This window comes from Bacillus sp. RAR_M1_44, assembly GCF_020165935.1.
Lineage (GTDB): Bacteria > Bacillota > Bacilli > Bacillales > Bacillaceae > Bacillus > Bacillus altitudinis.
On sequence record NZ_JAIUKX010000001.1, the window covers coordinates 285185 to 399089 of the forward strand.

At 41.4% G+C, this 113905-nt stretch carries 129 protein-coding genes, 1 tRNA gene, 1 riboswitch and 1 other annotated feature (2 of these 132 cut by a window edge); of the genes, 26 read left to right on the top strand and 104 right to left on the bottom strand.

The window, feature by feature from the left end; genetic code table 11:
• Both LCD34_RS01510 and LCD34_RS01515 read left to right on the top strand, forming a co-directional pair.
• Positions 1-36 carry the end of a CoA-disulfide reductase gene (locus LCD34_RS01510; RefSeq protein WP_041091957.1) on the top strand. 1293 nt of this gene lie to the left of the window's left edge, so 36 of the gene's 1329 nt are visible here — the last part of the coding sequence; its start codon lies beyond the left edge, outside the window; the stop codon is at positions 34-36.
• A gap of 8 nt (positions 37-44) precedes the next feature.
• Positions 45-524 carry a VOC family protein gene (locus LCD34_RS01515; protein ID WP_224558434.1) on the top strand — a complete coding sequence of 160 codons (480 nt, stop codon included), beginning with the start codon at positions 45-47 and terminating at the stop codon, positions 522-524.
• Here LCD34_RS01515 and LCD34_RS01520 read toward each other — a convergent pair.
• Together LCD34_RS01520 and LCD34_RS01525 are read right to left on the bottom strand one after the other, a co-directional pair.
• Positions 483-1259 (bottom strand): SDR family NAD(P)-dependent oxidoreductase, encoded by a 777-nt coding sequence (locus tag LCD34_RS01520; protein WP_007501086.1) that lies wholly within the window; start codon positions 1257-1259, stop codon positions 483-485. The genes LCD34_RS01515 and LCD34_RS01520 overlap by 42 nt on opposite strands.
• On the bottom strand, positions 1260-2222 hold the full coding sequence (locus LCD34_RS01525) for an MBL fold metallo-hydrolase (protein ID WP_224558435.1): 963 nt from the start codon (positions 2220-2222) through the stop codon (positions 1260-1262). It lies immediately after the preceding gene.
• A gap of 169 nt (positions 2223-2391) precedes the next feature.
• Positions 2392-2603: a binding site (T-box leader), on the top strand.
• A 41-nt stretch (positions 2604-2644) separates the two neighbouring features.
• Here LCD34_RS01525 and proC point away from each other — a divergent pair.
• On the top strand, positions 2645-3472 hold the full coding sequence (gene proC / locus LCD34_RS01530; RefSeq protein WP_008342285.1) for a pyrroline-5-carboxylate reductase: 828 nt from the start codon (positions 2645-2647) through the stop codon (positions 3470-3472).
• A 39-nt stretch (positions 3473-3511) separates the two neighbouring features.
• On the opposite strand, the gene LCD34_RS01535 is transcribed toward proC, so the two are convergent.
• Positions 3512-4003, bottom strand: a complete 492-nt coding sequence (locus LCD34_RS01535; protein ID WP_050827378.1) for a DinB family protein — start codon at positions 4001-4003, stop codon at positions 3512-3514.
• Positions 4004-4117: 114 nt separating this feature from the next.
• A complete protein-coding gene (locus LCD34_RS01540; RefSeq protein WP_050827380.1) occupies positions 4118-5731 on the bottom strand; it encodes a M20/M25/M40 family metallo-hydrolase in 1614 nt (537 codons plus the stop codon).
• A 140-nt stretch (positions 5732-5871) separates the two neighbouring features.
• Between LCD34_RS01540 and namA the strand changes: the two genes are divergently transcribed.
• Together namA and LCD34_RS01550 are read left to right on the top strand one after the other, a co-directional pair.
• Positions 5872-6888, top strand: a complete 1017-nt coding sequence (gene namA / locus LCD34_RS01545) for an NADPH dehydrogenase NamA (protein WP_017367553.1) — start codon at positions 5872-5874, stop codon at positions 6886-6888.
• Between the two features lie 119 nt (positions 6889-7007).
• Complete coding sequence (locus LCD34_RS01550) at positions 7008-7772, top strand: alpha/beta fold hydrolase (RefSeq protein WP_025207587.1); 765 nt, start codon at positions 7008-7010, stop codon at positions 7770-7772.
• Positions 7773-7816: 44 nt separating this feature from the next.
• Here the strand turns inward: LCD34_RS01550 and LCD34_RS01555 are convergent, their stop codons facing one another.
• Together LCD34_RS01555 and rnz are read right to left on the bottom strand one after the other, a co-directional pair.
• Complete coding sequence (locus LCD34_RS01555; RefSeq protein ID WP_017367555.1) at positions 7817-9124, bottom strand: aminotransferase class I/II-fold pyridoxal phosphate-dependent enzyme; 1308 nt, start codon at positions 9122-9124, stop codon at positions 7817-7819.
• A gap of 139 nt (positions 9125-9263) precedes the next feature.
• Complete coding sequence (gene rnz / locus LCD34_RS01560; RefSeq protein WP_039165882.1) at positions 9264-10193, bottom strand: ribonuclease Z; 930 nt, start codon at positions 10191-10193, stop codon at positions 9264-9266.
• 222 nt (positions 10194-10415) lie between these two features.
• Here rnz and zwf point away from each other — a divergent pair, with 222 nt between their 5' ends.
• Positions 10416-11891 carry a glucose-6-phosphate dehydrogenase gene (gene zwf, locus LCD34_RS01565; RefSeq protein WP_008342269.1) on the top strand — a complete coding sequence of 492 codons (1476 nt, stop codon included), beginning with the start codon at positions 10416-10418 and terminating at the stop codon, positions 11889-11891.
• Between the two features lie 50 nt (positions 11892-11941).
• Here zwf and LCD34_RS01570 read toward each other — a convergent pair whose 3' ends face one another.
• The 5 genes from LCD34_RS01570 to LCD34_RS01590 all read right to left on the bottom strand — a co-directional run bounded on the left by LCD34_RS01570 (position 11942) and on the right by LCD34_RS01590 (position 16249).
• Entirely contained in the window at positions 11942-12664 is a 723-nt protein-coding gene (locus LCD34_RS01570; protein ID WP_017357941.1) for a GntR family transcriptional regulator, read from the bottom strand.
• A gap of 175 nt (positions 12665-12839) precedes the next feature.
• Positions 12840-14246: a glycoside hydrolase family 1 protein gene (locus LCD34_RS01575; protein WP_224558436.1), complete on the bottom strand. Its 1407-nt coding sequence runs from the start codon at positions 14244-14246 to the stop codon at positions 12840-12842.
• Entirely contained in the window at positions 14230-15576 is a 1347-nt protein-coding gene (gene celB, locus LCD34_RS01580) for a PTS cellobiose transporter subunit IIC (RefSeq protein WP_035390768.1), read from the bottom strand. Before celB ends, LCD34_RS01575 begins: the two co-directional genes overlap by 17 nt.
• Positions 15577-15601: 25 nt before the next feature.
• Positions 15602-15934 carry a PTS lactose/cellobiose transporter subunit IIA gene (locus LCD34_RS01585; RefSeq protein WP_007501110.1) on the bottom strand — a complete coding sequence of 111 codons (333 nt, stop codon included), beginning with the start codon at positions 15932-15934 and terminating at the stop codon, positions 15602-15604.
• A 3-nt stretch (positions 15935-15937) separates the two neighbouring features.
• Positions 15938-16249, bottom strand: coding sequence for a PTS sugar transporter subunit IIB (locus tag LCD34_RS01590; RefSeq protein ID WP_017367558.1), 312 nt, complete (start codon positions 16247-16249; stop codon positions 15938-15940).
• Between the two features lie 437 nt (positions 16250-16686).
• On the opposite strand from LCD34_RS01590, the gene LCD34_RS01595 reads away from it, so the two are divergent.
• Complete coding sequence (locus LCD34_RS01595; protein WP_224558437.1) at positions 16687-17685, top strand: hypothetical protein; 999 nt, start codon at positions 16687-16689, stop codon at positions 17683-17685.
• A gap of 119 nt (positions 17686-17804) precedes the next feature.
• On the opposite strand, the gene LCD34_RS01600 is transcribed toward LCD34_RS01595, so the two are convergent.
• From LCD34_RS01600 to LCD34_RS01615, 4 genes are all read right to left on the bottom strand, one after another.
• A complete protein-coding gene (locus tag LCD34_RS01600) occupies positions 17805-18590 on the bottom strand; it encodes an SDR family oxidoreductase (protein WP_224558438.1) in 786 nt (261 codons plus the stop codon).
• Positions 18591-18602: 12 nt separating this feature from the next.
• Positions 18603-19448, bottom strand: a complete 846-nt coding sequence (locus LCD34_RS01605) for a GRP family sugar transporter (RefSeq protein WP_024718904.1) — start codon at positions 19446-19448, stop codon at positions 18603-18605.
• Between the two features lie 117 nt (positions 19449-19565).
• Entirely contained in the window at positions 19566-20975 is a 1410-nt protein-coding gene (gene gndA, locus LCD34_RS01610) for an NADP-dependent phosphogluconate dehydrogenase (protein ID WP_008342251.1), read from the bottom strand.
• Positions 20976-21073: 98 nt separating this feature from the next.
• Positions 21074-22330, bottom strand: a complete 1257-nt coding sequence (locus tag LCD34_RS01615) for a DNA polymerase IV (protein WP_008342250.1) — start codon at positions 22328-22330, stop codon at positions 21074-21076.
• 120 nt (positions 22331-22450) lie between these two features.
• On the opposite strand from LCD34_RS01615, the gene LCD34_RS01620 reads away from it, so the two are divergent.
• Positions 22451-22732, top strand: coding sequence for a hypothetical protein (locus LCD34_RS01620; protein ID WP_008342247.1), 282 nt, complete (start codon positions 22451-22453; stop codon positions 22730-22732).
• 25 nt (positions 22733-22757) lie between these two features.
• A complete protein-coding gene (locus LCD34_RS01625) occupies positions 22758-23576 on the top strand; it encodes a membrane protein insertase YidC (protein WP_007501121.1) in 819 nt (272 codons plus the stop codon).
• A gap of 126 nt (positions 23577-23702) precedes the next feature.
• Here the strand turns inward: LCD34_RS01625 and LCD34_RS01630 are convergent, their stop codons facing one another.
• From LCD34_RS01630 to mce, 4 genes are read right to left on the bottom strand one after another with little or no spacing between them, the layout of a single operon-like run.
• A complete protein-coding gene (locus LCD34_RS01630; protein ID WP_008342245.1) occupies positions 23703-24167 on the bottom strand; it encodes a chemotaxis protein CheW in 465 nt (154 codons plus the stop codon).
• A 14-nt stretch (positions 24168-24181) separates the two neighbouring features.
• Positions 24182-25303: a tripeptidase T gene (locus LCD34_RS01635; RefSeq protein WP_224558439.1), complete on the bottom strand. Its 1122-nt coding sequence runs from the start codon at positions 25301-25303 to the stop codon at positions 24182-24184.
• A 16-nt stretch (positions 25304-25319) separates the two neighbouring features.
• On the bottom strand, positions 25320-26783 hold the full coding sequence (locus LCD34_RS01640) for an acyl-CoA carboxylase subunit beta (RefSeq protein ID WP_224558440.1): 1464 nt from the start codon (positions 26781-26783) through the stop codon (positions 25320-25322).
• Positions 26776-27198: a methylmalonyl-CoA epimerase gene (gene mce, locus LCD34_RS01645; RefSeq protein ID WP_224558441.1), complete on the bottom strand. Its 423-nt coding sequence runs from the start codon at positions 27196-27198 to the stop codon at positions 26776-26778. The genes LCD34_RS01640 and mce overlap by 8 nt, the downstream gene beginning before the upstream one ends.
• 101 nt (positions 27199-27299) lie before the next feature.
• On the opposite strand from mce, the gene prli42 reads away from it, so the two are divergent.
• Complete coding sequence (gene prli42 / locus LCD34_RS01650) at positions 27300-27392, top strand: stressosome-associated protein Prli42 (RefSeq protein WP_017357951.1); 93 nt, start codon at positions 27300-27302, stop codon at positions 27390-27392.
• A gap of 39 nt (positions 27393-27431) precedes the next feature.
• On the opposite strand, the gene LCD34_RS01655 is transcribed toward prli42, so the two are convergent.
• The 6 genes from LCD34_RS01655 to LCD34_RS01680 all read right to left on the bottom strand — a co-directional run bounded on the left by LCD34_RS01655 (position 27432) and on the right by LCD34_RS01680 (position 31953).
• Positions 27432-27941 (bottom strand): L,D-transpeptidase, encoded by a 510-nt coding sequence (locus tag LCD34_RS01655; protein ID WP_224558442.1) that lies wholly within the window; start codon positions 27939-27941, stop codon positions 27432-27434.
• 52 nt (positions 27942-27993) lie between these two features.
• Positions 27994-28947: an aromatic acid exporter family protein gene (locus LCD34_RS01660; protein ID WP_007501130.1), complete on the bottom strand. Its 954-nt coding sequence runs from the start codon at positions 28945-28947 to the stop codon at positions 27994-27996.
• Between the two features lie 111 nt (positions 28948-29058).
• Positions 29059-29781, bottom strand: coding sequence for an amino acid ABC transporter ATP-binding protein (locus tag LCD34_RS01665; RefSeq protein WP_224558443.1), 723 nt, complete (start codon positions 29779-29781; stop codon positions 29059-29061).
• Positions 29774-30427 carry an amino acid ABC transporter permease gene (locus tag LCD34_RS01670; RefSeq protein WP_008342239.1) on the bottom strand — a complete coding sequence of 218 codons (654 nt, stop codon included), beginning with the start codon at positions 30425-30427 and terminating at the stop codon, positions 29774-29776. The genes LCD34_RS01665 and LCD34_RS01670 overlap by 8 nt, the downstream gene beginning before the upstream one ends.
• A gap of 127 nt (positions 30428-30554) precedes the next feature.
• Positions 30555-31319 carry a transporter substrate-binding domain-containing protein gene (locus tag LCD34_RS01675; RefSeq protein ID WP_008342238.1) on the bottom strand — a complete coding sequence of 255 codons (765 nt, stop codon included), beginning with the start codon at positions 31317-31319 and terminating at the stop codon, positions 30555-30557.
• A 196-nt stretch (positions 31320-31515) separates the two neighbouring features.
• Complete coding sequence (locus LCD34_RS01680) at positions 31516-31953, bottom strand: BrxA/BrxB family bacilliredoxin (protein WP_007501138.1); 438 nt, start codon at positions 31951-31953, stop codon at positions 31516-31518.
• A 167-nt stretch (positions 31954-32120) separates the two neighbouring features.
• Between LCD34_RS01680 and LCD34_RS01685 the strand changes: the two genes are divergently transcribed.
• Positions 32121-33014, top strand: a complete 894-nt coding sequence (locus tag LCD34_RS01685) for a YegS/Rv2252/BmrU family lipid kinase (RefSeq protein WP_048001399.1) — start codon at positions 32121-32123, stop codon at positions 33012-33014.
• A gap of 14 nt (positions 33015-33028) precedes the next feature.
• Here LCD34_RS01685 and LCD34_RS01690 read toward each other — a convergent pair whose 3' ends face one another.
• The 9 genes from LCD34_RS01690 to LCD34_RS01730 all read right to left on the bottom strand — a co-directional run bounded on the left by LCD34_RS01690 (position 33029) and on the right by LCD34_RS01730 (position 43453).
• On the bottom strand, positions 33029-33322 hold the full coding sequence (locus LCD34_RS01690; RefSeq protein WP_008342236.1) for a YesK family protein: 294 nt from the start codon (positions 33320-33322) through the stop codon (positions 33029-33031).
• A 68-nt stretch (positions 33323-33390) separates the two neighbouring features.
• Entirely contained in the window at positions 33391-34647 is a 1257-nt protein-coding gene (locus tag LCD34_RS01695) for a dihydrolipoamide acetyltransferase family protein (protein ID WP_224558444.1), read from the bottom strand.
• 19 nt (positions 34648-34666) lie between these two features.
• Positions 34667-35650, bottom strand: a complete 984-nt coding sequence (locus LCD34_RS01700; protein WP_007501148.1) for an alpha-ketoacid dehydrogenase subunit beta — start codon at positions 35648-35650, stop codon at positions 34667-34669.
• A gap of 12 nt (positions 35651-35662) precedes the next feature.
• A complete protein-coding gene (locus LCD34_RS01705) occupies positions 35663-36655 on the bottom strand; it encodes a thiamine pyrophosphate-dependent dehydrogenase E1 component subunit alpha (protein ID WP_017367570.1) in 993 nt (330 codons plus the stop codon).
• 17 nt (positions 36656-36672) lie between these two features.
• Positions 36673-38097 (bottom strand): dihydrolipoyl dehydrogenase, encoded by a 1425-nt coding sequence (gene lpdA / locus LCD34_RS01710; RefSeq protein ID WP_224558445.1) that lies wholly within the window; start codon positions 38095-38097, stop codon positions 36673-36675.
• On the bottom strand, positions 38087-39208 hold the full coding sequence (gene buk / locus LCD34_RS01715; RefSeq protein WP_017357958.1) for a butyrate kinase: 1122 nt from the start codon (positions 39206-39208) through the stop codon (positions 38087-38089). The genes lpdA and buk overlap by 11 nt, the downstream gene beginning before the upstream one ends.
• A gap of 33 nt (positions 39209-39241) precedes the next feature.
• Positions 39242-40336: a branched-chain amino acid dehydrogenase gene (gene bcd / locus LCD34_RS01720; protein ID WP_007501155.1), complete on the bottom strand. Its 1095-nt coding sequence runs from the start codon at positions 40334-40336 to the stop codon at positions 39242-39244.
• A gap of 25 nt (positions 40337-40361) precedes the next feature.
• Positions 40362-41255, bottom strand: coding sequence for a phosphate butyryltransferase (yqiS, locus tag LCD34_RS01725; protein WP_008342231.1), 894 nt, complete (start codon positions 41253-41255; stop codon positions 40362-40364).
• Between the two features lie 125 nt (positions 41256-41380).
• Positions 41381-43453, bottom strand: coding sequence for a sigma-54 interaction domain-containing protein (locus LCD34_RS01730; protein ID WP_017367572.1), 2073 nt, complete (start codon positions 43451-43453; stop codon positions 41381-41383).
• A 149-nt stretch (positions 43454-43602) separates the two neighbouring features.
• On the opposite strand from LCD34_RS01730, the gene LCD34_RS01735 reads away from it, so the two are divergent.
• Positions 43603-43839 carry a DUF2627 domain-containing protein gene (locus tag LCD34_RS01735; protein WP_017357960.1) on the top strand — a complete coding sequence of 79 codons (237 nt, stop codon included), beginning with the start codon at positions 43603-43605 and terminating at the stop codon, positions 43837-43839.
• 33 nt (positions 43840-43872) lie between these two features.
• Here LCD34_RS01735 and LCD34_RS01740 read toward each other — a convergent pair whose 3' ends face one another.
• The 29 genes from LCD34_RS01740 to LCD34_RS01880 form a co-directional block, all read right to left on the bottom strand.
• Positions 43873-44610, bottom strand: a complete 738-nt coding sequence (locus tag LCD34_RS01740; protein ID WP_017367573.1) for a glycerophosphodiester phosphodiesterase — start codon at positions 44608-44610, stop codon at positions 43873-43875.
• A gap of 226 nt (positions 44611-44836) precedes the next feature.
• Positions 44837-45937, bottom strand: coding sequence for a Rap family tetratricopeptide repeat protein (locus LCD34_RS01745; protein WP_019743381.1), 1101 nt, complete (start codon positions 45935-45937; stop codon positions 44837-44839).
• Between the two features lie 449 nt (positions 45938-46386).
• On the bottom strand, positions 46387-47190 hold the full coding sequence (gene spo0A, locus LCD34_RS01750) for a sporulation transcription factor Spo0A (protein WP_008342226.1): 804 nt from the start codon (positions 47188-47190) through the stop codon (positions 46387-46389).
• 283 nt (positions 47191-47473) lie between these two features.
• Positions 47474-48751 carry a SpoIVB peptidase gene (gene spoIVB / locus LCD34_RS01755; protein WP_113747198.1) on the bottom strand — a complete coding sequence of 426 codons (1278 nt, stop codon included), beginning with the start codon at positions 48749-48751 and terminating at the stop codon, positions 47474-47476.
• 198 nt (positions 48752-48949) lie between these two features.
• Entirely contained in the window at positions 48950-50683 is a 1734-nt protein-coding gene (gene recN, locus LCD34_RS01760; RefSeq protein WP_113747197.1) for a DNA repair protein RecN, read from the bottom strand.
• Positions 50684-50717: 34 nt separating this feature from the next.
• Entirely contained in the window at positions 50718-51167 is a 450-nt protein-coding gene (gene ahrC, locus LCD34_RS01765; RefSeq protein ID WP_007501163.1) for a transcriptional regulator AhrC/ArgR, read from the bottom strand.
• A gap of 366 nt (positions 51168-51533) precedes the next feature.
• The gene (locus LCD34_RS01770) at positions 51534-52388 is read right to left on the bottom strand and encodes a TlyA family RNA methyltransferase (protein ID WP_048001394.1); all 855 of its coding nucleotides are present in this window, start codon (positions 52386-52388) and stop codon (positions 51534-51536) included.
• A complete protein-coding gene (gene dxs / locus LCD34_RS01775; RefSeq protein WP_048003502.1) occupies positions 52385-54286 on the bottom strand; it encodes a 1-deoxy-D-xylulose-5-phosphate synthase in 1902 nt (633 codons plus the stop codon). Before dxs ends, LCD34_RS01770 begins: the two co-directional genes overlap by 4 nt.
• Before the next feature lie 151 nt (positions 54287-54437).
• Complete coding sequence (locus LCD34_RS01780) at positions 54438-55334, bottom strand: polyprenyl synthetase family protein (protein WP_253207799.1); 897 nt, start codon at positions 55332-55334, stop codon at positions 54438-54440.
• On the bottom strand, positions 55318-55578 hold the full coding sequence (locus LCD34_RS01785; RefSeq protein WP_003215880.1) for an exodeoxyribonuclease VII small subunit: 261 nt from the start codon (positions 55576-55578) through the stop codon (positions 55318-55320). The genes LCD34_RS01780 and LCD34_RS01785 overlap by 17 nt, the downstream gene beginning before the upstream one ends.
• The gene (gene xseA, locus LCD34_RS01790) at positions 55562-56920 is read right to left on the bottom strand and encodes an exodeoxyribonuclease VII large subunit (protein ID WP_017357964.1); all 1359 of its coding nucleotides are present in this window, start codon (positions 56918-56920) and stop codon (positions 55562-55564) included. The genes LCD34_RS01785 and xseA overlap by 17 nt, the downstream gene beginning before the upstream one ends.
• A gap of 70 nt (positions 56921-56990) precedes the next feature.
• Entirely contained in the window at positions 56991-57842 is an 852-nt protein-coding gene (folD, locus tag LCD34_RS01795; RefSeq protein WP_007501171.1) for a bifunctional methylenetetrahydrofolate dehydrogenase/methenyltetrahydrofolate cyclohydrolase FolD, read from the bottom strand.
• 14 nt (positions 57843-57856) lie between these two features.
• The gene (nusB, locus tag LCD34_RS01800; RefSeq protein ID WP_008342218.1) at positions 57857-58249 is read right to left on the bottom strand and encodes a transcription antitermination factor NusB; all 393 of its coding nucleotides are present in this window, start codon (positions 58247-58249) and stop codon (positions 57857-57859) included.
• 209 nt (positions 58250-58458) lie between these two features.
• Complete coding sequence (locus LCD34_RS01805; protein WP_017357965.1) at positions 58459-58866, bottom strand: Asp23/Gls24 family envelope stress response protein; 408 nt, start codon at positions 58864-58866, stop codon at positions 58459-58461.
• A 25-nt stretch (positions 58867-58891) separates the two neighbouring features.
• Positions 58892-60241 carry an acetyl-CoA carboxylase biotin carboxylase subunit gene (gene accC, locus LCD34_RS01810; protein WP_008342217.1) on the bottom strand — a complete coding sequence of 450 codons (1350 nt, stop codon included), beginning with the start codon at positions 60239-60241 and terminating at the stop codon, positions 58892-58894.
• Between the two features lie 11 nt (positions 60242-60252).
• A complete protein-coding gene (gene accB / locus LCD34_RS01815; RefSeq protein WP_019743732.1) occupies positions 60253-60735 on the bottom strand; it encodes an acetyl-CoA carboxylase biotin carboxyl carrier protein in 483 nt (160 codons plus the stop codon).
• A gap of 194 nt (positions 60736-60929) precedes the next feature.
• A complete protein-coding gene (locus LCD34_RS01820; RefSeq protein WP_024718861.1) occupies positions 60930-61562 on the bottom strand; it encodes a SpoIIIAH-like family protein in 633 nt (210 codons plus the stop codon).
• Complete coding sequence (spoIIIAG, locus tag LCD34_RS01825; RefSeq protein ID WP_370529232.1) at positions 61562-62197, bottom strand: stage III sporulation protein AG; 636 nt, start codon at positions 62195-62197, stop codon at positions 61562-61564. The genes LCD34_RS01820 and spoIIIAG overlap by 1 nt, the downstream gene beginning before the upstream one ends.
• A 28-nt stretch (positions 62198-62225) precedes the next feature.
• Complete coding sequence (gene spoIIIAF / locus LCD34_RS01830; RefSeq protein ID WP_007501185.1) at positions 62226-62858, bottom strand: stage III sporulation protein AF; 633 nt, start codon at positions 62856-62858, stop codon at positions 62226-62228.
• Positions 62859-62872: 14 nt separating this feature from the next.
• Entirely contained in the window at positions 62873-64066 is a 1194-nt protein-coding gene (gene spoIIIAE, locus LCD34_RS01835; protein ID WP_224558446.1) for a stage III sporulation protein AE, read from the bottom strand.
• Between the two features lie 19 nt (positions 64067-64085).
• A complete protein-coding gene (gene spoIIIAD, locus LCD34_RS01840) occupies positions 64086-64499 on the bottom strand; it encodes a stage III sporulation protein AD (protein WP_087978339.1) in 414 nt (137 codons plus the stop codon).
• Positions 64496-64702 carry a stage III sporulation protein AC gene (gene spoIIIAC, locus LCD34_RS01845; protein WP_003153142.1) on the bottom strand — a complete coding sequence of 69 codons (207 nt, stop codon included), beginning with the start codon at positions 64700-64702 and terminating at the stop codon, positions 64496-64498. The genes spoIIIAD and spoIIIAC overlap by 4 nt, the downstream gene beginning before the upstream one ends.
• A gap of 19 nt (positions 64703-64721) precedes the next feature.
• A complete protein-coding gene (spoIIIAB, locus tag LCD34_RS01850) occupies positions 64722-65237 on the bottom strand; it encodes a stage III sporulation protein SpoIIIAB (RefSeq protein WP_007501189.1) in 516 nt (171 codons plus the stop codon).
• Entirely contained in the window at positions 65231-66154 is a 924-nt protein-coding gene (gene spoIIIAA / locus LCD34_RS01855; protein WP_224558447.1) for a stage III sporulation protein AA, read from the bottom strand. The genes spoIIIAB and spoIIIAA overlap by 7 nt, the downstream gene beginning before the upstream one ends.
• 66 nt (positions 66155-66220) lie before the next feature.
• Positions 66221-66502, bottom strand: a complete 282-nt coding sequence (locus tag LCD34_RS01860) for a YqhV family protein (RefSeq protein WP_008342211.1) — start codon at positions 66500-66502, stop codon at positions 66221-66223.
• A gap of 171 nt (positions 66503-66673) precedes the next feature.
• Complete coding sequence (efp, locus tag LCD34_RS01865) at positions 66674-67231, bottom strand: elongation factor P (protein ID WP_007501192.1); 558 nt, start codon at positions 67229-67231, stop codon at positions 66674-66676.
• 25 nt (positions 67232-67256) lie between these two features.
• A complete protein-coding gene (locus LCD34_RS01870) occupies positions 67257-68318 on the bottom strand; it encodes a M24 family metallopeptidase (protein ID WP_007501193.1) in 1062 nt (353 codons plus the stop codon).
• Complete coding sequence (aroQ, locus tag LCD34_RS01875) at positions 68315-68758, bottom strand: type II 3-dehydroquinate dehydratase (protein ID WP_007501195.1); 444 nt, start codon at positions 68756-68758, stop codon at positions 68315-68317. The genes LCD34_RS01870 and aroQ overlap by 4 nt, the downstream gene beginning before the upstream one ends.
• Positions 68759-68867: 109 nt before the next feature.
• Complete coding sequence (locus LCD34_RS01880; protein WP_224558448.1) at positions 68868-69395, bottom strand: YqhR family membrane protein; 528 nt, start codon at positions 69393-69395, stop codon at positions 68868-68870.
• A gap of 221 nt (positions 69396-69616) precedes the next feature.
• Here LCD34_RS01880 and LCD34_RS01885 point away from each other — a divergent pair, with 221 nt between their 5' ends.
• Both LCD34_RS01885 and LCD34_RS01890 read left to right on the top strand, forming a co-directional pair.
• On the top strand, positions 69617-70573 hold the full coding sequence (locus tag LCD34_RS01885) for a DUF1385 domain-containing protein (RefSeq protein WP_007501199.1): 957 nt from the start codon (positions 69617-69619) through the stop codon (positions 70571-70573).
• A gap of 38 nt (positions 70574-70611) precedes the next feature.
• On the top strand, positions 70612-71007 hold the full coding sequence (locus LCD34_RS01890; RefSeq protein ID WP_024422959.1) for an SA1362 family protein: 396 nt from the start codon (positions 70612-70614) through the stop codon (positions 71005-71007).
• Here LCD34_RS01890 and LCD34_RS01895 read toward each other — a convergent pair.
• From LCD34_RS01895 to LCD34_RS01905, 3 genes are all read right to left on the bottom strand, one after another.
• Complete coding sequence (locus tag LCD34_RS01895; protein WP_041091753.1) at positions 71004-71879, bottom strand: patatin-like phospholipase family protein; 876 nt, start codon at positions 71877-71879, stop codon at positions 71004-71006. The genes LCD34_RS01890 and LCD34_RS01895 overlap by 4 nt on opposite strands.
• Before the next feature lie 305 nt (positions 71880-72184).
• The gene (gene mntR, locus LCD34_RS01900) at positions 72185-72619 is read right to left on the bottom strand and encodes a transcriptional regulator MntR (protein ID WP_003215946.1); all 435 of its coding nucleotides are present in this window, start codon (positions 72617-72619) and stop codon (positions 72185-72187) included.
• Positions 72620-72704: 85 nt separating this feature from the next.
• Complete coding sequence (locus LCD34_RS01905; protein ID WP_017357972.1) at positions 72705-73541, bottom strand: biotin/lipoate A/B protein ligase family protein; 837 nt, start codon at positions 73539-73541, stop codon at positions 72705-72707.
• Positions 73542-73760: 219 nt separating this feature from the next.
• Between LCD34_RS01905 and LCD34_RS01910 the strand changes: the two genes are divergently transcribed.
• A complete protein-coding gene (locus LCD34_RS01910) occupies positions 73761-74141 on the top strand; it encodes a rhodanese-like domain-containing protein (protein ID WP_024718853.1) in 381 nt (126 codons plus the stop codon).
• Positions 74142-74180: 39 nt separating this feature from the next.
• Here the strand turns inward: LCD34_RS01910 and gcvPB are convergent, their stop codons facing one another.
• From gcvPB to gcvT, 3 genes are read right to left on the bottom strand one after another with little or no spacing between them, the layout of a single operon-like run.
• Complete coding sequence (gcvPB, locus tag LCD34_RS01915) at positions 74181-75641, bottom strand: aminomethyl-transferring glycine dehydrogenase subunit GcvPB (RefSeq protein ID WP_025207615.1); 1461 nt, start codon at positions 75639-75641, stop codon at positions 74181-74183.
• A complete protein-coding gene (gene gcvPA / locus LCD34_RS01920) occupies positions 75634-76980 on the bottom strand; it encodes an aminomethyl-transferring glycine dehydrogenase subunit GcvPA (RefSeq protein ID WP_008342202.1) in 1347 nt (448 codons plus the stop codon). Before gcvPA ends, gcvPB begins: the two co-directional genes overlap by 8 nt.
• 16 nt (positions 76981-76996) lie before the next feature.
• Positions 76997-78094, bottom strand: coding sequence for a glycine cleavage system aminomethyltransferase GcvT (gene gcvT / locus LCD34_RS01925; protein ID WP_224558449.1), 1098 nt, complete (start codon positions 78092-78094; stop codon positions 76997-76999).
• Positions 78095-78297: 203 nt separating this feature from the next.
• Positions 78298-78405, bottom strand: a riboswitch (glycine riboswitch).
• Between the two features lie 250 nt (positions 78406-78655).
• Between gcvT and LCD34_RS01930 the strand changes: the two genes are divergently transcribed.
• From LCD34_RS01930 to sinR, 4 genes are all read left to right on the top strand, one after another.
• Positions 78656-80326 (top strand): DEAD/DEAH box helicase, encoded by a 1671-nt coding sequence (locus tag LCD34_RS01930; RefSeq protein ID WP_017357976.1) that lies wholly within the window; start codon positions 78656-78658, stop codon positions 80324-80326.
• Between the two features lie 14 nt (positions 80327-80340).
• Positions 80341-81138 carry a YqhG family protein gene (locus LCD34_RS01935; RefSeq protein WP_048001388.1) on the top strand — a complete coding sequence of 266 codons (798 nt, stop codon included), beginning with the start codon at positions 80341-80343 and terminating at the stop codon, positions 81136-81138.
• Between the two features lie 184 nt (positions 81139-81322).
• Positions 81323-81487: an anti-repressor SinI family protein gene (locus LCD34_RS01940; protein ID WP_008342197.1), complete on the top strand. Its 165-nt coding sequence runs from the start codon at positions 81323-81325 to the stop codon at positions 81485-81487.
• 33 nt (positions 81488-81520) lie between these two features.
• Entirely contained in the window at positions 81521-81856 is a 336-nt protein-coding gene (sinR, locus tag LCD34_RS01945; RefSeq protein WP_017357978.1) for a transcriptional regulator SinR, read from the top strand.
• Positions 81857-81923: 67 nt separating this feature from the next.
• On the opposite strand, the gene tasA is transcribed toward sinR, so the two are convergent.
• Genes tasA through tapA form a run of 3 tightly spaced genes read right to left on the bottom strand, consistent with a single transcriptional unit; the run spans position 81924 to position 83932 of the window.
• A complete protein-coding gene (gene tasA / locus LCD34_RS01950) occupies positions 81924-82724 on the bottom strand; it encodes a biofilm matrix protein TasA (protein WP_008342195.1) in 801 nt (266 codons plus the stop codon).
• A gap of 58 nt (positions 82725-82782) precedes the next feature.
• Positions 82783-83355, bottom strand: coding sequence for a signal peptidase I SipW (gene sipW, locus LCD34_RS01955; RefSeq protein WP_165378917.1), 573 nt, complete (start codon positions 83353-83355; stop codon positions 82783-82785).
• A 49-nt stretch (positions 83356-83404) separates the two neighbouring features.
• Positions 83405-83932 (bottom strand): amyloid fiber anchoring/assembly protein TapA, encoded by a 528-nt coding sequence (tapA, locus tag LCD34_RS01960; protein WP_165378918.1) that lies wholly within the window; start codon positions 83930-83932, stop codon positions 83405-83407.
• A 270-nt stretch (positions 83933-84202) separates the two neighbouring features.
• On the opposite strand from tapA, the gene LCD34_RS01965 reads away from it, so the two are divergent.
• Complete coding sequence (locus tag LCD34_RS01965; protein WP_072367824.1) at positions 84203-84511, top strand: DUF3889 domain-containing protein; 309 nt, start codon at positions 84203-84205, stop codon at positions 84509-84511.
• 34 nt (positions 84512-84545) lie between these two features.
• Here the strand turns inward: LCD34_RS01965 and LCD34_RS01970 are convergent, their stop codons facing one another.
• The 9 genes from LCD34_RS01970 to LCD34_RS02010 form a co-directional block, all read right to left on the bottom strand.
• Positions 84546-84740 carry a YqzE family protein gene (locus LCD34_RS01970; protein WP_008342191.1) on the bottom strand — a complete coding sequence of 65 codons (195 nt, stop codon included), beginning with the start codon at positions 84738-84740 and terminating at the stop codon, positions 84546-84548.
• A 60-nt stretch (positions 84741-84800) separates the two neighbouring features.
• Positions 84801-85184 carry a competence type IV pilus minor pilin ComGG gene (locus tag LCD34_RS01975; RefSeq protein ID WP_148780032.1) on the bottom strand — a complete coding sequence of 128 codons (384 nt, stop codon included), beginning with the start codon at positions 85182-85184 and terminating at the stop codon, positions 84801-84803.
• A complete protein-coding gene (gene comGF / locus LCD34_RS01980) occupies positions 85181-85678 on the bottom strand; it encodes a competence type IV pilus minor pilin ComGF (protein ID WP_224558451.1) in 498 nt (165 codons plus the stop codon). The genes LCD34_RS01975 and comGF overlap by 4 nt, the downstream gene beginning before the upstream one ends.
• The gene (gene comGE, locus LCD34_RS01985) at positions 85620-85934 is read right to left on the bottom strand and encodes a competence type IV pilus minor pilin ComGE (protein WP_058214150.1); all 315 of its coding nucleotides are present in this window, start codon (positions 85932-85934) and stop codon (positions 85620-85622) included. Before comGE ends, comGF begins: the two co-directional genes overlap by 59 nt.
• Positions 85918-86364 carry a competence type IV pilus minor pilin ComGD gene (comGD, locus tag LCD34_RS01990; RefSeq protein ID WP_224558452.1) on the bottom strand — a complete coding sequence of 149 codons (447 nt, stop codon included), beginning with the start codon at positions 86362-86364 and terminating at the stop codon, positions 85918-85920. Before comGD ends, comGE begins: the two co-directional genes overlap by 17 nt.
• Complete coding sequence (gene comGC, locus LCD34_RS01995) at positions 86357-86650, bottom strand: competence type IV pilus major pilin ComGC (protein WP_057079311.1); 294 nt, start codon at positions 86648-86650, stop codon at positions 86357-86359. The genes comGD and comGC overlap by 8 nt, the downstream gene beginning before the upstream one ends.
• Positions 86651-86666: 16 nt before the next feature.
• A complete protein-coding gene (comGB, locus tag LCD34_RS02000) occupies positions 86667-87707 on the bottom strand; it encodes a competence type IV pilus assembly protein ComGB (RefSeq protein WP_212338164.1) in 1041 nt (346 codons plus the stop codon).
• Positions 87688-88758, bottom strand: a complete 1071-nt coding sequence (gene comGA / locus LCD34_RS02005) for a competence type IV pilus ATPase ComGA (RefSeq protein WP_224558453.1) — start codon at positions 88756-88758, stop codon at positions 87688-87690. Before comGA ends, comGB begins: the two co-directional genes overlap by 20 nt.
• 455 nt (positions 88759-89213) lie before the next feature.
• Positions 89214-90083 (bottom strand): STAS domain-containing protein, encoded by an 870-nt coding sequence (locus LCD34_RS02010; protein WP_007501231.1) that lies wholly within the window; start codon positions 90081-90083, stop codon positions 89214-89216.
• 99 nt (positions 90084-90182) lie between these two features.
• On the opposite strand from LCD34_RS02010, the gene LCD34_RS02015 reads away from it, so the two are divergent.
• Positions 90183-90253: transfer RNA gene (locus LCD34_RS02015), tRNA-Gln, on the top strand.
• A 55-nt stretch (positions 90254-90308) separates the two neighbouring features.
• On the opposite strand, the gene LCD34_RS02020 is transcribed toward LCD34_RS02015, so the two are convergent.
• The gene (locus LCD34_RS02020) at positions 90309-90689 is read right to left on the bottom strand and encodes a Spx/MgsR family RNA polymerase-binding regulatory protein (RefSeq protein WP_007501232.1); all 381 of its coding nucleotides are present in this window, start codon (positions 90687-90689) and stop codon (positions 90309-90311) included.
• A 212-nt stretch (positions 90690-90901) separates the two neighbouring features.
• Between LCD34_RS02020 and LCD34_RS02025 the strand changes: the two genes are divergently transcribed.
• On the top strand, positions 90902-91144 hold the full coding sequence (locus LCD34_RS02025; protein ID WP_003217440.1) for a DUF2626 domain-containing protein: 243 nt from the start codon (positions 90902-90904) through the stop codon (positions 91142-91144).
• A gap of 48 nt (positions 91145-91192) precedes the next feature.
• On the opposite strand, the gene LCD34_RS02030 is transcribed toward LCD34_RS02025, so the two are convergent.
• Positions 91193-91831 carry an MBL fold metallo-hydrolase gene (locus tag LCD34_RS02030; protein ID WP_017357989.1) on the bottom strand — a complete coding sequence of 213 codons (639 nt, stop codon included), beginning with the start codon at positions 91829-91831 and terminating at the stop codon, positions 91193-91195.
• A gap of 160 nt (positions 91832-91991) precedes the next feature.
• Here LCD34_RS02030 and LCD34_RS02035 point away from each other — a divergent pair, with 160 nt between their 5' ends.
• Entirely contained in the window at positions 91992-92165 is a 174-nt protein-coding gene (locus LCD34_RS02035) for a DUF2759 domain-containing protein (protein ID WP_003217333.1), read from the top strand.
• Between the two features lie 24 nt (positions 92166-92189).
• Here LCD34_RS02035 and LCD34_RS02040 read toward each other — a convergent pair whose 3' ends face one another.
• The 11 genes from LCD34_RS02040 to rpmG all read right to left on the bottom strand — a co-directional run bounded on the left by LCD34_RS02040 (position 92190) and on the right by rpmG (position 101742).
• Positions 92190-92504: an MTH1187 family thiamine-binding protein gene (locus tag LCD34_RS02040; protein WP_008342314.1), complete on the bottom strand. Its 315-nt coding sequence runs from the start codon at positions 92502-92504 to the stop codon at positions 92190-92192.
• A 77-nt stretch (positions 92505-92581) separates the two neighbouring features.
• Positions 92582-93835 carry an MFS transporter gene (locus LCD34_RS02045; RefSeq protein WP_039170371.1) on the bottom strand — a complete coding sequence of 418 codons (1254 nt, stop codon included), beginning with the start codon at positions 93833-93835 and terminating at the stop codon, positions 92582-92584.
• Positions 93836-94165: 330 nt separating this feature from the next.
• Positions 94166-95287, bottom strand: a complete 1122-nt coding sequence (locus LCD34_RS02050; protein WP_197197289.1) for a M14 family metallocarboxypeptidase — start codon at positions 95285-95287, stop codon at positions 94166-94168.
• Positions 95288-95372: 85 nt separating this feature from the next.
• Entirely contained in the window at positions 95373-97292 is a 1920-nt protein-coding gene (locus LCD34_RS02055) for an LTA synthase family protein (RefSeq protein WP_025207626.1), read from the bottom strand.
• 212 nt (positions 97293-97504) lie between these two features.
• Positions 97505-98458, bottom strand: a complete 954-nt coding sequence (locus LCD34_RS02060; RefSeq protein ID WP_035390822.1) for an ROK family glucokinase — start codon at positions 98456-98458, stop codon at positions 97505-97507.
• A 13-nt stretch (positions 98459-98471) separates the two neighbouring features.
• Positions 98472-98675: a YqgQ family protein gene (locus LCD34_RS02065; protein ID WP_008342322.1), complete on the bottom strand. Its 204-nt coding sequence runs from the start codon at positions 98673-98675 to the stop codon at positions 98472-98474.
• Positions 98676-98745: 70 nt separating this feature from the next.
• A complete protein-coding gene (locus tag LCD34_RS02070; RefSeq protein ID WP_035390823.1) occupies positions 98746-100284 on the bottom strand; it encodes a rhomboid family protein in 1539 nt (512 codons plus the stop codon).
• A gap of 86 nt (positions 100285-100370) precedes the next feature.
• The gene (locus LCD34_RS02075) at positions 100371-100544 is read right to left on the bottom strand and encodes a hypothetical protein (RefSeq protein ID WP_017357994.1); all 174 of its coding nucleotides are present in this window, start codon (positions 100542-100544) and stop codon (positions 100371-100373) included.
• A gap of 89 nt (positions 100545-100633) precedes the next feature.
• The gene (locus LCD34_RS02080) at positions 100634-100897 is read right to left on the bottom strand and encodes a hypothetical protein (RefSeq protein WP_202734342.1); all 264 of its coding nucleotides are present in this window, start codon (positions 100895-100897) and stop codon (positions 100634-100636) included.
• A gap of 85 nt (positions 100898-100982) precedes the next feature.
• Complete coding sequence (locus LCD34_RS02085) at positions 100983-101543, bottom strand: 5-formyltetrahydrofolate cyclo-ligase (protein ID WP_144610270.1); 561 nt, start codon at positions 101541-101543, stop codon at positions 100983-100985.
• A 49-nt stretch (positions 101544-101592) separates the two neighbouring features.
• Positions 101593-101742 (bottom strand): 50S ribosomal protein L33, encoded by a 150-nt coding sequence (gene rpmG / locus LCD34_RS02090; protein ID WP_008360061.1) that lies wholly within the window; start codon positions 101740-101742, stop codon positions 101593-101595.
• Between the two features lie 451 nt (positions 101743-102193).
• Between rpmG and LCD34_RS02095 the strand changes: the two genes are divergently transcribed.
• Both LCD34_RS02095 and LCD34_RS02100 read left to right on the top strand, forming a co-directional pair.
• Positions 102194-102541, top strand: coding sequence for a hypothetical protein (locus LCD34_RS02095; protein WP_003217285.1), 348 nt, complete (start codon positions 102194-102196; stop codon positions 102539-102541).
• A complete protein-coding gene (locus tag LCD34_RS02100) occupies positions 102538-103038 on the top strand; it encodes an endolytic transglycosylase MltG (protein WP_008342335.1) in 501 nt (166 codons plus the stop codon). The genes LCD34_RS02095 and LCD34_RS02100 overlap by 4 nt, the downstream gene beginning before the upstream one ends.
• Before the next feature lie 44 nt (positions 103039-103082).
• Here the strand turns inward: LCD34_RS02100 and pstB (LCD34_RS02105) are convergent, their stop codons facing one another.
• The 9 genes from pstB (LCD34_RS02105) to LCD34_RS02145 all read right to left on the bottom strand — a co-directional run bounded on the left by pstB (LCD34_RS02105) (position 103083) and on the right by LCD34_RS02145 (position 112683).
• Complete coding sequence (gene pstB, locus LCD34_RS02105; RefSeq protein WP_017367606.1) at positions 103083-103865, bottom strand: phosphate ABC transporter ATP-binding protein PstB; 783 nt, start codon at positions 103863-103865, stop codon at positions 103083-103085.
• A 15-nt stretch (positions 103866-103880) separates the two neighbouring features.
• Positions 103881-104693: a phosphate ABC transporter ATP-binding protein PstB gene (gene pstB / locus LCD34_RS02110; protein WP_007501258.1), complete on the bottom strand. Its 813-nt coding sequence runs from the start codon at positions 104691-104693 to the stop codon at positions 103881-103883.
• Between the two features lie 23 nt (positions 104694-104716).
• On the bottom strand, positions 104717-105601 hold the full coding sequence (pstA, locus tag LCD34_RS02115) for a phosphate ABC transporter permease PstA (RefSeq protein ID WP_007501259.1): 885 nt from the start codon (positions 105599-105601) through the stop codon (positions 104717-104719).
• A complete protein-coding gene (gene pstC / locus LCD34_RS02120) occupies positions 105601-106527 on the bottom strand; it encodes a phosphate ABC transporter permease subunit PstC (protein WP_017357999.1) in 927 nt (308 codons plus the stop codon). The genes pstA and pstC overlap by 1 nt, the downstream gene beginning before the upstream one ends.
• A gap of 79 nt (positions 106528-106606) precedes the next feature.
• The gene (locus LCD34_RS02125; RefSeq protein WP_017367609.1) at positions 106607-107524 is read right to left on the bottom strand and encodes a phosphate ABC transporter substrate-binding protein; all 918 of its coding nucleotides are present in this window, start codon (positions 107522-107524) and stop codon (positions 106607-106609) included.
• 214 nt (positions 107525-107738) lie between these two features.
• Positions 107739-109874 carry a peptidoglycan D,D-transpeptidase FtsI family protein gene (locus tag LCD34_RS02130; RefSeq protein WP_017358000.1) on the bottom strand — a complete coding sequence of 712 codons (2136 nt, stop codon included), beginning with the start codon at positions 109872-109874 and terminating at the stop codon, positions 107739-107741.
• 122 nt (positions 109875-109996) lie between these two features.
• Positions 109997-111283 (bottom strand): MFS transporter, encoded by a 1287-nt coding sequence (locus tag LCD34_RS02135; RefSeq protein WP_008342348.1) that lies wholly within the window; start codon positions 111281-111283, stop codon positions 109997-109999.
• A gap of 122 nt (positions 111284-111405) precedes the next feature.
• Positions 111406-112014 carry a superoxide dismutase SodA gene (sodA, locus tag LCD34_RS02140; protein ID WP_007501264.1) on the bottom strand — a complete coding sequence of 203 codons (609 nt, stop codon included), beginning with the start codon at positions 112012-112014 and terminating at the stop codon, positions 111406-111408.
• Positions 112015-112197: 183 nt separating this feature from the next.
• On the bottom strand, positions 112198-112683 hold the full coding sequence (locus LCD34_RS02145; RefSeq protein WP_007501265.1) for a DUF456 domain-containing protein: 486 nt from the start codon (positions 112681-112683) through the stop codon (positions 112198-112200).
• A gap of 143 nt (positions 112684-112826) precedes the next feature.
• Between LCD34_RS02145 and LCD34_RS02150 the strand changes: the two genes are divergently transcribed.
• Positions 112827-113579: a DUF1189 domain-containing protein gene (locus LCD34_RS02150; RefSeq protein WP_035390831.1), complete on the top strand. Its 753-nt coding sequence runs from the start codon at positions 112827-112829 to the stop codon at positions 113577-113579.
• Between the two features lie 39 nt (positions 113580-113618).
• On the opposite strand, the gene LCD34_RS02155 is transcribed toward LCD34_RS02150, so the two are convergent.
• Positions 113619-113905, bottom strand: partial view of a GNAT family N-acetyltransferase gene (locus LCD34_RS02155; protein ID WP_148780040.1) — the 3' portion only. The gene runs 259 nt beyond the window's last position; only the last 287 of its 546 coding nucleotides appear in the window; the start codon falls outside the window, past its right edge — the gene reads right to left on this strand; its stop codon occupies positions 113619-113621.

Here is a 113905-nt window from a genome sequence, read left to right on the forward strand (position 1 = left end):
TGGGACCCACTTCAGCAAGCGGCAAGACGAATATAGAAAAAGGAGTGAAGCCATTGACCATTCAACAAATTGCTACTATTGAAATTCCTGTGACTAATATCCCCCGGGCTGTCTCTTGGTATGAACAGATTTTAGAGATGATCGTTCTACATCAATCAGAAGAAGCCGCCATGCTCACTTTTACTCATGGCGAGGGACCTTCTTTTTATCTCGTCAAAACAAAACACGAGAAACGAATCTACTTTATGAACTCTTTTACAGGAGTTCGGCATAGTATGATCGATTTATTTGTGAAGGATTTAAAAAACTTTCACCAGTATTTAAGCGAGCATGAAGTGACTGTATCGGATATTCAAATATTAGCTGACCCAGACTTAGGCGGTTTTAGCTTTGAAGATGTTGATGGCAATGTCTTTGGCGTCACCAATATTAAGCCCCATCAAACAAAAAAGAAACCAGCCTGTGACCGGTTTCTTTTTTTGTTATTTTTTCATCATCGCTTTACGTGCTGCTTTTTCAAATAAAAACGGGAATAATTGATACAACTTACTGCCAGCATTCATCCATCCTGGTAAATTAATCTCTCTTTTTTTCGTCATCATGGCGGATACGACCTTCCCTGCTACCTTGTCAGCACTGAGCATCATAAAATCAACATTTTTCACATATTCACCACTGCGGTCTGCAATGGTAAAGAAGTCTGTGGCAATCGGTCCTGGATTGACGGTTGTGACATGAATTCCGCTGTCTGCCAGCTCCATTCTGAGGCTGTTTGAAAATCCGAGAACCGCATGCTTTGATGCGGAATAGATGGCGGATTTAGGGGTGGCAATTTTGCCTGCCTGTGACGCAATATTGATAATATGTCCCTTCCCTCTTTGTTTCATCTCAGGAAGGACCTTTTTTGTGCAGGCAATTAAACCAAAGACATTGACCTCAAACATCGACACCATTTCCTCAATGGATGCGTCCTCGACGAGATCGAACACACCAAAGCCGGCATTGTTCACCAAAATATCAACAGCACCCACTTGTTGATAGGCTTGATCAATGTCCTCAAGCTGACTGACATCAAGCTGAACGATGTGACATACGCCGCCAGCACTTATAATCTTTTCTTTTACACCTGTGAGCTTTTCAATTCGTCTTGCCGACACAATGATTTCTGCTCCTTCGGCTGCTGCCAAGTACGCCATCTTTTCACCAATACCGCCTGAAGCACCTGTAATCCATATTCTCTTTCCTGTTAGTCGCCCCATTTATTTCACTCCTTCAATTGCTCGATAGTAGAGGGTTCCGTCTTTTTGCACTTCTTCAATATGTCCAGCCGCTAAAAGCACATCAAGCTGCCCGACTGTCTCAGACATTGTCAGAAATAATGCTTCTTCATACAGGCCTGGAAATAAGGTGCGACAAAGATGAAAGGCGGTCATTTCCTTTCGTTGAAGCAGCTGATACATCGTATTTGCCCGTTTTTCCTGTTTTTTAAATCTTTCTTCGATCAATTCGTGATGAGAGGTAATGAGCTGGCCATGCCCTGGATAAATCGCCTGAATGGGCAAATGCAATAAACGCTTGAGTGATGCTTTATATTGAAGCAGCGATTTTTGACGTTCTGTTCCTTTCACCGGTGCTTCCATTAACGGATTGGAAGAAATGGTCGTAAGCAGCAGATCACCGCCGATGAAATTCCCTGTTGTTTCATCTAAAAAAGAAAGATGAGATTGTGCATGTCCTGGGGTCTCCAGCACTTGGAAATGCTCATGTCCCTTCAAACGATCACCTTCTTTTATGACGTCATCGACATGTGCCGTACATGAATATGTATAGGACTGCCTCACCATTCTTTCACACTCACCTTGACGAAGCGGGACACCTAACTGCTGAAAAAAATCATTCATAAAATGGATTTGACGCTGTTTAAACGCTGCATCCTGACTAATATAGGGCTCATTCAACTCGTGTCCGATGACACGGACATGAGGTTTCATCAGATCTAAAAGACCGACATGATCTGCATGATGATGTGTCAAAACCACTTGATCAATATCATCTATTGATAAATGATGTTCCTTTAATTGCGTGACAAAGGCATGCTGCGCCTCTTGTGTCATCGGTCCGCAATCGACTAAGGTCACGGCATCGCCTTTTAATACATATGCATGGACATCCCCAACCGCAAACGGTGTGGGGATGGATAATTGAATCATTTCTTCTTTCACTTTTAAACGTCATCTCCTGATTTTTGTCTCATAGATCATCTGAACTCACTCTTCTTTATTCATTGTATCTTGCAAAGGGCAGACTGTCATGCGGTTTAGATGGTCAATTTTTTTATCTCTCCCTATTGACACAAACTTGTCCATCGTTGCATAATGAACAACAAATATAAGATGCGCGATGACAAGGATTAGTAAGCAAAATAATGATGCAAGAGAGTGAGGTCCGCCGGCTGTAAGACTTCACCATCCTCTTATTTGCTGAACCTGCCCTTTGAGCTGTTAGGCAAACCTAAACGTTTCCCGCGTTAAGGGACTAGAGCTGAGTATGTATGATTGCATGCTAATTGAGGGTGGTACCGCGAAAAACCTTTCGTCCTTTGCAGACGAGAGGTTTTTTTATTTTCTACAAGGAGGAGCAGCTTATGAGTAAAATTGGATTTATTGGTGCAGGCTCAATGGCCGAGTCTATGATTAAAGGTCTTTTAAAGAGCGGCATTATGTCAAATGAAGATATCATTGTCACAAATAAAACAAATGAAAAACGATTAGAAGAATTACATGCACGTTATGGAGTCAAAACAGATTTCGCTCGTTCCTTTATTTATGAAGAAGCCGATATGCTGGTGTTTGCTTTAAAACCAAAAGATGCGGAAAGTGGCATTTCTGAAGTAAGGCCCCATTTAAATGGACAGCTGATTATTTCTATTTTAGCGGGCATTTCTATTGAAACCATTCAGCATTATGCTGGCGCAAAAACGGCGGTGGTTCGTGCCATGCCAAATACATCAGCGGCCATACAACAATCAGCTACTGGCATTGCTGTCAGTGATGAAGTCACAGAGGCGCAAAAGGAAAAAGCAGTTCAGCTGTTTGAAACGATCGGTCATGTGACGGTTTTAGATGAATCACAGCTGAATGCGGTCACAGCCATTGCCGGCAGCGGTCCTGCCTTTATTTATCATTTGATTGAAGGAATGGAGCGAGGTGCATCGGAACTTGGGATGGACCAAGAGACAGCGAAATTGCTCATTTGTCAAATGATTGCAGGCGCTGCAAATATGCTTCAGGATAGCGGTAAGGAACCTGCTGAATTGCGCAAAGAAATTACGAGCGAAGGTGGAACGACAGAAGCAGGACTTAATACCCTTGCTTCCTATCAATTTGAAGAAGCGATTGTCGATTGTGTGAAAACAGCGACAAAACGCGCAGCAGAATTAAACGACATGTTTTCAGCGAGTACGTATAAGTAAGTGAGTGAGAAAAGCACCTGCCTTGATGACAGGTGCTTTTCATCTATCACTCGATGCTCTCATGGACATGATGGCTTTGATTTGATCGAGGTGATGAATTTCATGTAAAGCAATGGTTTCAGCTAAAATTTGGACTGTCATCATCCCTTCTTCAGGATGGAGACCTGAAAAATCCCATGTATCCTTTTCTAATCGCTGTAGTGTTTTGTTTCTGCTCACTTTTAAGCGCTCGATCAATGCACTGACCTCTTGTGCGGTATACGTTTCATAAGCTCTTCCCTTCACATATATCTCTGGATCATATGATGCGAAAAGCGTGTGCTCATTTGATATTGCCTGCTCTATCCGCTCTGACCAGACTTCTTCTGTATCATACAAATGTCCAACAATTTGTTTAATCGACCACTTGCCTTCCCCAAAAGATTCATCTAATGTAGCCTCATCACATGTCCATACTAACTCCTCAAGCTTACGCAAACTCTCATGAAGTGATCTCATGATCTCTGTTTTTGTTAGTACTCCTGTTTTCACTCTCACAATCCCCCTTCAAATATATGTAAGTATTATTCTATATCATACTCTATTTCTTTAGACAGAAGGTGATTGATATCAAGAAAAGCCCTATCATGACGATAGAGCTTTCACTTAATTCTTTTCTAATAAAGCATGAATTGTTGATTGTAAGAGCGACGGCAAAACGCCAAAAGAGAATGGGACATGCAGCCGTTCTGTCCATTTGTGCGCATCCTTTCCTAATGGACCAACGTTGATGACAGGAACGTTAAGAGCTTCTTTTTCTCCTTGTGGTAACGAGTAGCCTTTTTGGTATAGCGGCATGTTGGCTGTATAATCGTCTATATCTTGATTTTCAAGCTGTAAGTAGCTTAAATCAGATAAACCAGGAAAATATTTGACTTCTTCTACTTCGATTCCATAGATCTCTTTTGCTTCTCTTTGAATCTTCTTTAAGGTCTTTTGAATATGCAGATCGTTTGTTGAAGAAACAGATGGGTAAAATGGCGGACTATAAAACAACACAATCAGTGCTCCATCTTCCTTACAAAGGGTCGTCAGTTCTGATACAATTTTGGTTGAAAAATCACGATCCCCTAGCTCACCCCGGTTGGCAAAGGCGTAGTTGACAATTCGCTCGACCTCCTGCTTGCCGGATCGTTCAGCAGCTTTTTCGTACAGCTCATGATACGTTAACACCGTGATGTTTGTATCGATGGGTGTAAAATGTTTAAAGCGTTGAAATGCAGCGGTTTTCTGTTTGAGATTGGCTTCGATTTGGGCTGCTGCTTGTTTCGCAGTTTCATAGAGGAGCCCGTGAAGCTCTTCACTAGAGCGGTTCATCATCAGCACATTAAATAAAGAAACAGCCGTGTGAGGCGTTTGAACAGAGTAAGCTTCTTTCAAATCCTTTTGCATCAAATTGGTCGGAGGCGGTGTCACTTCACCATCTACTTCCTCACAATAATCACTATTCAGTTCTAACAGCCTGTTTAATTCAGATACCATAAAATTTGCATTTAATCCTGAGAAGGGCTCACCTACATGTGTTTCAATTCCTTTGCAGAAAAATCCCGCAAGTACCTTCCCTATACTACCTGTATAGATGTATTGGTGCGCATCCCCGGGATACTTTTCAAACATCGGCTCACTGTTTAAACACGCGGTATACTCAAGGTCATACTTCTGCTTGAGCTCCTTTAGTTTCGGAACAGCCTCCAGCATTCCCTGTGAATTCACTTCTTCATCTGGCACTGTGACGAGCAGAATATTTCCTTCAAACCTCCCCGCCATCGCTCTTTCTAGCATGGAAAGCTGGACAGTCAGGCCTGCTTTCATATCCATGGACCCTCGTCCAAACAGCCAGTCACCTGAAGCTAAATCCTCTCTTGCCCTTTTTGGAAGAAGTGCACTTTTTTGAGAAAAGGACGCCATTAACTCTTCGGGCTTACACGCCATATTTTGAAATTCTCCGTAATCCTCTGTATCGACGACATCAAAATGACTGAGGAGTAAAACAGTACGTGGCAGCGTACTTCGTTTGACAAGTGCCGTTAAAAAATACCGGCCATCTTTCATTGGATGCAAAGCCAAGTGATCAGGATGCTGCTCAAAATATGGACGCTCCCTCAGCAAGTAATATAAATATTCCGCTAATGCGACTTCTCCCGTTGTACCAGATATGCTTTCATACTGCATAAGAGCTGTGAGTAGCTCCTTTAGTTCACTTTCCGTTTGCCATTTCATCCGTTTATCCCCCTTTGATGTCCATATCTTTCATTATACAAAATCATGTTCAAAAGCTATATGGTTTGAGCACCTTTTATGACGAATGTTTGAATGGCTGTTATAATCGGCTATACCATTCTATGAGGAGGCGAAGGTAATTGGAAACAAAGCTTTTTTCACCTTGGACATTAAAAGGTGTCACACTCAAAAACCGCATCGTCATGTCCCCGATGTGTATGTATTCATCCTATGACCGTGATGGAAAATTACAGCCTTTCCACTTTGCACATTATATTTCCCGTGCGCAAGGTCAGGCCGGATTAATTATGGTCGAGGCAAGTGCTGTTTCACCTGAGGGAAGAATTAGTGATCAGGACCTCGGAATTTGGAGTGATGAGCACATTGAAGGGTTTGCCTCATTAAACGAACAAATCAAAGCGTACGGAACAAAAACGGCCATCCAGCTAGCCCATGCAGGACGCAAGGCTGAGCTAGATGGTGACATTCTTGCTCCATCCAGCATTCCATTTGACGAGCAATCTAAAACACCTCTTGAGATGTCTATCGATCAAATAAAAGACACAGTTCAGGCGTTTCAAGATGCCGCTGTCCGCGCCAAGAAAGCTGGATTTGACATCATTGAGATTCATGGTGCGCATGGCTATTTGATTAACGAATTTCTCTCACCGCTTGCCAATCACCGGACAGATGAATATGGCGGTTCACCAGAAAATCGTTATCGCTTCTTGAGAGAAGTGGTTGATGCAGTCAATGAAGTGTGGGATGGACCATTATTTGTCCGTGTATCCGCTTCTGATTACACAACAAAAGGACTAGATATTGCAGATTATATTGGCATTGCCGCATGGCTGAAAGAGCAAGGAGTCGATCTAATTGATGTGAGCTCAGGTGCTGTGGTGCAAGCCAGTATTAACACATTCCCCGGCTACCAAGTCACCTTTGCTGAGAAAATAAGAGAAGGTGCCGGCATCCAAACAGCCGCTGTCGGTATGATCACATCTGGTATACAGGCCGAAGAAATTTTACAAAATCAGCGTGCTGACTTGATCTTTATCGGCAGAGAATTTTTACGGGATCCGTATTTCCCAAAAACAGCCGCTAAAGAGCTTCGTACATCCATCGAAAGCCCGCGCCAATACGATCGTGCTTGGTAACATCTTTAAGCAAAAAGGTGTCTATTTTTTGAAATAGGCATCTTTTTTGTTTTTAAGAGAAACATCTTTGCCTTTTGTGCCGTCTTTTAGCTAAAGAACCACTTAGAGGAGATGGAAGAATGAACTCGGCATTGATTGAAAGAACGTATCATATAGATGGACATCACTTTTATACAAGGCATCGTCAAGGGAAAAAGGAAGCCACCATTATTTTTGAAGCAGGATATGGAATTTCAGGCGATACGTGGGCGAATATCGCTCGTGATATTGACCCAGAGCTTGGTGTTTTCTTATATGACCGTTTAGGTAATGGAAAAAGCAGTGAAAGCAAGGAAGGAAGAACTTTGCATGATCTTGCGGATGATTTAGATACACTTTTACATCAAGCCAATATTCAGCCGCCATTTCTCATTGTGGCGCACTCATTTGGCTCTCTTGTCAGCCGCTTATGGGCAAGCCGCAGAAAAGAAGATGTTATCGGTATGGTCCTTCTAGACCCAGCAAGTGAGGAGCAAGAGCAGGTCATTCTGCCGCTCTTATCAAAGGAAGAACGCACTTCATATATGGCGCAATTCACAGCAGAATGTACACATGAGGACTTTGAGCAAATGCTGCGTACGATCAAAGAGGAGCAAACGCATTATGGGATGATGCCCCTTCTTGTCATTTCATCAGGCAAAAGCCGCTTGTTTCATCCAGCACATGAAGCTTGGCTGAGGCTCCATAAACGAATGCTCACATTGTCATCCCAAAGCGGATGGATTCAGGCGCAGAACAGCTCGCATTATATTCATCACGATGAACCACATATTGTGCAGCTTGCGATTTATGATGTATGGTGTGCAGCAAAACAGCCTGCTACTTATTATCAAACAGCTAACTAAAAACAAAAACTCCTTGACCGGACATCAGTCAAGGAGTTTTTCCGTTATACCGTTGGTGCTGATTGACTTTTCTCAGACAGCAGCTTTTCAATGCTGACAAGCTGAACGCATAACGTAAAGATGTCAATCGCCTGCTCTAGTTCTTCAAGTGTTGGGAACGTTGGCGCAATACGGATATTGCGATCAAGCGGGTCGTTACCATAAGGATATGTCGCCCCTGCACCTGTTAGTGTCACACCGGCTTCTTTCGCTTTTTGCACAACAGCTTTTGCACAATGATCGAGTGTATTTAAGCTAATAAAATATCCGCCATTTGGTTTGTGCCACTCAGCGATGCCTGTTCCACCAAGCTTTTCATCAAGGATCGAAAGAACGAGGTCAAATTTCGGCTTAATAATCGCTGCATGCTTTTTCATATGTTCCTTCAATCCTTCTGGATTCTTGAAGAAACGAAGGTGTCTTAATTGATTGATTTTATCTGGCCCAATGGTTTGAACTGATAGCTGTTTTTGAATAAAGCTGACGTTGTCCTGACTAGATGCCATCAGTGCAACACCCGAGCCTGGGAACGTAATTTTAGAAGTAGAGGCGAACATAAACACACGGTTTGCATGTCCTGCTTTGTCTACTGCTTGAAAAATATCTTTTAACGTATCAGGCGTATCTGTTAGATGGTGGACTGCATAGGCATCATCCCAAAAAATACGGAAGTCGTCTGCTTTTGTCTGCATGGAAGCAAGACGGTCGACAACCTCATCTGAATACGTAATGCCGTCAGGGTTGCTATATTTTGGTACACACCAAATCCCTTTGATGGCTTCATCTTCTGCAACCAATTTTTCTACCTGATCCATGTCAGGTCCATCCGACTTCATATCTACCGTAATCATCTCTATGTTAAAATGCTCACAAATGGCAAAATGACGATCATACCCTGGGCTTGGTGCTAAGAATTTTACCTTTGGAAGCTTGCCCCAAGGTGTTTTGCTGCCATATACGCCGTGAGTCATGGCACGGGCAATTGTGTCATGCATCATATTCAGGCTAGAATTACCGCCAATGATGATTTGTTCTGGCTTCAGGTTGAGCACACTTGCAAAAAATTTCTTTGTTTCAGGAAGGCCTGTCAAGCCGCCATAGTTTCGCACATCTGTACCATCCTCAGCTGTCATTGCATCCTTTGATGTCACGACATCGAGCATGCCCATAGATAAATCGAGCTGTTTTGGTGAAGGTTTCCCTCTAGACATGTCTAAGTGTAAGTTTTTACTTTTGTACGTTTCATACTCTTTTTGTCGTGCTGCATATAGGTCATTTAATTCTGCTTCACTTAACGCTGTAAAACCGCTCATCTTTGATTGTGCCTCCCGTATTCTTCATAGTGTAATTCGTCATTTGTTTTTTCTTCACCATTTTACCACTACCTGAAAAAGAGCGTCATCATAAATATCAAAAAAATCACACAACTATTTTTGACGATTCATCCAATTTTTACAGGGTACGGTCAATAGGAAAAGAAAAGAAATCATGTGCAGCTTCAGTCAGCGGGAATATATCGCGGGCTTCTTTGAGTAATTGTTTCAGTGACTCTTCCCCTTGGTAACGTGCACTAATATGGGTCAAAATCAGTCTTTTTGCGCCTGCTTCCTGCGCTGTTTTTGCTGCCTGTTCTGTCGTACTGTGATAATAATTATAGGCTAGTTCTGCATCTTCTTTCCCAAATGTTGCTTCATGGACTAACACATCCGCATTCTTGGCAAGCCTTGTTATATTCTCGCACAAACGGGTATCTCCTGAAAATGCAACGATTCTCCCTTTTTTAGGGGGTTCCAAATAATCGGTTCCATCAATCATTCTTCCATCTTCGAGTGTAACGGTTTCCCCATTTTTCAACTTCTGATACAAAGGTCCAGGTTTTACACCGATTTTTTTTAGGTCTTCGGCTTTTAGTGCACCGGGTACATCTTTTTCCACGACCCGATAACCGTAAGCTGGGATCCCATGAGACACTCGTCTTGCTTCTACTTGAAAGGTCTCATCTTCAAAAACGATCCCTTCCTCTATTTCTATGATATGTAGCGGATAAGTCAAATGCGTTTGTGTCGCTGAAAGTGCCGCATTTACAAAAGCTTTAATGCCGCTTGGACCATATATCGTCAATTCATCCTCTCCGCCTTGAAAGGACCTGCTGCCAAGCAGACCCGGGAGACCATATACATGATCACCGTGCATATGCGTGATAAAGATCTTCTCTATTTTTCTTGGTTTAATCGTTGTATGTAATATTTGATGCTGCGTCGCTTCTCCGCAATCAAAAAGCCACACGGCTTTTCTCTCTTCTAAAAGCTTCAGCGCAGTGCAAGTGACGTTTCTTGTTTTTGCAGGAATGCCTGCACCTGTTCCTAAAAAGAGCAGTTCCATTACGATTTCCTCCTACAGCCGGTATACAATCTCTTCATTCATATAGAATACATGAAGACAGGTTAAATGTGAATTCAGCGGAATTTTTGAAAAAAGTCAAACTTGGGCAGAAAAAGTCGAATCAAATGTTTGCTTTACGAACAATGAACCTTTAAAATAAAGAAAATGTACATACATTCTCGGTTTTTACAACAATGCTACGAATAAAGTGAGGTACTTTTCGTGAATACAGAAACTAACTATCCAAAAGCAGTCATTGTCATCTTTGGCGCAACAGGAGACCTTGCAAAACGCAAGCTCTACCCTTCTATACATAGACTTTATCATAGCGGAAAGCTTGGAGATCAATTCGCTGTTGTAGGTGTTGGACGTCGTCCTTGGTCTCATGAAGACCTAAGAGCTGTGGTAAAAGAATCGGTCTCTTCTGATGATGCAGAAGCAAAAGCAGAGGAATTTATTTCTCATTTCTATTACCATGACTTTGATGTCTCAAGTCCTGCTTCCTATCAAGCACTGAACACGCTTCTTTCTGGTCTTGAAGATACATACAGTATCCCGAATAACCGGATGTTCTATTTAGCGATGGCACCAGAATTCTTCGGAACCATTGCGAAGTTTTTAAAAAGTGAAGGCGTTTCAGAAACGACTGGATGGTCTCGACTTGTTATTGAAAAACCGTTTGGTCATGACCTGCCTAGTGCCAAAACATTAAATGAAGAGATCCGAGATGCATTTACAGAGGATCAAATTTATCGTATTGACCACTACCTCGGTAAACAGATGGTGCAAAACATTGAGGTGATTCGTTTTGCGAATGCGATCTTTGAACCGCTTTGGACAAACCGCTATATTTCAAACATTCAAATCACATCGAGTGAATCATTAGGCGTCGAAGACCGTGCGAGATATTACGAGAGTTCTGGTGCACTGAGAGATATGGTCCAAAACCATATGCTTCAAATGGTTGCACTACTAGCCATGGAGCCGCCGATTAAGCTCAATACAGAGGAAATCCGTAGCGAAAAACGGAAAGCATTGCGTGCGCTTCGTCCTTTCTCGAAAGATGAAGTGGATCAATTCTTTGTCCGCGGACAGTATGATGCAGGAACGATTGATGGCAATATGGTTCCTTCCTATCTTGAAGAGCAAAATGTGGACCCAAACTCCAACACAGAAACATTCGTTGCAGGGAAACTTCTCATCGATAACTTTAGATGGGCCGGGGTACCATTTTACATTCGTACAGGAAAACGTCTAGAAAAGAAATCCACTCAAATCGTGGTGCAATTTAAAGACATTCCGATGAACCTGTACTATGGAAACGGGAATTCCATGCATCCAAACTTACTTGTGATTCACATTCAGCCAGACGAAGGCATTACCCTTCACCTGAATGCTCGCAAGCTTGATGGCGGAACGTATGCTAAACCAATTAAGCTTGACTATCAAACAAATTACAACGACATCATGAATACACCAGAAGCGTATGAAAAGCTGATTCATGACTGTTTGCTAGGTGACGCAACAAACTTTGCCCACTGGGATGAAGTGGCACTGTCTTGGAACTTTGTTGATCCAATTTCAGAAAAATGGGCTGAAACCAAAACGTTAAAACCAAATTACCCTGCTGGTTCTATGGGACCAAAAGAAGCAGATCAGCTTCTTGAAAAAGATGGATATCACTGGTGGAATATATAAAATCAACGAAAAAAGAGCAGTCTCCCGATTGAGGGGGTTCTGCTCTTTTTTTAAAGTCGTGTTTTCGTAATTTCAACCGTTGAAAAATCAAATTTATCATAGCGATGATGGCTAAAGGAATATTCAAACGGCCGGCCTGTGTTTAAATAAGCCACCTGCTCCACTTCTAGCACCGGATCCGTAGGGTCACAGCCTAAATATTGCTGATCAAGCTGATCTGATTTAGCCGCTCTAATTTTTTTGTGCGCTCCTGCCACTTTTAAATGAAGTGTGTTTGTAATGTAGCTATAGATAGACCCCAATAAAACCTCTTCATCTATTCCCTTAATGACATTGACAGGCATAAAGGTTTTTTCTAATACATATGGCTCTTCTTCCACCAAACGGAGCCGAATAATGTCATAGACGGGTGTGCTTGAGTCAATGGATAAATGAGCTGCCACCTCTTCACTTGGAAAATGCACATCAAAGCGAATGATTTGGCTCGTCACGTTTTTATCTGCCATCACTTTCGTGAACCCTTTATTTTCATGACCTGATACGTTGATCGCACCTTGATTTAGCGCTGCCTTCACAATAAATGTGCCATGACCTCTTTTTCTAAAGAGCAGACCTTCCGCCACTAAAAGATCAAGCGCACGCTTCATCGTCATTCTACTGCATTTAAATTCAGCGGCAAGCGAGTTTTCATCTGGAATGGGTTGATCTTCTGGATAATATGCTGTTCCTATTCTTTTTCTAATTTCTTCTGAAATGAGTTCGTACTTTGTCATCTCACACCACCAACTGACTTGTTTTTTCATTTCCTATTATAGCGCTTTCTAGCCTTCCTCTCATTCTACACTAAGCCTAGTGCGCTTAAAAGGTTCGAGCCACTTTCATTTCAACCCTTTTATCTTTACATAAGAAAAATACTTGCCCTTTTCAAGGAAAGAGCAAGTATCTTGATTAGAAACCATTATTCTCTGAAACCGATTGAAACCAGTAGCCACTTTTTTTGATGGTACGTTTCCCGTCTTTCTCAAGGTCCACTGAGACAAATCCATAGCGATTTTTATAGGCATTCGACCATGACCAATTATCCATAAACGTCCACAGGTGATAGCCTTTTACATTACTTCCTTCTTGAATGGCTTGATGCACCCATTTAAGATGCTCAGAAATAAAATCAATGCGGTAATCGTCATGAATCATTCCTTCTTCATCCTGAAACCGCTCTTCTCCTTCGACACCCATTCCATTTTCAGAAATAAAGCATTCAATATTCCCATAGTCTGTCTGGACTTTTTTCAATATATCGTAAATACCCTTTTCATAGATTTCCCAGCCGCGGTACACATTCATTTTTCTGCCCGGCATTTCAAAAGAATCGAAATAATGATCTGGCATAAATGGTGCATCAGGGTGAGGCATATGTTCCTTTGCTTTCACTCTTCTGGGCTGATAATAGTTGATGCCGAGAAGGTCGATCGTGTTCTCTTGAATGAGTTCAAGGTCTCCTTCCTCCATAGCCGGCATCAATCCTTCTTTCTTTAACACATCCACTAGCTTTTCAGGGAAATGTCCTTTCACAGCTGGATCTAGGAAGGACCGGTTAAAGAAGGCGTCAGCCATCTCAGCTGCTTCGACATCCCGCGGATTCTGGCTTCGCGGATACGAAGGAGTAAGGTTGAGGATAATGCCTATTTTCCCATCCTGCTTCATCTCTTTATAAGCCGCAATGGCCTTAGCATTTGATAAAATCTCATGAAATCCAACTTGCACTGCCTTTTGGAAATCAACTTCGTTTGGATAATGGAAGCTATACATATATCCACCCTCTACAGGAACAATCGGCTCGTTATGGGTAAACCATTTTTTCACCCGGTCGCCAAATAGCTGAAAACACAATGTCGCATAGCTGACATAATCGTCTACGACCTGCCTGTTTACCCATCCTCCCGTCTCCTGAAGCGCCATTGGCATATCAAAATGATACAAGTTCACAAACGGTTCAATGTCACTCGCTATCAGTTCATTGATCACATCATTGTAAAAAGCCACAGCTTCTTCATTAACAGCCCCTTTTCCCTCAGGTAAAAGGCGTGACCATGAAATAGATAGACGAAACGAGTTGTGCCCAATCTCCTTCATGAGGCGGATATCCTCTTTGTATTTACGATAAAATTGCGAGGTCACACCTGGACCGACGCCCTGAAAAAAACGATTCGGCTCTTTTTCAAACCAGTGATCCCAAATGTTCGGTCCCTTTCCATCTCCTGGATAACTGCCTTCTGTTTGCGTAGCAGAGGCAGAAGATCCCCACCAGAAACCTTCTGGAAATGTATATGATTGACTGTTAGTTTCCATCGACATGCATTGAGTCTCCTTCACCTTTGATGTTTGTTTGTTTCGTTTTTTCTGTCGTGACTATTTTTTCATTTTTCACATTCATACGATCAATAAATTTTAGGAACGGGAACCAAATGACAAACACAATCATTAAATTAAACAGCTGAAGCAGACCGCCCGCTAATGAATTCGTTGCCATGACTCCGCTAATAAAGATCGGTACTGTCCATGGAATATTCACGCCTGTCGGAGGCGGCACAATACCTGCGGCCATCGCAAAATAAGAAATACAAGTAATCACCATTGGCGCCAAAATCCACGGAATGAGAATAAGCGGGTTCATCACAATCGGTAAACCGAAGATAATGGGTTCATTGACGTTAAATAAACCTGGTCCTAAGCCGAGCTTTGCTACTTGTTTCAATTGCTTACTTTTAAGGAAAATTAAAATTGTAAACACAACAGCTAGCGTCATACCGGTTCCACCCATACCCACTGTATAGATTTCGATAAACTGCTTGCTGATGATGTTCGGAACCTCACCTGTTTTTGTGTAGCTTTCTAGATTTTGAATGGACAATGTATTCCAAATCGGGTCCATGACAGAGTTGATAATAATTTGGCCGTGGAGCCCAAAGAACCAAAGAATTTGTATAAAGAAAATAGCGATCAAGGTCGGAATGATACCGCTTCCAAGTCCGACAAGCGGCGCCTGAATCGCATTGTAAATCAAGTCATGCATGTTGGTTTTGAACCCTTGTGTAATGATGATATTGATCAGTAAAAAGGTTGTGAGTGTCAAAGTAGCCGGGATGAGTGCAGCAAAAGACTTAGAAACAGCTGGCGGAACCCCTTGCGGCATATTGATGACAAATTTCTTTTGGACAAAATAGCGATAAATTTCAGCAGACAAAAAGCCTGTGATCATTCCAAGGAACATTCCCTTTGCGCCCAAACGATCGACTGGGATGACGCCTGCAATGGATGCACCGCCCTCTTGCTCTAGTAAAAATGGTGTAAGGAGCAGAAAAGAGGCTAAAGCGATCACACCGCCAAAGACAGCTTCCACATCATAGCTTTTCGATAAATAGTAGCCAATCCCAAATACAACAAACACACTCATAATGCTGATGGTCGCACTCGGTGCAATATTCAGTGCAGACTGAACACCTTCCAGTGCTGTTTGACTCATGATCTTATCTAAAAATGGCAAATTCATTAATACGACCATGATGGAACCAAAAATCGTTAATGGGAACGCAAGCATAAAGGCATCCCTTAATACCCCTAGATAGCGATTGTTGTTCAATCTCCCAGCAATCGGAACCAAAATTGCACTTATTTTATCAAACATTGGTTTCCCCCCTTGTTTACACCCTTTATTGTTTCAGTGATTGCAATATCGGTAAGAGCTCTCCCACAAGCTCTTTTATTGTCATCGTTGACATGAAATGATCTTCGGCATGCATGAGCAGCAAGGAGAATGAAATCGTTTCTCCGCTTGCCTCTTGCTGTACCATTTGAAAATGGATATCATGTGCATTCCGCAAGTCATCTTCCGCTTCTTTGAGAAGGTCAGATGCTACTATTTCATGACCTTCTCTGAATTGTTTAAGAGATTGAAGCAATTTGCTTCGTGCATTTCCGCTGTGTAAGATCAATTGAAAACTGATTTGTTCTTCCGTGAGTCCTTCGAGTGTTTTCTTTTCCATCCTTTAAGATTCCCCCATCAATGAAACCGCTTGTTCATACGCTTTTTGACCATCTGCTAGCCCATACGCCTGCATATCGATGACCTCTACTTCAATCCCATATTTTTGAGCTTCTTTTTGAAGATCCCCTTTTAAAAAGCTCATTTGCGGTCCAATTAATACAACATCGGCATGTGCCATTTCTTTTTTCGCTTGGTCTTGTCCGACTGCCCAAATCTCTGCTTCTTCCCCTATAGACTCAGCATGTGCCTTCATCTTTGTGACTAGTAAACTCGTAGACATACCTGAACTGCATGCTAATAAAATACGTTTCATTTCTCTCACCCCATTGTTGTAATAAAAGCGCTTCCAGTTAATATTATATATTTTTATTTTTAAATGTCTAGACATTTAATTTTATATGTATGTATTTTATTTTAAAAATGACCGTATCATTACTCAAAACAAGCTTTCAAAACGAAAGAGATCTCATCCAGATATGAACGAGACCCCTTTTCTTTTAAAAAATACTCTCCGAATGAACCATAAAGTAGCTTTTTCTTCAGAAGACAGTCTTTGAGAACTTTGTTAAAATAAGTGCGAATGACTTAGCTCATTCAAAAACCCATTTTTTCATCCCATAAATCATGAGAAGTAACTGCCCAGAGATGGAGACAGATTCTATTCCCACTCAATTTGATGGATAGGTAAACGTCTTTTGCTGCTACTTTTCGAATCTATTCATATCTTTGCAATCAAAAGGAGTGGATATCATGGCAGTCACTCATTTGTGTGAAGCCTGTAAAAGAAACGAGATTGATGTTGTAAAAATTTCTGATGAACCAGCTCAGCCTTATCGATTATGCAATGATTGTCATAGGCGGCTCTTAACCTATTCTTTACGTCCAATTGAATGGTATCACTTAGCGATCATCCACTCTCCAAAGAAATTTTTATTGCACGATGATTTTTATGAAGAAAACGGAGAGGCTTGTCAGCCAGAAGAAGATGTATTGGTCACAGCAGAAGAGAAAATACCCACATTGCAAGCGGTTCAACATGATTTGGAGTCTTTATTAGATTTCTCAATCACAAGATGGTTTCTTCACAACGATGTCATCAATGCCCTGAAAAAACACGATACACAAAAAATGTTGATGTCTGTAAAAGCTAGATTTTATGGAACGGAAAATCATGAAGTCAAATCAAGAATGCTGGAGATCGCAGCTGATGTTTTAGGTACTGCAGCTTCGGATTGGGTAAGAGAGCTTTGGGAGAATGATGCCGATAAATTTTTTCATCCGCTTTCTTGGGCAGCAGCCAGTAGTTTACCAGCCGAGGAAGGAATGAGACGTATTTTTGATCAATTGAAATGTGTAAGTGAAAAGGAATTGCCAATGACGGCTCTCTCCAGCCTATATCGTTTCCGTTCACATCACATACTTGATTGGATGGAGTCTCATTGCTCCTCTTTTCACGACAGTTGGGGCAGGTTGGCATCAGCATGCTTTCCAACATGGCTCAGAATGAAATCTTGGCTAAACAAAGGAAGACCTTTCAGTTTAATTGCACTCGATACAATGGCGAACTGTCTAGCAGTTAAAAACGATCCATTTATCGAGGAGTTATCACCTAAAATACTTCGTACAGATATCAATGAAATAGAACCCATTTTATATGATTATCTTCAAAAAGATGGCGTTCCTCGTGTCAAAACGAAAGTAGGCATCATCGTGAAGAACAAAGAAGCCATATTTGAAAAAGGCGAATAAATGGATAAAAGCGTGTGCAATGTTTATGCTCACGCTTTTCACTAGCATGACAACATACTAGATCATAATTTGATGTTGTGTTATCCTCTGAGCCCAGCCCGTGATCAACATATGCACGATTATCCTTTTCCTGCTTGGAATCCCGGGTACTTGGTCATACCGCCGTCTACATATAACGTCAACCCTGTCACATAGCTCGCTTCTTTTGATGCAAGCCAGACAGCACATGCTGCCACTTCTTCCGGTTTTCCGATATAGCCAATTGGTATCAGCTCAATGACGCCCCTTTTCAATGCTGGATCATCAAATTTTTCGGCATTGATGGGGGTATCAATTGCACCTGGTGCAATACTGTTTACGCGAATTTTTTTAGGGGCATATTCTAGTGCCAGCGTTTCTGTCAAAAGCTTGGCGCCTCCTTTACTTGCTGCATAATGGACAAAATGAGGCCACGGGATTTGCTGATGGACCGACGACATATTAATAATCGACCCCTCGATCCCGTGTTCTGTCATATACTTTAATGCATCACGACACCCTAAAAACATACCTGTTAAATTGGTGGACATCACTTTGTTCCAGTTATCTAGCGTCATTTCAGTTGAAGGAACTTCATTTTCAATTCCTGCATTATTGATCATGACATCAAGACTGCCATATGTATCAACAGCTTGATTAATCATCGCCTTCATATCCTCTTCTTTTGATACATCCCCTTGAATTTTCACAGCCTGTCCGCCACTTTTTTGAATCTCAGCAATCGTGTCGTCCGGGTTTTCTTTATCGGAGAAATAATTGATCACTACATTGGCTTTTTCTTGTCCAAACCGGCGCGCCATCGCCTGACCTATCCCTGTACCTGCTCCTGTGATGAGAACTGTTTTTCCTTCCAAATCTGGATACATTCGTTTAACCTCCTATTTTGTAAAACCTAGCAGCACACCACCTGCGATAATCATCAAGCAGCCTGCAATAACAAAGCTTGTTTTAGATGCTTTCTCTTTTAATAAATAAATACCGCCTAAAGTCGAGATGACAATTCCTGTTTGAGACATGGAAAAACTTACTGCTACGCCAATGAGCGGAATCGCCAAGAGAAGCCCTAGATTTCCTGTCGACCACACAAGACCAGCAATGATATTTCTGAATGTATATTTGCTAAATGGGTCTTGCTTTAGACTGATCGCTAACGATGAAAGCAGCATGCCGACAGATTGCGGAACGAGCGCAGACCAGCCATCTATATGAAACCATCTTAAAATGACAACATATCCGACGTAGCCTACGGTTGAGATGAGCAAAATGATGATTCCCTTTTTAAAATTGCCGCCTTCGTTCCCGCCACTCTTTTTTTGACCCAGTGATGTCATGACAACACCAGCAATAATAAATAAAATAGCACAAGAACCAATAAGTATGACCGTCATGGTTTGCCATTCTTTGAAGACGATGACACCAAATAATGTCGTGCTCACAAGCTGCATACCCGTTGATAAAGGAACAGCCTTTGACACCCCTAGAAAGGCGACACTTGAAAGCTGATTCATTTGCCCTATACTCCAAAAGATCCCAGAGATAACGGAAACCGCAAAAATAAGCGGTGTCAGTTCCGGCATTTTGATCAAATAGGCGCCGATTGAAAACAAAAAAGCGCCGAGGGTAATGCCGAGTGTTTGCTGATAGGCATTCCCGCCAAGTTTGACACTGATGAGAACAATACTTCCCCAAAATATCGCTGGGAGAAGTGCATATAAAATGCCCACTTCTATCCCTACTTTCTGTTCTTTTTTACTTAGCATCCCTCTTTTTCGGATTTTTAGCCGAATAGATGTAAACACAAAAAAGACCTTACCAAGGTAAGGTCTTTTGAGGTTTTATACTTATTTCATCCATTCAGTATGGAAGACGCCTTCTTTATCTGTGCGCTCATACGTATGTGCGCCGAAGTAGTCACGCTGTGCTTGAATTAAGTTAGCTGGAAGGACAGCTGTACGATAGCTATCAAAGTAAGCAAGTGCACTTGAGAATGAAGGAACAGGAACACCTTGTTCTACTGCAAGTGAAATCACTTTACGAAGTGATGATTGATAGCTTTCTACGATATCCTTGAAGTAAGGATCAAGCAATAGGTTTTTCAATTCAGGGTTACGGTCATAAGCTTCTTTGATTTGCTGCAGGAAGGCTGCACGAATGATACATCCACCACGGAAGATCATCGCAATTTCACCGTATTTCAAATCCCAGTTATACTCTTCAGACGCTGCTTTCATTTGCGCAAAACCTTGTGCATATGAGCAGATTTTACTCATGAAGAGAGCTTTTCTAACAGCTTCGATTAATGCTTGTTTATCTTCAGCTGATTGAGTTGGCTCAGGCCCTTGAATTAATTGACTTGCTTCCACACGCTCATCTTTCATCGCAGAAATAAAACGTGCGAAAACAGATTCCGTAATGATTGGAAGCGGGACACCTAAATCAAGTGAGCTTTGGCTTGTCCATTTTCCAGTTCCTTTTTGGCCGGCTTTATCTAAGATGACATCTACTAGTGGCTGGTTCGTTTCCTCATCCACTTTTGTGAAAATGTCAGCTGTGATTTCGATTAAGTAGCTGTCAAGTTCGCCTTTATTCCACTCTGAGAATACTTCATGAAGCTCCCCTGCTGATAAACCAGCGACATGCTTCAAGATAAAGTATGATTCAGAGATCAATTGCATGTCTCCGTACTCGATACCGTTATGAACCATTTTGACATAATGTCCTGCTCCATCTGGACCGATATACGTTGTACAAGGCTCACCATCTACTTTCGCAGAGATGGCTTCTAAAATTGGTTTCACTAGCTCGTGCGCTTCTTTTTGACCGCCAGGCATGATAGAAGGACCTTTAAGTGCGCCTTCTTCACCGCCAGAAACACCTGTTCCAATGAAGTGAATACCACTTTCCGCAAGCTCTTGGTTACGTCTTTGTGTATCCTTGTAATATGTATTTCCACCATCAATTAAAATGTCACCTTTCTCTAGGTGAGGAAGTAATGATTGAATGGTTGCATCTGTTGCTGCACCCGCTTTTACCATTAAAAGAATTTTACGCGGCGTTTCAAGCGATTGAACAAATTCTTCAATGCTGTATGTGCCTACAACGTTTTTCCCTTGTGATTCTTGAAGAAATTCTTCTGTTTTGCTGCTAGATCTGTTATAAACGGACACGGAGAAACCGCGGCTTTCAATATTTAGGGCAAGGTTTTTCCCCATAACGGCTAGTCCAACGACACCGATTTGTTGTTTTGACATAATTCTGACGTCCCTTCTAACACACTATATTGATTACTGCTGAAATGATGTACCCTTTGAAATTACCACAACATCACCTCTTTTATCAAGTTTTCAGGCTAGTCATTTCCTCTTTCGTCCTGAAAAAAGTCTTTATTAAAACTTGTACCACTTGTTTTGCTCTCTTTTTCCTTAATGGTCACTCCTCTTTGGATGAGTGGTTTACCGTACTTTTCTTTCAGTCCGTCTAAAAGAGATTGGAGCGGTTCGTCTTTTGCATCTTCTGTATAAGAGAATAAATCAAGCTGCTTGACGGCTGATTTTCGTTCCACAAGATCGGTCCCCGTCACACCTAAAAGTCTTACTGGTTGGTCATTCCAATGCTTTAGGAATAGCTGCTTTGCCGCCTCAAATAGATCTTCCTTTCGATCAGTTGGATTCGTGAGTGTGACGCTCCGTGTAATATTTTTCCAGCTTGCATAGCGAATCATAATGAGCAGCCGGTTCGCCATCACTTCTTTTCTTCGTAATCTGGCACTCACCGATTGCGACAGTTTCTCTATTAATGAGACGAGTTCATCTGTATCATCCGAATCGTGAGGAAGAGTGGAAGAATTGCCGACAGATTTAAATTCGTATATTCTTTCTGGATCTACAATGCCGTCATGCTCTCCGTTTGCCTTTTGCTTTAACCTCGGTCCATTGATGCCTAATAACTCTTTCAGCGCATATTCATTCGCTTTTGCTAAATCTTCAATTGTATGAATTCCGATGGTTTTCAGCTTATCTGCCGTTTTCTGTCCAACCCCATGCATGTCACCAGCAGGGAGCGGCCAGAGCATTCTCGGGACATCTCGTTTACGCAAAATGGTAATGCCCATTGGCTTTTTCCAATTAGACGCCATCTTCGCTAGAAATTTATTTGGTGCAATGCCAATACTCGAAGGAAGCATGAGCTCTTCTACTAGCCTCGTTTGAATATCATGAGCGGTTTTCACAGCATGCTCCGCATAAGGGGTATTGGTTAAATCAATATAGCCTTCATCAATTGAAACGGGTTCAACTAAGTCACTATATTCTCTTAGTATGGTAAACATTTCTTGTGAGGAGCTGCGGTACCGGTCGAAGTTGGGTGTACGCACAATCAGTCCCGGACAAAGCCGCTTCGCTTCCCAGAGTGGCATCGGGGGCTTCACACCGAGTGCTCTTGCCTCGTAGCTGCAGGTCACAACAATCCCTTTGCGCTCTTTTGCATTTCCGCTAATGGCTAAAGGTTTCCCTCTCAAAGAAGGATCATACGCCATTTCTACGGATGCATAGAAACTATTCATATCAATATGAAAAATGATTCGCCCCTTCTTTTGAGAATCAGCCATTTGCTTGCCTCCTTAGGTGATCTACTTTCCTTCACTTCACCGTGATTTCACCTGTTTGTTCCATTAGACATTTCATATGGTGTATAGTACACTGTGAGTAATGAAATGGATGTGATAATCATGATTATTGATACATTCAATGAAGTCTTTTTCCTTGTTGAATTCTTTACGATTATTCTTCCAGCGCTGACCGCCATCGGTATTGCTTTCTTATTAAAAGACTGCCGAATGAACGAGCACCTCGGAGGACATCGTTTAGAAGAGTTGGACGCATCTTGTTTGAATCGAACAGACTTTCTGTTTATCATATATGATCGCATTACAACTTGGATTAGTAAAGTCATTCGAATGAAAAGATCATCAAATGATGATGAAGACCATTCGCTTCCTCTCTCTTATTAGATTTTATTATTGAGGAGGAAATGAATTGAAACGTTTATTGACAATTTGTACGACTTTATTTTTGATGATGGTAGCGTCACCGGCATTTGCTGCGAGTGCGCAAACAAATACAAGCTCTGATGGGTTTTTCCATCATTATTTTGTTCAGCCTTTTTCTGAGTTGATTATCTGGCTTGCGAACTTTTTCCATGATGACTACGGTTTATCCATTATGTTCGTGACATTGATTGTCCGGCTGCTTATTTTCCCGCTTTTTGCAAACCAATTTAAAAAGCAGAGAGTGATGCAAGAGAAAATGGCACTCGTTAAACCTCAGATTGACCAAATACAAAGCAAATTGAAAAAAACGAAAGAACCTGAAAAACAAAAAGAACTGCAAATGGAAATGATGAAAGTATATAAAGACAACAATGTGAACCCGCTGGCAATGGGCTGTCTGCCGATGCTGATTCAAATTCCAATTGTTCTTGGCTTTTACTCGGCAATTCGCTCAACACCTGAGATCGCAACGCATTCGTTCTTATGGTTTAACTTAGGACAAACTGATCTTTTGGTGGCAATCTTTGCAGGGGCCATGTATTTCTTGCAATTTTATGTCACACAAAAATTCGCAAAGCAATCAGGCACCCAAACAGAAGCTGCACTGAAACAAGCAAAAATCATGGGCATGATTTTCCCAGTCATGATGCTGTTTCTATCAATTAATGCTCCCGCTGCTCTTCCTTTATATTGGATGACAAGTGGACTTTTACTCACCATTCAAACGATTATTTTAAATGTGATGTACCAAAAATCAAAAACAAAAGCTGCGGCAAACGATTCAATTAACCCAGCAGCTGAATAAATTATAGCCCCCTTACCTAAACATGATAAGGGGGCTATATTTGTCTTCTGTAGAGCGCAACAAATAAAAGATTCGTGAGCTCCGGCACGCAAAATGACCCCTTATCCATGGATAAGGGGCCTTTGTTTATGCCAATTCCTCTTTCAATCGCTCAGGCAATTGATCAAGATCCTCAATTTTCCCAAGAAACTTATTAGGGTCCACTTGTAAAATCATCTTGTTCTCTCTCTCAACGACGCCGAAGAAATATTCAGATGCTTTTGTGTTCATATGAAATGGCTTGATCTCACTTAGCTCGATATCAATGATATCTTTTGCATCAGAAACAAGGCAGCCAATCATTTGATCGTTTAATTCAAATAGTAGAACCTTAGACTGTTCGGTTACATCCAGAGGTTTTCCGTGTAGCATGACACCTGTGTCACTGACTGGAATGACCTCTCCTCTTAACGACATGAGTCCTTTAATCTCTTTTGGAAGGTTCGATACTTCTTGTAAATAAGGGACCTTCTCAATCGAGCGTATATGCTCTACGCTGATACCAAAATCCTCTTGTCCCACTTGGAAAATAATGATCTTTTGCGTGCTCACAGAGTCTCCTGCCTTTACGATGGATTTGTCGTTTCTTCGATAATGGCGAGAACCATTTCAGCTGTCTTGACTAATTCTTCAATCGGCATTTTCTCATTTTTCGTATGAATATCTTCATATCCAACAGCTAGGTTGACAGTTGGGATGCCATTTCCAGCAATGACGTTTGCATCACTGCCTCCCCCGCTTGTCTGTAGTTCTGAAGGACGGCCAATTTTCGCAGCCGCTTTTTTCGCCACTTCAACGACTTGATCGCCGTGTGAGAATTTAAAGCCTGGATACATGATGTCAATTTGTACATCGGCACTTCCGCCCATTTCTTTAGCGGTTTTTTCAAAGGCTTCTTTCATTTTTGCTACTTGTGCTTCCATTTTTGTCGGTTCTAAAGAACGCGCCTCTGCCAGAATATCCACTTGATCACAGACAATATTCGTTTGTGTTCCACCTTCAAAACGGCCGATATTCGCCGTTGTTTCTTCATCAATACGGCCAAGCGGCATGCTGGCGATCGCTTTTGATGCAATCGTAATCGCAGAGACGCCTTTTTCTGGTGCCACACCTGCGTGAGCTGTCTTTCCGTAAATGGTTGCGCGTACTTTCGCCTGTGTTGGCGCAGCCACGATAATGGTACCGACCTTGCCATCTGAATCAAGGGCATAACCATATTTTGCTGTCATCAGTTTCGGATCTAACGCTTTTGCTCCTACAAGTCCTGATTCTTCACCAGCTGTAATGACAAATTCAATCTTGCCATGCGGTACATTTTTCTCTTTTAGGACACGGATCGCTTCAAACATTGCAGCAAGCCCTGTTTTATCGTCAGCACCAAGAATGGTTGTGCCATCTGTCTTGACATAGCCGTCTTCAATGACTGGCTTAACACCATTACCTGGTACAACTGTATCCATATGAGAAGTAAAATAAATCGTATCTGCCTCTTGATTCCCTTCAAGTGTGCAAATAAGATTGCCTGCTCCATGGCCGGTTGTCTCTTTTGAATCATCTTCAACTACATTAAGCCCTAAACCAGTAAATTTCTCTTTTAGGACTTCAACAATTTTTTCTTCATGTTTTGTTTCTGAATCGATTTGAACAAGTTCTAAAAATTCGTCTAATAAGCGTTTCTCATTGATCATGATGATGTTCCTCCTCTTATAGCGGCATGTTTCCATGCTTTTTTAACGGTCTATCTTCTTCCTTACTGCGAAGCAGGTCAAATGAGCGAATGAGCCGCTCTCTCGTTTCATCTGGCATTAAAATATCGTCGATTAATCCTAATTGTGCTGCCTTCATGACACTAGGTTCATTGTCCACCTCACGCAAAGCAGGATGAACAATTTCGTCTGCAAACGATTTTCCCATGACATCAATTTCTGCCTCTGGCCATGCATATACAAAGTCAGCACCTAAGCCCTTACTATTCATCGCAACGTATGCACCGCCAAACGCCTTTCTCAAAATCACAGTGATCTTTGGAACGGTCGCCTCAGCATACGCATACAGAAGCTTTGCGCCGTGGCGGATAATGCCTGCATGCTCAGCTTTCTCACCTGGCAAAAAACCAGGAACGTCCACAAGGGTTAAAATGGGAATATGAAATGCATCGCAAAATCGAATAAACCGAGCCGCTTTATCAGCAGCATCGAGGTCAAGGCTTCCTGCCAGCACCTTAGGCTGATTGGCTACAAGACCGATGGAAGTCCCTTGTAATCTGGCAAAACCTGTGACGATATTTTTGGAGAAACAACGCTGCGTTTCAAAAAATGAGCCGTGGTCGGTGATCGCTGTCACCACTTGTTTGACATCATAAGTACGTGATGGCTCCTTTGGCAAGATGTTCCCAAGATCGCTCGCATCATGCTTTTGCACCTTACGATGAATGACAGGCCGTCGTTTCGTTGGTATGTACGTTAAAAGCGTTCGAACTGCTTTTAACACGTCTCTCTCATCTTTCCCTGTATAGTGCACATTCCCGCTTGTTTGATGCTGAACTGCTGCACCTCCAAGCCGGTCAGGACAGACCGTCTCTCCTGTTGCTTTTTCTATCACTTTCGGACCAGTTAAAAACATATGAGCTGTTTGCTCCGTCATGAATACAAAATCCGTCAATGCAGGTGAATAAACTGCACCTCCCGCACAGGAGCCTAAAATAACGGATATTTGCGGAATTTGACCAGAGTACAGCACATTCCGTTTAAAAATCTGACCATATCCCTCTAATGATACCACACCCTCTTGAATTCTCGCACCACCTGAGTCTTTTAGACCGATAACAGGCATTTGATTTTTAGCCGCCAAATCCATTAAAGCCGCTATTTTTTTCGCATGCATGTCCCCTAGTGAACCCCCGTACACGGTCGCATCTTGTGCATAAACGCCTACTTGTTTCCCATGAATCAGTCCCGTCCCAGTGACAACGCCATCCCCTAAATGCTCTGAGCGGGAGCCTTTAGCAAATGACTGGATTTCCATAAAGCTGCCTTCATCAAGAAGTTCATGAAGCCGCTGACGAACAGTCAGCTTTCCTTTGTTTCGGTGAGCCGCTGCTCGTTTTTCACCGCCACCCCTTAAAGCTTTCTCGCGCCATTCAGACAAGTCATTGAACGATTCATGCATCTTCCTGTTTCTCTCCTTTCAATGGCGCACACAATTCAAATAGCACACCTGACGTTTCTTTTGGTGAAATAAACGCGATGCGCTTTCCGTTCGCACCATTTTGTGCGTCCTTTTGAATGAGCTGTATGCCGAGCTCGTCAAGTTGACTGAGATCAGCCTGAATGTCACCTGACTTTAATGCAATATGATGAAGCCCCTCTCCTCTTTTTGTTAAGAAGGTATGTAATGTGCTGTGATTTGATATCGGTTCAATCAACTCAATGTGCAGATTACCTAGGGAAGCAAAAGATACCTTGACCCCTTGATTCGGGAGTACTTCTATGTCTGAAAATTCCCAGTTAAACAGCCTGAAGAACGTACGTGCTGTTTTTTGAATAGAAAAAACGGCAATGGCAATATGATCGATTTGATTCATCCGTTCACTTCCTTTGTACATCACTTGTCGCCTGCGTAAAAACGAGCTAGAATAAAGAAAGGTGCGCTCGTCGCAAAAACATTTGATTATAGGGGTGCGATATGTCTCAGAAATTCATGAAATTTATGGTATTGCTCATGATTAGCTTACTGTTAATTTCTTCACTTTTAGCAGGAGCGGCAGCCTTTTTATAAAGTGTTGATAAAAAAGCAGACAAGCAGGTGATTCGTTTTTTAACGAATGGCCTGTTTGTCTTTGGCCAGTTTTTCAAATGCATCGCTTGATTTCGTGATCCATACCTTTGTACCAACTGGAAGCTGATCAAATAGCCGTTCTACATCTTGATTATGAAGACGTACACAGCCTGCCGTAATAAATTTCCCTATCGATGTCTCATCACTTGTTCCATGAATGCCATAGGTTCTCCCGTCGGTTCCTCGCGCATCAAATCCAATCCACCTTCGGCCGAGTGGGTTATTCTTTGCGCCGCCTTCAATATTTTTTCTTCTGTAATAAGGATCTTTCGCTTTGATCATAATCGTAAATTCACCTTCTGGCGTTAAATCAGCTGTTTTGCCAGTAGAAGCCGGGTAGACTTTTTGAATTTTCCCATGATCAATATACGCAAGCTCATTCGTTTGTTTATTAATAATGACATACGGATCACCTGGAAGCGGGTTTTGCCCGAGCGGCCAGATGGGTGAAAGGGACATGGCCAGCAGAGTATAAAATAAAAGACGCATAGGCTCCTCCTTTTTCATTAGATTGACCAATGAAGGAGGAACTCATGCGTCTTTATTCTTTCATCCCTTTAAAATAACTTTTCAGCACCAAATATTGTTCCATTTCCCCGAGAAAATGAAAGAGTGCGGCTCTAGCTTCAAATTCTTCACGTGTTTGCGGAAGCGGCAGTGCATCAAACTCTTCTTTCATATCAATCAGGCGTCTTAAGAACTTATGCGCCGTGTTCCCTGGGTGAATATGTTCTCGTAAATCTCTAATATATTCTGCAATGATTTGCCCATGCTCCGTTGTAACAGAAATGGACGTAATTTTCGGAAGCACCCGCTCAATGATTTCAAATTGCTTTTGTCTCATGTTGAAATAATGATAATACAGATTTTCATGTCTTAAGACATGGTTTTCAACATCACGGTATGCAAGAGCTTTCGCTTCTTTAATCAATTGATGCGTCTCTGGTATTTCTTTTCCTGTCCAGTCTTGTTTTCCGGTCATTAAATATTGCTCGATTTCTTCAAAGATTTTCGCAAAATTCGCTTCAATCTGTTCACTGTATTGTTTCAGCTTTTTATCAACGCTAGGCATATACAGGTTCATAATGAGTGCGACCCCTACACCAATGGTGATGAGTAAAAGCTCATTCCAGATGAGATGAAGCGTAATGCCTCCAGACATATACAAATGAAGGATAATCACTGAACTTGTGACAATCCCTTCTTTAATCCGAAGCAAGACCGTTGTTGGAATAAAGACGAGCAGCATTAGTCCAATGACGAAAGGATGATACCCAATCAGATCAAAAAATAAATAAGAAAATAAGATGGCAAGACTGCATGCGGCAAAGCGGGCCCCAGATGCGAGGAGTGACCTTTTTTTCGTCACCTGAATACAAAGGATCGTAATAATGCCGGCAGCTGAATAGTTTTGCAGACCGAGCATTTGTGCAATGTAAATGGCTAGAGCTGTTCCTAATGCTGTTTTCAGCGTTCGGTAGCCGATTTTAAACATGATGTGATTCACTCTTTTCTGTCTACTTTTGTGAAATGATGAACTTTTTTTACTTTCCCCATTATAATCAAAAAAAGAAGGAGATGTTAAGTCTCCTCCTCGTTTTTTTCATTATAATATTTTTTGTAAGAAATCTTGAGCACGCTGTGAAGACGGAGATTCAAAGAATTCTACAGGATTTGCATCCTCTACAATTTTCCCATCATCCATAAAGATCACACGGTCTGCCACTTCTTTTGCAAAGCCCATTTCATGTGTGACGATCATCAGCGTCATCCCAGATTGAGCGAGCTCTTTCATGACCTCTAATACTTCCTTTACCATTTCTGGATCAAGAGCAGACGTCGGCTCGTCAAAAAGCATGATATCTGGTGTCATCGCAAGGGCACGTGCAATGGCGACACGCTGCTTTTGACCACCTGACAGCCGATTCGGATAATCATCTTTTTTTTCTAGAAGTCCGACCTTTTTTAAAAGCTCCTCTGCCTGCTTGATGCTGTCTTCCTTCGATTGGTTCTTTACATTCATTGGCGCATACGTAATATTTTCTAGCACTGTTTTGTGCGGGAATAAGTGAAAATGTTGAAACACCATACCAATATTTTCGCGCACTTTTAATGCATTTGTTTTTGGATTGGTAATTTCCGTCCCCTGAATCGAAATCACTCCAGAAGTCGGTTTTTCAAGTAAGTTAATACAGCGAAGAAATGTTGATTTTCCTGAACCAGATGGCCCGATGACAGCTACCACTTCGCCTTCTTTAATCGTGGTATCAATCCCTTTCAACACTTCATTTTTACCGAAAGATTTTGTGAGTTTCTCTATTTTAATCATTTGATTTTAACTTCCTTTCCACCGATTTGCCGACGAAGGTAAGAATAAGCACGATGACATAATAGATGAGACCCGCAAAAATAAGCGGTTCAAGATAGTTATAGGTGACGGCACCTGCTTGATAAGCTCGTCTCATGACATCGCCCAGTCCAATGACTGTGACAATCGCTGATTCTTTTGTCAGTGTAATCGTTTCGTTCACAAGTGCTGGTGAAATATTTTTGAATGCTTGCGGAAGCAATAAGTCCTTCATCATTTTAGCATACGGAATACCTAAAGCAACGGCCGCTTCTTTTTGCCCTTTATCAATGGCATTGATTCCTGCACGAATGATCTCAGAAACGTACGCCGCCGAGTTTAGTGAAAATGCGGCTACAGCTGCCCAGTATTGATCAATTTGAAAGCCGAGCAGCTGGGGAAGACCAAAATAAATAATCAAAAGCTGAAGCACAAGCGGTGTGCCTCGGAAGATTGACGTATAAAAATCTGCTAGCCAGATAAGCGGCTTAAATACACTAATTTTACAGAGCGTTAATAAGATTCCTAAAATAAAACCAAGGAACAATGATACCACAACAATAGAAAGCGTTACTTTAAGACCTTCTAAAATAAAGGGCATCTGAGGTATTACATCTTTAAAATCCATCATGATATTCTCCTTTTTTTCCTTCAGATAAAATCAAAGAATAAAACAGGAAAAAAGTTCAACACATGTTGAACTTTTCAGCGCTTTCTACTTGATTTTCATGAATGACGCTGATCCTTTTCCTGACTTACTTTTCATCAGCAAACCATTTTTTAATGAGTTTATCAAGTTCGCCATTATCCTTCATTTCTTTTAATGATTTATTGAATTTCGCTGTTAAGTCGCTATTTTTTTTAAATGCAATGGCTGAACCTTCGTTTGAGCTATTCAATCCAAATGCTTGGAAATCTTTTTCCTTTTTCAAGTAGCCAGCCGCTACTTTATCTTCAATAATAGCTGCATCAAAACGGCCTGCTTTAATTTCTTGAATGATATCAGAAATTTTATTACGATCTTCAACTGTTAAGTTATATTTCTTTTGCAATCCATTTGCTTCATCTTGCTGGATAGAACCTAATTGAACGCCAACCGTTTTGTCTTTTAAATCTTTCTCTGTTTTTATACCGCTAGATTTTTTTGATACAACCAAGTTTTCAGCATTGTAGTAAACATCTGAGAAATCAACTTGTTTTTTACGCTTTTCAGTAGGTGTCATGCCTGCAAGCACAATATCAGCTTTATTTGTTTTAAGAGCTGACACGAGGCTTGCAAAGTCCATATCTTGAATTTCTAGCTTGTAGCCGTTCTTTTTCGCTAGAGCTGTAGCAAGGTCGACATCAAAACCGATAATTTTATCACCGTCTTTTGATTCAAATGGCGGATAATCTGCTGAAGTCGCCATAATGAGTGTTTTGTCGTCTCCTGATGCGTTTGAATTATTAGAAGAAGTTCCGCATGCTGCTAATGCAGCTGCAAGACCAGCTGTCATAAGTAATAATAACCACTTTTTCATATGATAATGCCTCCTAGTATTTAAAATCATGAGTAGATTTGAATATTTATTCACTATAATGTATTTTAAACACTTTCTTTTTGATATGCAATAGTATTTTGCTAAAATTATTTTGATTCTTATGTCATGTAAAACAAAAAAACAGACCGATCAAAAGACCGGACTGCCTTTAAATGATTCATTCAAAAGTAACATGTTACACTTCTTCGCAATACTCATCGAAAGCGGCTTGAAGTTTTGACACCACTTCCATCGGTTCATGTCCTTCGATTTCGTGACGTTCGACCATTTTAATGATTTTCCCGTCTTTTAATAGAGCAAATGATGGTGAAGATGGCGGGAAGCCTTCAAAGTATTCACGTGCTCTTGCGGTTGCTTCTTTGTCCTGTCCAGCAAACACTGTGAGCAATTGATCTGGACGCTTATCGTAATGAACAGAATAACCAGCCGCTGGTCTAGCAATACCGCCTGCACAGCCGCACACTGAATTCACCATGACAAGTGTCGTTCCTTTTTTCGTCAGCGCTTCATCAACTTCTTCAGCTGTTGTCAGTTCCGTATAGCCTGCCTGTTTAATTTCTTCTCGTGCTTGTTTCACAATATCATTCATAAATAAATTAAAATCAATATTCATAACCGTCCACTCCTTCTACGTACCAAACCATTTTAACTACATCATATCAAGGAAAACGCCGGCGGGCAAATGTCTTGTTTCTCCCCCTTCACTTTTTTCAAACGTCGTTTATGACCTGTGGAATTGGGGAAAAGTGATAATAAAGTGATGAAAGGGAGAACTGCGTGATGGCACAATTCAAAAAAGCGATACTCATTTATAACGGAAATGCTGGACAAAAAAACATGGAAAAAACACTAGGTCAAACAGTGCCTCTTCTTTCTTTACATATTGATGAACTCATCCTTAAGCCTACAAAACAGCCGAATGATGCCTATCATTTCTGCCGTGAGATGGATGAGTCGGTTGAATTGCTGATTATACTAGGTGGAGACGGAACCGTCCATGAATGTATGAATGGAATTGGCGGTTTAGAAAAAAGGCCAGCTGTAGCGATCTTACCTGGCGGGACGTGCAATGACTTTTCTAGAACGCTGGGCATCCCTCAGCAGATGCCAAAGGCCGCTCAAATGGTGATAGATGGCACTGAAAAAAAGGTCGATTTAATCAAAGCAGAGGATCGATACCTTTTAAATTTTTGGGGGATTGGTCTCATCGCAGATACCTCAAACAATATTAATGATAAAGAAAAAGCTGTCCTCGGAAAAATCAGCTACTTCACGAGCGCTCTTCGAACCCTTCAGCAGACAGAACCTTTCTATGTACGCATTGAAACGGAAGAGGAAAACTGGGAAGAAGAAGCTGTGATTGTCCTTGTCATGAATGGGCACTTTATCGGTACAAATAAAATAGATCTGCCAAATGCTTCAATTGATGATGGAAAAGTCGAAATTTTAATTTGCAGAAATACGAGTTTCTCTGCTTTAAAAGAGATTTTTTCAATGAACCGTGAAGAGCTAGAGGATTTTAAAGGTGACCTGTCTCTTATACAAGCATCCAGCATTCATATTCATACTAAAGAGGAAATGGATGCAGATACAGATGGAGAAGTATACATGACCGCTCCTTCTTCCCTTGAAGTATTAAAACAGCATTTGACCTTTATCGTTCCAGCAGAATAAAGAAAACGCCTGCATCATTTCGATGCGGGCGTTTTTTTGATATAACGTCTGTATAAATATTCAAGTGCATACCCTAGCAGTGTACCTATCAGAAGGGAAATGCCTAATAAACTATTGGCGACTCCTTTAAATCCACCTATCATCAACAAGCAATAGGCGATTTGAATGATTGAAACGATCGATATGATGAGCAGTAAGCGTTCAGGATGATTGCGTGATTTGGAAATATACCGAAGAAAAGCGAACGCAATGGCTGTGATAAACATCAGACCGATCGTAAGAAAAGCAAAAAAATCTAGTCCAGACATCTCATGGCTCCTTTCTGATTGATATGGAAATCCCCCTCTCATTGTGAGAAGGGGACATATAAATGAGCTTAATAGACGGACGTCTCTTCGTCAATGCCTTCAAGAATTTGTTTAATTCTTTGCAGGAATCTACCGCATACAAGACCATCGAGTACTCTATGATCTAATGAAAGACAAAGATTCACCATATCTCTAGCGGCAATCATACCATTTACAATCATCGGGCGCTTTACAATAGATTCTACTTGTAAAATGGCTGCTTGCGGATAGTTAATGATCCCCATTGATTGAACTGAACCAAATGATCCTGTGTTGTTCACAGTGAAAGTGCCGCCTTCCATGTCACTTTGCTGCAGTTTGCCTTGTCTGACCTTGAAAGCAAGTTCATGAATTTCTTTGGCGATTCCCTTAATCGTTTTCTCATCCGCATCTTTAATCACTGGGACAAAAAGAGCGTCATCTGTTGCAACAGCAATGGAGACGTTGATCGCTTTCTTTTGAACAATTTTATCTCCAGCCCACATGCTGTTCATTTCAGGAAATTCCTTTAAGGCCTGAGCCACTGCTTTGACAAAGAATGCAAAGAACGTCAAATTAAAGCCTTCTTTTGCTTTGAATTGATCTTTTAGCTGATTTCTTCTTGTCACAAGGTTTGTCACATCCACTTCCATCATCGTCCAGGCATGTGGAATTTCATGCTTGCTTCTTAGCATATTTGCGGCAATCGCCTGTCTAATCGGTGTGACCGGCAGTTCAACATCTCCAGGCATTGAAGAGATGGAAGGAGCCGCTTTTGCTTGTGACGGCTTCGCAGGCTCCGTTTGACCCGTACTATCACTCACAGGTGCTGCCGTTTCTTGTGCGCCTCCACTTTCGATAAGCTTCAGCAAATCTTTTCTTGTGATTCTGCCGCCAGCTCCCGTTCCTTGAACAGCCGCTAAATCAATTCCGTGCTCATCTGCTAAACGCAGGACTGCCGGAGAGTATCGTTTCTTTTGACTCTGATCCACACTTGTTTGGTCAGGTTCTGGTGCTTCATCTTGCGCAGGCGCCTCTTCTATTTTCGCACTCTGCTGCGCACTGCCTTCTACTTCAATTTCACAAAACACTTCTCCTACTTGAAGTGTATCACCCTCTGCAGCCGCTAGTTTAGTGATTTTTCCTGTAAAGGATGACGGAACCTCTGCATTTACTTTATCTGTCATGACTTCCGCAATCGGATCATATTTATTCACATGATCGCCAGGTGAAACGAGCCATTTGCTAATGGTTCCTTCTGTTACACTTTCACCAAGCTGAGGCATTTTCATTTGTTCAGTTGCCACTTTGAAACCCTCCTCTTTCTTAAAACGCCGCTAGTTCTCTCATTTCAGCTTCTACCTTATCCGGATTAACCATGAAGAATTTCTCCATTGTCGGTGCATAAGGCATTGCAGGGATATCAGGTCCTGCTAGACGTTTAATTGGCGCATCTAAATCAAACAAGCAGTGCTCTGAAATGATGGCAGCTACTTCACTCATGATGCTTCCTTCTTTTGTATCTTCTGTTAACAAGAGTACTTTCCCTGTTTTTGATGCCGCTTCAATAATCGCTTCTTGATCAAGCGGGTACACTGTACGTAAATCGAGAATATGAGCAGAAATTCCGTCCTTCGCAAGGCGCTCTGCTGCTTGGAGGGCAAAATGAACACAAAGGCCATATGTAATGACCGTAATGTCATCGCCTTCTCGTTTCACATCCGCTTTTCCAATAGGGAGCGTATAATCCTCTTCAGGCACTTCTCCTTTAATGAGACGGTATGCACGTTTGTGTTCAAAGAACAATACAGGATCTGGATCACGCACTGCGGCTTTTAACAACCCTTTGACATCATAAGGTGTAGAAGGCATCACAATCTTTAAGCCTGGCTGATTGGCAAAAATGGCTTCGACCGATTGTGAATGATAAAGCGCCCCGTGTACGCCGCCCCCGTAAGGAGCACGAATGACCATTGGGCAGCTCCAATCATTATTGGAACGATATCTAATTTTTGCAGCCTCTGAAATGATTTGGTTGATGGCTGGCATAATAAAATCCGCAAATTGCATCTCCGCGATCGGACGCATTCCATACATAGCAGCCCCAATACCTACACCTGCAATCGCTGATTCGGCAAGAGGTGTATCCATGACGCGCGCTTCTCCAAATTGCTCGTAAAGACCCGCTGTTGCTTTAAATACGCCGCCTTTTTTCCCGACATCCTCTCCGAGCACAAACACTTTCGGATCTCGCTCCATTTCTTCTTTCATCGCTAGTGTAATAGCGTCTATATATGACATAACAGGCATTTTTCTTCCCCCTTACTCCGCATACACGTAACGAAGTGCGCTTTCTGCATCGGCATAAGCTGCGTTTTCCGCTTCATCAGTGGCTTCGTTTACGATTTGCATGATTTCTTTTGTCATCTCTTCTTTCATTTCAGAAGTCATGACATTTCCTTCGATTAAGTACGTTTCATATTGAATGAGCGGATCTTTCTTTCTTGCTTCGAGCACTTCTTCTTTTTCTCGATAGCTAGAATCATCGTCATCACTTGAATGCGCAGTTAACCGGTAAGAAATGGTTTCGATCAATGTTGGGCCTTCGCCTCTTGCCGCACGGTCTCTCGCTTCTTTGACCGCTGCATACACTTCAAGCGGATCATTTCCATCAACCGTCACACCCGGCATTCCGTACCCTATTGCACGATCTGAAATACGCTCACATGCCACTTGTTTGTCATACGGGACAGAAATCGCATACTTATTGTTTTCACACATGAAAATAACAGGCAGCTTATGCACCGCAGCAAAGTTGGCGCCCTCGTGAAAGTCTCCTTGGTTTGAAGAGCCTTCACCGAACGTCACAAAGCTAACAAAATTCTTTTGCTCTAGCCGCCCGGCAAGTGCGATGCCAACCGCATGAGGAACCTGTGTTGTCACAGGTGATGATCCAGTCACAATTCGGTTTGATCTTTGCCCAAAATGACCTGGCATCTGTCTCCCGCCTGAGTTTGGATCGTCTTTTTTCGCAAAACCAGACATCATTAAATCTTTCGCCGTCATCCCGAATGCAAGGACAACCCCCATATCACGGTAATAAGGTAAAACGTAATCCTCTTCCCTATTGAGGGCAAAAGCGGCACCGACTTGCTGTGCTTCCTGTCCTTGACAAGAGATGACGAATGGAATTTTTCCAGAACGGTTTAACAGCCACATCCGTTCATCAATTTTTCTTGCTAAAAGCATGGTTCTATATATGTCAATCGCTTGTTCATCTGATAATCCTAATTCCTGATGACGCATGTTACTCATCATGTTTCCCTCCTTGATTAAAAATGGATCGCCTTTCCGTCAACAGCCAGTGCTGCCTCGCCAATTGCTTCTGACAAGGTTGGATGCGGGTGGATCGTCTGCCCCACTTCCCACGGAGTTGCATCTAATACTTTGGCTAATCCAGCTTCAGATATCATATCTGTTACATGAGGACCAATCATATGAATCCCTAAGATATCATCTGTCTTTTGGTCAGCAATGATTTTGACAAATCCATCAGACTCTCCAAATACAAGCGCTTTTCCGATGGCCATAAAGGGAAACTTCCCAATCTTGACTTCGTAGCCTTGCTCTTTTGCCGCCTGTTCAGTCAGTCCAACACTAGCGGTTTCTGGGTGAGAGTACACACATTTAGACACGAGCGTTTCATCAAGCGGCTTTGGATCTTGACCAGCCATATGTTCTACTGCAATCATGCCTTCATGTGATGCGACATGCGCCAGCTGAAGACCGCCAATGACATCACCTATTGCGTAAATATGCGACTCTTTCGTTTGGTAATGCTCATTCACGACAATGCCATGATTTTCTGTCTGGATGTCCGTGTTTTCAAGACCTATGCCTTCCACGTTTGGCACTCGGCCAACTGAAAGAAGCAGTTTCTCTGCTTCAAACGACTGAGTGTCTCCACCTTGTTCCACTTGGATCTTGACCAGATTCTCATGCTTTTCGGCAGTATCTGGCAGAACCTTCGCATTTGTCACTAAGGCGATGCCCTTTTTCGTTAAAAGCTTTTCCATTTCTTTAGAAATATCTTGATCCTCTGTTGGCAAAATGCGATCTGCAAATTCGATCACTGTGACTTTTACGCCAAAATCGTTAAGCATGGAAGCCCATTCGATCCCAATCACGCCTCCGCCGACAATCAGCATGGACTGAGGGAGTTCTTGCAGTTCAAGTGCTTCGTCTGATGTAAGGATGTGTGTTCCATCCGCTTCAAGTCCGGGCAGGACGCGCGGTCTTGATCCAGTCGCAATGATGACCTGCTTAGGAATCAGCATTTCATTTTCATCGCCATTCGCCATTTCTACCGAGATGGTGCCCGGCATTGGCGAAAAAATCGAAGGGCCTAAGATACGGCCTATTCCTTCGTATACATCAATTTTTCCTTGTTTCATTAAGTGTTTGACGCCGCCTGCTAATTTGTCGACAATCTCTGTTTTTCTTTTTTGTACGTTGGCAAATTGTAAGGCAATTCCGCTTGCTTCAACGCCAAAATCAGCGGCACGTTTGACCGTTTGATAGACTTCTGCACTTCTAAGCAGCGCTTTAGATGGGATACAGCCTTTATGAAGACATGTTCCACCGAGCTTTGATTTTTCTACGACTGCTGTTTTCAATCCAAGTTGAGAGGCACGAATGGCCGCTACATAGCCGCCTGTGCCTCCACCAAGAATGACGAGGTCATATTCAGTTGCCATGACTTGTCACTCCTTTCTCCGCCTTTTGATCATTTGGGTATTCTTTTGGTGATTCTTCTTCTTTTAAAATGCGAAGCGCTCCTTCTGCTAAGGATTGCAATTCATTTTCGCCTGGGTACACAACAACATCTGAAATCCAGTCAATGTATCCTCTAATGCTTGATGTAATTTGTTTGCTGTATGCAAGGCCACCTGTTAACACTATGACGTCAACAGCTCCTTTTAAAACCGCACTAGCCGCACCAATTTCTTTGGCAATTTGATAGCACATCGCTTCATAAATAAGCGCCGCACGCTCATCGCCTGCTTCAATCATTCGCTCTACTTTTACTGCATCTGTCGTGCCAAGATAGCCCGCAAGACCGCCTTCGCCAATAATGCGTTTGAGCATTTCCTCTTGCGAATATTCACCAGAAAAGCATAAATTGACAAGGTCACCTGTTGGGAGAGTACCTGCCCGCTCTGGGCTGAAAGGACCCTCACCATGAAGACCGTTATTCACATCAATGACTTTTCCTTTTTGATGTACACCAATCGTAATTCCGCCGCCCATATGGGTAATGATCATGTTCAAATCTTCATAACGTTTTCCAAACGAAGCAGCCGTTTTTCTTGCGACTGCTTTTTGATTTAACGCATGAAAAATGCTTTTCCGCTCAATTGTTGGCAGTCCTGAAATACGAGCAATTGGCTGTAGTTCATCTACGACTACGGGATCAACAATAAAAGCTGGGATGTTAAGACCAAGTGCAATTTCTCGGGCAATGATTCCGCCTAGATTAGAGGCGTGCTGGCCAGCATACCCTTCTTTTAGATCTTCAACCATTTGCTCATTTACTTCATATGTGCCACCTTCAATCGGGCGAAGCAGACCACCGCGTGCGCAAACTGCATCAAACTTTGAGATGTTCATCCCCTGTTCATGCAGTGTTTTTAAAATGGTTTCTTTACGGAATGAAAATTGATCAATGATATGAGGAAACTGCTTGATTTCCTCATCTGTATGTCTTAATGTCGTTTCAAAAATAGATCGTTCATTATGAAACACACCGATTTTTGTTGAGGTAGAGCCAGGATTAATCGTGAGAATACGCCATTCTTTTGTCAGCAAAAACAAAACCTCCGTTTCAACTCATTCATCCATTTAGCGACGACTTAAAATATGTTGACCATTTTGCAGGAATTGGCTTCTTGATTTGCGCATTCTTTCAATTCGCTCTTCAGCCAATCGATCTGCCGCTTTATAAGTTGGAATGGCATCACGGTTAGAGATTTCAATCACTCGCTCAATGTTTTGGTAAATGCCTTCTACTTTTTTCATTGCACGATCGGCATTATAGCCATAAAGCTCATCTGCAACGTTAATCACACCACCTGCATTGATCACATAATCCGGTGCGTACACAATGCCCATTTCATGAATAAGATCTCCATGATGAGTTTCTCTCAGCTGGTTATTCGCTGCACCTGCAATGACTTTTGCCTTTAATTTAGGAATCGTCACATCGTTAATGGTTGCACCGAGTGCACATGGTGCGTAAATATCACATTCTTGATCATAAATATCATCAGGGTCTACCGCTTTTGCACCGAAGTCTTCTACAGCTCGCTGAACTGAGTCTTTGTTGATATCAGTAACGATAAGCTGTGCGCCTTCTTCATGCAGGTGTTTACATAGGTTGTAAGCCACGTTTCCAACACCTTGAACGGCAATTGTTTTTCCTTCTAATGAATCTGTACCGAATGCTGCTTTTGCAGCTGCTTTCATGCCTTTATATACACCGTAAGCAGTCACTGGAGATGGGTTTCCTGAAGAACCAAATGCAGGAGAGATGCCTGTGACAAAGTCTGTTTCTTCATGGATAAGATCCATATCTTCTACCGTTGTACCGACATCTTCAGCAGTGATATAACGGCCATTTAATCCTTGAATGTAACGGCCAAAAGCACGGAACATTTCTTCATTCTTGTCTTTTCTCGGATCACCAATGATGACCGTTTTACCGCCGCCAAGGTTAAGCCCTGCCGCCGCATTTTTATAAGTCATACCTCTTGCAAGACGCAAGGCATCTTCGATCGCTGCTTCTTCATTTTCATATGTCCACATTCTTGTTCCGCCGAGTGCTGGCCCAAGTGTTGTATCATGAATGGCAATGATGGCTTTTAAACCAGACTGTTCATCCTGACAAAATACAAGCTGTTCATAATCGTATCGTTCCATATATTTAAAAAGTTCCATTTTCTATTCCTCCTAATACTTTCACTTAATTTGATGTACAGATGGCAAGTGCAATTGAATAGAGCTTGCTTTCAGCTGAATCAGACCGGCTTGTTAAAGCAATCGGTGCTTTCGCTCCTGCCACCACAGCTCCCACTTTTGCATGAGCAAAGTAGATGAGAGATTTATAAAGAATGTTGCCTGCTTCAATGGTCGGCACAAGCAAAATATCTGCATGACCAGCCACATCACTCGTAATATTTTTATGAGAAGCTGCCGTTTGAGAAATGGCATTATCTAAAGCAAGCGGCCCATCAATCAGGCAGCCAGAAATTTGACCTCTTCGATTCATTTGCGCAAGACTTGCAGCTGTGAGCGTCGAATCCATCGCTGGGTTTACGACTTCTACCGCTGATAATACCGCCACTTTGGGCATATCATTTCCGACAGCTTGTGCGACTTGAACGGAATTCACCGTAATTTCTTTCAGCATATTTAAATCAGGCGCAATGTTCATCGCAGAGTCCGTCACATAGATAAAACGGTCAAAGCCCGGTACTTCGAAGGCTGCAACATGTGAAAGGACACTCGCTGTCCGAAGCCCATATTCTTTATTTAGGACAGCTTTTAACAGTACGGCTGTCGGGACATGCCCCTTCATGAGAATATCTGCATGATTTTCACTTACTGCCTGAACGGCAATTTTGGCAGATTCTTCGGGTGAATCTGAATGAATAATATCTATCCAGTCTTCATTAATCTCGTGCTGTTTGACTAGCTCCTTTAGGTTGCGTTTGTTTCCAACCAGCAGGAAGCGAGCGACTTTTCGTTCGATTGCCATTTTGATGGCATGAAGCACTTCTTCGTCTTCTGCATGAGCCACAGCCGCTGTTTTATTCTGCAGCTGCGAGGCTTTGATAATCAGATCGTCAAGCTTCATACTTGCCCACCTTTCCTTGTGCTCGGTTCCTCTTTTTATATGCAAGTTCCGTGCCAGCTTGAAATGTGTGAAAAATAAGCCTTTCCGCAAAGAAATTATGCAATTTCTTGCAGGTTACGTGCATGTTACTGCATGCTATCTTTTGCAAGCTGATACTTATCCATTTTATAGTAAAGATTTCGAATGCTGATCCCTAACGTTTTCGCTGTTTTTGTGCGATTGAATTGATGTTTTTCAAGGGTTTGTTTGATCAGCTGCGCTTCAAATGCTTCTACAGCATCTGAGAGCGTCTCCCCCTCAAATTGACTAACAGCCAGTTCCTGCTGCTCTTTTTCCTCATGCTCGTCTGACTCCATGAAGGCGATATGCGCTTCATCGATCCATTCTTCTTGCGGATTCAAAAAGATCATCGCTCGTCCAAGCACGTTTTCAAGCTCTCTCACGTTGCCTGGCCAGCTATATGATCGAAGTCTATGAAGCGCACGATCAGTTAAGCCGCTGACGTTTCGCCCATAGTCTAAATTGATCTTTTGGATGAGGCGTTTACTTAATGATTCAATATCTTCGAGACGCTGTCTGAGTGGTGGAATCGATATCGGGTATCTGTTCATTCGATAATATAAATCCTCTCTGAACTTACCTTCTGCCATCGCCTTTTCAATATTGACATTTGTCGCTGTGATCACACGCACATCGACCGGTATCGCTTTCGTTCCGCCTACCCGTACAATTTCTTTTTCTTGCATGACACGTAGCAATTTCGCTTGTGTACTTGGCGTCATTTCACCGATTTCATCTAAAAAGATGCTGCCTTGATTGGCTTCTTCAAACAGCCCTTTTTTCCCGCCTCGCCTTGCACCAGAAAACGCTCCTTCCTCGTAGCCAAACAGTTCTGACTCTAAAAGAGTTTCTGATAAGGCAGCACAGTTGACACGGACAAAGCGGTTGTACTTGCGATCACTTTCATTGTGAATGGCATGTGCAAACAGCTCTTTCCCAGTACCTGATTCTCCGCGGAGTAAAATGGTTGCCGGCGTTTTTGCACCCAGCTTTGCCTGCTCAAGTGCGACAAGCATTTGTTCACTTTCTCCAATAATGTCTTCAAATGTGTACTTTGCTTCAAGTGTTCGGATGAGCTGCCTTGCTTTATTTAATTCATTCGTCAATGATTGAATTTCGGATACATCGTGAATGACCCCGACACTGCCTTTTAGAATGCCGTCCACAATAACAGGTGCTACATTGACGATGACATCTTTTTTATTTGGACCAACCTTCATTCTGACGCCACGAACAGGTCTTCTTGTTTCAAGCACCTTTAAGTGCATGCTTTCCCCTTCGGAAATATCAGCTCCTGCTGGTTTACCCACGACCTCTTTATCCGTTAAACCGGTCATTTTCGTATAAGCACGGTTGATCAAAATACCTTTCCCCTGCTCATCGACAACCGATATGGCTTCATCTGATGATTGAATAATCGCCTCAAGCATCGTTCTTACTTCTTTGAGGTTTGTCACTTCTTCCGCAAGCTCCACCGCATCTGTAATGTCTTTAAAGATGGATAAAGCACCTAACATTCTCCCCGCGTCATCAATAATCGGCAGACGGGTGGTCACAATTTGAATTTGCTGATTCAAAAATTGCTTTTGGTTAAATTCCGGCTCCCTTGACCTTAATATATCGGGAAGTTTCGTGTTCGGAATCACTTCTCGAATGTGACGGCCAATCGCATCCTTTTGCGAACACCCCACCATTTTGGCAGCCGATCGATTAAACAGGACCACTTCTTCATCCATATTAATAAAAATCATGCCATCATTCGTTGCATTAAAAATGCGGTCATGTTTATAGGTTTGTTCCTTCAATATTTGAATAAGCTGTTGTTTCTCTGCCATTAATTCTGACATGACATATGCCATCGAGCTTGGCACAATCACAGCATGCTCTGGTTTTTGTTCAATTAGTTCCTTCAGTACAGCAGAACTGCCTGTGGTTTCAATGATGATATCAATGTCATCTTTTATGTATTCTTTCCAATCCGTCGTCGTCTCAATTCCATTCTTTTTCGCTTCATCCATCCCCGGTGCCTCGAGATCAAGGTCGGCGATCGCAATGATTTGAACCGTATTTGTTTTCAGCAATGTTTCAAGCAGTGCTGATCCACCTTGTCCTGCACCGACAATCAAGACTCTCTGCATCCCGTTACCCCTTTATATGAAAAATTTTGCACACCATATTTTTCCGTTGCAAAAAATTGCACAACACCTATATTACCACGTTTTCCTTTCTTGACAAAATATTTTTTGAATTAGACAATGGAAGTAAATGACGTTTAAGGGGACATTTGATGGGGAGAATACTGGCATTAGTGATTATTTTAATACCTGGAGCCTTTGCAGCACTTGGCATTAAGCTGCTGCGTGACACTGTTTTCGGCATCATCATTGCACCATTTCCATATTTATGGCTGCAAGGAATTGCAGGGTTGTTATTTTTAGGGGGAGGTCTTTATGTTGTTGCAGGATTTATTTTATATAGAGACCGTAAACGAAATAAAGTAACAACTCGTTTTAAGCAAAGGTAATCATGAAAAAGACCCGCTGTTGATAGCAGGTCTTTATTTCATTTCTTCTCTTATTTTGACGGCTCGATCAGGAAAATCAGTAAAGATTCCATCAACACCCAAGGTCAACATATTTTTTATTTGCTTCTCACTGTTTACAGTAAACGGTCTGATCACTTGTTGGTCCGCATGGAGAGCGGATACTACTTCTTTTGTCACCCCAGCGCCCTTTATATTCGGATGGTAGCCCTTTGCCGGGATTGTTTTTAAATACATGTCCGGTTGATGAATCACATCCATCGTGAGGACCGCCAGTTCAATGTGCGGCATCAGCTTGTGAAAAAGAGCTAAGCTGCCGTGATGAAATGATGAGACAAGCACTCGATCCTCTATTTGAAAGTGCTCAATTTGCTCTTTTACTTTTTCTTCAATCCCTGGATATCGATAAATAGAGTTTTTTAATTCAATGTTGATCATAAAGGATGGTCTCTGCGTCACTAGCTCTAATACTTCTTCTAATAGAGGAATGGAGACCGCACCCGTTTCTTCATAGAAAGAATGACTGGCATCTCCTCTTTTTAACTCTTCATATGTATAGTCTTTCACTAACCCTTTCATATTGGTCGTTCGGTTCAGCTTTTCATCGTGAATGACAGCTAGTCTGCCGTCTTTGGTGAGCTGAACATCAAGCTCAATCCCATCCGCTCCAGAATGGAGTGCGTGCTCAAAGGCAATCATGGTGTTCTCTGGATAGTTTCCTTTAAAGCCTCTATGTGCAAAAATTTTCGTCATATGCCACCTCTAAATATGATGATTACCTATATTATGACGTGTCTGTTTTCGTTTTGCCAGTTTGAGCACATAAAAAAACCTCTTCTAATAAGAGAGAAGAGGTTGACAGGTAAATTCGATCACGTAATCGCTCTGATGGCTTGCTCTGTCGTCTCTGCGTCAAGAGCAAAAAGGGAAGAAACAACTGCGACTGCTGTAACGATTGTTACACCTAACAACAACTTTTTCATAAGATAACCTCCACTTTCTTTTGAAGTATTTGTGCATCGAATTTCTTTTCAAGAAAACGAATGGCATTTTGATAATCATTTCGTTCCTTGAAGTATTTCGATATTTGTTCAGACAAATCCTCAAGCTCCACATATAATCTATTTTTTTCTATGTAGTCTAATTTTTCAGAGAATACGTCTGCTGCTCCACTATTTTCGCACATCAAATCCAAAATTTCAAATTTTACTATATATTCATTATTTTGGATATCACAGCTATATTGAATCCCCTCTTTAATATATTCTTTCGCCTCATGATCTCCTAAATGAACTAAGGCATTTGCGAGAACATATAAAGATTGGATGAAATAATGGCTATTGTCGCGATGAATTTGAATGCTCATCCCTTTTTTGGCGTATTGCGCACTTTTTTCATAATCAGGTTTTGCGTAATAAAGAACCGCTAAATTGTGATAGCACTTCCCAATCAGCACTTCATTGTTAATGCGCTTACTTTTCTCAAGTGCCTCTTGGTACTTTTCCTCAGCTTCATCAAACTGTAGTAAATCAATACAGTTGCTCGCATGTAAGATCAAGCTGTCAATCGCCTGTGCGGTATATTCTTCATGCGCTTTAAATGTATCAATGGCTTTTTTAATATGATTAATGGAAATGAAATTTTGCTTCAGTTCGTAATAAATGGAAGCGACTTTATGATGAAAAGTTCCGACTTCAAGATCTTCATTCACACGTTTTAGCCGCTGCTCAGCAATCTTATAAAAACTAATCGCCTCATCATATTTTTTGACATAGGCAGCATATTGGCCTTTATAAAAGTAAAAATAAAAATTAATAATGTCATCTGCTTTTTCATCCAGCGTTCCGACACTTTTCATAATCTGATTGGCTTTTTCAATATTTCCAAGTAACATTTCATGTCTGCCGTCGACTAGCTGATAATAAAGAAGAACTTCTCGATCCTCATCTGTATTTTTTAGCAAATTCTGAATTTTCTCTTTATAGACAGCAGATTTTTCTAGGTCATTCTGAGAAATGACCCTCGTCCACTTGCTAATTTCGTTCGCAACCTCAGCAGAGTGGATTTTCAGCTTTCCCATAACCTCACCCTCTTCTTTTCATTATTATAGCATAGTAAAAGAATGTGAAAATTATTAAATTCGACAATGGGAATATTCAGTTCAAATGGCACAATCTCTAAGAAGCCAGTGACTTTAAAACGCCAACCAATCGGGTCAATAGAAATAGAACTTTCGATCTCATTTGCTTTATTTACCAATTACATAAGACCTTTTCCTCTCATCCTTTTTCTTACGAATGAGCGTTTTCTTCTTCTATAAGCCAGTTGATTAGCGTAGCTGATTACCACTATTTTATGTCCTATTCATTTCTTTCATGCTTTATTTTTCATTTTATTCTGAAAATAAAGCGACCCGTTTGTCCAATTTAAACATTAAAGATGATTTTATCAACATATCCATTTTTTAGCAATATTTTACAAAAATAAAAAAACGCCTCATTGAAGAAACGTTTTTTTATGGACGTTGACTTAGCTTGCTCTATGCTCTAAACGCAGACGATCAGCCACCATCGCAATAAATTCTGAATTGGTTGGTTTGGCTTTTGACATGCTGACTGTGTAACCAAAGAGTGAGGAAATGGAGTCAATATTCCCTCTGCTCCAAGCCACTTCAATGGCATGACGAATCGCTCGTTCTACCCTGCTGGCTGTCGTGTTAAATTTCTTTGCAATGTCTGGGTACAATACTTTTGTAATACTGCCGAGTAGTTCAATATCATTGTACACCATCGAAATGGCTTCTCTTAAGTATAAATAACCTTTAATATGAGCTGGCACGCCAATCTCATGAATAATTGTCGTAATGCTCGCATCTAAGTTCTTACGTTTCGGTTCAGGTTTGCTGCGAAGGACACTGTTTTGGATAGATGAAGATCGATGGCTGACTTGTGTGCCGTTTCCACTGACTTGACGAATATGACCTACGAGGTTTTCCATATCGAATGGTTTCAAAATGAAATAGGATGCGCCCAAATCGACCGCTTTTTTCGTTACGTCTTCTTGTCCGAAAGCCGTCAGCATAATGACACTTGGCTGTTTGGTCATTTCATTGTTTTCACGGAGGCGTTCCAGTACAGCAAGACCGTCTAAATGAGGCATGATAATATCTAAGAGGAGAACGTCGGGCTCTTTATCTTTAAATAATGTCAGACATTCCTGACCATTATACGCCACGCCAAGTACTTCCATATCTTCCTGTCCCTCAATATACTCTGTCAAAAGGCCAACAAGTTCTCGATTGTCATCAGCTACACACACTTTAATTTTCTCCACGTTCTTTCCTCCCCAATGTCGATTCCTTAGTCTTTTGCATTTCTCTTCTGAGTGTTCAATTCGACAAAACCATGCTATCCCCTTTAAAAAAGTTTAATTTTCCGAATAATAGAGCATTATCTAGCTTTTTCTACGTTTTTCTTAATGAATCGACGATTATTGCAATTTGACAATACACTGTTTTCCATTTTGTCGAAAAATCTCTTTTTCCTTATTTTATAACATGATGGAAGAGAAAGAAAGGGTAGAAAAAAACTGCCGGAAGATTCGCGGCAGTTTTTCGTCAGCTTGCTTTTTTGTTTTTTTGATAAAGATCAATTCCTGCTTCTGACAGCATCCATTCAATGTGTACGCCGTATCCGCTTGTCGGGTCATTGACGAACACGTGAGTGACCGCTCCAATGACTTTGCCATTTTGGATGATCGGACTTCCGCTCATTCCTTGAACGATCCCGCCCGTTTTGCTTAATAAGCGCTCATCCGTTACTTTAAGCACCATTCCTTTTGTTGCCGGGAATTTTTGCGGTGTTGTGCTGACGATTTTAATATCAAATTTCTCTACTTTATCATGGTCCACAACCGTTAATATTTCGGCTGGACCTTCTTTTACTTCACTTGATAACGCGACTGGAAGTGGTTTGTCTGCTACATGATTTTCAAGTTTTTCGGTTAACTTACCAAATATACCGAATGGACTGTTACGTGAAATATCACCTATCGTTTTTCTTTCGGAAGAAAACCTGGCCAATTTTTCTCCAGGGTTGCCTCCTGTCCCTTTTTCAATGGATGTGACGGTTGATCTGACAATTTCACCATTGTCGACCACGATTGGTTTTTTTGTATCCATGTCAGAAATCACATGCCCAAGGGCGCCATATTTTTTAGAAGATGGTTCAAAGAAGGTCATCGTCCCGATTCCTGCTGCGGAATCACGAATATAAAGACCGATTCGATAAGTACCTTCACTTGCATCTTTCGCGGGTGTTAATGTCGTTTGAAAGGTTTTATGGTCTCTTTTTATGAGTAAATGAAGGGTTTCCCCCGTTTTTCCGGCTTTCTGAATAAATGGGGTGAGGTCATTCATCTTCTCCATTTTGTGACCATTGATCTCAATGATCATATCCCCTGATTGAATGCCTGCGGCTTCACCTGGTGATTTTTTGCCGTCTGCTGTTGTGATTTGATGAAAACCGACAACGAGAACTCCGACAGAGTGGAGTTTGACGCCAATGGATTGTCCTCCAGGAATGACTTTTAATTCGGGAAGAACATCGACTTTTGTTTTCTTAATAGGAAATCCTTTAAAATCATAAACAATTTCGGCTTTTCCCGCCTTTTGTCCCGTTACTTCAAGTTGATTCTTTTTCTCTGAAAGACTAAAGGCTGGTGAAGAAGCATTGGCTGACGCTTCAATGGATGTATCAATCGAATGCTTCTCGTGTTCAAATACTGCGACAGTTGTTGGAATGCTGATATATTCCTTCACTATGCTCATAAACCCTGTACTTATTAAAGAAACAAGGAGAATCACACCAATGGCTTTTCTCATCTTTTCGGGCATTCATTTTTCACTCTCCTCGCTCCTTACCCACACCAGAACATTAATGTTTTGGCTACATCTTTACTTTTGCCTTCTTAGCGAGGATTTATAACCGACACCTTTAGAAAATGATTGGATAAATTGATAAAAGAAAAAGACGAATTCATGCGTATATACGGCGAATATGAGACAATATAAAAAAGGCAGCTGTTGTTTCAGCTACCCTGTCGTTTTGACATCATTTGCTTGGTGCAGTAATTCTTTTGCATGCTGTTTTGTGAGCTCAGTGACTTCTACACCAGCAATCATTCGGCCGATTTCACTCACTTTTTCATCATCACTTAGTGGTTTGACGTTCGTCATTGTTCTACCAGCTTTAGCGCGTTTAGAAATAAAAAGATGTGTATCAGCCATTGCTGCGACTTGCGGCAGATGGGTAATACAGAGTACTTGTGAACCTGCTGCTACTTTATAAATTTTTTCAGCAATGGCTTGTGCTACTCTGCCGCTAACGCCCGTATCCACTTCATCAAATATAATGGACGTCACTTCTTGTTTCGCTGAGAAAATACTTTTCACTGCCAGCATGACACGCGAAATTTCTCCTCCAGATGCTACTTTTGACAAAGATTTCATCGGTTCACCCGGATTTGTAGAAATGACAAATTGCGCTTGATCTATGCCATTTTTCCCGAGCTGTACGGGTTTTCCATCTAAAAGCGGGCAGTCCGTACTGCCAAATGGTGCATATCGAATCGTAAAAGCGGTATCAAAAGAAGACTTCTCCATATATAAATCCTTCAATTCAGCTTGAATTTGCTTCGCCAGTTTTTTCGCCCATTTTTTACGGAGCTCTGACACGTTGAGCGCTTCAAGCAATGCATCCCGGCTTATCGCGTCAAGTTTGTTTTTAAGTGTCTGCAAATGGCTGTCTCGATTTTGGATTTGGTCTATCTCCTCTTCAATCTTAGCCGCATATTCTAAAATTTCCTCAACGGTTGTGCCGTACTTTCGCTTCAGCTGCTTCATCTCATTTAACCTAGACTCAATAAAATCAAGACGGGCTGGGTCAAATTCTAATTGATCAAGCATGCTGCGCATTTGAAAAGTAGAATCTTCTAATAAATAATAGGAGTTTGACACTTGCTCAGAGAGCTTTTTCAGATCGTCGTTGATCTCAGAAACTTGCTCAAGCTCGCTTGAAGCCATTCCAACCCAATCAAGTCCTCCCTGCTCATTACGCAGAGCATTATATGCGTTTTGAAGCGAGGAAAAGATTTTTTCAAAATTGCTAATTTGATGACGTTCCTCTTGAAGCTTCTCATCTTCTCCAGGCTCTAATTGTGCCGCTTCAATCTCTTCCAGCTGAAATTGCAATAAGTCTAACCGGTGAACCATTTCCTGTTCATTTTCAGACAGCTGTTTGAGCTTTTGCGCTGTCTTCATATATTGATCATACGCTTCTTGATACTGCGAGAGAGCAGGTGCAATTTCTTCTGCTCCAAATTGATCAAGCAAATGCAAATGATTTTCATCCTCCATGAGCAGCTGATTATCGTGCTGTCCATGTATATCAAGCAAAAGCCGGCCAACTTCTCTTAAAAGCGAGATGGTGACAAGCTTACCATTAATGCGGCAAATGCTTTTCCCGCTTTGATTGATATCACGGCGAAGAATCATCATTTCATCAGATGCATCAATTCCTTGCTCCTCACAAAGGGCAAATACAGGATGATCTGCTGGTACAAGAAAAAGACCTTCAAGCTCTGCTTTTTTTTCGCCATAACGGACAAATTCGGATGATCCTCTTCCCCCTACGAGAAGTGAGACAGCGTCAATCATGATTGATTTTCCGGCACCTGTTTCCCCTGTTAGAACTGTGAGTCCTTTTTCAAACGAAACCGTTAACTCCTCAATGATTGCAAAGTTTTTAATGGTTAGTTCTGCTAACACTCATTTGACACCTCTTTTTGTAAACCTGATCTCTTTATAGAAGCTCTAAAATTTTGGACGAAACGGTATCCGTATCGTCTGGCGTGCGGCAAATGATTAAGATGGTATCATCCCCACAAATGGTTCCCATAATTTCTTCCCAATCTAAATTATCCATTAAAGCACCGATGGCTTGAGCGTTCCCAGGCATTGTTTTTAGAACGATTAAATGACTGGCAGCATCCATTTTAATAAATGCGTCCATTAAGGAACGCTTTAATTTTGATAGCGGGTTAAACCGCTGATCTGCAGGAAGGCTGTATTTATATGTTCCATTATTTGTTGGCACTTTGACTAAATGCAGTTCTTTGATATCTCTTGATACGGTCGCCTGTGTGATGTTATATCCATCCGCTTTCAAAATATCGACTAATTCGTCTTGTGTTTCGATTTCTTGGCTTGCGATAATTTCTCTAATCTTAATATGTCTTTGACCTTTGTTCATTTTGACCCCCCTAGGCGTTAGAATCTCAGTTTGTCTTTACGTTCTATGTTATATGATGCACACTTCAAAAAACAAGCATTACGTGAGAAACGGTTAATTCTGATCTTTTGACCATGTAAAAAGGAATAATAGCGAGCGATTATTCCGTTCAGCATGTAGACAAACCCTCGCATTCTTTGTCAGTCCTGCGCTCTGGTGCTCACGAATGCCAAATTCGCTCCGCGCCAGTGCTCGTCCTTCCTAGACTGCAAAGGTTTTCTATCACGCTGAAAAGAAGACAAAGGGCTAAAATCAAGTTCATTTTAGCCCTTTGTCAACAATCTAAAAGGAATAATAGCGAGCTATTATTCCTTTTGTTTCAATAATTCATGTGTCAGCCGGCTCAGGACTGTTTTTCTTTTCTTTCAATACGGCATGGGCTTCTTTGACGACTTTTTCAAGTTCAGATACTGGAAGTGCCGTATTCTCTTCTTGATCAGAATGCAGGACCAAGTGGAGGAGAAATTCGATATTTCCATCTCCGCCTGTAATGGGTGAAAAAGAAACATCCTTTACATCATAGCCTTCTTTTGCAGCAAATTGATTCATTTCTTCTAGCACACCAAGATGTACAGAAGGTTCTCGCACAATGCCTTTTTTTCCAACAAGCTCTCTGCCCGCTTCAAACTGCGGCTTTACTAGCGCAATACAGTCGCCGCCTGGGATAAGAATATGCTTTAATGCGGGAAGAATGAGTTTGAGCGAGATAAATGATACATCAATAGATGCAACCTCTGGTAATCCTTCGGTGAAATCTGCCGGAACAGAATGGCGGAAGTTGGTGCGTTCCATGACGATCACCCGATCATCCTGTCGTAATTTCCACGCAAGCTGATTGTAGCCAACATCCACAGCATAGGATTTGACTGCTCCATTTTGGAGTGCGCAATCTGTAAATCCCCCTGTTGATGAGCCGATATCAATTAAAAGCTTTCCTTCAACGGTTAAATCAAATTCTTGAAGTGCCTTTTCGAGCTTTAGCCCACCTCGGCTGACATATTTCAGCGGATTCCCCTTCACAGTCAGCGGGGTATCACGAGCGATTTTTTCTCCTGGCTTATCCAAACGGTTTTCATTTGAGTAAACGATCCCTGCCATAATGGCGCGTTTTGCTTTCTCTCTCGTTTCCATTAGTCCTTGTTCGACTAATAAAACGTCAAGTCGTTCTTTCTTTGATGTCATGATCCAATTCCTTTTCTTGGTGCTGCGGGAAGCAGGTCACGTAACGTTTCAGCAACCTGTGTTTTCGTCAGTCCAATTTCCTCAAGTAGCGCATCGACACTTCCATGCTCAATAAATTCATCTGGAATGCCCATACGTTCTACTTTTATATGAGACGCTTTTTTATCGTGAATATATTCTAATACGCTGCTGCCAAATCCACCCTGAAGCACCGCTTCTTCTATTGTTAAAATTGGCAAACCTTCAGACAGTATCTCATTTAACATGCCTTCATCAAGAGGCTTAATGAAACGTGCATTGACAACACGAATTGATTTTCCTTCTTTTTGCAGTTCTTCTGCTGCCTGCAGCGCCATTTTAATGGTTGTACCGAATGTTAAAATGACAGCATCTTTCCCGGGACGAAGAACTTCCCAAGAACCAATTGGGATGGTTTTCAGCTGTTCATCCATTTTGACGCCTAGTCCATTTCCACGCGGGAAGCGCATGGCGATTGGACCATCATCATATTGAATGGCTGTGTTGACCATATGCTGTCCTTCATTTTCATCCTTTGGCATCATGAGAACCATATTCGGCATATGACGCATGAAAGCAATGTCAAACACACCTTGATGCGTTTCTCCATCTGCACCGACAAGACCTGCACGGTCAATTCCAATGAACACATTGAGATTTTGACGGCAAATATCATGCAGCACTTGGTCATAAGCTCTTTGGAGGAACGTTGAATAAATCGCTAAAAATGGCTTCATGTCCTGTGTAGCAAGTCCAGCTGCCATTGTTGCAGCGTGCTGCTCTGCAATTCCAACATCAAACATTCGCTCTGGGAATTCTTTTGCAAACCCTTCAAGCTTTGAGCCAACGGGCATTGCAGGTGTAATTGCGACAATTCGCCCATCTTCCCGTGCCAGCTTTCTGACGGTTTCACTGACGAGACCACTCCATGACGGTGCGGCTGCTGTCGGTTTCACAAAGTCACCTGTGTCGATTTTGTATGGTCCTGTTCCGTGCCATGTGCCGATCTTATCAGATTCGGCCGGCTTATAGCCTTTTCCTTTTTTCGTGATGACATGAAGGAGAACCGGGCCTTTTGTTTTCTTTGCGTACTCAAGATTCTCAAACAAATCTTCATAGGAATGTCCATCTACTGGTCCTAAGTAAGTAAAGCCCATTTCCTCAAAGAACATACCAGAGACAAGCAAATACTTCAGACTGTCCTTGATACGTTCTGCTGTTGCAGCAAGCTTCCCGCCTACTGCTGGGATACGCTTGAATAAGTATTCAAGCTCGTCCTTTACCCATTGGTATTTACCAGCTGTACGTAGTCTGCCAAGCATTGTATGGATCGCACCAACGTTTGGTGCAATACTCATTTCATTGTCGTTTAAGATCACAATCATGTCTTTTTTTTCATCCCCGATATGGTTCAGTGCTTCTAACGCCATACCGCCGGTTAGTGCACCATCACCGATAATCGGGAGAATGTATTCATCTGTTCCTTTAATGTCACGCGCTGCCGCCATTCCCATTGCACCAGATAATGAGGTTGAACTGTGTCCAGTCTCCCAAACATCATGTTCACTTTCATTTCGTTTAGGGAAACCGCAGAGCCCTTTATATTGACGAAGTGTATCAAACTCGGCGCCTCTTCCAGTTAACAGCTTGTGAACGTAAGACTGATGTCCAACATCCCAAAGAAATTTGTCTTTCGGGCTGTCAAATACTTTGTGAAGTGCAACAGTAAGTTCAACGACACCAAGGTTTGGACCAATGTGCCCACCAGAGTTCGCTAACGACTCAATTAAAAACGTGCGAATGTCCGCACTAAGCTCCTCTAATTCTGCATTTGACATTCCTTTTAGAAACGTTGGATTTTTTATTGATAAAAGATCCAATCAGGATCAACTCGCTTTCAACAAAATTTCTATCTACATATATAATGCCTTATTCCTATGAAAACCAATTCAGGAATAAGAGTTGTCTCATCATGATAAACTGTTTACAGTTTACCACAATTGCTCGAGGACCCTCAAATCTAGGCTGTTTTTAGTGATCTCGTGAGGCAATCAGATCGCATAAATCATGCAGCAAGTTTTGCTCCAACTCAAGATTTGAGACAATTTCTTTCGCACGAGTGATATGTTCATCCAGCTTTTCTTTTGCTCCTGAAAGCGTTAATAAAGAAGGATATGTCGACTTTTCATTTGCTGTATCGGAGCCGATCCGCTTTCCTATTTTCTCTTCGCTGCCTTCAAGATCTAAAATATCATCACGGATTTGAAAAGCAATGCCAATATGATAGCTGAATTCTCTCAGCTTTTCGATCTCATCATCAGGTGCACCTGCCAGTATCGCACCAGCAACCACACTAAAGGTGAGTAGCTTTCCTGTTTTGCGGGCATGAATCGATTCTAATTCAGAAAGAGGGATTTGTTTCTGTTCTGCTTCCATATCATCAAATTGCCCGCCAACCATTCCGAGTGCACCTGCTGATGTAACAAGTTCATCGATGATTCGAAGCTTTTGATCAGCAGGTACATCGTCAGATAATTGCGATGTGATCAGACGGAAGCTTTCAGTGAGCAGCGCATCACCTGCAAGAACGGCTGTTGCCTCGCCGTATACTTTATGGTTGGTCGGCTTTCCTCGGCGCAGATCATCATCGTCCATACAAGGAAGATCATCATGTATCAACGAATACGTATGAATCATTTCCACTGCACAGCCTACTGGTATACCGTCTTCTTCCTTTTTCCCATACGCATTTAAAAGAGCAAGAACAAGCACAGGACGCAGTCTTTTTCCGCCAGCCTTCAGAGAATAAAGCATAGAAGATTTCAGCTCTTCTGGAATAGACAATTCCTGCACATATGTAAATAAATAATCTTCAATTGCTTGTTTTCGTGTTGTTAAAAATTCGTTTAAGTTACTTGTCACCAGCATCTGCCTCCTTCACCGAAAAAGGAGCCAGTTCACCGTCCTCTTTCAAAATGAAATCCATTTGCTTTTCAACATGCTGTAATTTTTCATGGCAAAGTTTTGAGAGCGTCATACCCTCTTGGAAATAGTGGATAGCTTGTTCAAGCGGTACATCGCCTTCTTCGAGCTTTCCCACAATCTCTTCAAGTCCTTTCATGGCCTCTTCAAATGTCATTTGTTCTTCTTTTTGTTTATTTGATTCTGTCATGATGATTGCCCTCCTTCTCAATAACCTCACAAATCAGACGTCCATCCTTCATTGTAATCGTCAGTTGATCCTTCGTTTCTACTTGATTCACACTTTTAATGAGCTCATCTTCTTTATAGGCTAAACTATAGCCTCTTTCCATGACTTGAAGCGGATTTAATGCATTTAGTTTACCAAGAACCGATTGGAACTGCGAATGAATTGTTTTCATTTGCACATTCATGCTCCGAACGAGCTGTTCTGTTTCATTGGCGTGACGTTTTTTCGCCTGAAGCAGCTGCTCTTTTGGATGAAGCGGCTTCAGTCTATATGTTTGGCGGTCAAGTTGACTGCGTTTTTGTTCCATTTGTCTTGTCAGCTGTTTTTGAAAACGATCAAATACCATATCGAATTGCTGCTCTTTTTGCTCTTGTAATCGTTTTGGAAAACGGAAAGCATAGGAGGATTGAAGTGCCACAAGACGGTCTTTTGCTTGTGACGTTCGATTTTTTACCGCTCTTGTTAACCGAATGTCGATTGATTTGATTCGTTCGATTAAGTCGGCTGTGCTTGGAACAGCTAGTTCTGCTGCTCCTGTTGGTGTGGGTGCTCTCATGTCTGCAGTGAAATCACTAATGGTAAAGTCTGTTTCGTGCCCAACGGCAGAAATGATTGGAATGTCTGATGCGAAGATCGCTCTTGCGACTGCTTCTTCATTAAAGGCCCAAAGTTCTTCAATCGATCCTCCGCCTCTCCCGACAATCAAGACATCACAAAGCTGTTTTTCATTGGCTTCTTTAATCCGTTCCACAATCGAACGCGGAGCATTTTCTCCTTGGACTAATGCCGGAAGCACAATGATCTTGGCCTGCTGATAGCGCCGATTGATCGTGGTAATGACATCTCGAACAGCTGCTCCTGTTGGGGATGTAATGACACCAACAACCTCTGGAAATTCAGGAATTGTTTTTTTATAGCGCTCATCAAATAAGCCTTCACTTGCTAGTTTCTTCTTCAGCTCTTCATAGGCAAGATGAAGAGCACCAACACCATCAGGCTGCATTTCTTTTGCATATAATTGATAGCTTCCGCTCGGTTCGTAGACTTGAATTCCGCCACGTACGAACACTTTCATTCCGCTCTTTGGTGAAAAAGGTAGCTTGGACGCGGAGCGCTGGAACATAACAGCTTGCATACGTGCATTTTCGTCCTTTAAGGTGAAATAAACATGACCTCTTGAATGAATCTTCACATTTGATAACTCACCTTTGATCCAAATATCTTCTAAATGAGGGTCAACATCAAATTTTCTTTTTATGTATTTTGTAAGGGCTGTGACCGTCACAAAGGCTTTTTCACTCATGACGTATTCCTCCTCTTCAAAAACGCACATTCATCCACCGGCAGCACGCAGGTGGATGAATGGATCAAGCTTATGATAATGTACGTTTTGCTGATTTAACCGTATTGTGTGCAAGCATCGTAATTGTCATTGGACCCACTCCGCCAGGGACTGGTGTGATGTAAGAAGCTTTTTCTTTTGCTGCTTCAAAGTCAACGTCCCCTACAAGTTTCCCCGTTTCTAGACGATTGACTCCTACATCAATGACAATAGCGCCTTCTTTAATTTGGTCAGCTTTAATAAAGTTTGCTCGACCGACGGCAACAACTAAAATGTCCGCTTTTAACGTATGTTCTGAAATGTTCGCCGTTCTTGAATGACAGTAGGTGACGGTTGCATTTTCGTTTAGTAGCAATTGTCCAACTGGTTTGCCGACGATATTGCTTCGTCCTACAACGACCACTTCTTTGCCAGAGAGATCCACACCTGTTTTGTTCAATAATTCAACAATACCTGCTGGTGTGCAAGGGAGGAATGTGTCTTCCCCAAGTAGCATTTTCCCGATATTTAGCGGATGAAAACCATCTACGTCTTTCTCTGGTGAAATTCGTTCAATGACGGCTTTTTCAGAAATATGTTTTGGCAGTGGAAGCTGAACAAGAATTCCGTGGAATTGATCATTCGCATTGTACTGATCAATCATCTTTAGCAATTCCTCTTCTGTTAAAGAAGCATCTAAATGATCAAGCTGGAAATGCATGCCCATGGCTTCTGCTGCTTTTTTCTTCCCGCGTACGTAAGAAAGTGAAGCCGGATCATCACCGATTAGAATAACGGCAAGACCAGGTGTGACTCCTTTTTGTTTTAGCTCTTCTACTTCTTTTGCTAATTGTTCACGCTTTTCTTTTGCTGTTTCTTTCCCATCGATGATTGTTGCTGTCATGTCGAATCCTCCTATTACTGCTTTAGGTCGTTTTTAATGTTTGAAAGTACACCATTTACAAATTTCGGCGCCTTATCGTCACCGAACAATTTAGCCAGTTCAATGGCTTCATTCATTGAAACACTCACCGGGATATCTTCTTGATATACCATTTCGTACACAGACAGCCTTAAAATGGCTCTGTCTACGTTCGCAATACGATCAAGTTTCCAATTCACAAGATGCTGTGAAATCATGTCATCGAGCTTGTCCTTTTGTTCGAGCACACCGAAAACCAGTTCCTCGAAAAAAGGATCTGATTCTTGTTCATCCAGCGCATGTGTAATGGCCTCTTTCGGATCAATATTGCTGACATCAATTTGAAATAATGTTTGTAGCGCCTTTTCTCTTGCAGTTCTTCTTTTCATTATTTACTCCTTTAACCACTTTATCCGCTTGTCGTTAAGCCATACAGAGATCATAACATATTTTGACCGCAGTCGCACCAAGATCCATGCGAGCTGTGACGAAAAACGAATCACTCCATGCGTGACGTAATCATCATGTTGAATTTTCCCAAAAATGGGCTTTAAAAAACCAAAGAGGCAATGCCTCCTTGGTTTCACTTCAACCCTTTTTACATTTCTTGATCAACTTCGGCTTCAGCTGTTTTTGTATCAAATTGAATGCCGACGACATGAATGTTGATTTCATTAATTGTTAAGGCCGTCATGTTTAAAAGGGTTTGACGGATATTTTCTTGAACAGCAGTGGATACCTTTGGAATGGATAGGCCAAATTCAACCACACAATACACATCAATTGTGATGCCTTCATCAGAGACATCTACTTTCACACCTTTACGGTGATTTTTCTTCCCAAAGCGTTCTGCCACATCAGCAGCGAAGTTGCCGCGCATTTCCGCAATTCCTTCGACCTCTGATGCAGCGATCCCAGCAATGACTTCAATCACTTCTGGCGCAATTTGCACTTTTCCCAATTGATCTTCATCAAGGTTCATTTCAAGCAAATTGTTTTCTGACACGATCATTCACCTCCGAAAGCTGTTATTATTTCATAATTTGATACGTTTCTAAAAACTTCGTATTAAAATTACCGCTCACAAATGTTTCGTGCTCTAGTAATCTGAGGTGGAATGGAATCGTTGTGTAGACTCCTTCAATGACGAATTCTTGCAGCGCACGTTTCATTCTTGCAATTGCTTCTTCTCTCGTTTTACCATATGTGATCACTTTCGCAATCATACTATCGTAATATGGCGGAATCACATAACCAGGATAAGCGGCAGAATCAATACGTACTCCTAAACCGCCTGGCGGAAGGTACATTTTAATTTCACCAGCAGAAGGCATGAAGTTTTTCTCAGGGTTCTCTGCATTAATACGACATTCAATCGCCCATCCTTCGTATACGACATCCTCTTGCGTAAGGGAAAGCTTTTCACCTGAAGCTACTTTGATCTGTTCTTTGATCAAATCAACACCAGTGACCATTTCCGTTACAGGATGCTCTACTTGGATACGTGTATTCATTTCCATGAAGTAAAACTTCTCTTCATTATAATCGTAAATGAATTCAACCGTTCCGGCACCTGTGTATTCAACAGCTTCGGCTGCTTTTACGGCAGCTTCACCCATTTGCTCACGAATATCTGCATTTAGTGCAGGTGATGGCGTTTCTTCCAGAAGCTTTTGCATTCTTCTTTGGATAGAACAATCACGTTCACCTAAGTGAATGGTATTCCCATGCTGATCAGCAAGGACTTGAATTTCAACGTGTCTAAAGTCTTCAATGAATTTCTCCAAATAGACACCTGGGTTCCCGAAGTTTTGAGCTGCTTCCTGCTGCGTGATGGTGACACCGTTAATGAGCTCTTCTTCTGTGCGAGCCACACGGATACCTTTACCACCGCCGCCTGCAGTTGCTTTAATAATGACAGGATACCCAATACCAGCTGCTGTTGAAACAGCATCATCAAGATCTTTTACAATTCCTTGAGAACCAGGGACAATTGGAACACCAGCTTGCTTCATTGTTTCTCTTGCCACATCTTTCGTTCCCATTTTGGAAATTGCTGACGCAGTTGGTCCAACAAAGATGACATTACATTCCTCGCAAAGCTCTGCAAAGTCTGCATTTTCAGCAAGGAAACCATATCCTGGATGAATGGCATCTGTACCTGTTAGTTTTGCCACGCTGACAATATTTGTCACATTTAAATAACTATCTTTTGAAGCAGTCGGTCCGATGCAATATGCTTCATCAGCCATTTGAACATGCAGCGCATCACGATCCGCTTCAGAAAATACCGCAACTGTTTCAATTCCAAGCTCTTTACAAGCACGGATGATTCTAACTGCGATTTCTCCTCTGTTTGCAATTAATAGCTTTTTAATCATGATCGTACTCCTTACTCTGCTTTCACTAGAAAGAGGGGTTGTCCGAATTCTACAAGCTGACCGTTTTCAGCTAATACTTCGACGATTTCGCCTTTTACTTCTGCTTCGATTTCATTAAACAGTTTCATCGCTTCAACGATACATACAACTGAGTTTTCCTTCACTTTAGAACCTGTTGTCACATATGGATCTGCTTCTGGTGAAGAAGAAGCGTAAAATGTGCCAACCATTGGGGATGTGATTTTATGCAGGTTTTCAGACGCAGTTGCCTCTTGTGCAGGGGCTTCGGTCTGAGCTGGAGCTTGTGCTTTAGGAGCTTGTTGAGCTGGAGCTGCTTGGACAGGAGCCACTGGTGCTTGTGCCGCAACTTGCTGAACGACTTCTTTATTTTTCTTTAACTTGATTTTTGCACCTTCGTTTTCGTACGTAAATTCATCAATTGTTGATTCGTCAATTAATTTAATTAGTTCATGAATCTCTTCAATTTTTAACATGGATTTGCACCCCTATGTATGGATTTATCTTTTTTTATAGGCTAGTACTAAAAGTACATACTATAACCATCTTACAGGAGGATTTCGTTGAATTCAACTATTAATGTGATGAGACTCCTCGCACAAGCACCTGAAAAAGGGCGTCAACCCGCATGAAAAAACGCCCTTTTCAGAAAAGGGCGCTTGTGCATTTTTTATTGATTCGATGGCTCAAAAGTGACGGCTACGTTATCAAGCCCTCTCATTTCTTTTGTGACCAAATCAATAATATCTGCTGCTTGGGACTTTGATTTTTTGTCAGAACGTACCGTGATGTTCACTTTATCTCCTTCTGCACTGACGAGCGCATCTTTATATCCTTTTGTTTTGATTAATGTCTCCAGCTGACGCTCTGTTCCTTCTGCCTCACTAAGCGCTGTCATTTGATCATAAGCTTCACTTTTCTCTTGCGCTGTTGCATCATCGCTAGACACGATTTCGTTATACTCTTCACGCTGCTTGCTGCGCTTATCTTCCAGTTCAAGTCTGTAGGTTGTGAAAAGTTCATCATCGGTCTGCTCTGAAACAGCCTTTCCTTCTTCTCCACTTGTTTCAACATCTTCTTGTTTCGCATTGGTTTCTTTGTCAGTTGATTTCTCTTCTGCGTTCTTTTCGGTTCCTTTGTCAGTCCCTTTTTCTGGCTCAGCCTTTTTCTCTTCCATTCCTTTTGATTTTGTATCTTCTACTGTCACAGCATTCTCACCTTGCGGGGACATGATATAGTACACACTTAATACGACAACTAAACTTAGCATCGTTAATAGCCAAACCGTTTGTTTTTTTAACATCATTCCGAATCCTCCTTGATTTTTTTAGGGGCAACAGCCACTCTATGGCTCGGTACATCAAGCACTCGTGTAACCGCTTCAATGATGGTTTTCTTTATTTGAACGTTGTCTACTCCTTGAGCAACAACGAGGACACCTCGAATGTCTGGCTTTTTCGTTTGGACAACAACAGGTGTTTCTTCATTGCCATTTTTAATAATGACAACCTCTTCTTCTTTTGTTTGATCCGTGACACTTCGCACGCCGCCTTCTTTGTCTGTTTCCTCGGTTGTAGTGCTTTTATTGGATTTGTTTTTTTCAAACACTTTTAAAGAGGTTGCGTCTACATTTACCACGATGGAAACATCCTCAACACCAATGATCGTTTCTAAAATCTCTTTCAGCTGATTTTCGTATTCTTGTTCAACATCCTCTATCGAGTTGTTTGACTTACCTGAAGAGGATGGTTTGAACACCGCCTGCTCTTCTGAGGATGTTTTTTTAGACGCAGGAACAGCAGCCTCTTGTTTGCTTGATGGCGGTGACAAAATTTGACTAACTAACATGAATGACACGCCGATGATGAAGACAAGCAGTAAGTAATGGTGCTTCGTTAATTTTGGTTTCCCTTCACCTTTTTCAGGTGCTTGGAACATTGATTTCAGTTTTTGTCTCCAGTCCTTGTTATTCATGATCTGCTGCGTCACCTCCCTCAATGTTGAGCGCAATGTGTTCAGGCCGTGTATTCCATACATCTGCAAGCGTCTCTTTCACCCTCGCCATCTCTTTTGCTGACGCCCCGGCGCTTTCCTCCTTTTGCCTGGAGAGATCAATGTCGACCTTTGCCACCGTTTCTACAGCATCACCTGTGAGCGGGACAAGGACTGCTTTGATGCGAAATTGATCTGCCTCCATATTCTGATCAAGGTGCTCCTCATCTGCCAACACTTCTACGTGTTTCATTTCATAGCTCTCCTTCTCCAGTGGCTCCTTTGCGCTTTTTTCTAGTTGGACAGCCATTTGCTTTAAAATATATGCACGCTGTGAAGCTTGTATTTCTTTTTTTTCTAAATTCATCTGATTTTTTATTTCTTCTGATTGCGCTTGGTCCTTCCCTTTCATGATTTCTGAGAAAATTTGGTCTGGATCTGCCCGGAATAACGCAAAGATCGGATTGAGCATCACGACAATTAACAGTAAGCTGACGACCATTTTTGCATACTTCTGCATGCTTGAATTGGGAAGCAAAAGATCAATCACAATCGCAAATAAAATAAATAGAATAATACTTGTGATCCATTCTGTAAGAAAACTCAAATGGTGTCCCCTCCTTACTTCATCATCATGGTGAGGTTGCCAGCTGTGATGATAACGGTAATGCTTAAAAAGAACATAAGCGATACAACAGCTAATGCAGCAAATATATAAAGAACACTTTTTGAAATGACATCAAGGCAGCTTATAATCGGCCCGCCTCCTAAAGGCTGAAGAATCGCAGCGGCCAGTTTATAAATGAGAGCGAGCGACAGCACTTTAATTGCTGGGAAAGCCGCAATTGAAATCAAAATGGCGACGCCTACAAGACCAACCGTATTTTTCAGCAGCACAGAGGCGCTGATAACGGTATCTGTCGCATCAGTAAACATTCTGCCAAGGACAGGGATGAAATTTCCGGTAATAAACTTGGCTGTGCGAAGAGCGATTCCATCCGTGATAGCAGCAGATGCCCCCTGTACAGAAATGACGCCGAGGAATACAGTTAAAAAAACAGCGAGCCCGCCAATGGCGACATTTCTTAACAGCTGGGCAAGCTGGGTCACTTTGTATTGTTCGGTCAATGTACTGACGATGCTCAAGATCGCTGATAAAAAGATGAGCGGAAGAACGACATATTGAATAAAAACACCGCTCGTGTTCATTAAAAACAAAATCACAGGATGAAAGAATCCGGCTGAGACAAGCCCGCCTGATGAGGCAATAAGTGCTAATAAAAGAGGAATAAGAGCAAGAATAAAACTAGTCATCGTTTGAATGGCTTCTGTTGCATAAGAGATCGCAACATGAAAACTGTTTAATGCAATAATGATAAGCACCATATAAACAAGAGCGTATGCAACTTTACTAACAGTGCTTTGTTCAAACGCATTTTGCAAAAGCTGCAAAAGCGAACAAAAGATGGTGAGTAATATAAGTGTACCTAAGAGCTTTCCATTGGCAATCAGCTCATGAAACAGATAATGAACAAAAGCCTTCAGCCACGTTTGGGGAGACAGCTCTTTATCGCCATCGATCATTTCCTTCACTGTACCTTTTTGGCTTTCAGGCAGAAAGCCGCCATACTCGTCCAATATCGTTTCCCAAAAGTCACTGATAGAATGAAGCTCTAAGGCATCAGCCTGTCCACCCGCAACTTCTTCTGCGACCGGTTCTTCACTTGATAAAGGCACACTTTCTTCTGCACCTGCATACGGAACAATCATCCAAATGAACATCATAAACCCTAGCACAGCTGTCACCCGTTTCATCATCATCACCTCTTTTCCATCAAGTCATGGACGGGATCATACCTAGTATCGTCTCAATGATGACCGTTAAAATCGGTACCGCCATGACCAAAATAAGAATCTTGCCGCCAAGCTCTATTTTTGAAGCGATGGCGCCTTGCCCCGCATCCTTTGTAAGCTGGGCACCAAATTCTGCAATATAGGCAATGCCAATGATTTTCAAAATGGTTTCAACGTATTTCATATTGACGCCGGCACTAGCTGCAATTTTTTCAATCATGGAGATAATGGCATAGATTTGATCGATTAAATAAAGGAAAATGACACACCCAGTAAACACAACAAGCATAAAGGCGAAGGTTGGCTTTTGTTCTTTGACGATTAATGCTAGAAAAGTAGCGATTAAACCAAGTCCAACAATTTGAATGATTTCGATTTGTAAGCCCTCCCCTATCCTTGAAATAGAAATACGGCTTTAATCTTCTTAAACAAATCATCCACAATGGTAGCAACCATAAATAAAATGTAGATAAATCCAAGCAGTGTCACCCACTGTGCGTACTCTTTTTTCCCCATTTGATCTAAAATCGTATGGAGAAAAGCCACGACGATACCCACTCCCGCAATTTGGAAAATGACGTTTACATCAACGCCCATGCTCTCGACTCCCTTCTTCTCACATCAATAACAGAATCAGTAGTAACCCACTTAGAAAACCAAGACTTCTCACCATTTTTTCATTTTTCGCTTGGGCAACTTCAGCTTCTTTTTCCTCTGATTCCAAATGGCCTAAAGCTAACTTGATATATTTTTGCTGAGCCGTCACATCATGCTGACCAAGGGTTTCTCCAAAGTGCTTCAGCGCCTCATATTCGCCTTTTTTTAATACGGTTTTTTTCCATACATCCTCTAGACTTTCATTCCATGCATGCCTCGCAGAAAAAGTTCCGACGTTGAGTTTTTCTGCAAATTGTTCAAATAGCCGATTCACAGGCGGTCCTACTTGGGACGCAATTTGGTCAGCGGCTCTAGCTAAAGGAGTTTGACCATACATAATTTCAGCTTCAAGAGATTGGAGTGCAAATCGGAGCTGGCGGATTTGCTTTGGCCGATCACTGTACCGCTTCGCAAACTCGAATCCTCCCCATGTCGTAGCCGCAACAATGAAAATAGCACCAATAAGCTTTAACATACGTCCACTCCCCGCCTCCTCTTCAGCTCTTGTCCCTCTTGGTCAAATATCCGTCCGATTGTGCCAGGCCCTTTTTCTCTATTTAATTCCACATATCGATCAAACACACGAAGCTGCCATAACGGTTCAAATGATGGCCGTTTAGATAAGTCTTCAAGAGAATATCCATGAGCTGAGACGATAATGGTGACTCCAGCATGGATTGCTTCTAACAGTGCCTGTACATCTTCACTTTTTCCGATTTCATCGACAATGATGACTTCTGGGCTCATGGATCTGATCATCATCATTAATCCTTCAGCCTTTGGGCACGCATCAAGTACATCAATCCGGTGCCCAAAAGAATGCTGCGGCACTCCTCTTATACAACCTGCGATTTCAGATCGTTCATCTACAATCCCTGTTTTTCTAGGAGAAATGGCTGTTGTTCCTGTGCTGACAAGACGTGCTAGATCACGCAGCAATGTCGTTTTCCCGGTTTGCGGCGGACCTATAATCAGTGTGTTACACCAATGTTTTTCATATAAATAAGGGAGAAACGGCAAAGCAATCCCGATCTTCTCTTTTGCGATGCGAATATTAAATGAAGAAATATCTCTTAAGCCTTTGACGAATCCATTTTCGACGATGACCTTTCCAGCAAGCCCAACCCGATGTCCGCCAGATATGGTGATATAGCCCTGTTTTAACTCTTCCTCAAGTGTGTACATGCTGTAATTACTGAGCCTGCCTAATAGCTGAGCCGCATCTTCACCTGTTGTATAATAGGAAAGAAAGCGGGGTTTTCCTCCTTGCATCAGCTCAATTGGGCGATCGGTGCGAATGCGGATTTCTTCTATTTGCGCCCACTCTGATTCTTTTAACATGCTGAGTTCTTGTCCAATTGAGTGCGGGAGAATATCCAACAAACTCCGCAACGAATTCCCCTCCTTTTTTTCTTCTCTAAAATGTATGATGTATGCCGTTAATTATGCCAAGCCATTTCACTTATAAATTCCAACAAGAATAAATACGACACCAATGAAAATAAACACAAGCTTCGCATAGGATAACTGCCCTGCAATTTGATAGATTCCAATCGTCATCGTGATAATAAAAATGAGCGGCCCAATGATCGCTAATATACTATTGATGACAACCGCTTTACGCACATCATTAGTCACTAAAATGAGGATGGCGGCCGTCAGTTCAATCGATGCAGATAAAAACCTCATCCCTGCCATGGCAGCAACTGATGGGTGTATACCCGGGAGAAATTGTTTCATATAGAACCTCCAGCTTTTTTTACACTATATGCTTCGCTAGCTAGAAGTAGTCTTGTTTTTCAAAAGGAAGAGAGATGGATGAGAGAATAGAGTAAGGGGTGTCATAACGAGGCGTCCTATTTTTCAAATAAAAAAAGACTGTAAACACGAGGTTTACAGTCTCTCTGTTCATTACGCTCTTGAAACGTATGAACCGTCAGATGTATTGATCACTAGTTTATCACCTTGGTTCACAAAGAAAGGAACGTTCACGATTAAACCAGTTTCTGTTTTTGCAGGTTTTGATCCACCTGATGTCGTATCACCTTTAATACCAGGCTCTGTTTCTACTACTTCTAGTTCTACAGTGTTTGGAAGTTCTACTCCAAGTGTTTCATCACCGTACATGACGATTTGAACCGACATATTTTCAAGCAAATATTTCAGTTCATCTTTGATTTGCGCTTCGCTTAGTTCAAGTTGTTCGTATGAACTTGTATCCATGAATACATGCTGATCGCCATTTGCATATAAATATTGCATTGTTTTTGTTTCAATTTGAGCTTTCGCTACTTTTTCACCTGCACGGAATGTTTTCTCTTGAATCGCACCTGTACGCAGGTTACGCAGTTTCGAACGGACAAACGCTGCGCCTTTTCCTGGTTTTACGTGTTGGAAATCCACTACACGCCAAATACCGCCGTCCACTTCAATTGTCAGGCCTGTACGAAAATCGTTTACTGAAATCATTTTGTCATCCTCCTACATTTCACCATCATAATATGATAAGTTCTTTCGGTGAGTGGGTCAATCGTTTATTGCCGTCAGCTGTCAGGACAATATCATCCTCAATTCTCACGCCGCCGACATCCGGCAAGTAAATGCCTGGTTCAACTGTCACAACCATTCCCTCTTCTAACACGACATCTGAGCGTGAGGAAAGGCCAGGTGCTTCATGTACTTCCATACCAAGACCATGTCCAGTCGAATGCCCGAAGTATTGACCGTAGCCATACTTTTCAATGATGTCTCGTGTGATGCGATCAGCTTCTTTTCCTGTTAAGCCTGGCTTGATTTTATCCACACCAGCGTTTTCTGCTTCTAATACGATATGATAAATTTCCTTTAATTTGTCGCTTGGTGTTCCTACAGCAATGGTTCTTGTCATGTCTGAACAATAGCCTTTATAATAGGCACCGAAATCCAGTGTCACCAAGTCGCCAGATTCAATCACCTTTTCGCTCGCTCTCCCGTGTGGCAGGCTTGAACGAACGCCAGAGGCAACAATCATATCGAATGAAGATCCTTCTGCCCCTTCTTTTCTCATGAAAAATTCAAGCTCGTTCATGACCGCAATTTCTGTCAGGCCCGGCTTGATGTACGTGAGAATATGATCAAAGGCATGATCTGCAATCTTCGCAGCTTCCTCTAATATCTTAATCTCTTCATTAGACTTAATCAAGCGCAACTTTTCAACTGATTCTGAGACTGGAACAAGCTCGATACCGCTTGCTTTCCCCGAGTACTGCTGGTAGGTGGCAAATGTCATATGGTTTTGTTCAAAACCAAGACGTTTCACCCCAAATTCGTTTGCCGTTTGGACAGCAGTTTCCACAATGTTTCCTTTATGTTCAATGATGTCATAGCCCTTTACTTGATCCTTGGCTTGCTCTGTGTAACGAAAATCCGTAATAAAGGCGGCTCGATCCTTTGAAACGATGGCAAGACCCGCTGATCCAGTAAAACTCGTCATATAATGTAAATTAAAGCTGCTCGTAATCACTAAACCATCTATGTCTAATTCGGCTAAAAGTTTTCTTAGTTTTTCAAGTTTCATGATACTGCTCCCCCTTCACTGACTAAATAACGAATCGCCAATTTATATCCTTCTAAACCAAGTCCAACGATTTGACCTTGGCATACTGGAGCAAGAACCGAATGATGGCGGAATTCCTCTCTCTTATGAACATTTGTGATATGTACTTCGATGACAGGTAACGTAATACTTGCAATGGCATCTCTCAGTGCATAGCTATAGTGGGTAAAAGCACCCGGGTTAAACACGACGCCATCATACTGATCTTCTGCTTCATGGAGCGCATCGACCAAATCTCCCTCGTGATTCGATTGAAAGAACGTCAATTGAATATTTGCTCTTTCTGCAAACTGAAACAAATCCGTTTCTAAATCTGTTAATGTTTTACTTCCATAAACTCCTGGCTCTCTCTTGCCGAGCCTATTTAAGTTGGGCCCATTCAGCACTAGAAAATGAGGCATATGACCACTCCTTCACCCTAATTCACTCTATATCGATGTCTGTTTCTTTTTCCTTAGAAACCTTTCGTTTCCAAAAATAATTTTATCATATGAATGGTGGATTTACACTTTATTCTGTCTTTTTCCCGAGTGCCCTTGCAAGCTTCTGACTCGTTAATTCATTGTATTCAAATGAAATACTGTATCCGACAAACATGCCATATAAAATATATAGGCAAAATGTCGTCACAATGGTGCTTTGCTGCAAATCTTGCACTTGCTTCACATCGGGGAATATAGGATTAAATACATAAAAAACAAGCAGCCACAAAATCCCTCCATAAATCAGTCCCATCCAAAAACCTTTGATCCGTTTGAGCAGTCCATAATAAATAAAGGCTGCCCCAATAGATAAAATCCCTAAAAGTACAATACTCATAAATGTACCAAGTCCGCCTTTTCTCCATTCACCAAGCACAAATGGCTGCAACAGCATATTTGGACTCACCTCTGAAAAATGAAACACATGGGTCAGAAATCCGATAAAGCCCCAAAAAACTCCGCCGACAAAACCTGTGGCTGCTGCCCTTGCCACCATTGAAGACGTTTGTACTGATTGATTTTTTTCTTCTTGGTTTTTCTTTTCATCACGTTTCATATGAACACCTCCAGCAAGTAGTATGTCCAAAATGTCATGAAAAAAAAGGATTTCCGTGCGAGAGTGTAAAATTTTTATAACAGGGTATACTGGCTAAAAAGAGGTAGATAGAATTCTAGTAGATAATCGACCTGTGAGCTAGTGATTTCCCCTCTTTTCCTGTACAATAAAGGTATAAGGAAATGCATGTAAATTACAGGAAACAGGCAGGTTGATGAAATATGTCCAATCAAACGAAACCTCCAGCATATGGAGGGCAGGCAGTTGTGGAAGGTGTCATGTTCGGAGGTAAAAAGAACTATGTGACAGCGATCCGGCGTAAGGATCAGTCCATTGAGTTTTTAAAGCTTCCCCGGACCTCCAATAAACGAACCGCCTTTCTTAAGAAAATCCCTTTTGTCAGGGGTGTTGCTGCACTTGTTGAAGCAAGCGCAAACGGCAGTAAGCACTTAAACTTCTCCAGCGAGCGCTATGACTTAGATCCTTCTGAAGATCATTCTCTTGAAAAGGAACAAAAAAGCTCGAAATTATCAATGATCTTTGGCATTGCTGTGATCGGAGTTCTCTCTCTTCTTTTTAGTAAATTTGTCTTTACTTTAGTGCCTGTCTTTTTAGCCGAACTTGTGCGTCCGGTGTTTTCTGGAAACTTCGCACAAATTGCAGTGGAAACATTCTTTAAATTGATCCTGTTATTAGGCTATATTTACTTTATTTCCATGACCCCTTTAATTAAAAGGGTATTTCAATATCATGGGGCAGAACATAAAGTCATAAACTGCTATGAACAGAATCTTGACATCACAGTGGAAAATGTCCAAAGCCAATCTCGCCTGCATTATCGATGCGGCAGCAGCTTTATTTTATTCACTGTCATTGTCGGCATGTTCGTCTATTTACTCGTACCGACAGATCCTTTATGGGTGAGAGTTCTGAATCGCTTGGCGCTTATTCCGGTTGTTCTGGGCATTTCATTTGAAGTGCTTCAGCTCACAAACAAACTCCGTGACGTGCCAGTGCTTAAAGTGCTTGGCTATCCTGGCCTTTGGCTGCAATTGCTCACAACAAAAGAACCCTCTGATGATCAAGTCGAGGTAGCCATTGCAAGTTTTAATGAACTTCTTCGTTTAGAGGAAGCATCTGCGAAACAAGCATCAGATTCTGCTCATCAAGTGATCTAGTTTATAAATCCGGTAAATTCTTTCGGAGGTGGACAGTTATGAATCGCCGAGTACATCCTGCTTTTACCATTATTTTCGCTTTAGGTGTTTTGGGATTTGTGTATTTACTCACAACGAATCCAGGCAGACTCTTTACGATGCTGCTATCAGTTGTGATCATTGGAGCGGTTCTATTTTTCTTATTTAGATGGCTGATGAATCGAAGAACTGGAACAGAAGGAAATCTTTATCGTAAAGCAGTCAAACAATCAAAACGTCGCTACCAGCAGCCTAAACCAAAAACGAAAAGCCAGATGAAAAACCGGGTCACTCATTTGCGAAGCGTGCCGACTGACCACAAGTCTAAGCCCGTCCTTCTCAAAAAGAAAAGCCAAACACATTTGACAGTCATTGAAGGCAAGAAAAACAAAAAGAAAAATCGCGCCTTATTTTAAAATGTCCAGCTCTTTAAAAATTGCTCGGCCTTCTGTCTGCCTAGATCGACGAGCGCCTTTTTCTTTTCTGTCATGAGATGAAAATCAGTGGCAATGACGTGTTCTACAGGAATAAAAATAATATGACGTTCGTGTTTTGTGGCAATATGTCTTTCGTCATGAGCACCACGCATCGTTTCAAATAGAGCGCCAAACAGTTCAAACGCATTGCGGATGGAATGTTGAGGGCGTTCTTTTTCGTTTGGGGTTAATGTGACACCGACAAACGGTCTTTTTTTCTCTTCAGCAAAAAGCCAAATCGGAAAGTTGCTGAGCACGCCGCCATCCACTATGGTACAAATTCCTTTTGAAGACCTCAGTTTGACAGGTTCGAAAAAATACGGCAGACTGCAGCTCATCCGAATGGCTCTGGCAACAGAAAACCGTTCTGGATTTAACCCATAGGAAGGAAGGTCATCTGGAAGCACAAGGATTTTGCCATTTGTTAAATCAGAAGCGACGATTTTGAGCGTATCTTTTTTCAGATCCCCAAATACGGTGACACCTTTTCTTTTTAACACGTCTGTCAGCCATTTTTCTAGACGGTCACCTTTGTAAAGGCCAAGGCGCCAATAAATAGACACCCACCTGAGCATTTTAAACGGGATGAATTGACACCTTCGGTCAAGCAATTGATGCTCATCCATTTCGTCTAACAGCTCCCGAATCTCCTGACTCGTAAAACCCGCTGCGATGAGTGAAGCAATGATCGCTCCCGCACTTGTTCCAGCGAGACGGACAAATTGAAATCCTCTTGCTTCAAGCGCTTCATAGGCGCCTGCAAGTGCTGCACCCTTAATGCCTCCACCTGAGAACACACCATCTATCTTCATCAAGGAGCCCCCTTTTCTGTCACACTATTAATAGTGTAGGAGCATTTGCCTTTCATTAGAACTATATTCAAAAAGGACACCCTTCGACAGGTGTCCTTTCAGCGTGTAGACAAACCCTCGCATTCGGTGTCAGTCCTGCGCTCCGGTGCTCACGAATGTCAAATTCGCTCCGCTCCGATGCTCGTCCTTCCTAGACTGCAAAGGTTTTCTTTCACGCTGAAAAGAAGACAAAGAGCTAAAATAAAGTACATTTTACCCCTTTGTCAACAATTTAAAAGGACACCCTTCGCCAGGTGTCCTTTTTCTTAAGATTCTTGATTTGTTTGTTCGTTTTTCTTTTGAATCGCTTTCAGCTGAACGGATCGCTCATCGTTTTCTTCAAAGAATTGGACGAGGTCGCCGATGCGGTCAATGCTGTTCCAGCTGAGATGATGCTCAATACCTTCTACATCATCATAAATTTTCTCTTCATCTACACCAATGATTCTTAAAAATTGCTCTAGCAGTTCATGTCTGTATACGAGACGTTTTCCAATTTTTTTGCCTTTCGGGGTTAAAATTAGACCACGATATTTCTCATAAATGAGGTATTCATCTTTATCTAGCTTCTGAACCATTTTTGTTACAGAGGAGGGATGGACAGCGAGGGCTTCTGCAATATCAGATACTCTTGCATATCCTTTTTCTTCTATCAGCATATAAATTTGTTCAATATAATCTTCCATACTAGGTGTAGTCATAAAACCCCTCCAAAATGCACCTTTACTTAATAATCATAACAATTCTACACCATCGCCCATTAAAAAACAAGAAGAGTCCTTCGTCTTAACGCTTGTAATTCCAATCATCTGTGGCGTATTTCGTTTTGGCGAGGTGATGAACAAATGCCAACTCTTCATCTGTCAGCTCATAAGGCACAAGCTCGATATTTAATCCTTTTTCAAACCCTCGTTTAAATGCAACACGCGCATCGTCTATCGTACATGTTCGATCTGAAATTTCATTGATCGCCACCGCTTTGTTTTTAAAGCTGCGCTGCATCCGCTCTCTCACCCGGTCGTTTGGATACAGAAATAAATCAAACAATTTGTCCTCATCAAGATCAATTAAGATCGAGCCATGCTGGAGGATCACACCTTTTTGTCTTGTTTGCGCACTGCCTGCTACTTTTCTGCCTTCTACAACAAGTTCGTACCATGAAGGCGCATCAAAACATACAGACGATCTTGGATTTTTTAAGCTTTCTTTTTCTTTTTCTGTACGAGGAATGGCAAAATATGCATCGAGTCCTAGTTCTTTAAAGCCCTCTAAAATCCCTTCTGAAATGACGCGGTATGCCTCTGTCACCGTCGCTGGCATCTCTGGGTGCTCTTCTGACACGATCACACTGTAAGTCAATTCCTGATCATGAAGAACGCCGCGGCCTCCTGTAGGCCTGCGAACAAATCCAAGACCATAGCGCTCAACCGCTTCCATGTTGATTTCTTTTTCAACATGTTGAAAATATCCAACAGATAATGTCGCTGGATTCCAACCATAAAAACGGATCACAGGCGGGATCAGCTTCTCGCTATGCCAATAAAGCAAGGCTTCGTCCATTGCCATGTTAAAGGCAGGGTCTTGGTTTCCTGTATCAATGAAACACCATTTCTCTTTTTGCATATAAAATCCCTTCTCTTTTACGTAGTCAATGTTAGATAATGGTGGTGACCACCGATTTTCTCTCTTCATCAGTCTATCAAATAGGGAAGGAATTGAAAATAATTCTTACCATTTATGATGACAAGTTTCTTTTGCTTTACTATAATAGTATTTGTCTAAAACGTACCATCAGACAGGTGACTGTGCTGATGCTCAAGAAGGAGTCGAGTCGTATTGCCAATATTCAACTATATCGTCCTCTCACTTTGTGGACTTTTCGTTCTTTATTCCATCGGCAGTTACATTTATCAGCAGCGCATAATGAAAACGCTGACGGAAGCAGAATTTATCAAAGGTTACCGCAAAGCCCAACTCATTGATGTGAGAGAACCAAATGAGTTTGAAGGTGGACATATTTTAGGCGCAAGAAACATTCCCCTTTCACAATTAAAGCAGCGCAAAAATGAAATACGCCCTGACAAGCCTGTTTATCTCTATTGCCAAAATAATTTGAGAAGCGGAAAAGCTGCTCAAACGTTACGTAAAAATGGCTGTCGTGAGATTTATAATTTAAAGGGCGGCTTTAAAAAATGGGGCGGCCGCATTAAAACAAAGAACTAACAAAAAAGACTCTGGGAGCTATTGCCCCCATGAGTCTTTTTATTTTCTTTCAAAAACCAGCACTGGATTCCGTGCAGCCTTTGTTTCATCCATTCGTTTCACAACGGTTGTATGTGGTGCTTCCTGTACGATTTCTGGGTTCTCTTCCGCTTCTTTTGCAATTTGAATCATCGCTTCAATAAATGCATCAAGGGTTTCTTTTGATTCTGTTTCAGTTGGTTCAATCATGATACATTCCTCTACATTTAGTGGGAAGTAAATCGTTGGCGGATGATAGCCAAAATCAAGTAATCGTTTGGCAATATCAAGTGTCCGCACACCTAGTTTCTTTTGACGTTTACCTGAAAGGACAAATTCATGCTTACAGTGGCGGTCAAATGGCAAATCATAATGAGCACATAAGCGGCGCATCATATAGTTTGCATTCAACACCGCATGATCAGTTACAGCCTTTAAGCCGTCTGGTCCCATAGAGCGGATATACGCATACGCTCTGACATTGATACCAAAGTTCCCATAGAACGGTTTCACACGGCCAATAGATTCTGGACGATCGTAATCAAAGAAATAACGACCTTCTTTCTTCACAAGCACTGGCTTTGGCAAATATGGAATCAAATCCTTTTTCACACCAACTGGACCTGAACCAGGGCCTCCTCCTCCGTGTGGACCTGTAAAGGTTTTATGAAGATTTAAGTGAACCACATCAAATCCCATATCCCCCGGTCTTGCTCTGCTTAATACAGCATTTAAGTTCGCTCCATCATAATAAAGCTTCCCGCCTGCTCCGTGAACGATTTCAGCCATTTCTAAAATATTTTCTTCAAAAAGGCCGAGTGTATTTGGATTTGTGAGCATGAGAGCCGCCGTTTCTTCATTGACAACACGGCGCAGGTCGTCTAAATCGACAAGCCCATGTTCATTAGATGCCACCGTAATCGTTTCAAATCCAGCTACTGTTGCAGATGCGGGATTTGTTCCATGAGCAGAATCAGGCACGATGACTTTTGTTCGTTTATGATCTCCTCTTGCTTCATGGTATGCACGAATCATCATGAGCCCCGTCCATTCGCCATGTGCTCCTGCCGCAGGCTGTAATGTCACGGCGTCCATTCCTGTAATTTCTTCTAAATGGTCACCTAAATCATAAAGTAACTCTAATGCACCTTGCACAGTGTCTGCCTCTTGAAGTGGATGCACGTTCGAGAAACCTGCAAGACGTGCCACCTTTTCGTTAATCTTTGGATTATATTTCATCGTACAAGAGCCTAGAGGATAAAAGCCAGAATCGACCCCGTGATTACGCCTAGATAATGCTGTGTAGTGACGCATAATATCCAGTTCAGAAACCTCTGGCAGCTCCGCATCTTCATGGCGGATATACGCTTCATCAAATAAATCTGGGAGCTTCTCCTCAGGTACGTCTAAATCAGGCAGGCTGTAACCAATTCTTCCTTCTTTGGATAATTCAAAAATAAGCGGCTGATCTTGTTTATTCATGACGATCCCCCAATTCCTTGATGAACGTATCAATTTCTTCTTTTGTTCTTAGTTCTGTCACAGCGACGAGCATATGCTGCTGAAGCTCTGGATAATCCCGTCCCAAGTCATATCCACCGATGATTCCTTTTTCAAGCAATCGCTCATTCGCTTCTTTTACAGGTTCATTCAGTTTCAACACAAATTCATTAAAATGAGCGCCCTCTATTTCAGCCTGTAACCCATGTTTTTCTGCCTGCGTCTTAGCATAATGGGCTTTTTGTACGTTTTGATAGGCAATGTCTTTGATACCTGTTTTCCCAAGCGCCGTCATCGCAACAGAAGCGGCTAACGCATTTAATGCTTGGTTCGAACAAATATTTGAAGTCGCTTTGTCTCTTCGGATATGCTGCTCGCGCGCTTGAAGGGTCAGCACAAATCCTCGCACACCGTTCTCGTCTTCTGTTTGCCCGACTAAACGCCCCGGCACTTTCCGCATTAATTTTTTCGTCACAGCGAAATATCCACAATGAGGTCCGCCAAATGCAGCTGGAATGCCAAATGGCTGCGCATCACCAACGACAATATCTGCCCCAAGCTTTCCTGGAGGTGTCAGTAAACCAAGTGCAAGCGGGTTGCTTGAGACGATGAATAAACTTTTCCCTTTATGTGCAATCGGTTCAATGTCTTTTAACGGTTCAACAACACCGAAGAAGTTTGGGTATTGTACAAGGACCGCTGCTGTTTCGTCGCAGACGGCTTCTTCTAATGCAGCTAGATCGGTCTGACCTTTTCGCGCAGGTACCTCGACGACTTCAATATGCTGACCTTTCGCATATGTTTTCAGCACCGCTCTTGATTCAGGATGAACCGTTTCAGAGACCACAATCTTTTTCTTCTTTGTATGACCTGCAGCCAGCATCGCTGCTTCAGCTAATGACGTTCCGCCATCATACATCGAGGAATTGGCAAGATCCATACCGGTCAGCTCAGCAATCATTGTTTGAAATTCAAAAATTGCCTGCAATTCACCTTGAGAAATTTCAGGCTGATAAGGTGTGTACGCTGTATAAAATTCAGAACGTGAAATCACATGATCGACAATCACAGGCTGGTAATGATCATACACACCAGCACCTAAAAACGAGGCATAGGCCACTGTATCTTTATTTTTTGCAGCAAGACGAGACAATTCCCGCACTAGCTCTGTTTCAGATGCGGCTTCTTTGATGTTGTATGCACCTTTGAATCTGACTTTCTCTGGGATATCTGAGAAAAGCTCATCAATCGACTGAACACCGATGACATCCAGCATTTCTTTTTGATCTTGCTCTGTTTGCGGCAAATACCTGTGCTTCATCCTCTATTCCTCCTCGTTATTTGGCTCTTTTATAAAATGGTGTGGCGACGATTTTGGCTTTTAGACGTTTTTTACGAACTTGCACTTCCACTTCTGTCCCAAGCTGCGCCTCTGATGTTTCAATCAAGGCAAGCCCAATATTTTTCTTTAATGTTGGAGATTGTGTACCGGTTGTGACTACACCAATCTGCTTATCTCCTGAGAAGACTGGATAGTCTGTCCGCGGAATCCCCTTATCTATCATTTCAACCCCGACAAGCTTTCGCTTCGGTCCTTCTTCTTTTTGTTTTTTAAGTGCATCTTTTCCGATAAAATCTGCTTCTTTATCCGTTTTAACAGCAAAACCAATGCCGCCTTCTAAAGGAGAAATATCCTTTGTGAGCTCTTGGCCATAAAGCGGGAGTCTTGCTTCAAATCTTAAGGTGTCACGTGCACCGAGTCCACATGGAATCAGTCCTTTCGGCTGTCCTGCTTCTAATAAAGCGGTCCAAAGGTGAACAGCATCTTCTGACTGGCAGTAGATTTCAAAGCCATCTTCTCCTGTGTAGCCGGTTCTTGATACAAGCACCTCTTTTTGCGCAATGATTGCTTTTGATAAAAACGTAAATGGCTTCAATGACGTTACCTCTTCATCCGCAACATCTTTGATGATGTCAGCAGCAAGAGGTCCTTGAAGGGCTAACAAGGCGGTTTGATCAGAGACATTTTTAATCGAAACGTCTTCCTCACCTTGATGTTTCAGCAGCCAATCCACATCTTTTTCAATATTTGAAGCATTGATCACAAGCAAATAGTTGTTCTTTTCTTTTTGGTAGACGAGCAGATCATCCACCGTTCCGCCATCTTCATAACACATGGCTGTATATAGTGCCTTACCGTCTGTCAGCTTTGACAGATCATTGGTTAATAACCTTTGTAAAAAAGGAAGGGCTCCCTGACCTGTGACTTCCACCTCACCCATGTGAGACACGTCAAACAGTCCTGCTTTTGTTCGAACAGCTTCATGTTCTTCTTTAATGGAAGAAAATTGGACAGGTAATTCCCAGCCCCCGAAGTCAATGGTTTTTGCGCCAAACGTTTCATACGCATGAAAAAGCGGTGTTCGTTTCAACATCAATCGTTTCCCCCTTTTTTCTTACAGTGCACATCACAAGCTGAATTTTCAGAAAAAAATCACAGCAAAAAAGGACAGAGCGCTCCCTTTTATCAAAAAGAAGTCTCTGTCCTTGCACCTGAAAGTTTACAGCACAACATCATTGTGCGTTTTCCCCTTTGGTGGTTTGCTAAAAATCGCTGCGCAAACACTCTCCAGAGTTGCGTCCGGTAAGAGTACTTTTGCCTGAGAGATTCACTGAACCAATTCAGCTTGCTCCTTCGGCGCCTGTCAGTGCAAAATAACCGCTAGGTCTCTCCCCATACCATCATCCGCTCATATTCTTCACCTTTATTGGACATACTATCAAAATGGGTGACTTATTCTCTAGATCACTTACCAACATCCTACCATTAGAAATGGATGAAGAGCAACAGAAAAATCATTAACATTTTTAAAATAATCATTCATTATCGTTCGCTTTTATTGATATATAACATCTTTTAAATCGCTATCAAAAAATGAAGCGTTTAAAAACAGAACGATTTTATCATCACTCTACCAGAAAGGCAGGCGGTCACATTGAATATTCAAACGATATTTGATCAAAAATGGGCAAGTGAATTTCAAAAGCGGCTTACAGCAGACGGTCCCTGGGCGAATTGGGATATGTACCGTTTAGCAGCACAGGTACAAAAAGTGACAGCCATTGATTCATTTGAAGGACTGCAAGCACCTGCGCACCTGCCTGCATTTACTCCTTTAAAACACCAGCTCGAAGTCGCTAGAAGAGTCGTAGAAGAGATGAATGGGAAAGCCATTTTAGCAGATGAAGTGGGTCTTGGAAAAACCGTTGAAGCAGGACTGATTATCAAAGAATACATGATTCGCGGACTTGCCAAAAAGATTCTCATTCTCGTACCCGCCTCCCTTGTGTCCCAATGGGTACAAGAACTGCGGACGAAATTTTACATAGATGCTGTCGAGCAAAAGAAGAGCTATGTGTGGGAGCAGTGCGATGTTGTGGTTTCCTCAATTGATACAGCCAAAAGACAGCCGCATCGAGACACGATCTTATCCATCTCCTACGATATGGTCATTATTGATGAAGCACACAAACTGAAAAACAATAAAACGAAAAACTATGAGTTTGTGAGAAATTTGAATAAAAAGTTCTGCCTACTGCTCACAGCCACACCTATCCAAAATCGGATAGGAGAAATTTTTAATCTCGTCTCGCTGTTGAAGCCAGGCCATTTAGGTAATGAAACACAATTTAAAGACCTCTTTGCCAAAAAAGATCTTCAACTTGAAGACCATGACCGGCTAAAACAGTTAGTCAATAAAGTCATGATTCGGAACCGGAGACAAGACACTGGCATCGAGTGGTCAAAGCGTCATGTGAAGACAATTTCTATTGATTTCTCCCCAACAGAACAAGCATTATATGATGAAATTTGTAAGTTAAAAGAAAACCCTTCCTATACGAAGCACATGTTTTCAATTATGACCTTAGAACGAGAATGCTGTTCGAGCCGTGAGGCCGTCTATATGACCATCAAAAAAATGCAAGAAGAGGAAAAACACATTCTAGGCGCTTCTGCTATGATGCAAATCATGGAGAAAATCAACCAGGTAGAACAAAATTCTAAAGCACTTGAAGTCGTTAAACTCATTCAGCAATTAAATGAAAAAGTCATTATTTTCACTGAATACCGTGCGACACAAATTTATTTACAATGGTTTCTCCAGCAAAACGGCATCAGTTCGGTCCCTTTTCGAGGCGGGTTTAAACGGAGTAAAAAAGACTGGATGAAAGATTTATTTAGAGAGCGGGCGCAAGTGCTCATCGCGACAGAAGCAGGCGGCGAGGGGATCAACCTTCAGTTTTGCAACCAAATCATCAACTACGACCTTCCGTGGAACCCAATGCGCTTGGAACAAAGAATTGGACGTATTCACCGGCTCGGTCAAGAGCGGGATGTCCACATTTACAATATGGCAACTAGCGGGACAGTCGAAGAACATATTTTAAAACTTTTATATGAAAAAATTCAGCTGTTTGAAAACGTCATTGGCGATCTAGATGATATTTTAACCCGAATTGATATCCAAGATGCTGAAACAGAATTGCATCAAATTCTCTTCCAGCACGAGTCTGACGTAGACATGAAAAAGAAATTAACCCAATTTGCTTCCTATTTAACAGAAGCACAAACACCACTTTTAGAAGAAAGACAGCAAGGTTCATAAAGGAGAGTTGACCAATGGAGCAGCGCGAGATTCACACATTTCTTCTCCGTTTCTTTCAGGCAAATCAATGCGACATACTTGAAGAAAGTGCAGGGCACATGACCGTACAGCTGACAATCGAAATGGATAAATTGATCATGAACCGCCCTTTTTATTGGCATTGGCTCGAAAAAACGGGAGGCGTACCTGAGCCGCGGCAATTGACTTTGATCACCGATCAAAAAAAAGCTGATGACTCGGTCGAAGGAGAATTTGTCCACTTCGGCTCCCCTCGTTTATTCCAAATATTCGAGGTTGTGAAACAGCAAGGCCGTTTTATTCGGCTGTACGAAAAAGTCAGACCGCTCACAAACAGCCAGATCGCACTGGAGCCGTGGCTTGGTCTCAATGTCAAAATATCCTATCTGGCAGACCGTAAAAAAGATAAACTGCTGTCTCTTGGACTTCATCTAATACGCGGAGAAGTCATCGAACAATTTCAAGAGAAGCTGGAAGCGCGTGAGCTATCGTCTCAAATTCCTGATTATTGCTTCACAATGAGTACGATGATTAAGCCAGAGAGCGGCGTCAAACGGCTTTACAGCCTGATGGAACGTTATGCCTATGAAGAGCCGGACGATTGGGCAGTAAGAGCTGTTCAAAAGTGGAAAGAAGACTCGGAACTTTTAAACCAATTTTATGAAGGGACTTCAGACACATCTGTAGAATATGAAATAGAAAGACAAGCACTTAAAACTTTATACGAACCAAAAATCAGTCTTACGATTGAAAATGGCGGACTTTTTTACTTACAGCAAAAAAGAGGAGGCTGACTTAGCATGTCTCCCTCCCTTTCATGTGATATCAAATTTTCGATCAATCAAAAGCAACGTTTGTCTGTTTGTATTGGGCGGAAACATGACGCAAGCAATCTATGAGGTCTTATCACCTGTGTTTTTCCATTTCATGCGTTAAGTGCCTGAAATACACGATTCAGTATTTTAGGAGGGTATTTGTATGGAAAAGAAAACGAAGTTATTAGACAGTGAATGGGTTCAATTATTACGCGAAGCGCGCAAAGCAGGACTAACAGTTGAAGAAGTCCGTCATTTTCTCAAATCACGCGAAAAGTCCTCTGAGTCTCCCCCTATGGCAAGAAGTCATTCTATCAAACCTTTCTGAATGTGCTATAATATCGAAAGGAAGGTGATGACATTGATTGGCCAGCGTATTAAACAATACCGCAATGAAAAAGGCTACTCACTATCAGAACTGGCCGAAAAGGCTGGGGTAGCGAAGTCTTATTTAAGTTCAATAGAAAGAAACTTGCAAACAAACCCCTCCATTCAATTTCTTGAAAAAGTCTCCGCTGTTCTGGACGTCTCGGTTCATACACTGTTAAACGAAAATGATGAAACCGAATACGATGGTCAATTAGATAGTGAATGGGAAAAACTAGTTCGAGATGCAATGACATCAGGGGTTTCGAAAAAGCAATTTCGTGAATTTTTAGATTATCAAATCTGGAAAAAAAAGCAAGAAGAGGAGTAATGCGCATATTTTAGCGCATACTCCTCCAATTGCTATGCAGATCTTGTTATCAGTCTAAAGACTGACTTTATTTTTTATCTTCGCTGTGTGCTTTTTCGTTTTCTTTCACGTAGCCTTTTTCATCCGTATGCTTTTTTGGATTGATCGTTAAACCATTCCACTGAGTCGCTTCGAAGGAAAGATCAACTTGAATCGCATCGCCTTGGTATTTATTTTGGATATAGTTACCCGCTTTATCCTTCGTCTGGTCATTGACAAATTCAATGATCATTTCCATTTTATCGTAATCAAACGGATTCTTTGGAATGCCGTCATACTCTGGAGCTGTTGATCCATCAACGGTGGCAACATTAATTTTACCACTTTCATGTAAAAACTTCTCATCGACGGCATGACGAAGCTTTTCAAATGCGGTCTGATCCTGCTTTGACGTTAATAGATGCAGGTCAAGCAGGTTTGCATGGTCTAAAATAATATTTTTCGGGTATCCATTCCCACCTTCGGCTCCAACCGTTAGAACACTCACCTGAAATTGGCTGAGGAATTCTTCAGCTGTATTCTTCCCGCCATTTTTCGCTGATGTTCCATCTTGAAACTGGCTATAATCAAGACTCATCAGGACTTGATTAATTGCAAGAGACCCTTTATTTTCAAAATTAAATTCCTTCTTTATACGGTCACCGGGTTTTATGTTCGCAAGGTTGATGGCGCCGGAATTCTCTTTTGCAGATAGATTCAGCTCTCCTGTAGAGTAGACCGCGTTTGCCGTCTCAACATCATTAAATGCAGCCCACGTTCCCCCTCCAATTAAAGCAAGACCTAATGCTCCTGATAAAACACCTAAACGAATTGATTTTTTCATTGCCATGATTGAACCCCCTAATAAATTGTTTTATTGAAACCTGATTTAGGTTACAAACGAAAATTTATGCTTGTTCCTCTGACATATGTAACTCAGCCGTATGTCTTCGATGTTTGGCAGCACCAACAAAATGAATGGTTGAATAAACAAGCAGCATCACCCCTGGAATAATGAGCAAAAGAGCGGTCCCAGCAGAAGTTCCTGCATACGAAAGAAGCTTTCCTGCATAAGGAATGTTCACGCCCGTATACTGCGCAGTCACTTGATTCGCTTTGACGAGCGTGCCGTCTTGATACATATTGTGGTCTCCTTTTGTCTCAAAGGCTTTATTTACTCCTTTTCCTTTCACCCCAACAATGCGGTGAGTCACAAAGGATTGGTCTTGCTTCGTTTGAAACGTAATAATATCCCCTTTTTTGAGTGTTTCAGGTGAGGTGACATGTTTCACGACAATCAATGAACCAGTCGAAAATTCAGGTTCCATTGATCCAGATAATACTTGCTTGAACTCATAACCAAAAATCTGAGGATCTCCTCCTGTTGTTCTTGATGACAACACGACAATAATACACACAATCATCATCGTGAAGACCAGCGCGTAAACAATACTCCCAGACATTTTCATCCACTTTTTCATACCTTTCTCCCCTTTACATATCATGTTTCATTCAAAAGACTAGTCCCCTTTAGGACACCTTTTCTTGACAATTCGAAAGCTGCATATGTTGAGACGTAAAGAATGGCTTTTCAGAACCACCAAACCCTTTAGGATAATAGATTTTAAACACATAGATTCCATTTGTTTTTGCTTTAACTGACGTGACAGTCGTCGTTTCTTCTGATGAGAGGGACTGTATAGCACCTTTTTCAATAACATGGCCATCTTGTAATGACATCTGAACACTCTCTACTTTATGTAGTTCCCACTTCCATTCAGAGTGCGCGATGGGTTGTCCAATATTTTTTAGTGACATGCTCAGCTTTTGAGGCGCACAGACTGTCCCCTCAATGATCGTTTGATCGATCAGTTTCAAATGGCTTCTATCCCATTTCTTCGGCTGGCAATGCTGATCTGTCTCTTCGAAATTTTCACATGTTTTCATGACAAAATTCGAATGCTCAACATCGTTAAAAGAAGCATTAGTAGACGTAATAAAAAAAGAAGTGAAAATCAAACAAATAGCACAAAATAGTACAAAGAGCGGCTGTTTCATTGAATCTTTCAACTCCTTGAACAATTGTTCTTTAAAAAGAACGATTACACTCAGTATAAGGAATTACCTATAAAATCCAAAACGTCAAATTAGTCCATTTTGTTCTTAAACAAGAACATTACCGAGAAAATTCTTCCATTTTCTCATTCTTTCGCCATATTCAATATTTTTTTCTGTGACATTTGTACTTCTTAAAAATTTACATAAAAGTGCAGGATTTGGTCAGGATAATAATTGGTGAGGTGATGTTAGTTGAATTATGGAAGAATCATGATCATGCTCAGTTTACTGTTAAGCCCTTTGATCCAAAGCGCCCATCTAGCGGAGGCAAAAGGAATCACTGCTGCCTCAGATCAATGGGAAACAAGGGCCGTCAAAGAAGCAAAAAAACGGTATCCATTAGCACATGTTTTATTCAAACAAAAAGTGTGGGACCGGCACCGGGAGAAAGAATCCGTGAAGCAATATCATATTACGTTGAAAGATCAGGCCAAAGAATTTGGGGTATATGTCACCATTTCCTATAACCCTTACTCGAACAAGGTCAATAAAGTCATTGTTGTCGAAGAATACAGCTAAAATGGCATTAAAAAAACCGCCTTCTGGCGGCTTTTTACTTTTGTCGATGACGTTGACGTTTTTTTAGCATCATTGAGAAGCCAAAAGGCAGAACACCGAATAAACGCTGAGAAAATGGTGGTTTTGTCTCCATTTTTTCCTGTTTATGTTCTTTCCGCTCGTCACGTGGTGTATTCATATATTTAATGATTTCCTGCGTCATATATTTTACATAATCATTTGTCTTCATCGAACACTCACCTCTTCTTCCTTAAAGTGTTACCAAGAAGAGTATCGTTTTATACACTCTCTAATGAGTGCTGATCCATTGATTGATTTCTCCTGTCTCTTTATTCAGCTCTAGTTCCCGCTCGTCAGTTACACCACCCTTTGTCTCGATGTTAACCAAGAGGCGGACTAGCTTTTTTCTGTCATCGCACCCAATTCGCTTCAACGTCACTCGACCTTCTTCTGTGACAATTGGGCTCAATGGCTGATTACAAATACGATTTAATTTGTTTGCAGCTTCATTTAGTCCCATTCGAAATAACTGCTGTTTTTGATAAAAAGAAATCGTGAGCTCTGCACTTTTCAACTCTTTTTGAAACCCAATGGTCATTGAGCCTAGAATCAATAAAAATAAAAGAATGACAGCAAATACGTGAGGATAAATAAACCCGTCTTCTCTTTTCACGTTTTAGGAATCACTCCTTTGTAAGTGAAAAAAACAGCTTCATGTACTTGACCAAATACATCTGTGACTTGGAGAGTGGTGGTTTGCTCTTTTGTTCTTACATGGAATTGTTTCACCTTTTGTAATAAAGGGAGATGGCCTGCCTGATCCGTTCGTTTACGAAGCATCTCTTGATACGGCTCAATCGTCACCACTCGCCCTTGACTTGAAATATACTCCAGAGCTGTTCCATTTTTCACCGCTCTTACAGCGACAGCACAATTTAGATCCTCCTCTAATTGCAGGACCGTTTGTTTCCACTCCACTTGCGAAAATTTGTTGATTTCTGCAAACGGATGAGCTTTTTCAACAATTGATAAAAGCAGCATGCAGCCAAAAGAAAGCAGCAAAAATAGCTGCAATTGCCATATTGCTTGAGCGAGTGTAAAGCCTTGTTCATCGCTCCAAATGTCGAAAGCAAATCGTCTTCTTTTTTTGTACTTTGTATGAAACACATCCCTTCTCCTGACCCCAAATGAATTCATATGTGATCTCGCCTCGTTTCTTTGTACTTGTTTTCTTTTGACCTTCTATAAAAGCTTTATTCATATACTCATGTAAAATTTGATAAGCTTCCAGTTTGCCTCTTAATTCTTCTTTCCCTATTGTCAGTTTTTCAAAGGATGGCACGAGCACAAGAGCAGCAAATAGAAATAGATGGCAAGAAAAGAGCATCTCAAACGTACTAAATCCTTTATTGTTTTTGAACATGAATCCGCCCGCTCCCTAAGTAAATCGTGAGTTTATATATTTGACTGCCAAATTGAACAATGAGAGAACCGCCGCTATTTGGATGTCCGTTTTTATTAAAGTGAAGGCCTTGTTGGAATGTAGAGTGCTTGATGGTACCTTTTTTGTGTGCATGAGAAACAATGATCTGCTTACTATTCCGCTCGATGACTTGATAAGATACATTGGTCGGGTGAAACTCAACAGTTACTCGTGTTTTTTTAATAAATGCAGTATAAGATGCCAATTGAAGATCTTGTTTTAGCAAGTTCACTTGCTTTTTTGCTTCAGCACTTTCTAATATTTTGGGAACTTTTCCACCTATTATCGATAATAAGATAGAGAAAATCATGACGATCAAGAGCTGCTCAATGAGTGTAAATCCTTTCTCCTGGAAAAGCGATTTATTCATTTTTCACATCCCCGTTTTGAAGGAAAATTGCCTTTCCATTCGGACAAGTTAATCCCTTTTTGACATAGCCTTCTTTTTCTAATTCAGCTAAAGATGGCGTCTTGCCATCATGCTCTAATTCATATGCCATTACCTGTGTACTCACCATTGATTTCAGCCCTTCACAGCCCTTTGCTTGAATGCTTTGATGATGCCGAGTGATATTTGGAATGGTAATCAATAAAAGAATGGAGATCACAAGCATGACAATTAACATTTCTAACAGGGTAAATCCTTTATCATTCATGCCTTAGCCCTCCTTTTCACACTTGTTCCATTAGTTGATACATTGGTAAGAGAATAGATAAATACACAATGAGTATAAGAAATGCTGTTAAGCCATAGATGACAGGCTGCAGCCATGAAACCCATTTTTCAATTTTCAATTCTGCATTCTCTAAAAGAAATTGACTATATGTGTACATTTCTCTTGCTAGCATTCCGCTTGCTTCCCCATGATTGATGACAGCTGCAAAATGCCTTTCGAAAAAAGGGGACCGGCTTATTTGATCTTCCATACTCTCACCCTTTCTTAACTCTCCTATCATTTGTTCAGACATTTCTTGAAGGAAGGGTAAATAGGTCTGCTGTTTAAAAGCTTGCAAACTTTCGTAAATTGATAACCCAGCTTGGAGAAGTCCACTTAGCTGAAGAGAAAAAAGATACGTATGCATCAGCTGTACCCCTTTAAATAACACTGGCAGCCTGCTGATGACTTTCAATTTCTCAAGGGTCGATTTTTTCTTAAAAAAGAGCTCATAATATCCAAAAAGACAGATACATATACAACCGATCATGAGCAGCAAAGCGTGTAGGAATTGGAAGAGGCCAAACATCCCTTGAATGAGCCATGACATGTTTGTATTCATAGATGAATATAATAAAGAAAATTGAGGGACGATCATTTGCTGAACAATGATGAGCACAACAAAAACCGTAAACATAAGAAAAATTGGATATCGTAACATACGCTTGAATGTGTCTACCTGCATGATTTTTTTCTCTAGAAAACGGGCGCTTTGTTCAAGAGCTCGCGCTAGGCTGCCATGTTTCTCTGAAAAACAAAGAATAGCGACGGCTTCCCGCTGAAAATGAAGTCGCTCAAGTACAACGTAAAAAGGCTCCCCTTCAAGCAGCCACTGAATGCCTGGCGTTAATCGCTGCTGCTGTTTTTTTGATAACTGAATATTCACCATCGTTAGTGCATCAACCAATGTATATCCGGCTTGAATCAATTGAGCCATTTTCGATAAGAATTCAGCTTGTTCTTTTTTAGACCAGGCTTTAGAGGCTCGCTTCTTCATAAACCCATCGATGATATGTGCTTTTTGATAAATAGCCGAGTGCCACTCCTTTCCGAATTAATCTTTGGAGTGTTTCGTATGACGAATGAGCGTATTCTCCTTTTGCCTCTTTGATACACTCACCAAGCTCCTTTCCGTAAAGCAATTCAAATACATTTGTTCGTCTGACTGGTCGATTTAGTTTGCAATAAAGCTCACACGTTTCGCCGCAAAATGGACATGCGAGTTCGATTAACCGCTGAGCAGCAATGGCAACCATTGTTTGTTCGAGTTCATTCATCGTCACACCAAATTCCAGCATTCGATAAAGAGCTCCTTTTGCATTTTTTGCATGCAGTGTGCTCATGACTAAATGACCTGTCAAAGCTGCTCTAATAGCTGTTCTGGCTGTTTCCGCATCTCTTATTTCTCCAAGCACAATCATATCTGGATCATGTCTTAAAATAGCGCGTAAACCTGCCGCATACGTGATACCAGCTTTTTCATTTACTTGAACCTGCAGCACTTCTTCATTTCTTGTTTCCACAGGATCTTCAAGGGTAATGATATTTCGATTAAAATGTTTTTTGGCAAACTGAATCAATGAATAAAGTGTTGTCGTTTTCCCTGAATTTGTTGGTCCAGTAAATAAAATGAGCCCATGCGAATGATTCAGAAACGATAATAATCTCGCTGAAGCCTTCGGGAACAGTGACAAATACTTTGTTTTCGGCACATGATCCTGCGGTAAAATCCGAATCACTAGACTTTCATCATTTACAGTCGGTAGTGTAGAGAGCCGAACAAACACTTGACCGCGTCTTAGCATCACAGCCAATGACCCATTTTGTGGTCTCCTTCTTTCACCAATATCCATAGAAGATAAAAATTTGAAATGAGCAATGAGCCGCTCTCCGCTCTTTTTGTCAATGATCCGCTGCTGAATGAGGTCAGCGTCTACACGAAAAGAGACTGAAGCTTCCTTTTCTCTCGGAACAATATGCACATCAGATGCTCTCATGCGGCATGCATCTTCTAGCAGCTCTTGTCCCAAATATTCAATACCATACAAGTGGTTCACTCCTTTCAGTGACCCCATTGTATGATGGCGGAACGTACCTGACAAAAGCGTATTTTATGATTTTCATGACTGAAAAGATGTGAAAATGTTCAATTTGAGGTGTATTTCATCTATAAATAACAGAAGCGCACATCAAAAAACTTGACTTTTACAACAACGGGTTTCGTTCAGAGGAGAAAATAAAAAAGAAGTGCTATTGGCACCTCTTTTTATGATCATTTCATTTGGTTCTTTCATTATGGGTGATCTGTTACAAGGAGGTGTCTCCAAATTTAATCCTCCTTAATAGGTTAATGATTTGAAGATAAAGAATATCCTTTCGTGTCTGATTTATGGATAAAAAAGAGACCAAATCTGTATGCGAATTGGTCATCTCATTCATATGCTCATTATATTGTATCTCCTTGTCAACGGACCCGTTACTTTTACTAGTAACATTTTTTGGTTCACGTTGCTTCTTGCTGTTCTTCAAAGATACGAAAGCCTCTTTTTTCTAAAGCTTTTGCAAGGCTGTGTTCAGTATTTACTTTTGAGAAATCAATGCCGAGTTTCACTACAGTTTGAGCGATTTCTGGGCGAATGCCTGATATAATCGTCTCAATTCCTAGCAACTTCGCACTATCAACCACTTTAAACAGCTGATAAGCAACCATCGTATCAACAACAGGAACGCCAGATATATCAATAAATAAATGGGTTAGACGCAGTCTAGATGCCTGTTCTAGTACTGATTCCAAAATGATTTTCGCCCTGTACGTATCAATTTCACCAATCAGCGGCAAAATACCGATCTCTTTTGAAACTGGAATAACAGGCGCACTAAGCTCTTGAATCATTTCTCTTTGTGCATTAAGCTGATTGATTGTCACGCGGTCATACTCTTCTGATAAACGTGCAATCATGTCATCAAATGTTGCGTGAAAATGCTGATTCCAATCGCACACATCTTTGAGTGTCACTTCAAGCTCTGTTTGTTGTGTAAAGGTCTCAATTCTGGAACAAAAAATGTGGCGGAACACCTTAAATTGTCCGATGATTTCATATAAAGGTACTTCATGAACAGCTCGATCGCGGGCAATATCAACTGACCACTTTTTTAGATGGTCTTCTACTTTATCTGATAGCGTGACTAACGTTGCTGCAATCGTTTGGATAAATGCTGTGTTTTGTTCTTTCAGCTTCTTTTCTGTCTCCTCTGAAGCATGTTTGGAATATAATGAGCCTTCTTCTGTTCTTGTTTTCAGCCATTCTTCGGTCATGACAGGGGCTTCTTTAAGAATAAATTCATATAATTGCTCAGATTTTTCATTTTTCATTTCTGTCGTTCGCTCCTTTTTCACTTACAACTAGTGACAACCAACTTTTTATGTATAAATGACCGCAGATGGTGAACAATAGCATTACACGTTTCATATTGGGCTATAGCCAAGTGGTAAGGCAATGGACTTTGACTCCGTGATCGTTGGTTCGAACCCAGCTAGCCCAGTTCAGCACAAAAACGAAGACGGCTGAAACATCATTCAGCTGATCTTCGTTTTTGATTAGGAAACCGATTGATGAATCGCTTTCTTTTTTGAAATTTTCATGAGTTCTCCTGGATTATAGCCGACCACTAATTTATTTCCATCAATGATAATAGGTCTCCGGAGCAGCTTTGGCTTTTCAATGAGAAGCTGAAGTACCTCATTTACTTTTAGATCATTAATATTTAAATTTAAGCTTTTAAAAGCTTGGCTTCGAGTAGCTAAAATTTCATCCATTCCTTCTGTTGTTAAGGAAAGGATTTTTTTCAATTCGTCTAGAGTTGGCGTTTCTCTGAAAAGGTGACGCTCTTTAAAATCAATTTGATTCGCCTTTAACCAATGTTTTGTTTTGCGGCAAGACGTGCAGCTTGGGTATGAATAAAAAGTAATGTCACTCATTAGTCTTCCTCCTTAGGTCGTTAACCTTTTCTCTTATGGACTAAGTACCCTCATAAATTTAGGCATAAACACTTTTTCATCACTTTTTCAAAAAAATTTTTTCTAACGAAAGAATGAATGTTCACACGTTGTCAAAAATGTAAATGTTTACATAACAAGTGATCATCAGCTATAATATGAATCAAAGGGGTTTTTTAAGGGGAGGGAAAGAAATGAATCGCATGTTCCGCGTTCTTGGGTTTTGGACGGGTATTTTTGCTGTCATGTTCTATTTAGGACATATGAAAGATGCATCCTTGCTGTTCTTCGGTCAAACCGTTCTTTTTGTATTTTTATCCTACTTGAATTTATCCGAAAGAATGTATATTTACATTTTCGGAGCGTACTTGACGATTTTCTTTGCCGGATTTACATATTATTCGATTTTCATCATGGTTCCCGGTACCGGACATTAATAGAAAAAAGCATCTCTTTTGAAAGAGATGCTTTTTTCGTGCGTGCGATTATAAAGAAAACCCATTGATAAACGGATTTTGCTCCTGTTCTGTAAGCACAGTTGTTTCCTCGCCATGTCCACTTAACACAAGAGTTGATTCTGGCAATGACAACAATTTGTCATGTATCGATTGAAGTAGCACGTCTTGATTACCGCCCGTTAAATCAGTTCTCCCGATACCGCCTTGGAATAAAGTATCACCAGAAATCACAAATCCCTCTTCCGCTGAATAGTAAGACACACTGCCAGGTGAATGACCTGGTGTGTGGAACATTTCTAATGTAAACGATCCAATTTGAAGAGGTCCTTCTGACGTAATCAATTGTTCCGCTTCTTTGACCGTAATTCCGTTACCAATTAGTCGAGCTGAACCGTTTAGCTGAGCATTTGTCAGCCATTCTTTTTCCTTTTCATGGACATAAAGCGGAATTCCCCATTCTTGACGCACCTCATCTGCTGCACCAATATGATCAAAATGGGCATGTGTCAGTAAGACTGCAAGTGGTTTCAGCTGTTTTTCTTTCACATAAGAAATTAGCTTTTGCGCTTCGCCGCCTGGATCAAAAATTAAACATTCTCCTTGTTCATTTTTCCAAATATATGCGTTCGCTTGCACATAGCCTAGTGGCATTCTTCTCCAATTCATTTTCATCACCTACTACTTTTTTCATTCTTTTTTATTATGAAGGCTATTCAATAAAAATTCAAACAATCGTCAACTTGAATGTACTCGACAAGCTTTATGAAAACGGTTAAAATGAAAAGAAAGGAAATCAAGGGGATTGATGACAAAGGGGGACTTTCATATGATGCTCGTCATTATTTTTGGTCTAGTCACGATTTTAGCCGCTCTCGGCATCTATCGCTCACTCAAAAAAGTGAACGTACTGGCCATTGCTTTCGCTGGCGCCACATTTTTGGTTTTTGGATGGTTTACCGTCATGACCATCATCTATAGCGGTTATCCAACTGCACATTAAAAGCCTGCAATCAGCAGGCTTTTTCTATTGATTCAAATGTTTATTCACGCTTTCTAATTTGCTTGAAAGGGTGGTCGTTTGATCTCTTCTGTCATCTATGCGGATATTGGTTGCTACTCGGTGTAAACCCTTTTCAAATGGAGCTTCATGAATACGCTGAATGACCTCAAATAAAACGGATAGCTCCCCTTCAATTAAAGTATTCATTGGTGTGAGCTGATATTTGATTTTCCCTTCTTGTTGAAAGCCCTCTAACAGTCTTTGTACGTCTGCTACATAAGCACTCACGCTTGGTGTATCAGTGCCTATTGGAATGATGGTGACATCTGCTATCGCCATGGTTCTTGCTCCTTTCAATGATATCCTATTTCTTTCTCGTTCTCATTGTAACCCATCGTGATTCAAAAATGCCATGATCATGTGGCGTTTAAGCTTGGTTTGTCCCGTTCTATCGTCAAATCTGCTCTCTCTACCTTCCCAATATTTGTGAAAAGGAGCAAGCATATACCTGAAATAGCCTCTATCAGTCCTCCTGCTGCAATGACATAACCTGAACCGAATAACGTCGCCATATAACCACCAATGAGAGCGCCTAACGGTATCATTAAATACGAGATCATGTTAATAATCGCATACACTTGCGGCTGATCCTCCGCTTTTACTGACAATTGAATCATCGTATGTTCAGGTACATTGACTGCACTGATGGCTGCACCTAAGGCAAATGCAGATATAAACACAAGTGGTAATAAAGCATTCATCCCTGTAATGAAAAATGCAATTCCATCAACGATCCCTGCCCCGATAAACAACAGACCGTATCGATTCACTTTCACCTTTGTTAAAACGAATCCCATCAAAAATGCACCTAATGCCGTGGTCACTTTGATGAATGAATATACTACTGGTCCACTATGTAAATCTTCTGTTAAATAAATAACCGACAATGCCTCCCACGGTGCCGCAGCAAAATTGGAGCAGACACAAAAAATGGCTAATGGAAACAAAATATGATGACTTTTCACAAGTGAAAATCCTCTTATTAATCGTTTTCCGTATGATAATCCTTTTTTTCCTTTATCCATGATCGCTTCCGTTTTATATGTAATCAGCAAAACCAGCAAAGCAGACATGAGGTAAAGAGGAATAATGACAAGCATTGTATATCCTACCCCTACAAATGCAATCATGACACCACAAATCGTCACAGTCACAAGCCTGACCACATGACTGGCTGATTGAATGGTTGCATTCGCCTTTTGTATCACATCTTCATGCACAAGCTTTGGAATAATGGACACGGAAGCTGGTTCATAGGAACCACCAGTCGCTGAATGCAGCAACATACCGCCAATGATGAGTGCCAAAGGAGAAAAATCATAAAAGTAACTCACCACAATCACAAGTATAATCGCCGCCCGAGTTAAATCAGCAAAGCACATCCAAAATTTCAATTGATGCGGCTTCATCATTGGGGTAATAAACGGCCCAATAATGGCTTGAGGGACAAAACTAACGGCAATAAAAAATGCTGTTCCAATTGCTCCTTTTCCCCCTAGCACTAAAAGCCACAAAATGGTGTTAAAAGATAAACTATCAGCAGTAATTTTACACATTTTAGAAACAAATAGATAAGTAAAATTCCGTTTCCACAGGCTTTGAGCATTCAATCATCGACATCTCCCTAATTCATATCCTTTTTTTTACATCCACTCTTTCACAATAGCTTACAGGGATGCTCTCGTCAATCACATCAGCACGATTTTTATTGACCATAAGAAATTGATTGGTTTGAACGTATTAAATGATTGTTGACAAAGGGCGAAAATGAACTTAATTTTAGCCCTTTGTCTTCTTTTCAGCGTGATAGAAAACCTTTGCAGCCCTAGGAAGGACGAGTACTGGTGCGGAGAGACTTTTACCTTCGTGAGCACCGGCACGCAGGACTGACAAAGAATGCGAGGGTTTGTCTACACGCTGAAAGCACCAATTAGGTGCTTTTAATACTTACATGCTTCCCACAATAACCGCTTTGTTTTTTCATAGATCGAATCAAATTGACTCATAGAAAGCGGGTTCTTTCCTCGCCCAAGTTCCACCGTATAGCCCTCACTTTTACATTGATAAATAAACCAATCTCGATAACCTGCATAGCTATCAAGATATTGAATCGCTTTGTAACCGCTCACCCGTTCTAACCGTTCGACCGTCTCTTTTGAAATGGCCGGTTCGTGGCCAAGAAACCCCCAGTATATCTCTTCTCCTTGTGTATGAAGGGCAATTAGCCGGTCAAAGCGTTTTCGTAAGGCGAGATGTGCCATTGCTTTCGCTTCTGGTTCTGTTAACGGCTGATGCCCTGGGAAATCCCTATAAGACGGTGCCTTCGGCTTATTACGATAATATTCGATTTCCCAATAAGCAGGAAATTGATTGTTTAAATCAATTCCTCGAATATTCGCCTTCCATTCTCGATAATCGGAAAATCCACCATTTAGCGGTGCGAACTCCTCACGGCGCAGCCCTAAAGATTCTGGACCATTGCGAACCAAATCAACACCGTCTGGATTTACCATCGGGACAATAGACAAAGCAGTGGTCTGCAATATACGAACCGCTTCGTGATGTCTTGCTTGCACTGGGTCCGAGGCCGCTAAACAAAGTGATTTAAGCCATTTTAATAAAACGGAGGTCGTGATCCATTCATTTGCATGAAAAGAGGCATTAACATGTATGGAATGTAAATGTTGTACAGGCTCCGTACGGATTTCATAAATGGGCGTATCAAGCACTGATTGACCAATCACACTCATCTGAAGAAAAGGAAAAACAGCTTTCAAATATTGAAGCTCTCGTTCTAAGTGAGCGCTATCATATTCAAATGTTCCGCTGATCCAATCATCTGATTGCTGGAGCCGATAAGGCGCAATGAAGCTTTGCACCTCACCTACCGATTGAAATGAATGGCTCCCTTCTGGAAGTCTATACCCTGGTAAAAGGAGGTGATCCGTATTTGACTGATTGGATAAACGGAAAGCTTCTTTCCCTATACCAAGCTGCTTTGCCACATCCTCCTTCCTTGCCTCATCCAGATGCCATTCAATTGTGCCAAACGACTTTTTCATTTACATCCCTCCCCTCTCACACTATATGAACCAGTAAGTAAAAAAAGAAAACCTCTGCATGTAAATAGCAGAGGTTTCTGTTAAATTAAGACGCCTTTTTTAGCTCAGTGTCATCTTCTTTTTTAGATGGTGAATGGTCCGAGTTGTTTCGGTCATAAAATCTAAGGAGATCTCCATAGATAATTTGATCAGAGAATTGAAGCTCTTGTTTTGCCTTTTCTTCATAAGACTGACAACCAGACTCATCTTCTCTCGGCTCACCCGTTTCTTTGTTGTAGCACACACCAGCTGTGAAAACACTGTCCTTCGTAATAAAACTTCCATCTCGAAGCACTGTGAAGTCATTTGTATCTTTTGATAATAGGTCATGACCAAATTGAATTTGCTTGCTTGTATCGATTCCTAGAAGGTTCATGACTGTTGGACGGATATCCACTTGGCCGCCAACTGTATCAATCTCTTTTGGATGTTTATCCGTGATACCAGGAATGTGTACAACAAATGGTACTTTTTGAAGCTGAACTTCTTCAAAAGGTGTAATGTCTTTGTTTAAGAATTGTCCCATTGCTTCGTTATGGTTTTCAGAAATTCCGTAGTGATCCCCATATAACACAAAAATGGAGTTATCGTATAACCCTGCTTCCTTCATTTTTTTAAAGAAAAGCTTGAGTGCCTCATCTTGATAACGCACTGTAGGGAAGTATTTGTTCAACGTTTTGCTCTTTGAGTCATATTCATCAATGAGCTTATCTTCTTCATCTAAGTCGAATGGAAAATGGTTCGTTAATGTAATCAATCTCGTATAGAACGGCTGCGGGATCGTTTTCATTAAATCCACTGACTGCTCAAAAAACGGACCATCTTTTAGTCCCCAGCCAACTGAATTTTCTTCATTTACATCGAATGATTTAATATCAAAAAATTTGTCGTAGCCAAAGCTGTCATAGATCAGGTCACGGTTCCAGAAACTTTTGTTATTCGCATGAATAACAGAAGAATGATAGCCTTCCTCTTTTAACAACTCAGGTGCGGCTTTGAACTCGTTGCTTGGATTTGTGAAAAATACAGCTCCTCTTCCAAGCGGATAGAGTGAATTATCAACAATAAACTCGGAGTCGGATGTTTTCCCTTGACCCGTTTGATGATAGAAATTACTGAAATTGTAGCTTTTCTTGATCAATTTGTTTAAGAACGGCGTGATCTCTTTCCCATTCAATTTTTCATTGATCACAAAGCTCTGGGTAGACTCAAGCGATACTAGAATGACATTTCGTCCTTTTGCTTGACCAAACGTCTTTTCATTACGGTCTGTTTGATTTGCGCTTACATAGTTTTCAATTTCAGTTAAACTATTGCTGTCGGCAAGTGCTCGCTGAGCGGATTGCTTCGATTGCAGAACCCCATCATAAATATGGAAGTTATATAAGCTGATGTTTTTCACTAGCATCTCACGGTCAAATGAACGAGTTAACAGCTCTGGTCTTTCTGTTTCAGCCAAACCAAGGTTAAAAAAGAAAGTGGCTGCCACAAATAAATAATAAGCTGCACGTCCCTTACGTGAAATCGTTACATCTGTTCTAAAGGAAGGCTGTTTTTTATAGAGCCAAATTAAAATGATGATATCAACAAACATCAGAAAATCAACTGGTTCAATTAAAGAGGTAATACTTGACCCGAGGTCACCCATATTGTTTGTTTGAAATAGGACGGGGATGGTTAGAAAATCACTGTAGAATCGATAAAATACAATGTTAGCTAACAAAATAAATGTCAGAACAAAACTCGTCACGATGATATATCGATTGCGATTTTTTTCTTTAAAGAATAAACCGATACCGAAGATAAACAAGAGAAAGCTAAGCGGATTAATAAACAGGATAAATTCCTGCATGAAATTTTCAATTTTGATATTAAAGCTAGATTTATAGATAACATAGGTTTTCACCCACATTAACAAAGTCGCAATCAGTAAAAATGAAATCGCCTTTAATCTTTTCTTTCGCATTGTAACCTCCTTATGCTAAAAACGCACTCAGGTTAGGGACATCCCCAATTATTGGTGCTTCTTCAAAAATAACTAAAGTATATCTTATCCTGTCTATGCTGGAAAATCAATGTCTTTTTCCCCATGACAAACTTATGAATATGCTAAACATTCAATTTCATGCCTATCTATCGCTGATTTTAATAAAAATGACATCATTATGACATTTTTGTTCAAGACAGCCACTTGTTTTTTGCCATCCATGCACCGCCGATCACGCCTGCATCGTTTCCTAGTGAGGCAATTACCACTTCAACATCCTCAGCACATGGCGGGAAGGCATGATGTTTGACGACACGCTCTACTTTACTGCGAAGAAGCTCGCCCGCTTTGGATACACCCCCGCCAATGACGATTTTTGTTGGGTTTAAGGCACTAGCCAGATTCGCAAGGACAAGACCAAGATGGGTTGTCACTTCATCTACGACACGCATCCCCAGTTCGTCTCCGTTTTCTGCTGCCTCAAATACATCCTTTGCAGACAGCGAAGTAAGTGAGCCAAGTGATGATGTATGGCTCTTTGTTTGTAATGAATCCTTTGCGATTCGGACGATACCTGTGGCAGACGCAATGGTTTCAATACAGCCTGTTCTCCCGCAGTTACATGGTGCTCCTTGAAATGGAACGGCACAAATATGACCAATTTCTCCACCAGCACCTGTTTCGCCTTGAACCACTTCTCCATTGACAATAATACCACCGCCAACCCCTGTGCCCAGTGTAACCATCAGGATGTTTTTGGCGCCATCACCTGCACCCTTCCACATTTCACCGAGTGCAGCAATATTCGCATCATTTTCGATGACAGATGGAAGTCCTGTCTCTGCCTCTAAATGGTCTTTCAAGGGATAGTTTGTCCAGCCCAGATTCGTTGTTTTATAGACAATTCCGGATACTTTATCCACTGGTCCCGGTGCCCCCATACCGATCCCAATTAGGGCTGATTTCGGCATGCTGATCTCAACTAGTTTATGGTCAATTGACTTGGCAATGTCGACTGTAATTGTCTGCCCAGATTTATCCGTAGGAATCTCCCACTTATGCTGAATTTCACCATAAAGATTAATAAACGCAAGCTTAATTGTCGTACCGCCAAGATCAACTCCTACAAACCAATCCCCTGTCATATGTCCTCCACCTTCACATTGTTTTTCGGTTTAATTTGGCTAGTTCCATTTGAAGGATGGTCATTGCGTTTGACCATTCAGTTCGATCGATGATGCCCGATGTGTACATTTCCTTCAATTCATCTGCCATAAATTCTAATTCCACTTCACGATCTCCGAAATACACGTAATTTCCAAATCTCATGAGCAGCTGCTGTACATCATATAACGTTTTCATTATTTTCACCATTTCTCTAAATCAACAGATAGGATAAGCGTATTCATAAATACGCTTTCAGTCAAGTCATTCAACGTGTTTGAGTGTTTTCAATATATTGTTTCAACTTTAAAAATTGGTCATTTTGCGGATCTTGTTTTAATGCTTTTTCGATGAAGTCGTCTGCCTCCGCTGTCTCGCCTTTTTCTACATATAACAACGATAAGTGATACAATTTATTCGGCTCATTAGGATCTTTTTCAAGCGACTTTTGCAAATACTCAATGGCCTTGTCAAGATGTCCAAGCTGCGCTTCGGAAAGCGCATATATATGAAGTGCTTCAGCTGAGGCATCCTTTTGCTTTACATATTCCTCTAGACGCTGACTTGCTTCGCTATAGTTCTTTTCATCAAATAAACTCGCTGCCTCGCTAGTTGCCGCCGCTTCTTTTTGATCGTCTGAATGAAACCCTGTATACAATCCAAAGCCGCCAATAAGGAGGAGAAGAAGACTAGCAAGAAGCATTTTGACAGGCTGAAACTGTTTAGGAAGACGGACCGCTAAAGCGGCTAAAAATCCGCCAGCGAGCCCCCCAAGATGCCCTGCATTATCAATCCCTGATACAGTGAAACCTATCCCTAAATTGATGAGGATAATCACGATAATATTTGTCCCCATCGTACGAAAGAAGAGCTTCCGGTTAGAGATCGCTAAATATAGCAATGCGCCTAAACAGCCAAAGATCGCACCTGATGCTCCTGCTGCGATGGCTGTATTAAACACAAAGCTCGCTATGGAGCCAAAGATGCCGGAAATTAAATAAATGAGCAAAAATCTTCCTGAACCATAAATTCTCTCAACAGCCGCTCCAACGGACCAAAGAGCAAATGTATTAAAGAGTAAATGCGTCAAACCAATGTGTAAAAACATAGGTGTCACAAAACGCCACCATTCACCCTCTAAAATCAGCATATTATTTTTCGCACCAAATGCTGTTAAAGTGGCTGTATTGGTACTTCCACCAGATAATTCAAGTAAAAGAAACATCACCACTTGGACTGCGATTAACATATAGGTAAAAATCGGTCTGCCATTTTGAAAAACGGCCCGTTCTCGTTCACGCTGCTTTTCCTGATCTTGAAATGCCTGAAGCACGTTCATTTTAAGCTGCATCACATCTTCGGCTGTATCTGCTTTCGCCTCTTCTACATCAATCGAAAGTGATGTATTCAGCCATTTTTGTAGCTCGTGTCCATCGTTTTGAAGGGTTTCTTCATTCAGTAAAACAGGTGTCACCGTCACCTTTTGCTGTTTTTGCGGTTGACCGTTTATGTCTTCCCAATCATCTACTGGATGATCAGCTGTAAATTGTAGCTGCAGGAGATGAAGAGAACGTTTACGCATGGCTTCTCTTAATTGATTCATCCGAAAGGCCTGCTCTTCCATATCTCGAACGATCTCCTGTCTAAAATTCACATCTCTTCTATATAGACGGATGAGATCATATCCTGAGTTTCGTGGTGCTTCAAAAAAGATTTCATCTTCTGGGTACGGACTTTGAATCATCTCGTATCCTTTTTGTCTGAGTTCATCAATCACTCGCCAAAATAGACTATCTATGACATTCATTCATTCGCGCTCCATTTTTTACATTATTATAGCAAGAATTACTCTTATACGCATTTCTCAACAAAAAAATCCCGGCGTTTGCGGGATTAGAATGCTTGGCGAATAAATTTCGTCCGAAAATATGGGATTTTCATTAGCCATTTAATAAAAAAGTGACGCACTTGGTTTTGACCTAAGATCAAATTCATGACCCGATAACGATTTTGCACAAGAACGAATGCAAACAGTGTGAACACAATACTCCAAATCATTTTATTCATCATATTCCCTCCTATGTTCGTATCGTGGCTTAAATAGGATTTGTTTATGCATGGACCATCATTTTTATCTCTTACCATGCGATCTACTTTCACACTCTAATCCCTTGTTCTTTTGATTGAATATAATAGACCTCTTCACACTCTGATTGATCATAAGAACCGCCAAATTGATGAAGGTCGATTAAATTTTTGAACGCTTTGATATACTCTCTTCTTATTTTTCCGACTCCAAAAAAATCAAGGTGTGTATGCCAAAAATAAACCCATGAATCATGTTCGAGTTGTAAGTCAAAAGTATTCACTTCCTCCCACAAATTACGGAAGTATCTTTTCTTTCCTCGAAATTTTTTCAATATATGACTCCTACTAGATAAAATGCCCTGAGCTAATGAAAAGATCTCAACACAAAAAGCCCGTTTTTGGACAATGAGCGGGCTTTCACTTTTGATATAACGTACCTTTTTCACTGACAATCATAGATACCGGTATGTCGTGCGCTTCAGCCGGAATATGCCTCGTCTGCTGTAAAGACAAACAAAGGGCAATGGTTCCCCCGTGGTAGTCCGCTAAGTAGCGATCATAATAGCCCCCACCAAACCCAATCCGGTAACCACGCTGATCGAAGCACACCCCAGGAACAATGATCAAATCAATGGCTTCTTTATGTAAAGCTGTAGACTCAAGAGGGTCTGGCTCCAATAGTCCAAAGTAGCTGGATGTCATCTTTGTTTCAGGTGTATATTCATAAAACACCATCTCTTTTGTTTTCGGAAAACAGGTGGGAATACAAACTGTTTTTCCTTCTTCCCACGCTTTTTCAATCAGAGGCATTGTCGGTATTTCTTTTCCCCTAGACATAGTCAAAGCAATCGTTTTCGCCTGTTTCCATTCTGGCAGCTGCAACACGTGTTCATGAAGTAGAGAAGCGTGGCGATTGAACTCTTCAGCGCTTATTTGATCAAGCAAGGCCAATGTTTGAAGGCGGAGCTCCTTTTTCATACAGGTTCATCTCCCATCATAAAAAAACAGCAGGAAAATTCCCTGCTGCTTACTTTGTTTCACGATGTAAAGTTTGTTTTTTATCACGTGAGCAATACTTTTTGAATTCAACGCGATCTGGATTGTTTCGCTTATTCTTTTTAGTAATATAGTTACGCTCACCGCATTCAGTGCAAGCTAGAGTAATATTTACGCGCATGTTTTTCCCTCCAAACTAAAATCAATTCACATTCAGACCTAACTATAATACCACTTCTAGCTAAGGAATGCTAGAATGTTTTTTCACCAATTTCATTTTTCAATGCATTCCACCCGCATCCTGATCCATATTGTCTGGTCATGTGATGAAAAATCGCCTTCTCCCCTATAAAAACACGTTCTTTGTCGTACTGTATACATGAGAACCCCCTCTTTGTTCCACAGCTTTTTTTCATCTGATCCGTCTTCTTTTATTTTAACAGCGGGCAAGGTTTTCATACTCGGTTTCCCTATAAAAAGAAAAATGATGAAAAAAAGGTGATTTTTTCAGCAATTCCTTTTGAAACTAGCTTTTTTATGGTATAAAAAAGAAGGGTCGAAAACTGTCTGAAACAATCATGAGAGCCTTTTTTGGCTTTCAGCATTAAAATATGAATAAAAGGTGATGAAACATGGAAATTGCAATTATCGGATTGCTTGTTGTCAGTATTGTACTGATCGCATTCTCATATTTTCAAAGAGAGCCGATTAAAGAAGTCGAACAGGAACTTGAAACACTTCAACTATCTGCAATGCAAGAAATCTATAAACTGAAAAAGAAAATGAAGGTTCTTGAAGAAGAATTGCTTGAAACAAACATCGTTGTCCGCAAGCATTCAGAAATTGATCCATCTATTGCAAGACAAATCATTTCAAAGCATCAAAATGGCATGTCTCCTGAGGCGATTGCGCGCGCTGAGCATGTATCTGTAGAAGATGTGAACATGATCATTAAAGACAACGAGAGGGTGCTTGTATGACGAAAAAAAGCATCCAAACGTTTGCAGCAGGTATGATTCTTGCAACTGGTGTTCTGGCGATCGTCTTTTTCCTTACTGGAAAAGATGAAGCGGCAGCTGATTCTACAACAAAAGAAACCCTCGCAGCGAAAGTGACAGACACTGACGTGAAAAATTACTTAGACTCTAAAAAAGAAGTCTCCGTCAGCCGTGAAACATATCAACAACTTCTTGATTATAAAGAAAAAGCGCTGAAAGCAAATGAAGACGGCGATTCTCAGAACGATAAACAAACAACGGACAAGCCAAAAGGCAAAACGGTTAAATTCGTGATTAAAAACGGTATGAGCACAAGTGATGTTTCAGACATGCTTGAAAAGGACGGAATCATCAACTCGTCTAAAGATTTTAATGATTATGTGATAGACGCAGGCTACCATAAAGAAATTCGTGCCGGCAAATTCAATTTAAAAACAGGTATGACATTCAAACAAATCGTCAAAGCTTTAACAAAATAACATCAAAAACCCCCTGGCGGCATTGACCTCCAGGGGGTTTTTGATTATCCAAATCGTCCTGATATATAATCATTTGTTCTTTGATCATTTGGCTCTGAGAACATCACATTCGTATCATTGACCTCAACAAGCTCGCCCATCAAAAAGAACGCTGTTCGGTCGGATACCCTTGCCGCTTGCTGCATATTATGCGTCACAATGGCAATCGTGTATTTCTCTTTCAGTTTCATGATCAATTCTTCAATCTTTAATGTTGAAACAGGATCAAGCGCAGATGTTGGTTCATCCATTAATAGAATATCCGGGCTTGTGGCAATGGCTCTTGCGATACAAAGACGCTGCTGCTGACCGCCGGAAAGACCTAATGCAGGCGCACTTAATCGATCTTTCACTTCATCCCAAAGGGCAACATCACGAAGCGCTTTTTCAGCGATTTCTTTCAATTGCTGCTTGCTCTTCACCCCGTGAATTCTTGGCCCGTAGACGACATTATCAAAGATAGATTGAGGGAATGGGTTTCCTTTTTGAAAGACCATCCCGACGTTTTTACGCAGTTCCACTAGATCGACACGACCTTTTAAAATATTGTCACCGTTATACATCATATCCCCGGTGATTTTCACACCTGGCACTGTTTTGACCATGAGATTTAAGGTCTTTATAAAAGTTGACTTTCCGCAGCCGGACGGACCGATAATCGCTGTGACCTCATGCTCTTTAATGTCTAAATCAATATGCTTCAGTGCGTGATGCTGTCCGTACCAAAGGTTCATATCATTCACACGAAACACTTCTTTTTTGGCTGTTTCAGTTGCTACTGCATTCATCAAAATCCACCCGCCTTATCCGAATCGACCATTAATATAGTCTTCTGTTTTTTGCTGCGCAGGACGTGTAAAGATACGTTCAGTCGCATCGTATTCCACTAGATCACCATTCAGGAAAAAGGCTGTATGATCAGATACACGTAACGCTTGCTGCATATTGTGTGTGACAATGACAATCGAATAATCATGTTTTAATTCCGATAATAGCTCTTCAATTTTTGCATTTGAGATCGGGTCTAAGGCAGAAGCCGGTTCATCTAATAAAAGCACGCTAGGTTTCATCGCAAGGGTACGTGCAATACAGAGGCGCTGCTGCTGGCCGCCTGATAATGATAAGGCAGATCGGTGCAAGCGATCCTTGACCTCATCCCATAGTGCTGCCTTTGTTAAGCTTTCTTCTACCGCATCATCAAGCACTGATTTCCTTTTTTCACCCGCATATTTTAGCGCATGCGTAATGTTGTTGTAGATGGATTTAGGAAATGGATTTGGCTTTTGGAAGACCATCCCGATTTCTCTTCTTAAATTCACCACATTAATACGATCATCCAAAATATTTAACCCTTCGTACATGATCGCCCCTTCACTTCGTGCACCTGGAATTAGGTCGTTCATGCGGTTAATACTGCGTAAAAAAGTCGATTTTCCGCACCCTGATGGGCCGATTAATGCCGTAATTGCATTTTTTTCAATTTCAAATGAAATTTGATTGACTGCTCTTTTTTCACCATAATAAATACTTAAATCCTGCACCTGTAGAATCTGTTCCGCTTGAAGTGGAGCCTTTTTTGCTGCAATCTCTTTTTTTTCTGCTAGCATTTGAACCATTTCCCCTTCACACCTCTCACTATTTATTTTGACGTAAGCTTCTTATGAATAAATGAACCAAGCCATCTAGCTGCTAAGTTGAATACTAATACAGAGAGCACAAGTACGGCTGATGCACCATTTGCAATGGCCTCTGCATCTGGAATAATCCCCTGTGTATTGACGTTCCATATATGAACGGCTAATGTTTCTGCCGGTCTAAAAATATTCAGTGGTGACGTATCGGAGAAAGGACTCCAGTTTGTAAAATCAAGACGCGGTGTTGAAAGACCTGCTGTGAAAAGAAGAGCAGCCGCCTCACCGAAAACTCTTCCCGATGCTAAAATTGCTCCAGTTATAATGGATGGAATCGCACCTGGGATCAGAACCGTCTTCACTGTATGCCACTTTGTCACACCGAGCGCAAGCGATGCTTCCTTTTGATCCTTCGGTACAGATCGAAGTGCATCTTCTGTCACCCTGACCATCACTGGCAGATTAAAGACAGTCAGCGCAAGGGCTCCTCCGATGATCGTATAGCCCCATCCTGTTAAATTAACAAACATCAGCAAACCAAACATACCGATGACGATCGATGGCAGAGAAGATAACACTTCAATACATGTACGAATAAAATCAGTCACTTTGTTTTGAGGTGCATATTCTGCCATGTACACCCCGCCGCCCACGCCAAGAGGCACGGTAAACAGCATCGTAATAAATAGAATGTAAAACGAGTTAAACAGCTGATCCCTAATACCGCCACCAGAGCCAATCGCACTTGAGCGGGTAGTCAAAAAGTCAAAATTTAATTCTTTGGCACCGTTGAAGATGATATAAGAAAACAAGCCAACAAGTATCGCCGTGATAATGGCGGCACATAATCCAAAAACGATTGTGGCAAAACGATCGGTCATTTTGCTATTCATTAAATCTTCCTCCTAGATGACAAGTATCTGATAATGAGTATGAACATAAATGATACAACTAGAAGGACAAGTCCCATTGACCAAAGTGTATTGTTTTCAACACTTCCATACGTTGTATGTCCCATGTTTAACGTAATAATGGTTGTTAATGTACCAGCTGTGTCCATAATACTTTCTGGTAGATTACGCGTGTTTCCAATGACCATCTGAACGGCAAGGGCTTCTCCAAATGCTCTTGCCATTCCAAGCACGACTGCTGTCATTAATGTCGGAAGCGCTGCAGGTACAAGAACACGTCTGATCGTTTGCCATCTTGTTGCGCCTAATGCATACGATCCCTCACGTAAACTTTTTGGAAGTGAAGCCATTGCGTCAGTTGCAATGGATGTAACAGTTGGCAGAATCATAATAGACAGGACAATCGTTCCTGCTAACACACTGTGCCCTGAACCGCTTGACTTGAAGTGTCCAATAAACGGCACCAATACTGTAAGACCTATGAATCCGTAAACAACGGATGGAATCCCTACAAGCAGTTCAATCACTGGCTGGAGAATTTTCCGTCCCCATGCAGGTGCAATTTCTGTCATAAAGATCGCTCCTGCGATGCCTAGCGGTGCTGCTATGAGTGCTGATAGAAGCGTGACAGCGATTGATCCAAAGATAAACGGAAATGCGCCGTATTGCGGATTTTCTGCTGTAGGGTTCCAATTGATACTGGTTAAGAACTCAATTGGGCTTACACCATTTACGATGAAAGATTGTAAACCCTTAATACCAAGGAAGATTGTGATGGCAATTGATACAGCAATCATTAAGAATGCGCAAAATTTCACCAAAATACTTCCTCTTACTTCATCCATTTGCCTATTTTTTTTCGAGCTGATCAGTCGATCGCTCGCTTCTGTATGTTCTATCTGTTTCATCTTTTTCTACACTCCTATGAATGTCATAAAAGGAAAAGTGAAAAGCTCCACTTTTCCTTCATCATCAATTCAAGACCTTTTACTTATCTGTTTGTTTGCCTGTTGCGTCTCTTTCTACTTTCATATTAGAGACTGAGATGTAGCCTTGGTCTTTAACGATTTCTTTTTGTACTTCGTCACTCATCAAGTAATCTAAAAATTGTTTTGCTAAACCTTCTGGCTCACCTTTTGTATAAGAGTGCTCGTATGCCCAAATTGTATATTTACCGCTTTCTACATTGCTTTCTTCTGGTTTCACACCATCAATGCTAAGCGGTGTAATTTTGTCATCTGTTAAATAAGAGAATGCTAGGTACCCAATCGCACCTGGTGTTTCTGCAATCAACTTTTTCACTGTGTTTGAAGAATCCTCTGTGATTCCTTCTGCAGGTGTCGCGCCGTCAAGTGCATATTTCACAAATGTTGCACGAGTTCCTGATGAGTCTGGTCTGTTCACAAGTGTGATTTTTTGGTCTTTCCCGCCAAGCTCTTTCCAGTTTTTGATTTTACCAGTGAAGATTTTTTTCAATTCGTCCTTTGTGATGTCTTTGACACCAACTTCAGGGTTAACAGCTGCCGCCATTCCAACAACTGCTACTTTGTGGTCTTTTAAAGCTTTTGCGTCGATTCCGTCTTTCTCTTCTGCGAATACATCTGAGTTACCAATTTGTACAGATCCTTCTGATACTTGAGAAAGTCCTGTTCCTGAACCGCCGGCTTGTACTTGAATATCGGCTTTTGGATGTTTATCCATGAATTTTTCTGCTGCCGCAAGAACTAAAGGCTGCATCGCAGATGATCCTGAGATGGTAATGGAACCTGATGCCTCATCTTTGTTTGAAGCATTTCCTTTACTGTCTTTTGAATCTCCGCTTGAGCTGCTGTTTCCGCATGCTGTGACGAATGCTAACAATGCGATAGTAAGGAAAGTAAGCAGCCATAATTTGTTCTTTTTCATTTCAAGAATACCCCCTGAATAATTTGTCCTACGAGTAATACATTAAAGGTTCTTTATTAATTTCGTTTAAATGGAATGTTAAGGTTTTGTAAATGTCGAAGATTTGTAGAGAAATTGCGGGGTTTTTTATGATTTTTGTCAATTTATATCGAAAAGTTTGAAGAAAATATAAAAAAACGCCCACAAAAAGTGAGCGTTTTTACCTAGAATAGGTCTAGTTATTTGTTTCTGCTTCATTTTCAATTTTGTTTTTGTTCTTCGCTTGTGTATCATTGCTTTCCTGTTTTGATTTCAGTTCAAAGTACTTGTCTAATACTTGTTCACCAATATCATTTGTAATCGGATAGCGCTGGTTGTAATCTTGATACACCCAAGGCACGACAACTGAAATCGCTACTTCTGGATTATCAGCAGGCGCATACGCAACAAGTGTTGTGTTATACGTCGGTGTGCCGCGTTTGCTTTTAATCGGGCCGTCATAGAATGATTGAGCGGTCCCTGTTTTGCCAGCTGGATTGTATTTTTTGTTGCCAAAGTTCGAATAAGCTGTCCCTCTTGGGTTCTGCATCACAAGCTTGAATCCTTGCTGTACGCGTTTGATCTCATCACTTGTCATATCGAGCTTATTCAGTACATCCGGCTTGACGGACTCCGTTACAGCCCCAATGCCTCTTTGCGGATCTGGCTCTCTCACTTCTTTTACAAGCTGAGGACGTAAACGATAGCCGCCATTGGCAATCGTTGAAACGTATTGCGCCATTTGCAGCGGTGTAAACGTGTCATATTGTCCAATCGCATAGTCAAGTAACAGACCAGATTGTGTAGATGTTCCACGATAGCCAGTTGCTTCGTTTGGCAGGTCAATACCTGTCTCCACTCCAAGACCAAATTTACTAAAATTGTAACGGAACGTATCAAACGCCTTTGTATCAATTGGGAGCGGCTGATTCTTACGATATTCCCCTTTCCCAATTGCAATCGCTGTTTTAAACATATACACGTTTGATGAACGTTCTAGTGCGGTTAAATCATTAATGAGTCCCATATTTTGATAGGATTTTTTCGGCGGTGACTGAGCGATATAGAGCGGTTCATCGTATTGGGTGCTTCCAATGTGAAGGACGCCTGTTTTATAACCTGTCAGTACAGTTGCCCCTTTTACTGCTGATCCCATCGCATATGATGATGTCATCGTTCCTAGTGCATAGTCATCAAATTTGTATGTCCCATTCTTATTGGTAATCTGTTTACCCGCAATCGAGAGCACTTCCCCATTTCTCGGGTCCATCATGACAACAAACGCACGATCAAGAAGTTCTGTGCCGCCTCTTTGCTTCGCACTTTTCAAGTTCTTTTCGATGATTTTTTCCACCGCTTTTTGCAGCTGAATATCAATCGTCAGCACAAGGTCTTTCCCGCTCTTTCCTTCTGTTAACACTTTAGAGCTTGTGACATTGCCTTCTTTATCTGTTGTACTTTGTTCTTTTTCTTTTTGACCTTGCAGCACATCTTCATATTGATATTCAAGATAGCTTTTTCCTACACGATCATTTCGGCTGTAGCCGAGTGATAGATAATGTTCAAGCAGTGACGACGGAAGACCTTCATCACTTGAAGACACACTGCCGAGCATACTGCGGAGCAGTCCTTTATAAGGATAGCTGCGTGACCAGTCTGTTGTGACATCTACACCTGGCAGCTCGTCCAAATGCTCAGAGACGTAAGCAATTTCACTTGGTTTTACATCTTCATTTTTAATGAATTGAGGCGTAAGTGCATAGCCTGCGTCCATCTGTCTTTTAATCGCAAGCACTTGCAAATCTTTTTTCGTCAGTTGATTTAATTCTTTGTCTGTGATGCGTTTCAGCTGGAGCTCGTATAGTTTATCATCAGAGACCTTATCGTCACCCTTTAAATCGGCTTCTTTTTGAACAAGCTTTTTCGCTTCATTCGGATGGGTTAAGATCCAGAAATCTTTTTTATCACGATCTGTGATTTTCTTCGTACTTACGTGAATCATATCCGCTAATTTTGTTGCCACTTTGAGCCGCTCTTCTTGTGAAGTCGTCGAGGTTCTCGTATATGTAATGGCATTTAGCGCTTTATTGCTGACAATCGTGTTATAGTTTCGATCATAAATTTTTCCGCGCGGAGCAGATGAGCTGACATTCACGTCTTCTTGTTTTTCTGCCTGCTTTTTATAATCTTCTCCATTCACAATCTGCACAAAACCGAGTCTGACCACAACACCGGTAAAAATAATGAACGCAGCTAAAAATAATAAATTCAGCCGGATCGGAAGTGTTTTGCGCCCTTCCTTTGCGTCTTTTTTGTTTTTCTTGTTTCTCATCACATCACCTTTTCTATCAAGAAAGAAATGGCACCCCTTTTTATGTATAAAAGGTGCCATCATCATTTTAGCGGTTTTTCTATCATTTATCTAGAAATTTGATGTTCCATTGGTAAGAAATTTTACCTTTCTCCCTTCATAAGGTTCGTTTGAGAAACAGGCTTTTGACCGTCAGCCTCTTCTATATCAGCTGTTTTCTCTTTTAAATGAATGTCCTTTACAAAATAATAAATAAGGGTGTGCCCCGCTCCGAGTACGACAAGTGAAGCAGGAATTCCAAGCCGATCGCCCAGTAAGGTGACAGATAAAAGAAAAAAGACAATCGAACAAATACGCCCTGCATTTAAAAATAGTTCTCTGACGACAATATATTCAATTCGGGCTTTTCTTGCATATCTAGCATGACCGATGACATCGTAAGTTAAAGAGACATACGGAACTAGCAGAAGCGGGTAGCCGATCGCAATGGCTACTGCGTACATAAGCAGTGATACATAGGACAAGTGAAAGACGATTAAAAATAAAGCGCCGTATAAAATAAGCCCGCCAAACATAATCGCTTTTTTGCGCCATTTTTTCTTAATCAAACGAGTAGCAAAAAAATAGGCAAAAAAGGCAACACCTGAATTGACTAGACCAAATGTGCCTAAAGCAAGCTCACTGTTTGTTGCAATAAACACAAAGACACTGATTAAAAAGACAAACACGCCTTCACGGAGCCCCTGAAAAAAGTGAGCAGTTGTGATCTTACGCCAATTCTCGTCCGCATGGCGCTCTTTCCAAATTTGCTTAATGATAAATTTTCCTTTTGATTGTCTCCTCTTGAGGAAAAAACTCATCACAACCGCTAGTGAAAACAAAAAAAGCGATAAAGTGAAAATCACTGTATAGCCTGTATCATCCGTTAATTGAGAAATCACAATTCCTGCAATGAGCGGCCCGATCATACCGGCTGTAGAGGTAAGCACTCCTAAAAATCCATTAAAGAAATCCCTTGTTTCAGGTTCAGTAATCTCAAAAGTGAGCACGTTAAAGGCAAGCCAGTAAAAACCATAGCCGATTCCAAGCACACTGCCTAATAACACGAGCCGAGCTGCCGCTTGCTCTCCTGCCATGAGAACAATTAAGTAAAAAGCGGCTAAGAAGATGACACCGAAACGAAGGACAAATGCACGATCTATTTTTTTAGCGAGCCGTCCAGCAAATAAAAAGGTAATGGGCTGAAGGACAACAATCGCCAAGTTATAAATCGCAAGGTCTGTAAATCGCCCAGACTGTTTCCATAAATACACGTTCACAAACGTATTCGAAAGCGCAATCGCAAGTGCGTATAATCCGCCAATCGTGAGGAGGAGCAATAAATCTCTTGTGACATCCATGTCCCCGAACATTTTCTTTAATCTGCTCATATCATTCATTCTCCTTTTCTACACAATAGTCTGTCTCATCAAAAGGCAGATATGTAAAAAAGGAGGGAAAATATAAAAAGACCCGCTCTCAGAGAGAAGCAGGTCTTTTCAAATCAAATCATTTATTTAGCTTCGCTGTAAAGGCGAGCCACTTCATCCCAGTTCACAACATTCCAGAATGCTGAAATGTAATCAGGACGACGGTTTTGGTAGTTTAGGTAGTAAGCATGCTCCCAAACGTCTAGTCCTAGGATTGGTGTTTTTCCTTCAGTTAAAGGAGAATCTTGGTTTGGTGTGCTTGTAATTTCAAGTTTGCCATTGTTCACAACAAGCCATGCCCAACCAGAACCAAAGCGTCCTGCAGCTGCTGCAGCGAAATCAGATTTGAATTTTTCAAATCCGCCTAATTCTTTTTCGATCGCATCTGCAAGTTCACCAGTTGGTGCGCCGCCACCGTTTGGTGAAAGAAGCGTCCAGAATAATGAGTGGTTCGCATGTCCTCCGCCATTGTTACGTACAGCTGTACGAATGTTTTCAGGCACAGAGTTCAAGTTAGCCACTAGCTCTTCAATTGATTGATCTTCAAGAGCTGATACACCTTCGATTGCTTTGTTTAAGTTTGTTACATAAGTGTTATGGTGTTTTGTGTGGTGAATCGTCATTGTTTCCTTGTCGATATGTGGTTCTAATGCATCGTAAGCATATGGTAATTCTGGAAGTTTAAAAGCCATGGTTAAATTCCTCCTTAGAAATGTATGTACTGAAATGCTTCCTTAGTAAGCAAGCAATTCACCCTAATCAAAGAGTATCAAAAGAAACGGCTTGTTTCAACGTTATTGCTCATGATCTGAAACATTTCAGTGTTTATTTTGTATTTAACCCTTCTGAAAGAGTGTTAAACACCGATTTTCCATTTAGCGAAGCACATAAAACAAAAAGATTCCCAGCATCAGTGCTTGAATCAACCCTTTTGCAAATACGCCTGACACAAAACCAATTAATGAGCCAAGCCCCACTTTCACACTTGTCTTCAGATCTTTTTGATGAACGAGCAGCTCTGCGATGACACTGCCGATAAATGGACCAATGATAATTCCAGCAATCGGAATCACAAAAGGACCGGCTAAAAGCCCAATGGTACTTCCCCAAATGGCCGCCCGGCTGCCACCAAAGCGTTTCACTCCAATCAGGTTGGAGACATAATCCGCGGCAAATAACACAGCTGTAAACATAGCTTGAATGAGCCAAAAGGTGAGCGTCAATTTCTCAAAGCTAAAAAAGAGCCCATATAAAATAAACCCAAGAACCATGAAAACCACACTAGGAATGATTGGATAGACAAGTCCCACAAACGCAATGATAAATGCACAGCCGATCAAAATCCAATACAGCACGTCCAATCCCCTGCCGCCTCCTTTTTATATGCTGTATACATTATGCCTCATTCCTTCTATCTTAACCAGCAATGAAGGCCGTACTTGTACTGGATGGATAGACATTGATACAATGTGAGAAATAGAAAAGAATGTAGGAAGTGAATCGGTTGAACGTATTTAGTTTATTGTTAAAAGGAATTTATTCACCAAAAGATATTGCCAGAGCACGTTTTACTGGGATTGGAAAGGCCATTTTATTCATCTTTATCCTTTCGATCATCGCAGCTGTCCCCCAGGGCTATCATATGAGCAAAGAGATTTCAAATGCGATGTCAGGATTTCAGCATGTGATAAAAAAAGATTTACCCGACTTTTCCATTGAAAAAGGAACGCTTCAAGCGGATCAAAGCACGCCGATCGAAAAAGAAGAAAACGGCATCACGATTATCTTTGATCCCGCTGAAAAAATAAAATCAAGTGAGCTTGAATCAAAACAAACAGCCATTGCGTTATTGAAAGAAAAAGCAGTGATTGCCATTGACGGACAAATGACAGATATTCCATACCAGCTGCTTGGCGGAACACTCACAAAAGATGAACTTGCCAGCGTCACAAACCAGAATCAAGCGATCATTATCCCTGTCATTTGTGTCCTGCTGTACCTATCTACTGCTGCTCTCATGTTCATCAGCGCAACATTCCTAGCCATGCTTGGCACATTTATTAAACGAATGCAGCAAAAAGAGCTGTCCTTTCAAATGCTTTGGAAGCTCTCTGCCTATTCACTCACATTAACAACCGTCTTTTTCGCCATCATGAGTGCATTAAACACGCCGGTTGCGAACTCATTTTTATTAAATTGGGTGATTAACTTTATTTTCTTATATCTTGTCGTTAAAGAAATACCTGCAAAAAAATAAGCTCCCTCATTTTGGGGAGCTTTTTTATTTGTCTTGACCCTATGACTCATCTGGATGGATGATCGCAAACATATAGTGATCCTCCCACTTATCATTGATCTTTACTTTTTTACGATGAAGTCCCTCATTTTCAAACCCTGTCTTCTCAAGCACACGAATGGAACCAATGTTAGATGGTTTTACGCCAGCCTCAATGCGGTGAAGGTACAATTCATAAAAGGCATAATCGATAATCAAACGAATCGCCTCTGTCATATACCCCTTCCCGCCTTGCATTTCATCAAGCACATATCCAAGCAAAGCCCCTTGAATCGGTCCTCTTTCAA

Coding starts and splice junctions, on each gene's coding strand:
- LCD34_RS02030 (WP_017357989.1), bottom strand. CDS start 91,831: ATGAATTGGAGAAGAATGCCACTAGGCTATGTGCAAGCGAACGCATAT.
- LCD34_RS02035 (WP_003217333.1), top strand. CDS start 91,992: ATGATGCTCGTCATTATTTTTGGTCTAGTCACGATTTTAGCCGCTCTC.
- LCD34_RS01595 (WP_224558437.1), top strand. CDS start 16,687: ATGGCAGTCACTCATTTGTGTGAAGCCTGTAAAAGAAACGAGATTGAT.
- LCD34_RS01675 (WP_008342238.1), bottom strand. CDS start 31,319: ATGAAAAAGTGGTTATTATTACTTATGACAGCTGGTCTTGCAGCTGCA.
- mce (WP_224558441.1), bottom strand. CDS start 27,198: ATGAATCAAATCGATCATATTGCCATTGCCGTTTTTTCTATTCAAAAA.
- LCD34_RS01635 (WP_224558439.1), bottom strand. CDS start 25,303: ATGATCAATGAGAAACGCTTATTAGACGAATTTTTAGAACTTGTTCAA.
- LCD34_RS02100 (WP_008342335.1), top strand. CDS start 102,538: ATGACGAAAAAAAGCATCCAAACGTTTGCAGCAGGTATGATTCTTGCA.
- LCD34_RS01770 (WP_048001394.1), bottom strand. CDS start 52,388: ATGACATCAAAGAAAGAACGACTTGACGTTTTATTAGTCGAACAAGGA.
- LCD34_RS01890 (WP_024422959.1), top strand. CDS start 70,612: ATGAATCGCCGAGTACATCCTGCTTTTACCATTATTTTCGCTTTAGGT.
- LCD34_RS01520 (WP_007501086.1), bottom strand. CDS start 1,259: ATGGGGCGACTAACAGGAAAGAGAATATGGATTACAGGTGCTTCAGGC.
- LCD34_RS01550 (WP_025207587.1), top strand. CDS start 7,008: ATGAACTCGGCATTGATTGAAAGAACGTATCATATAGATGGACATCAC.
- LCD34_RS01615 (WP_008342250.1), bottom strand. CDS start 22,330: ATGGCTGATTCTCAAAAGAAGGGGCGAATCATTTTTCATATTGATATG.
- LCD34_RS01555 (WP_017367555.1), bottom strand. CDS start 9,124: ATGAGCGGTTTTACAGCGTTAAGTGAAGCAGAATTAAATGACCTATAT.
- sodA (WP_007501264.1), bottom strand. CDS start 112,014: ATGGCTTTTAAACTTCCAGAATTACCATATGCTTACGATGCATTAGAA.
- comGB (WP_212338164.1), bottom strand. CDS start 87,707: ATGAAGAAGCGAGCCTCTAAAGCCTGGTCTAAAAAAGAACAAGCTGAA.
- gcvPB (WP_025207615.1), bottom strand. CDS start 75,641: ATGAATAAACAAGATCAGCCGCTTATTTTTGAATTATCCAAAGAAGGA.
- efp (WP_007501192.1), bottom strand. CDS start 67,231: ATGATTTCAGTAAACGATTTTCGTACAGGCCTGACAATTGAAGTGGAC.
- accC (WP_008342217.1), bottom strand. CDS start 60,241: ATGATTAAAAAGCTATTAATTGCAAACAGAGGAGAAATCGCAGTTAGA.
- LCD34_RS02020 (WP_007501232.1), bottom strand. CDS start 90,689: ATGAGTGACATTACTTTTTATTCATACCCAAGCTGCACGTCTTGCCGC.
- lpdA (WP_224558445.1), bottom strand. CDS start 38,097: ATGGCAACTGAATATGACCTCGTCATTCTTGGTGGAGGCACAGGCGGC.
- comGE (WP_058214150.1), bottom strand. CDS start 85,934: ATGTTCAAAAACAATAAAGGATTTAGTACGTTTGAGATGCTCTTTTCT.
- LCD34_RS01880 (WP_224558448.1), bottom strand. CDS start 69,395: ATGAAACGTGATGAAAAGAAAAACCAAGAAGAAAAAAATCAATCAGTA.
- spoIIIAG (WP_370529232.1), bottom strand. CDS start 62,197: ATGTTCCAAGCACCTGAAAAAGGTGAAGGGAAACCAAAATTAACGAAG.
- proC (WP_008342285.1), top strand. CDS start 2,645: ATGAGTAAAATTGGATTTATTGGTGCAGGCTCAATGGCCGAGTCTATG.
- LCD34_RS01860 (WP_008342211.1), bottom strand. CDS start 66,502: ATGAAACAATTTCTCCCGGGTATACACCCATCAGTTGCTGCCATGGCA.
- rpmG (WP_008360061.1), bottom strand. CDS start 101,742: ATGCGCGTAAATATTACTCTAGCTTGCACTGAATGCGGTGAGCGTAAC.
- LCD34_RS01940 (WP_008342197.1), top strand. CDS start 81,323: ATGGAAAAGAAAACGAAGTTATTAGACAGTGAATGGGTTCAATTATTA.
- LCD34_RS01575 (WP_224558436.1), bottom strand. CDS start 14,246: ATGTCGATGGAAACTAACAGTCAATCATATACATTTCCAGAAGGTTTC.
- LCD34_RS01885 (WP_007501199.1), top strand. CDS start 69,617: ATGTCCAATCAAACGAAACCTCCAGCATATGGAGGGCAGGCAGTTGTG.
- LCD34_RS01585 (WP_007501110.1), bottom strand. CDS start 15,934: ATGGAAAAGAAAACACTCGAAGGACTCACGGAAGAACAAATCAGTTTT.
- accB (WP_019743732.1), bottom strand. CDS start 60,735: ATGTTAAAAATTGAAGAGATTCATGAACTAATTAAATTAATTGACGAA.
- LCD34_RS01740 (WP_017367573.1), bottom strand. CDS start 44,610: ATGACGAAAATTTTTGCACATAGAGGCTTTAAAGGAAACTATCCAGAG.
- gcvPA (WP_008342202.1), bottom strand. CDS start 76,980: ATGAAGCACAGGTATTTGCCGCAAACAGAGCAAGATCAAAAAGAAATG.
- LCD34_RS02065 (WP_008342322.1), bottom strand. CDS start 98,675: ATGAAAACGTTATATGATGTACAGCAGCTGCTCATGAGATTTGGAAAT.
- LCD34_RS01670 (WP_008342239.1), bottom strand. CDS start 30,427: ATGGATTTTAAAGATGTAATACCTCAGATGCCCTTTATTTTAGAAGGT.
- mntR (WP_003215946.1), bottom strand. CDS start 72,619: ATGACTACACCTAGTATGGAAGATTATATTGAACAAATTTATATGCTG.
- LCD34_RS02075 (WP_017357994.1), bottom strand. CDS start 100,544: ATGAATAAAATGATTTGGAGTATTGTGTTCACACTGTTTGCATTCGTT.
- spoIIIAB (WP_007501189.1), bottom strand. CDS start 65,237: ATGTTAAAGCTTATTGGTGCTATTTTCATTGTTGCGGCTACGACATGG.
- celB (WP_035390768.1), bottom strand. CDS start 15,576: ATGTTTGATAAAATAAGTGCAATTTTGGTTCCGATTGCTGGGAGATTG.
- LCD34_RS01965 (WP_072367824.1), top strand. CDS start 84,203: ATGATCATGCTCAGTTTACTGTTAAGCCCTTTGATCCAAAGCGCCCAT.
- LCD34_RS02095 (WP_003217285.1), top strand. CDS start 102,194: ATGGAAATTGCAATTATCGGATTGCTTGTTGTCAGTATTGTACTGATC.
- LCD34_RS01655 (WP_224558442.1), bottom strand. CDS start 27,941: ATGCGTCTTTTATTTTATACTCTGCTGGCCATGTCCCTTTCACCCATC.
- LCD34_RS01540 (WP_050827380.1), bottom strand. CDS start 5,731: ATGAAATGGCAAACGGAAAGTGAACTAAAGGAGCTACTCACAGCTCTT.
- LCD34_RS02125 (WP_017367609.1), bottom strand. CDS start 107,524: ATGAAAAAGAACAAATTATGGCTGCTTACTTTCCTTACTATCGCATTG.
- LCD34_RS01820 (WP_024718861.1), bottom strand. CDS start 61,562: ATGTTAAAAAAACAAACGGTTTGGCTATTAACGATGCTAAGTTTAGTT.
- LCD34_RS02085 (WP_144610270.1), bottom strand. CDS start 101,543: ATGAAAAAGGAGCTCCGCCTTCAAACATTGGCCTTGCTTGATCAAATA.
- tasA (WP_008342195.1), bottom strand. CDS start 82,724: ATGGCAATGAAAAAATCAATTCGTTTAGGTGTTTTATCAGGAGCATTA.
- pstA (WP_007501259.1), bottom strand. CDS start 105,601: ATGAATAGCAAAATGACCGATCGTTTTGCCACAATCGTTTTTGGATTA.
- comGD (WP_224558452.1), bottom strand. CDS start 86,364: ATGAATAAATCGCTTTTCCAGGAGAAAGGATTTACACTCATTGAGCAG.
- pstC (WP_017357999.1), bottom strand. CDS start 106,527: ATGAAACAGATAGAACATACAGAAGCGAGCGATCGACTGATCAGCTCG.
- LCD34_RS02130 (WP_017358000.1), bottom strand. CDS start 109,874: ATGAGAAACAAGAAAAACAAAAAAGACGCAAAGGAAGGGCGCAAAACA.
- LCD34_RS01620 (WP_008342247.1), top strand. CDS start 22,451: ATGATTATTGATACATTCAATGAAGTCTTTTTCCTTGTTGAATTCTTT.
- LCD34_RS01870 (WP_007501193.1), bottom strand. CDS start 68,318: ATGAAACTTGAAAAACTAAGAAAACTTTTAGCCGAATTAGACATAGAT.
- bcd (WP_007501155.1), bottom strand. CDS start 40,336: ATGGAACTTTTTAAATATATGGAACGATACGATTATGAACAGCTTGTA.
- LCD34_RS01685 (WP_048001399.1), top strand. CDS start 32,121: ATGGCACAATTCAAAAAAGCGATACTCATTTATAACGGAAATGCTGGA.
- LCD34_RS02040 (WP_008342314.1), bottom strand. CDS start 92,504: ATGGCGATAGCAGATGTCACCATCATTCCAATAGGCACTGATACACCA.
- LCD34_RS01970 (WP_008342191.1), bottom strand. CDS start 84,740: ATGAAGACAAATGATTATGTAAAATATATGACGCAGGAAATCATTAAA.
- nusB (WP_008342218.1), bottom strand. CDS start 58,249: ATGAAAAGAAGAACTGCAAGAGAAAAGGCGCTACAAACATTATTTCAA.
- gndA (WP_008342251.1), bottom strand. CDS start 20,975: ATGTCAAAACAACAAATCGGTGTCGTTGGACTAGCCGTTATGGGGAAA.
- gcvT (WP_224558449.1), bottom strand. CDS start 78,094: ATGTTGAAACGAACACCGCTTTTTCATGCGTATGAAACGTTTGGCGCA.
- yqiS (WP_008342231.1), bottom strand. CDS start 41,255: ATGAAGCTTGACGATCTGATTATCAAAGCCTCGCAGCTGCAGAATAAA.
- LCD34_RS01705 (WP_017367570.1), bottom strand. CDS start 36,655: ATGAGTAACATGCGTCATCAGGAATTAGGATTATCAGATGAACAAGCG.
- LCD34_RS01780 (WP_253207799.1), bottom strand. CDS start 55,334: ATGCTGGTGACAAGTAACTTAAACGAATTTTTAACAACACGAAAACAA.
- tapA (WP_165378918.1), bottom strand. CDS start 83,932: ATGAAACAGCCGCTCTTTGTACTATTTTGTGCTATTTGTTTGATTTTC.
- pstB (WP_017367606.1), bottom strand. CDS start 103,865: ATGAATGCAGTAGCAACTGAAACAGCCAAAAAAGAAGTGTTTCGTGTG.
- LCD34_RS01680 (WP_007501138.1), bottom strand. CDS start 31,953: ATGAATATTGATTTTAATTTATTTATGAATGATATTGTGAAACAAGCA.
- LCD34_RS02070 (WP_035390823.1), bottom strand. CDS start 100,284: ATGAATGTCATAGATAGTCTATTTTGGCGAGTGATTGATGAACTCAGA.
- LCD34_RS01735 (WP_017357960.1), top strand. CDS start 43,603: ATGGGGAGAATACTGGCATTAGTGATTATTTTAATACCTGGAGCCTTT.
- LCD34_RS02135 (WP_008342348.1), bottom strand. CDS start 111,283: ATGAGCAGATTAAAGAAAATGTTCGGGGACATGGATGTCACAAGAGAT.
- LCD34_RS02010 (WP_007501231.1), bottom strand. CDS start 90,083: ATGAAAAATGAAAAATCTGAGCAATTATATGAATTTATTCTTAAAGAA.
- LCD34_RS01660 (WP_007501130.1), bottom strand. CDS start 28,947: ATGTTTAAAATCGGCTACCGAACGCTGAAAACAGCATTAGGAACAGCT.
- LCD34_RS01600 (WP_224558438.1), bottom strand. CDS start 18,590: ATGTATCCAGATTTGGAAGGAAAAACAGTTCTCATCACAGGAGCAGGT.
- comGC (WP_057079311.1), bottom strand. CDS start 86,650: ATGAATGATAAAGGATTTACCCTGTTAGAAATGTTAATTGTCATGCTT.
- folD (WP_007501171.1), bottom strand. CDS start 57,842: ATGACAGCAACAATCATCGATGGGAAAGAAACAGCAAAAGAAAAGCGT.
- LCD34_RS02050 (WP_197197289.1), bottom strand. CDS start 95,287: ATGAAAAAGTCGTTTGGCACAATTGAATGGCATCTGGATGAGGCAAGG.
- spoIIIAE (WP_224558446.1), bottom strand. CDS start 64,066: ATGAAACGGGTGACAGCTGTGCTAGGGTTTATGATGTTCATTTGGATG.
- pstB (WP_007501258.1), bottom strand. CDS start 104,693: ATGGTTCAAATGCTAGCAGAAAAAAAAGAGATTGCAGCAAAAAAGGCT.
- LCD34_RS01570 (WP_017357941.1), bottom strand. CDS start 12,664: ATGACAAAGTACGAACTCATTTCAGAAGAAATTAGAAAAAGAATAGGA.
- LCD34_RS02055 (WP_025207626.1), bottom strand. CDS start 97,292: ATGCGAAAGAAAAGATTAAAGGCGATTTCATTTTTACTGATTGCGACT.
- LCD34_RS01745 (WP_019743381.1), bottom strand. CDS start 45,937: ATGGGAAAGCTGAAAATCCACTCTGCTGAGGTTGCGAACGAAATTAGC.
- LCD34_RS01905 (WP_017357972.1), bottom strand. CDS start 73,541: ATGCAAAAAGAGAAATGGTGTTTCATTGATACAGGAAACCAAGACCCT.
- LCD34_RS01935 (WP_048001388.1), top strand. CDS start 80,341: ATGGAGCAGCGCGAGATTCACACATTTCTTCTCCGTTTCTTTCAGGCA.
- LCD34_RS01895 (WP_041091753.1), bottom strand. CDS start 71,879: ATGAAGATAGATGGTGTGTTCTCAGGTGGAGGCATTAAGGGTGCAGCA.
- sipW (WP_165378917.1), bottom strand. CDS start 83,355: ATGAAAAAGTGGATGAAAATGTCTGGGAGTATTGTTTACGCGCTGGTC.
- LCD34_RS02060 (WP_035390822.1), bottom strand. CDS start 98,458: ATGACAGGGGATTGGTTTGTAGGAGTTGATCTTGGCGGTACGACAATT.
- LCD34_RS01590 (WP_017367558.1), bottom strand. CDS start 16,249: ATGAAACGTATTTTATTAGCATGCAGTTCAGGTATGTCTACGAGTTTA.
- LCD34_RS01730 (WP_017367572.1), bottom strand. CDS start 43,453: ATGCAGAGAGTCTTGATTGTCGGTGCAGGACAAGGTGGATCAGCACTG.
- spoIIIAC (WP_003153142.1), bottom strand. CDS start 64,702: ATGGGCGTTGATGTAAACGTCATTTTCCAAATTGCGGGAGTGGGTATC.
- LCD34_RS01640 (WP_224558440.1), bottom strand. CDS start 26,783: ATGCATGAATCGTTCAATGACTTGTCTGAATGGCGCGAGAAAGCTTTA.
- spoIVB (WP_113747198.1), bottom strand. CDS start 48,751: ATGCCCGAAAAGATGAGAAAAGCCATTGGTGTGATTCTCCTTGTTTCT.
- LCD34_RS01785 (WP_003215880.1), bottom strand. CDS start 55,578: ATGACAGAATCAAATAAACAAAAAGAAGAACAAATGACATTTGAAGAG.
- xseA (WP_017357964.1), bottom strand. CDS start 56,920: ATGAGTGAAAAAGCCTTTGTGACGGTCACAGCCCTTACAAAATACATA.
- LCD34_RS01665 (WP_224558443.1), bottom strand. CDS start 29,781: ATGATTAAAATAGAGAAACTCACAAAATCTTTCGGTAAAAATGAAGTG.
- aroQ (WP_007501195.1), bottom strand. CDS start 68,758: ATGCCTCATTTTCTAGTGCTGAATGGGCCCAACTTAAATAGGCTCGGC.
- prli42 (WP_017357951.1), top strand. CDS start 27,300: ATGTCTCAGAAATTCATGAAATTTATGGTATTGCTCATGATTAGCTTA.
- ahrC (WP_007501163.1), bottom strand. CDS start 51,167: ATGAACAAAGGTCAAAGACATATTAAGATTAGAGAAATTATCGCAAGC.
- LCD34_RS01690 (WP_008342236.1), bottom strand. CDS start 33,322: ATGTCTGGACTAGATTTTTTTGCTTTTCTTACGATCGGTCTGATGTTT.
- LCD34_RS02025 (WP_003217440.1), top strand. CDS start 90,902: ATGAATCGCATGTTCCGCGTTCTTGGGTTTTGGACGGGTATTTTTGCT.
- LCD34_RS01700 (WP_007501148.1), bottom strand. CDS start 35,650: ATGCCTGTTATGTCATATATAGACGCTATTACACTAGCGATGAAAGAA.
- rnz (WP_039165882.1), bottom strand. CDS start 10,193: ATGGAACTGCTCTTTTTAGGAACAGGTGCAGGCATTCCTGCAAAAACA.